The sequence below is a fragment of the Streptomyces sp. NPDC088746 genome (genome assembly GCF_044751065.1).
GTDB lineage: Bacteria > Actinomycetota > Actinomycetes > Streptomycetales > Streptomycetaceae > Streptomyces.
In genome coordinates, this window is the sequence record NZ_JBIVLA010000007.1 from 1 (window position 1) to 112,915 (window position 112,915).

General features: G+C 69.9%; 105 protein-coding genes and 1 tRNA gene (1 of these 106 cut by a window edge). 34 read left to right on the plus strand and 72 right to left on the minus strand.

From position 1 onward, the window contains the following. The first annotated feature begins 217 nt into the window (after positions 1–217). Complete coding sequence (gene mobF, locus ACIP63_RS27540) at positions 218–4,675, plus strand: MobF family relaxase (RefSeq protein ID WP_401520750.1); 4,458 nt, start codon at positions 218–220, stop codon at positions 4,673–4,675. A 16-nt stretch (positions 4,676–4,691) separates the two neighbouring features. Here the strand turns inward: mobF and ACIP63_RS27545 are convergent, their stop codons facing one another. From ACIP63_RS27545 to ACIP63_RS27605, 13 genes are all read right to left on the minus strand, one after another. Next, a complete protein-coding gene (locus ACIP63_RS27545) occupies positions 4,692–5,003 on the minus strand; it encodes a hypothetical protein (RefSeq protein ID WP_401520752.1) in 312 nt (103 codons plus the stop codon). 599 nt (positions 5,004–5,602) lie between these two features. Beyond that, a complete protein-coding gene (locus ACIP63_RS27550) occupies positions 5,603–6,565 on the minus strand; it encodes a thiopeptide-type bacteriocin biosynthesis protein (RefSeq protein ID WP_401520754.1) in 963 nt (320 codons plus the stop codon). Between the two features lie 2 nt (positions 6,566–6,567). Beyond that, positions 6,568–7,797, minus strand: a complete 1,230-nt coding sequence (locus ACIP63_RS27555; RefSeq protein ID WP_401520756.1) for a lanthionine synthetase C family protein — start codon at positions 7,795–7,797, stop codon at positions 6,568–6,570. Next, complete coding sequence (locus ACIP63_RS27560; protein ID WP_401520759.1) at positions 7,794–10,859, minus strand: lantibiotic dehydratase; 3,066 nt, start codon at positions 10,857–10,859, stop codon at positions 7,794–7,796. The genes ACIP63_RS27555 and ACIP63_RS27560 overlap by 4 nt, the downstream gene beginning before the upstream one ends. A gap of 95 nt (positions 10,860–10,954) precedes the next feature. Next, positions 10,955–11,158, minus strand: a complete 204-nt coding sequence (gene fxlA, locus ACIP63_RS27565) for an FxLD family lanthipeptide (protein WP_030881377.1) — start codon at positions 11,156–11,158, stop codon at positions 10,955–10,957. Between the two features lie 51 nt (positions 11,159–11,209). Then, on the minus strand, positions 11,210–12,448 hold the full coding sequence (gene fxlM / locus ACIP63_RS27570) for a methyltransferase, FxLD system (RefSeq protein WP_401520761.1): 1,239 nt from the start codon (positions 12,446–12,448) through the stop codon (positions 11,210–11,212). Positions 12,449–12,651: 203 nt separating this feature from the next. Beyond that, entirely contained in the window at positions 12,652–13,299 is a 648-nt protein-coding gene (locus tag ACIP63_RS27575) for a hypothetical protein (RefSeq protein WP_248585343.1), read from the minus strand. After that, complete coding sequence (locus ACIP63_RS27580) at positions 13,296–13,499, minus strand: DUF5999 family protein (RefSeq protein WP_248585344.1); 204 nt, start codon at positions 13,497–13,499, stop codon at positions 13,296–13,298. The genes ACIP63_RS27575 and ACIP63_RS27580 overlap by 4 nt, the downstream gene beginning before the upstream one ends. Before the next feature lie 53 nt (positions 13,500–13,552). Further along, positions 13,553–14,017, minus strand: coding sequence for a DUF6302 family protein (locus ACIP63_RS27585; RefSeq protein WP_401520765.1), 465 nt, complete (start codon positions 14,015–14,017; stop codon positions 13,553–13,555). Then, positions 14,011–14,526: a DUF6415 family natural product biosynthesis protein gene (locus tag ACIP63_RS27590; RefSeq protein ID WP_401520768.1), complete on the minus strand. Its 516-nt coding sequence runs from the start codon at positions 14,524–14,526 to the stop codon at positions 14,011–14,013. The genes ACIP63_RS27585 and ACIP63_RS27590 overlap by 7 nt, the downstream gene beginning before the upstream one ends. Continuing rightward, complete coding sequence (locus ACIP63_RS27595) at positions 14,526–14,993, minus strand: ATP-binding protein (protein WP_381179832.1); 468 nt, start codon at positions 14,991–14,993, stop codon at positions 14,526–14,528. The genes ACIP63_RS27590 and ACIP63_RS27595 overlap by 1 nt, the downstream gene beginning before the upstream one ends. Positions 14,994–15,177: 184 nt before the next feature. Then, a complete protein-coding gene (locus ACIP63_RS27600; RefSeq protein ID WP_401520770.1) occupies positions 15,178–15,426 on the minus strand; it encodes a hypothetical protein in 249 nt (82 codons plus the stop codon). Positions 15,427–15,507: 81 nt separating this feature from the next. After that, positions 15,508–16,710: a helix-turn-helix domain-containing protein gene (locus ACIP63_RS27605; protein ID WP_401520773.1), complete on the minus strand. Its 1,203-nt coding sequence runs from the start codon at positions 16,708–16,710 to the stop codon at positions 15,508–15,510. A 192-nt stretch (positions 16,711–16,902) separates the two neighbouring features. Here ACIP63_RS27605 and ACIP63_RS27610 point away from each other — a divergent pair, with 192 nt between their 5' ends. Continuing rightward, the gene (locus ACIP63_RS27610; RefSeq protein ID WP_055643649.1) at positions 16,903–17,535 is read left to right on the plus strand and encodes an HAD-IA family hydrolase; all 633 of its coding nucleotides are present in this window, start codon (positions 16,903–16,905) and stop codon (positions 17,533–17,535) included. Positions 17,536–18,100: 565 nt separating this feature from the next. Here ACIP63_RS27610 and ACIP63_RS27615 read toward each other — a convergent pair. The 21 genes from ACIP63_RS27615 to ACIP63_RS27715 all read right to left on the minus strand — a co-directional run bounded on the left by ACIP63_RS27615 (position 18,101) and on the right by ACIP63_RS27715 (position 34,914). Then, positions 18,101–18,607 carry a hypothetical protein gene (locus ACIP63_RS27615; protein WP_401520776.1) on the minus strand — a complete coding sequence of 169 codons (507 nt, stop codon included), beginning with the start codon at positions 18,605–18,607 and terminating at the stop codon, positions 18,101–18,103. Further along, positions 18,604–20,052 (minus strand): type IV secretory system conjugative DNA transfer family protein, encoded by a 1,449-nt coding sequence (locus ACIP63_RS27620; protein WP_381179837.1) that lies wholly within the window; start codon positions 20,050–20,052, stop codon positions 18,604–18,606. Before ACIP63_RS27620 ends, ACIP63_RS27615 begins: the two co-directional genes overlap by 4 nt. A 39-nt stretch (positions 20,053–20,091) precedes the next feature. Next, positions 20,092–20,355, minus strand: a complete 264-nt coding sequence (locus tag ACIP63_RS27625) for a hypothetical protein (RefSeq protein ID WP_381179840.1) — start codon at positions 20,353–20,355, stop codon at positions 20,092–20,094. Continuing rightward, the gene (locus ACIP63_RS27630) at positions 20,355–20,741 is read right to left on the minus strand and encodes a DUF6238 family protein (protein ID WP_381179843.1); all 387 of its coding nucleotides are present in this window, start codon (positions 20,739–20,741) and stop codon (positions 20,355–20,357) included. Before ACIP63_RS27630 ends, ACIP63_RS27625 begins: the two co-directional genes overlap by 1 nt. Further along, positions 20,738–22,174 (minus strand): ATP/GTP-binding protein, encoded by a 1,437-nt coding sequence (locus tag ACIP63_RS27635; protein ID WP_366799528.1) that lies wholly within the window; start codon positions 22,172–22,174, stop codon positions 20,738–20,740. The genes ACIP63_RS27630 and ACIP63_RS27635 overlap by 4 nt, the downstream gene beginning before the upstream one ends. Continuing rightward, entirely contained in the window at positions 22,171–23,697 is a 1,527-nt protein-coding gene (locus ACIP63_RS27640) for an SCO6880 family protein (protein WP_401520780.1), read from the minus strand. Before ACIP63_RS27640 ends, ACIP63_RS27635 begins: the two co-directional genes overlap by 4 nt. 6 nt (positions 23,698–23,703) lie before the next feature. Continuing rightward, on the minus strand, positions 23,704–25,335 hold the full coding sequence (locus ACIP63_RS27645) for a hypothetical protein (protein WP_401520782.1): 1,632 nt from the start codon (positions 25,333–25,335) through the stop codon (positions 23,704–23,706). Then, a complete protein-coding gene (locus tag ACIP63_RS27650; RefSeq protein WP_401520784.1) occupies positions 25,316–26,626 on the minus strand; it encodes a hypothetical protein in 1,311 nt (436 codons plus the stop codon). Before ACIP63_RS27650 ends, ACIP63_RS27645 begins: the two co-directional genes overlap by 20 nt. 3 nt (positions 26,627–26,629) lie before the next feature. Further along, positions 26,630–26,968, minus strand: a complete 339-nt coding sequence (locus ACIP63_RS27655) for a hypothetical protein (protein WP_401520786.1) — start codon at positions 26,966–26,968, stop codon at positions 26,630–26,632. A gap of 50 nt (positions 26,969–27,018) precedes the next feature. Continuing rightward, the gene (locus tag ACIP63_RS27660; RefSeq protein WP_401520788.1) at positions 27,019–27,996 is read right to left on the minus strand and encodes an NlpC/P60 family protein; all 978 of its coding nucleotides are present in this window, start codon (positions 27,994–27,996) and stop codon (positions 27,019–27,021) included. A 10-nt stretch (positions 27,997–28,006) separates the two neighbouring features. Beyond that, the gene (locus ACIP63_RS27665) at positions 28,007–28,615 is read right to left on the minus strand and encodes a hypothetical protein (protein WP_401520791.1); all 609 of its coding nucleotides are present in this window, start codon (positions 28,613–28,615) and stop codon (positions 28,007–28,009) included. Between the two features lie 433 nt (positions 28,616–29,048). Continuing rightward, positions 29,049–29,600, minus strand: coding sequence for a hypothetical protein (locus ACIP63_RS27670; RefSeq protein ID WP_401520792.1), 552 nt, complete (start codon positions 29,598–29,600; stop codon positions 29,049–29,051). An 83-nt stretch (positions 29,601–29,683) separates the two neighbouring features. Further along, positions 29,684–30,736, minus strand: coding sequence for a DUF2637 domain-containing protein (locus tag ACIP63_RS27675; RefSeq protein WP_401520794.1), 1,053 nt, complete (start codon positions 30,734–30,736; stop codon positions 29,684–29,686). 65 nt (positions 30,737–30,801) lie between these two features. Next, positions 30,802–31,221 carry a DUF6195 family protein gene (locus tag ACIP63_RS27680; RefSeq protein ID WP_401520797.1) on the minus strand — a complete coding sequence of 140 codons (420 nt, stop codon included), beginning with the start codon at positions 31,219–31,221 and terminating at the stop codon, positions 30,802–30,804. Then, positions 31,221–31,571: a DUF4326 domain-containing protein gene (locus ACIP63_RS27685; RefSeq protein ID WP_401520800.1), complete on the minus strand. Its 351-nt coding sequence runs from the start codon at positions 31,569–31,571 to the stop codon at positions 31,221–31,223. Before ACIP63_RS27685 ends, ACIP63_RS27680 begins: the two co-directional genes overlap by 1 nt. Further along, positions 31,568–32,215: an ATP-binding protein gene (locus ACIP63_RS27690; RefSeq protein ID WP_401520803.1), complete on the minus strand. Its 648-nt coding sequence runs from the start codon at positions 32,213–32,215 to the stop codon at positions 31,568–31,570. The genes ACIP63_RS27685 and ACIP63_RS27690 overlap by 4 nt, the downstream gene beginning before the upstream one ends. A gap of 83 nt (positions 32,216–32,298) precedes the next feature. Beyond that, complete coding sequence (locus ACIP63_RS27695; RefSeq protein WP_401520806.1) at positions 32,299–33,165, minus strand: hypothetical protein; 867 nt, start codon at positions 33,163–33,165, stop codon at positions 32,299–32,301. Next, positions 33,165–33,524, minus strand: a complete 360-nt coding sequence (locus tag ACIP63_RS27700) for a hypothetical protein (protein WP_401520809.1) — start codon at positions 33,522–33,524, stop codon at positions 33,165–33,167. The genes ACIP63_RS27695 and ACIP63_RS27700 overlap by 1 nt, the downstream gene beginning before the upstream one ends. 62 nt (positions 33,525–33,586) lie before the next feature. Then, positions 33,587–34,168: a WhiB family transcriptional regulator gene (locus tag ACIP63_RS27705; protein ID WP_401520812.1), complete on the minus strand. Its 582-nt coding sequence runs from the start codon at positions 34,166–34,168 to the stop codon at positions 33,587–33,589. Between the two features lie 57 nt (positions 34,169–34,225). Next, positions 34,226–34,600, minus strand: coding sequence for a hypothetical protein (locus ACIP63_RS27710; RefSeq protein ID WP_401520815.1), 375 nt, complete (start codon positions 34,598–34,600; stop codon positions 34,226–34,228). Continuing rightward, positions 34,600–34,914 (minus strand): transcriptional regulator, encoded by a 315-nt coding sequence (locus tag ACIP63_RS27715; RefSeq protein WP_248585367.1) that lies wholly within the window; start codon positions 34,912–34,914, stop codon positions 34,600–34,602. The genes ACIP63_RS27710 and ACIP63_RS27715 overlap by 1 nt, the downstream gene beginning before the upstream one ends. A gap of 375 nt (positions 34,915–35,289) precedes the next feature. Here ACIP63_RS27715 and ACIP63_RS27720 point away from each other — a divergent pair, with 375 nt between their 5' ends. Next, the gene (locus tag ACIP63_RS27720) at positions 35,290–36,126 is read left to right on the plus strand and encodes a helix-turn-helix transcriptional regulator (protein WP_401520818.1); all 837 of its coding nucleotides are present in this window, start codon (positions 35,290–35,292) and stop codon (positions 36,124–36,126) included. Positions 36,127–36,181: 55 nt separating this feature from the next. On the opposite strand, the gene ACIP63_RS27725 is transcribed toward ACIP63_RS27720, so the two are convergent. The 3 genes from ACIP63_RS27725 to ACIP63_RS27735 are packed head-to-tail and all read right to left on the minus strand — an operon-like array spanning position 36,182 to position 39,090. Continuing rightward, positions 36,182–37,369, minus strand: a complete 1,188-nt coding sequence (locus ACIP63_RS27725) for an amidohydrolase family protein (protein ID WP_401520821.1) — start codon at positions 37,367–37,369, stop codon at positions 36,182–36,184. A gap of 23 nt (positions 37,370–37,392) precedes the next feature. Further along, entirely contained in the window at positions 37,393–38,508 is a 1,116-nt protein-coding gene (locus ACIP63_RS27730; protein WP_401520824.1) for an MAB_1171c family putative transporter, read from the minus strand. Positions 38,509–38,511: 3 nt separating this feature from the next. Further along, positions 38,512–39,090: a hypothetical protein gene (locus tag ACIP63_RS27735; protein WP_401520827.1), complete on the minus strand. Its 579-nt coding sequence runs from the start codon at positions 39,088–39,090 to the stop codon at positions 38,512–38,514. A 677-nt stretch (positions 39,091–39,767) separates the two neighbouring features. On the opposite strand from ACIP63_RS27735, the gene ACIP63_RS27740 reads away from it, so the two are divergent. Next, positions 39,768–40,205 (plus strand): pyridoxamine 5'-phosphate oxidase family protein, encoded by a 438-nt coding sequence (locus tag ACIP63_RS27740; protein ID WP_401520829.1) that lies wholly within the window; start codon positions 39,768–39,770, stop codon positions 40,203–40,205. 103 nt (positions 40,206–40,308) lie between these two features. Beyond that, the gene (locus tag ACIP63_RS27745; protein WP_401520831.1) at positions 40,309–42,132 is read left to right on the plus strand and encodes an SUMF1/EgtB/PvdO family nonheme iron enzyme; all 1,824 of its coding nucleotides are present in this window, start codon (positions 40,309–40,311) and stop codon (positions 42,130–42,132) included. On the opposite strand, the gene ACIP63_RS27750 is transcribed toward ACIP63_RS27745, so the two are convergent. Beyond that, positions 42,127–42,555: an NUDIX domain-containing protein gene (locus tag ACIP63_RS27750; RefSeq protein WP_401520834.1), complete on the minus strand. Its 429-nt coding sequence runs from the start codon at positions 42,553–42,555 to the stop codon at positions 42,127–42,129. The genes ACIP63_RS27745 and ACIP63_RS27750 overlap by 6 nt on opposite strands. Positions 42,556–42,599: 44 nt before the next feature. Between ACIP63_RS27750 and ACIP63_RS27755 the strand changes: the two genes are divergently transcribed. Then, entirely contained in the window at positions 42,600–43,439 is an 840-nt protein-coding gene (locus tag ACIP63_RS27755; protein ID WP_401520837.1) for an NTP transferase domain-containing protein, read from the plus strand. A 377-nt stretch (positions 43,440–43,816) separates the two neighbouring features. Here ACIP63_RS27755 and ACIP63_RS27760 read toward each other — a convergent pair whose 3' ends face one another. The 8 genes from ACIP63_RS27760 to ACIP63_RS27795 form a co-directional block, all read right to left on the minus strand. After that, positions 43,817–45,157 (minus strand): metallophosphoesterase, encoded by a 1,341-nt coding sequence (locus ACIP63_RS27760; protein ID WP_401520840.1) that lies wholly within the window; start codon positions 45,155–45,157, stop codon positions 43,817–43,819. Then, positions 45,157–47,394, minus strand: coding sequence for an MMPL family transporter (locus ACIP63_RS27765; RefSeq protein WP_401520843.1), 2,238 nt, complete (start codon positions 47,392–47,394; stop codon positions 45,157–45,159). Before ACIP63_RS27765 ends, ACIP63_RS27760 begins: the two co-directional genes overlap by 1 nt. 173 nt (positions 47,395–47,567) lie before the next feature. Then, positions 47,568–48,698 carry an alpha/beta hydrolase gene (locus ACIP63_RS27770; protein ID WP_401520846.1) on the minus strand — a complete coding sequence of 377 codons (1,131 nt, stop codon included), beginning with the start codon at positions 48,696–48,698 and terminating at the stop codon, positions 47,568–47,570. Continuing rightward, positions 48,695–49,771: an NAD-dependent epimerase/dehydratase family protein gene (locus ACIP63_RS27775; RefSeq protein WP_401520848.1), complete on the minus strand. Its 1,077-nt coding sequence runs from the start codon at positions 49,769–49,771 to the stop codon at positions 48,695–48,697. The genes ACIP63_RS27770 and ACIP63_RS27775 overlap by 4 nt, the downstream gene beginning before the upstream one ends. Then, positions 49,768–52,026, minus strand: coding sequence for an MMPL family transporter (locus tag ACIP63_RS27780; RefSeq protein ID WP_401520851.1), 2,259 nt, complete (start codon positions 52,024–52,026; stop codon positions 49,768–49,770). Before ACIP63_RS27780 ends, ACIP63_RS27775 begins: the two co-directional genes overlap by 4 nt. Beyond that, on the minus strand, positions 51,995–53,641 hold the full coding sequence (locus ACIP63_RS27785; RefSeq protein ID WP_401520854.1) for an FAD-dependent monooxygenase: 1,647 nt from the start codon (positions 53,639–53,641) through the stop codon (positions 51,995–51,997). The genes ACIP63_RS27780 and ACIP63_RS27785 overlap by 32 nt, the downstream gene beginning before the upstream one ends. Then, complete coding sequence (locus ACIP63_RS27790) at positions 53,638–54,351, minus strand: HAD family hydrolase (protein WP_401520856.1); 714 nt, start codon at positions 54,349–54,351, stop codon at positions 53,638–53,640. The genes ACIP63_RS27785 and ACIP63_RS27790 overlap by 4 nt, the downstream gene beginning before the upstream one ends. Continuing rightward, positions 54,348–55,385, minus strand: a complete 1,038-nt coding sequence (locus tag ACIP63_RS27795; RefSeq protein ID WP_401520860.1) for a ScbA/BarX family gamma-butyrolactone biosynthesis protein — start codon at positions 55,383–55,385, stop codon at positions 54,348–54,350. The genes ACIP63_RS27790 and ACIP63_RS27795 overlap by 4 nt, the downstream gene beginning before the upstream one ends. A 214-nt stretch (positions 55,386–55,599) precedes the next feature. Between ACIP63_RS27795 and ACIP63_RS27800 the strand changes: the two genes are divergently transcribed. Beyond that, on the plus strand, positions 55,600–58,497 hold the full coding sequence (locus ACIP63_RS27800; RefSeq protein ID WP_401520863.1) for a BTAD domain-containing putative transcriptional regulator: 2,898 nt from the start codon (positions 55,600–55,602) through the stop codon (positions 58,495–58,497). 149 nt (positions 58,498–58,646) lie between these two features. On the opposite strand, the gene ACIP63_RS27805 is transcribed toward ACIP63_RS27800, so the two are convergent. Next, a complete protein-coding gene (locus ACIP63_RS27805) occupies positions 58,647–59,363 on the minus strand; it encodes a DUF5324 family protein (RefSeq protein ID WP_401520866.1) in 717 nt (238 codons plus the stop codon). A gap of 348 nt (positions 59,364–59,711) precedes the next feature. Here ACIP63_RS27805 and ACIP63_RS27810 point away from each other — a divergent pair, with 348 nt between their 5' ends. Further along, a complete protein-coding gene (locus tag ACIP63_RS27810; protein ID WP_401520869.1) occupies positions 59,712–60,239 on the plus strand; it encodes a peptidylprolyl isomerase in 528 nt (175 codons plus the stop codon). Between the two features lie 154 nt (positions 60,240–60,393). After that, positions 60,394–61,299 (plus strand): rhomboid family intramembrane serine protease, encoded by a 906-nt coding sequence (locus tag ACIP63_RS27815; protein WP_401520871.1) that lies wholly within the window; start codon positions 60,394–60,396, stop codon positions 61,297–61,299. A gap of 242 nt (positions 61,300–61,541) precedes the next feature. Here ACIP63_RS27815 and crgA read toward each other — a convergent pair whose 3' ends face one another. Then, positions 61,542–61,796, minus strand: a complete 255-nt coding sequence (crgA, locus tag ACIP63_RS27820) for a cell division protein CrgA (protein WP_031090433.1) — start codon at positions 61,794–61,796, stop codon at positions 61,542–61,544. A 178-nt stretch (positions 61,797–61,974) separates the two neighbouring features. Between crgA and ACIP63_RS27825 the strand changes: the two genes are divergently transcribed. From ACIP63_RS27825 to ACIP63_RS27845, 5 genes are all read left to right on the plus strand, one after another. Continuing rightward, on the plus strand, positions 61,975–62,700 hold the full coding sequence (locus tag ACIP63_RS27825) for a DUF881 domain-containing protein (RefSeq protein ID WP_401520875.1): 726 nt from the start codon (positions 61,975–61,977) through the stop codon (positions 62,698–62,700). A gap of 106 nt (positions 62,701–62,806) precedes the next feature. Next, a complete protein-coding gene (locus ACIP63_RS27830) occupies positions 62,807–62,995 on the plus strand; it encodes a hypothetical protein (protein ID WP_099173291.1) in 189 nt (62 codons plus the stop codon). After that, entirely contained in the window at positions 62,992–63,630 is a 639-nt protein-coding gene (locus ACIP63_RS27835) for an aminodeoxychorismate/anthranilate synthase component II (RefSeq protein ID WP_393756480.1), read from the plus strand. Before ACIP63_RS27830 ends, ACIP63_RS27835 begins: the two co-directional genes overlap by 4 nt. Next, positions 63,627–65,042 (plus strand): class E sortase, encoded by a 1,416-nt coding sequence (locus ACIP63_RS27840; protein WP_401520878.1) that lies wholly within the window; start codon positions 63,627–63,629, stop codon positions 65,040–65,042. Before ACIP63_RS27835 ends, ACIP63_RS27840 begins: the two co-directional genes overlap by 4 nt. 36 nt (positions 65,043–65,078) lie before the next feature. Continuing rightward, a complete protein-coding gene (locus ACIP63_RS27845) occupies positions 65,079–65,807 on the plus strand; it encodes a class E sortase (protein ID WP_401520881.1) in 729 nt (242 codons plus the stop codon). A 77-nt stretch (positions 65,808–65,884) separates the two neighbouring features. On the opposite strand, the gene pknB is transcribed toward ACIP63_RS27845, so the two are convergent. The 6 genes from pknB to ACIP63_RS27875 all read right to left on the minus strand — a co-directional run bounded on the left by pknB (position 65,885) and on the right by ACIP63_RS27875 (position 73,918). Next, a complete protein-coding gene (gene pknB / locus ACIP63_RS27850) occupies positions 65,885–67,870 on the minus strand; it encodes a Stk1 family PASTA domain-containing Ser/Thr kinase (protein WP_401520884.1) in 1,986 nt (661 codons plus the stop codon). 171 nt (positions 67,871–68,041) lie between these two features. Further along, positions 68,042–69,496: a peptidoglycan D,D-transpeptidase FtsI family protein gene (locus ACIP63_RS27855; RefSeq protein WP_401520887.1), complete on the minus strand. Its 1,455-nt coding sequence runs from the start codon at positions 69,494–69,496 to the stop codon at positions 68,042–68,044. Further along, complete coding sequence (locus tag ACIP63_RS27860; protein ID WP_401520890.1) at positions 69,493–70,893, minus strand: FtsW/RodA/SpoVE family cell cycle protein; 1,401 nt, start codon at positions 70,891–70,893, stop codon at positions 69,493–69,495. Before ACIP63_RS27860 ends, ACIP63_RS27855 begins: the two co-directional genes overlap by 4 nt. A gap of 21 nt (positions 70,894–70,914) precedes the next feature. Next, positions 70,915–72,402 carry a Stp1/IreP family PP2C-type Ser/Thr phosphatase gene (locus ACIP63_RS27865; RefSeq protein ID WP_401520893.1) on the minus strand — a complete coding sequence of 496 codons (1,488 nt, stop codon included), beginning with the start codon at positions 72,400–72,402 and terminating at the stop codon, positions 70,915–70,917. A gap of 129 nt (positions 72,403–72,531) precedes the next feature. After that, complete coding sequence (locus ACIP63_RS27870; protein WP_104787364.1) at positions 72,532–73,047, minus strand: FHA domain-containing protein; 516 nt, start codon at positions 73,045–73,047, stop codon at positions 72,532–72,534. A 10-nt stretch (positions 73,048–73,057) separates the two neighbouring features. Beyond that, on the minus strand, positions 73,058–73,918 hold the full coding sequence (locus tag ACIP63_RS27875; RefSeq protein ID WP_401520896.1) for an FhaA domain-containing protein: 861 nt from the start codon (positions 73,916–73,918) through the stop codon (positions 73,058–73,060). A 315-nt stretch (positions 73,919–74,233) separates the two neighbouring features. Here ACIP63_RS27875 and ACIP63_RS27880 point away from each other — a divergent pair. Continuing rightward, positions 74,234–74,316: transfer RNA gene (locus ACIP63_RS27880), tRNA-Leu, on the plus strand. Between the two features lie 240 nt (positions 74,317–74,556). On the opposite strand, the gene ACIP63_RS27885 is transcribed toward ACIP63_RS27880, so the two are convergent. Continuing rightward, a complete protein-coding gene (locus ACIP63_RS27885) occupies positions 74,557–75,168 on the minus strand; it encodes an FMN-dependent NADH-azoreductase (protein WP_401520898.1) in 612 nt (203 codons plus the stop codon). Between the two features lie 156 nt (positions 75,169–75,324). Between ACIP63_RS27885 and ACIP63_RS27890 the strand changes: the two genes are divergently transcribed. Continuing rightward, entirely contained in the window at positions 75,325–75,669 is a 345-nt protein-coding gene (locus ACIP63_RS27890) for a winged helix-turn-helix transcriptional regulator (RefSeq protein WP_401520901.1), read from the plus strand. Between the two features lie 67 nt (positions 75,670–75,736). On the opposite strand, the gene ACIP63_RS27895 is transcribed toward ACIP63_RS27890, so the two are convergent. Next, positions 75,737–76,189: a MarR family winged helix-turn-helix transcriptional regulator gene (locus ACIP63_RS27895; RefSeq protein WP_401520904.1), complete on the minus strand. Its 453-nt coding sequence runs from the start codon at positions 76,187–76,189 to the stop codon at positions 75,737–75,739. Between the two features lie 80 nt (positions 76,190–76,269). On the opposite strand from ACIP63_RS27895, the gene ACIP63_RS27900 reads away from it, so the two are divergent. The 4 genes from ACIP63_RS27900 to ACIP63_RS27915 all read left to right on the plus strand — a co-directional run bounded on the left by ACIP63_RS27900 (position 76,270) and on the right by ACIP63_RS27915 (position 80,487). Then, positions 76,270–77,343, plus strand: coding sequence for a hypothetical protein (locus ACIP63_RS27900; protein WP_401520907.1), 1,074 nt, complete (start codon positions 76,270–76,272; stop codon positions 77,341–77,343). Positions 77,344–77,557: 214 nt separating this feature from the next. Then, positions 77,558–79,012: a DUF2252 domain-containing protein gene (locus ACIP63_RS27905; RefSeq protein WP_401520910.1), complete on the plus strand. Its 1,455-nt coding sequence runs from the start codon at positions 77,558–77,560 to the stop codon at positions 79,010–79,012. Between the two features lie 59 nt (positions 79,013–79,071). Then, positions 79,072–80,097, plus strand: coding sequence for a J domain-containing protein (locus ACIP63_RS27910; RefSeq protein ID WP_401520913.1), 1,026 nt, complete (start codon positions 79,072–79,074; stop codon positions 80,095–80,097). A 45-nt stretch (positions 80,098–80,142) separates the two neighbouring features. Continuing rightward, a complete protein-coding gene (locus ACIP63_RS27915) occupies positions 80,143–80,487 on the plus strand; it encodes a rhodanese-like domain-containing protein (protein ID WP_393756451.1) in 345 nt (114 codons plus the stop codon). A gap of 242 nt (positions 80,488–80,729) precedes the next feature. Here the strand turns inward: ACIP63_RS27915 and ACIP63_RS27920 are convergent, their stop codons facing one another. The 5 genes from ACIP63_RS27920 to paaA are packed head-to-tail and all read right to left on the minus strand — an operon-like array spanning position 80,730 to position 84,299. Beyond that, the gene (locus ACIP63_RS27920) at positions 80,730–81,791 is read right to left on the minus strand and encodes a 2Fe-2S iron-sulfur cluster-binding protein (RefSeq protein ID WP_401520916.1); all 1,062 of its coding nucleotides are present in this window, start codon (positions 81,789–81,791) and stop codon (positions 80,730–80,732) included. Continuing rightward, a complete protein-coding gene (paaD, locus tag ACIP63_RS27925) occupies positions 81,792–82,292 on the minus strand; it encodes a 1,2-phenylacetyl-CoA epoxidase subunit PaaD (protein ID WP_401520919.1) in 501 nt (166 codons plus the stop codon). Next, the gene (gene paaC, locus ACIP63_RS27930) at positions 82,286–82,987 is read right to left on the minus strand and encodes a 1,2-phenylacetyl-CoA epoxidase subunit PaaC (protein ID WP_401520922.1); all 702 of its coding nucleotides are present in this window, start codon (positions 82,985–82,987) and stop codon (positions 82,286–82,288) included. Before paaC ends, paaD begins: the two co-directional genes overlap by 7 nt. Beyond that, on the minus strand, positions 82,984–83,274 hold the full coding sequence (paaB, locus tag ACIP63_RS27935; RefSeq protein ID WP_031090474.1) for a 1,2-phenylacetyl-CoA epoxidase subunit PaaB: 291 nt from the start codon (positions 83,272–83,274) through the stop codon (positions 82,984–82,986). The genes paaC and paaB overlap by 4 nt, the downstream gene beginning before the upstream one ends. After that, positions 83,271–84,299, minus strand: a complete 1,029-nt coding sequence (gene paaA / locus ACIP63_RS27940; protein ID WP_401520924.1) for a 1,2-phenylacetyl-CoA epoxidase subunit PaaA — start codon at positions 84,297–84,299, stop codon at positions 83,271–83,273. The genes paaB and paaA overlap by 4 nt, the downstream gene beginning before the upstream one ends. 115 nt (positions 84,300–84,414) lie before the next feature. Here paaA and ACIP63_RS27945 point away from each other — a divergent pair, with 115 nt between their 5' ends. Genes ACIP63_RS27945 through ACIP63_RS27955 form a run of 3 tightly spaced genes read left to right on the plus strand, consistent with a single transcriptional unit; the run spans position 84,415 to position 87,322 of the window. After that, positions 84,415–85,335, plus strand: a complete 921-nt coding sequence (locus ACIP63_RS27945) for a DUF5819 family protein (protein WP_401521637.1) — start codon at positions 84,415–84,417, stop codon at positions 85,333–85,335. Beyond that, positions 85,332–86,615 carry an HTTM domain-containing protein gene (locus ACIP63_RS27950; protein WP_401520927.1) on the plus strand — a complete coding sequence of 428 codons (1,284 nt, stop codon included), beginning with the start codon at positions 85,332–85,334 and terminating at the stop codon, positions 86,613–86,615. Before ACIP63_RS27945 ends, ACIP63_RS27950 begins: the two co-directional genes overlap by 4 nt. Beyond that, the gene (locus ACIP63_RS27955) at positions 86,612–87,322 is read left to right on the plus strand and encodes a TrmH family RNA methyltransferase (RefSeq protein ID WP_401520930.1); all 711 of its coding nucleotides are present in this window, start codon (positions 86,612–86,614) and stop codon (positions 87,320–87,322) included. The genes ACIP63_RS27950 and ACIP63_RS27955 overlap by 4 nt, the downstream gene beginning before the upstream one ends. 65 nt (positions 87,323–87,387) lie before the next feature. On the opposite strand, the gene paaN is transcribed toward ACIP63_RS27955, so the two are convergent. Then, the gene (paaN, locus tag ACIP63_RS27960) at positions 87,388–89,088 is read right to left on the minus strand and encodes a phenylacetic acid degradation protein PaaN (RefSeq protein WP_401520932.1); all 1,701 of its coding nucleotides are present in this window, start codon (positions 89,086–89,088) and stop codon (positions 87,388–87,390) included. Between the two features lie 123 nt (positions 89,089–89,211). Between paaN and ACIP63_RS27965 the strand changes: the two genes are divergently transcribed. After that, entirely contained in the window at positions 89,212–89,802 is a 591-nt protein-coding gene (locus ACIP63_RS27965; RefSeq protein WP_401520933.1) for a TetR/AcrR family transcriptional regulator, read from the plus strand. A 12-nt stretch (positions 89,803–89,814) separates the two neighbouring features. Here the strand turns inward: ACIP63_RS27965 and ACIP63_RS27970 are convergent, their stop codons facing one another. After that, complete coding sequence (locus ACIP63_RS27970; RefSeq protein ID WP_401520935.1) at positions 89,815–90,336, minus strand: Lrp/AsnC family transcriptional regulator; 522 nt, start codon at positions 90,334–90,336, stop codon at positions 89,815–89,817. A 209-nt stretch (positions 90,337–90,545) separates the two neighbouring features. Here ACIP63_RS27970 and pdhA (ACIP63_RS27975) point away from each other — a divergent pair, with 209 nt between their 5' ends. The 7 genes from pdhA (ACIP63_RS27975) to ACIP63_RS28005 all read left to right on the plus strand — a co-directional run bounded on the left by pdhA (ACIP63_RS27975) (position 90,546) and on the right by ACIP63_RS28005 (position 98,874). Further along, complete coding sequence (gene pdhA / locus ACIP63_RS27975) at positions 90,546–91,709, plus strand: pyruvate dehydrogenase (acetyl-transferring) E1 component subunit alpha (protein WP_401520937.1); 1,164 nt, start codon at positions 90,546–90,548, stop codon at positions 91,707–91,709. Next, positions 91,706–92,737, plus strand: coding sequence for an alpha-ketoacid dehydrogenase subunit beta (locus ACIP63_RS27980; protein ID WP_362927484.1), 1,032 nt, complete (start codon positions 91,706–91,708; stop codon positions 92,735–92,737). The genes pdhA (ACIP63_RS27975) and ACIP63_RS27980 overlap by 4 nt, the downstream gene beginning before the upstream one ends. Then, positions 92,737–94,131 (plus strand): dihydrolipoamide acetyltransferase family protein, encoded by a 1,395-nt coding sequence (locus ACIP63_RS27985; protein ID WP_401520940.1) that lies wholly within the window; start codon positions 92,737–92,739, stop codon positions 94,129–94,131. Before ACIP63_RS27980 ends, ACIP63_RS27985 begins: the two co-directional genes overlap by 1 nt. A gap of 93 nt (positions 94,132–94,224) precedes the next feature. Then, complete coding sequence (locus tag ACIP63_RS27990; protein WP_401520942.1) at positions 94,225–95,100, plus strand: NTP transferase domain-containing protein; 876 nt, start codon at positions 94,225–94,227, stop codon at positions 95,098–95,100. Further along, the gene (locus ACIP63_RS27995) at positions 95,097–96,716 is read left to right on the plus strand and encodes a molybdopterin molybdotransferase MoeA (RefSeq protein WP_401520945.1); all 1,620 of its coding nucleotides are present in this window, start codon (positions 95,097–95,099) and stop codon (positions 96,714–96,716) included. The genes ACIP63_RS27990 and ACIP63_RS27995 overlap by 4 nt, the downstream gene beginning before the upstream one ends. Continuing rightward, positions 96,674–97,816: a potassium channel family protein gene (locus ACIP63_RS28000; protein ID WP_401520947.1), complete on the plus strand. Its 1,143-nt coding sequence runs from the start codon at positions 96,674–96,676 to the stop codon at positions 97,814–97,816. The genes ACIP63_RS27995 and ACIP63_RS28000 overlap by 43 nt, the downstream gene beginning before the upstream one ends. A 71-nt stretch (positions 97,817–97,887) precedes the next feature. Continuing rightward, positions 97,888–98,874 carry an NAD(P)H-quinone oxidoreductase gene (locus ACIP63_RS28005; protein WP_401520950.1) on the plus strand — a complete coding sequence of 329 codons (987 nt, stop codon included), beginning with the start codon at positions 97,888–97,890 and terminating at the stop codon, positions 98,872–98,874. Between the two features lie 234 nt (positions 98,875–99,108). Here ACIP63_RS28005 and ACIP63_RS28010 read toward each other — a convergent pair whose 3' ends face one another. From ACIP63_RS28010 to ACIP63_RS28035, 6 genes are all read right to left on the minus strand, one after another. Next, the gene (locus ACIP63_RS28010) at positions 99,109–99,657 is read right to left on the minus strand and encodes a bacterial proteasome activator family protein (RefSeq protein ID WP_401520953.1); all 549 of its coding nucleotides are present in this window, start codon (positions 99,655–99,657) and stop codon (positions 99,109–99,111) included. 106 nt (positions 99,658–99,763) lie between these two features. Then, the gene (locus ACIP63_RS28015; RefSeq protein ID WP_401520956.1) at positions 99,764–102,628 is read right to left on the minus strand and encodes an FtsX-like permease family protein; all 2,865 of its coding nucleotides are present in this window, start codon (positions 102,626–102,628) and stop codon (positions 99,764–99,766) included. Beyond that, positions 102,625–103,389, minus strand: a complete 765-nt coding sequence (locus ACIP63_RS28020; protein WP_401520958.1) for an ABC transporter ATP-binding protein — start codon at positions 103,387–103,389, stop codon at positions 102,625–102,627. The genes ACIP63_RS28015 and ACIP63_RS28020 overlap by 4 nt, the downstream gene beginning before the upstream one ends. Positions 103,390–103,493: 104 nt before the next feature. Continuing rightward, positions 103,494–104,117 (minus strand): PadR family transcriptional regulator, encoded by a 624-nt coding sequence (locus ACIP63_RS28025; RefSeq protein ID WP_401520961.1) that lies wholly within the window; start codon positions 104,115–104,117, stop codon positions 103,494–103,496. Between the two features lie 71 nt (positions 104,118–104,188). Next, positions 104,189–104,701, minus strand: coding sequence for a hypothetical protein (locus ACIP63_RS28030; RefSeq protein WP_401520963.1), 513 nt, complete (start codon positions 104,699–104,701; stop codon positions 104,189–104,191). Positions 104,702–104,872: 171 nt separating this feature from the next. Continuing rightward, the gene (locus ACIP63_RS28035; RefSeq protein ID WP_401520965.1) at positions 104,873–106,516 is read right to left on the minus strand and encodes a protein kinase; all 1,644 of its coding nucleotides are present in this window, start codon (positions 106,514–106,516) and stop codon (positions 104,873–104,875) included. Between the two features lie 294 nt (positions 106,517–106,810). On the opposite strand from ACIP63_RS28035, the gene ACIP63_RS28040 reads away from it, so the two are divergent. Continuing rightward, positions 106,811–108,424, plus strand: a complete 1,614-nt coding sequence (locus tag ACIP63_RS28040) for a protein kinase (RefSeq protein WP_401520968.1) — start codon at positions 106,811–106,813, stop codon at positions 108,422–108,424. A gap of 25 nt (positions 108,425–108,449) precedes the next feature. On the opposite strand, the gene ACIP63_RS28045 is transcribed toward ACIP63_RS28040, so the two are convergent. The 3 genes from ACIP63_RS28045 to ACIP63_RS28055 form a co-directional block, all read right to left on the minus strand. After that, a complete protein-coding gene (locus tag ACIP63_RS28045) occupies positions 108,450–109,505 on the minus strand; it encodes a phosphotransferase (protein WP_401520971.1) in 1,056 nt (351 codons plus the stop codon). A gap of 25 nt (positions 109,506–109,530) precedes the next feature. After that, entirely contained in the window at positions 109,531–110,046 is a 516-nt protein-coding gene (locus tag ACIP63_RS28050; RefSeq protein WP_401520973.1) for a pyridoxamine 5'-phosphate oxidase family protein, read from the minus strand. An 84-nt stretch (positions 110,047–110,130) separates the two neighbouring features. Beyond that, positions 110,131–110,790, minus strand: a complete 660-nt coding sequence (locus tag ACIP63_RS28055) for a response regulator (RefSeq protein ID WP_401520976.1) — start codon at positions 110,788–110,790, stop codon at positions 110,131–110,133. A gap of 345 nt (positions 110,791–111,135) precedes the next feature. Here ACIP63_RS28055 and pdhA (ACIP63_RS28060) point away from each other — a divergent pair, with 345 nt between their 5' ends. Both pdhA (ACIP63_RS28060) and ACIP63_RS28065 read left to right on the plus strand, forming a co-directional pair. Beyond that, positions 111,136–112,284, plus strand: coding sequence for a pyruvate dehydrogenase (acetyl-transferring) E1 component subunit alpha (gene pdhA / locus ACIP63_RS28060; RefSeq protein WP_401520978.1), 1,149 nt, complete (start codon positions 111,136–111,138; stop codon positions 112,282–112,284). Between the two features lie 2 nt (positions 112,285–112,286). Next, positions 112,287–112,915: the 5' portion of an alpha-ketoacid dehydrogenase subunit beta gene (locus ACIP63_RS28065; RefSeq protein WP_401520979.1), read on the plus strand. Its footprint extends 352 nt past the window's final position; 629 of the gene's 981 nt are visible here — the first part of the coding sequence; the start codon lies at positions 112,287–112,289; its stop codon lies off the right edge, out of view.

Here is a 112,915-nt window from a genome sequence, read left to right on the forward strand (position 1 = left end):
ACTAACCCCGCCCCTCGATGCAAGGTCACGCTGACCTATGCAAGATCGCATGCAGCTTAGAACTGACATCTGCAAGGTCAACCCGTACTAGACAGCTCCGAGTGCCCGAGGTTCCCCCTCGTTGATCATGATCTTGATTTAAGAGGACCAAGGTATCGTCACTTCGTGACGATACAATCAGCCAAGACGACCGAAACTGACCGAATGAGAACGGGGGGTGAGCGGGCCGGTGGGATGGGTGACCATGATCGGCCCGTCCGACGAGCAGGTTGAGTACCGCCTTACCGGCGGCCACGGATGCGGGAAGTCCGTAGCGGTCGACGCCGCCCCTCTCGTCGCCGCCATCGAGGCCAAGGCCGAAGCCGCCGGTGCCCCCGTCGCCTCCCTGCTCGCCAACCGCGAGGCCAAGCGCGCCTTCTTCCGCGCCCGCGGACTCCTCCGCAGCAAGGGCACGGCGCGGTTCACCGGGTTCGACGCCGTGGAAGTCGCCGCCGCAGCCGGGCTCGACGCCCGCGATCTCTACGGCGAAAAGGCCCTTCCTCCACGGCCCGCCGACGGACAGGTGGACTACCACCTGGACGCCAGTGAACGCCCCCTGGTCTGGATCGGAAACGGTCTCACCGAGTTCGACATCACCCCCGGCAGCACCCTCGCCCCCGAGCAGTTCCCGGCCGCCCGGCGCCTCATGCTCGGGGAAGACCCCCGGACCGGGCAGACCCTCGTGGAACCCAAGCTGGCCATCGCGCCGGCCGCCAAGCTCCCCGCCGCCCCCCTGGCCCGCGCCATCCGCCGCGCCGCCGCCGAACGCAGCGTGAACCCGACCTCCCTGCTTGACTCCAAGCGCAAGCAGGACGCCTTCCGCCGGATGGAGAGCCAGCTCAAGCGGTTCGGAGAGACGCACCGTGTCCCCGTCTCGACGGTGCTGAAGCTCGCCGACGCCGTCGGCTTCAACGCCGTCGACCTCTACGGCGAGGACACGGTGGAGAAGGCCGTCGCCGCCGAGGCGGGCGGCCACCTGGACGCCCGTGCACTCCTGCGCGCGGTCGAGGCCCACGCCACCGAGACCGGACAGCAGCCCGCCGACCTGTTCGACGCCGCTTCCATGAAGCGCCGGTACGCCCAGACCGCAGGCGAAGGTGCACGTCGTCTCCGGGACCTGCCGATGGACGTCCGCGAAGCCGTCGCGATGGCCAAGGCGGCAGGGCTCACGCCCGAGGACGTGTGGGACGCCGAGGAGATCAAGGCCGCCCTCCTCGAAGGCCGTGTGCAAGTCGGCAACCGCGGTGCTGACGTCACCTTGGACTTGGCGAAGTCGAAGTCTGCGTTCCTCGCGTACGCGCCCGAGGAGATCGCCGCCCAGGTCGAGGGCATCTACACGGCCGCCGGCCGGGAGTCCATCGGCGCCCTGGAGCGGTGGACCGCGTACGCCATGCGCGGCCACCACGGCGACGGCGACGAAGCGGAGACCGTGAAGACGAGCGGGTTCTCCGGCTGGATGATGGTCCACCGCGCCGCCCGCCCCGTCGACGGTGCCCCGTACGGAGATCCCCACTTCCACCTGCACTTCACCCTGGCCAACATGGTCAAGGGCACCGATGGCAAGTGGTCCACGATGGCCAGCGGGGGCCGCGACCTCCACCGGCACACCCGCGCGACCCAGTCCCTCATGAATGCCCGCATCCGCCGCGAGCTGACCAACGAGTTCGGCATCAGCTTCCGCCGAGAGGAACGGACCGGAGCCTGGGAAATCGCAGCGATCCCCGAGGCCACGATCCGGCTCTTCAGCAAGCGCGACAGCCAGGTCCGGGACCTGCTGACGAAGCTCGGCATCGACTACGACAGCGCCACGACCCGCGAGCGCACCGCCGCCTCCACCGCGTCCAAGGCCGCGAAGAACGGCGAGGCCGCCGGGGTCGGGGACGATGTTCTCCGCACCTACTGGCAGGCCGAAGGCCGTGCGGCCGGAGACGACCCCGACGCGATCGCAGCCAGCGCGATGGAACAGGACCGAGCAGATCAGAACCCCACCCTGGACGAGCTGTGCGCCCAGGTCTTCGACCCCAAGACCGGCTTGACCAGCCACTCCAAGGAGTTCACCCACGCCGCCGCCATCGCCGCCGTGCTGGACGCCCTCCCGTACGGCGTCGCGGATGCCGCCGAGGCCGAACAGCTCACCAACTCTGTACTCCGCCAAGCCGGATACGCGGTCCAGCTCAACCCGAAGGGCGCCCAGCACTTCGCGCACGCCGACCGGTACACCACGGCGGATGTCGTGGCGGCCGAAGCGCTGATCGTCTCTGAGGCCACGAACCGGCTCGGCACTCAGGCCGCCGTCGTCAGCAGCGACACGGTCGACATGACGCTGTCCACCGTCGAGGCTCAGCACGGCGGCAGCTTCACGTTCTCCGACGAACAGCGTGCCGTCCTCGAACGGCTGCTCACGGCCGGGCACGGAATCGACGCCGTCGTGGGCATCGCCGGGTCGGGCAAGACCACGATCATGGACACCGCGCGCCAGGCGTGGGAGGCGCACGGTCTCGTCATCGCCGGCGCGAGTACGGCCGCCGTCGCCGCCGCGAACCTGAAGGCCGAGGCGGGCATCGAGTCCCGCACCGTCGCGTCCTGGTTGACCGGCATCCGCAACGGAGGCTCCGGCCTCACCGGCGTGGACGTGTTGGTCGTGGACGAAGCCGCGATGTGCGATGACCGCGACGTCGCCGAACTCCTCACTCACGCCGCGGAAACCGGCACGAAGGTCGTCGGCATCGGTGACCCCAAGCAGCTCCACTCGCCCGGCATCGGCGGCAGTTTCGCCGCCGTGCACCACCTCGTGGGCGGGCTCACCCTCAGCCAGAATTTCCGCCAGAAGGACATGGTCGAGCGCCGGGCACTGGAGCTGTGGCGCGACGACAACCGCGTGGAATCGCTCCGGACCTTCGCCGGGACCGGCCGCGTGCACGCTCTCGCGGACAAGGACGCCACCCTCGCCGCGATGCTCACCGTCTGGGCCGACAAGCGGGCCGCGCACACTGACGACCACACCGCCGTGCAGCAGCTCCTCATGCTCGCCGCCACCAACGAGATCGTGGAAGAGCTGAATATCGGCGCCCGCGCACTGCGGAAGGAGAACGGCGACCTCACCGGTCCCGAGCACGCATACGCGCTGCCCGGTGGCGGCGAGCTGACCCTGTCCGTCGGTGACCAGGTCCTCCTACGGGTCAACGACTACCGGGGCAAGAAGAGCCGAGGGCAGAACGACGACGTTCTGAACGGCTACCGCGGAATCGTGCGCGCCGTGGACGAGGAACGCCGGGTGCTGGTCGAGTGGCGGGAAAAAACCGAGGACGGCCACCGTGACGTTGCCGAATGGGTGGACGCCGACTACATCGCACAGGGCGGGCTCAGCCTCGGATACGCGATCACCGGCCACAAGTCGCAGGGCCTCACCGTCCAAGAGGCTCTAGTCTACGGACCCGGCGCTCAGGCGAACGCCCTCTACACGATGATGAGCCGCGACAAGAAGGAGTCCCACCTCTTCCTGCCGCTCTCCGTCTACGAGACCGACGCCGACCGCGCCCGCCACGGCGACGCACTCACCGACCAGGAACAGCTTGACCGCGCCGTCGCGGGCCTCATCCGCGAGATCGAGAGCGGCACCGAGGAACGCATGATCCTCACCGAACTCCCGCAGAACGCGGTCCCTGCCCACGTCCGCCAGGCCGTAGCGGACCTCCCGATCCCCCGCGCCCCTGGCGCCGACGAGCACCACGACGCAGACACTCCCGAAGAGGCTCCGGAACACGAGGACCGCCCCGCACCGGCGAACGCCGAGCCGACCACGGAGCCGGCCACACCCTCGGGGCCTGCGCCGACGGCTGACCGTCCATACGCTCACCTCAGTAGCTCGGCACTGCGTGACGCCGTGCGCAAGGCCGCCATCGCTGCCCGCGCCACAACGACGGCGGCTGACAAGGCGGAAGCCGCCGCCGATCGTGCCGAACAGGAGGCCGCTGCCGGTGCAGGCCCCAATTCACTCGCGCTCCAACGCCGTCATCAGGACGTTGCCCAACGGGCCATGGCCATCCGCGAAGTCCGGTTGCTGGACGGCACCATCGCGGACCGCACCGCTCGACTGAACGGCAGCGAGGCCCGTATCGAGGGTCTTGAACAGCAGCTGGCCGCGACGGGCCGTTTCGGGCGGGCAGCACTCCGCGGTGACGAGCGTGCTGCGGTCGAGGCGGACCGGGAAGCACTCCTTCGTACCCGTGAGGAGACCGTCCAGGAGCTGGAGCAGATGGACACGCGGCTCCAGGACGTTACCCGGCAGGCCGGACCCGTCAGCGAGTACGAAGCTGTGCTGACGGAAGCGGACATGCCGCAACAGGAGAAGGCCGCGCTGCTTCGGCGGGCCAAGGCCAAGGACAACGAGGGAGCCACGCAGCTCCGGGCCGAGGCCATCAAGGCCCGCAGCACTGCTCGCGGTGCAGACCACCGCGTGTCCGGCCTCCAGAAGGAGACGAGTCTGCGAGCCCAGCACGAGCGTCAGCACGTCGACGCCGATGAGTCTGCGGCGCCCGCATCTCCGAAGCCTCACTCCCCGTACGCCAACCGAACCGCGGTGGACCACACACACCCCGCGCCGCCGGACAGCGCTCACGACGCACCGCCCGTGTAAGAAGCGGCCTACCTTCCTAGGCTGGCGGAGCGAAGACCGCGTTGTCCGGCATCCGGTCGCGGAACGCATCTGGGATGGTGCCCATGAGCCAGAGGCGGCGCGTCACGTGCACGGCGCCTGTCGGGTCTTCGAGCAGGACGTAGCGGGACTCCCCGCCCCCTACGTAGCCGATCTCCGGGGGGAACCCCTGCTCCTCGGTCCATGACAGGTAATGGACGCCGGCGATCCGGAGGGCACGCCGGCCGTCCGGGTCTTGGTCGCCGAGCATCGCGTACCCCAGGCACATCAGCCAGAAGTCACACGAGCTGCACACCCGATACGCAGCCATCCGCGCGCCGACACCTCGGATCTCCCGGTCTGTCCCCTTGTTCGGGCACAACTTGCACTGGAACACCGCGCTCTGCGCGGTCACGGGTGCTCGCCTCATGCGCCGGACCTCCGCCGGATGTGCTTGCACCGAACACCGCGCTCGACATCCTGAAGCGAGGGTCTGCGACGTGCCCCGCAGTCCATGCACTCGCTGTCCCAAGGCATCGAGCGTGCGCCGGGGTACGGCACCTTCGGCCTGTAGCGCGCTTCACGCATCAGCTCCTCGGCGTCCTCTTCAGCGGGTTCACCGACGGGCGGCACGGGGGCACGCGAGGGGCCGGAAGCGGGCTGCGGGATCGAGTAGACCGGGGTGTGGCCCCCGAACACCGAACCGAGGCTCACCCATCGTCTCGGCTGCGAAGGGGTGGTCATGGCATGCCCTCTCTCGTACGTCCTAGCCCGATGGCCAGGGGCGTTAGCGTCGTAGTAGTAGGTCCGGCCGGCACACGGTTTCAGATGTCAACGCGGGGCGGCCGGGTGCTGCCCGGCCGCTCTCACCTGCCTGAGCAATCCATCCCAGGAAGCCACTGCCGCCGAGGATGAGCATCGTCATGACCCTTATCTCTCCCCGTGCAGGATGGCTGCCCTGGCTGCCCAGGCGAGGATGCTCTGCCCGCGCATGGACAGGCCGAGCCTGTTCCAGTGAAAGATCACGTGATAGCTGAGCACTTGCCTCAGCCCCCGGTCGAGCGTCCCGTCCTGTACGGCACGGCGGAGTTCCTGCCCCGTGCTGCGGAAGGCGGCGGCCCACTCGGCGACGGGTTCCAACAGCCCGCCGGGGCGCAGCAGGACATCACTGTCGGCGAAGAGCAGCGGCCGGATCTCCTGCGCGCGGGCGTCGAGCCGGTCTGCCGGGACGTCGCTGACGGCCGATCGGTGCTCTTCCGTGATGACGCGGTGCCACACGTCCCCTTGCTCGTACCATTCCAGGCCCGCGGCGCGCATCATGATCGTGCAGAGGAGAACGGACAGCTCCCGGGGTCCCACGGCTAGGTCCCCGCGCTGCCTTAGTTGTTGTGCCTCTCGGCTGTCGGTGACGAACAGCGCGTGCGCGGCCGTCATGCTGACCGTGCCCCCGAACGCTGCGGTCTCCGGCTCGTAGATCCCGGGCCACCACCGTTGCAGATGCCCGTCGGAGGCGAGACGGTCGAAGCCGTCGCCGAGGGTCAGTTTGGTTCCGGCCTCGGGCTGTAGACGAAGGCGCAGGCGCCAGCACGGGTGCTTGCGGGTGTACCACCAGCCGCCCATGAGCCCCGCAGCCTCCGCCTCCAGAAGCACCGGGAGCACGTGCGTGGTGAAGGTGGTGTCGGCGTTCGTCCAGTCGGTGAAATGGAGGTACACCTGCCACCAGTCGGTGGCGGCTGCGTGGCGGGCCAGGGCCTCCCGGCCAGCTTGGTCGTAGACCGCCACGGCGTCGTACAGGATCGTCGGTTCCATCGCGTACTGGGCTGCGACCTCGGGGATCGGCAGGCCGGTGAGGGCAGCGAAGACCGCGCGCTGGATCGCGGTCGGCTCCGTCAAGATCAGTTGATCAAGAGACATGCGTCCCATCCGGAGATCGGGGCCTGCTGTGAGGCGTAGGTGGTGAGGGCGAGCGCGGTACCGGCGACGCCGTTGATCAGGCCGGACTTGGGAAGGTCCGGCTGGGCGTTCGCTGCGAGGGTGTCGCCGAGGCGCTTCGGGAGGGTCTGAAGTCGGGGGTCGCGGGCATCGGCGGCGGCGCGGGTGGTGGTCTGGTAGATGCCTGCCCAGCCGTGGCACAGGCCGGAGTCGGTGACGTGGGCGAGCTGTGCGGGGTCGGTCAGGGCGCGGTACAGGGCGTCCTCGTAGAACGCTTGGACGTCGGGGGCGCGCAGGGCGAGCCCGGCGAGTTGCCCGGCTCGTGCGATGCCCGTGGTTCCGTAGCACCAGCTCGGCCGGGTGGGGGCGTCGTGGTGCGGGCGCCCGAGGTCGAGGTCGCGGCGGGAGATGTGCTCGGGCCACCAGGGACCGGAGGGACTGAGCTGGCACCAGGCGTCAAGGTGTTCGCAGATGCTCCAGATGGCTTCGCGGTGGCCGCTGACGGCGATGCCGCGGCGCATGGCCTGGGCCAGCAGGAGAAGTGGACCGGTGATGCCGTGGGCTGCACCGAAGTTGCCGTGGCCGCCCGGGAAGTGGGGGGACTCGCCACGGGCCGGGTCGTGGCGGACCCACCAGCCCGGCAGGCCGTGGCCGTCGGGGGCGAGGGGGCGGGTCAGGGCAACGAGGTACTTCAGGACCCGTTCCAGGGGGAGCCCTTCGGGGTCGGTCCGAAGGAGGTAGGCCCCGATGCCGGTGAGGCCGTAGAACAGGTCGTACTCGGCGAACGTGGGCAGGTCGCCCTTGCGGATGCGGGTGAGCGCGGCGTCCACGCGGCGGTGGGTCAGGTCGGTGATGTGCTGGTGCAGGGTCCGGCGCGCCGGTTCGTACAGGTGCTGGAAGGATGGCGGGACGGTGGTGAGGACGAAGCCGAGGGCCGGGGCGCCGAGGAACAGTCCGGCGGTGTCGGCCGCGCTGATGTGCCCGCCCGCTGCGGCGGTGATCCATCGGTGGGCGGGGCGCCAGGAACCGCCGTGACGGCTGGCCATCTCGATGTGCAGCAGGCTGATTCCGGCGGCGCCGTCGGCGAGGGACTGCACCGCCCACGGCTCGTCCGGGGGCGGCGGAGCGGGTTGTGCGAGGTGGGCCGTGTACTGCTCCAGGATCGTCGCGGTGGTGGCAGCCGGCGCGGTCATCGGGCGGCCATCCTGTGCTGGAGGGCCGCGGTTCGTACGAGCCGGATCGTGGTCTCCTCGGCGCGCGGATCGACGCCCAGGGCCCGGACGTGGTGCTGGTGCAGGAGAGACCGGGCGACGCCGAGGGGATCACGCTGGCCGGTCAAGGCGTTCCGGTAGGTGTCCACGGCGGCGGCGCGGGCCCGCCATGCTTCGGCGACCGCAGGGCCGCCGGGGAGGGCCGCGAGCGCGGAGGCGCCGTTCGGTGCGGCGAGTTCGAGCACCTGGGTACGAAGGGCCCGGTTCAGTCGCCCCGTGCTCTGGGGGAGGTTGCGCACCAACCACTCCTCGGCCGCCGCGTTGTTCGGCGCCAGGGGGGTGACGAGGTGCAGAGCGCTGGCCGCGGCGAGGGCCTGCGGGGCGAAGACGTCGGTGCGCTCGGTGAGCTGGATCTGTGCGAGGGCGGCGGCGGAGTCTGCGGCGAACACCTGGTGCGCGGCGTCCATGGCTGCCTCGCTGCCGAAGCGCCCGGTCTGCGGCTGGTAGGGAGCCAGGACGAGTCCGGCCGCCAGACCGGTCCCGTGCAGGCTGTCCGCCCAGGTACGAACGTGTTGGGCGGCGGCCCCGTATGCGTCCGGCGGCAGGTGCAGCGTGAGGTCGAGGTGCTGGTCGGCGTCCGGGCGGGCCATCTCCCGGTGCCGGGTGAACCACCAGCCCGGCGGGGTGTCGCCGAACGCGGCGAGGAGGCTGGGAAGGTGGCGGCTCAGGATCTCGTCGTAGCGGCGCGGGTGGGCGTGAAGCTGCGCGAGCAGGACGTCACCGGCGCCCGGAAGGTGCCGCCCGGGGACCGGCGCCGTGGCGGGGCGCGGCCGGGGCACATCCGCGGTCTCCGGCTGCAACCGGCCCAGAGAGAGCCAGATCTCGTGTGCCCGTCCGATCCAGCCGTGGGCGTCTACGTCCGGGACCTCGCGCAGCTCCAGACGCCGGGCGTTGTCGAGGTGGGCGCGCAAGGCCCGGCGGTGGACCGGGTGGGACAGGTCGAGGGGAAGGCGCTGGTCGTACTCGATGATCGCGACCTGCATGGGGACCCGTAGCCGGTCCCGCCAGGCGGTGAAGGCGTCCTCCCACTCCTCGGTCGAGGCTTTGCGGCCGGGCAGGTCGTCGGCCATCAGAAGCCATCGGGCCTGCGTGAGGATGGTGCGGCGGTAGCGCACCCGGGGGAGGAACGGGAGCCGGGAGCCCGCGCCGAAGTCGAACGGCTTGTAGGCGGCGTACCGCCCGTTGGCCACTTCGGCGAGGAACCGGGCCAGTGGTGGTGTCTGTGTCCCGCCTTCCAGGGCGTGCAGAACCCGCACGTCGATGCGCCGGCCGGTGGAGAGCTGCACGAGGTGGAAGCTGCGCGGGTCCGCGGTGACGGCGATGTCGGCGAGCGGGATCGTCGTCTCGTCGATCTCCTGGTGGCCGGACAGCTCGATGACGTGCGGCAGCAGCCGCGACGTACGGGTGACGTTCTCGTTGCGGTGGCGGCGCGGCGGGAACACGAGCTGCGCCGTGAGGGCGTCCGGCGCCCCGTGGTACGTGGCGGCGAGCGCGTCCTGATGCTCGGGCGGCAGGACGTGGGCGAACCGGCCGGCCATGCTGCTGCCGGGGCGGGGGATCGCGGTGAGGAGGACATCGAAGATGCCGCTGGACAGTGCCCGGGTGCTGGGTGAGTGGACTTCGAAGGCGGCCTCCACCCGGGGTACGAACAGCCGCTCGTCCTCTCCGGCGGCCTTCTCCAAGGCGTCGACCATGTCGTCCGTCAGCCGCAGTTCATCGCGGCCGTCCAGGAGGACTTGCTGCATCAGTGCGAGCAGCAGTTCATCGCGGTCGGTGCGCACCTTCAGGGCGGCGCCGCGTTCGGAGCCGACGTATCCGGCGGGCAGGCCCAGACCGCTGTCGGCGACCAGGTCCATCACCGGCACCAGGGCCCCGACGCCGTACCGGGCCCGGAAGCGGCGGTGGTAGTCGCGCCAGTGCTGGTAGCCGTAGGGCTGCGGGGTAGTCCGGTAGAGGGCCGACACGGCTGCCTGCACTTCCGCGATCACGGACTGCGGGAGCTGGGTCTCGCAGTCGAGGGCGGTGTCAATGAGCAGCGGTGTCGGCGTGACGGTGGTGAGGGCGCGCATCCGCGCGGCGACGGCGCTCACGCTGGTGTCGGAAAGCGTCGGCTGGTGGGCGGACACGTCGTCGCGCAGCGCGTACAGCGCGTGGACCAGGTCCTGCACCTCCGGGACGTCGTCCGCCTGGTGCCGGTCCAGTTCGCGGCACAGGTGCTGAAAGCCGTCCACGGTGGTCATGGGCGCCCAGAGGCTGGTGATGAGGAAATGCTGCTCGACCAGGCTGGTGAGAAGGGCGTCGATCTTCTCCGGTGTCGCCTGCGGGAAGCGGTCGCGCAGGTGGCTGTGGAGGTCGCCGTAGAGGATGGGGGTGCGGGCCGCGTCCATGGCGGCGGCCACCGGCCGGGCGTTGCGGACGGATATCTCGACCGGGGCCAGCAGGACGGCGTGGCCGTCGGAGGGCGGACCCGGTGCCACGAGCCGGTCACCGCGTGCGCGGGCGGCGTTGTTGGCGACGAGCGGTAACCGCTTCAGCAACGCGGGGGTGCGCTGGAGCCGGAGAACCATGTCGGTGACCCATTCGGCGTCCGGCCGAATCATCGCGCGGTGCTTGTCACGCCACCGCGCGCTCGCCCGGGACCCGACCGACACCGGGGCGGTGCCGGCGAACAGCCCGAGCGGGGTCGGCCGGTGCTGCCACCGCAGGAGGTAGGAGACCGTCGACAGCGCGGTGCGGCGGACGTGACGGGGCTCGGTCTGCCGACCCCGGACGACGGCCTCGATGGCGTCGGACAGGACGGGGGTGGCCAGCTCCAGCGCGCTGCGGAAGTCCTCGCGCTGCCAGATGCGGTTCAGCCATCCGCGGGTGACGGCCACGTTGTCCAGGTCGAGGGTACGGGGGATGTCTGCCGGCCCGGGGCTGGTGGTGGCGCGCAGCATCGCAACGCCTTGCCACTGGTATCCGGCGGCTGCTCGGGAAGCCATGAGGCCCTTCCATGAGGCGGCGCGGGGAGGGGGAGAGGGGCCTGTGGGCCGGGCGAAGCGCTTCGCCCGGCCCACAGGTCAGGGGTCGGCCTGGATCAGGCCGGGTCCTCCGTGAAGGAACCGCAGGCGGAGGCACCGGTCGCGCAGGTGGTGCCGCAGCCGTCGCCCGTGGAGCACATGAGGTGGCCGTACGAGTGCTCGGCGATGACGACCTTCACGTCCAGGGGCGCGAAGTCGTCGTCCAGGTCCGCCGACGGCGCGGGCGCGACCGGGGGCGGGGCGAGAGTGGCGCTCGTCATGATGTGCCCTTCTTCCTGTTGGGGTGGTGCGGGATTACCTGGCTCCCGGTGTTACGCCGAGGGCCAGGAGAGCGAGACTCGGCTGTGCACCTTGTCGATGATCCGGTCGGCCGGGATCTGGTCATCGGGGGTGCTGGCCGGATAGACCCGGATGACCGGGCTGGGGCCGCCGCGCCGGTTGGCCTCCCAGTCGCGGAGCACGTCGGCGATCTCGTCGGCGAACTGCTCCGCGTGCGGGCCGAGGGCGTGCACGCCGTACTCCAGGTGCTTGTTGTCCTCGGTGCGGCGGGTGACGAGGTAGGCGAAGGTGTCGTCCTCGACGGCCGCGAGGGCGAACCGCTTGTTCACGGGGGCGACCAGCCCCGAGTCCGAGTTCTCATCGACGGCCATCGTGCAGAAGCCCGGCAGGGAGATCGCCATCGCCATCTGAAGGGTGTCGATGAGTTCCTGGATGCGAACAGTGACGCCGGTCCACAGTTCGTGGCGCGGAAACGTGACGGCGTTGTCGAGCCGGTGCGGGTCGGCCGGCAGGCCGTCATCGAACTTGAGCCCGATCTCCGGGGTGCCGTTGACCAGGAGGAGTTCTTCCCGGTGGGCGGTCGAGCCCTGCATCGGGACAAAGCCGCAGATCCGCGCCGACTCGCTTTCCAGGTAGGGACCGTGCTCGCCCGCGACCTGGATGAAGGCGACCGACCGGGTCAGGCCGCGCATCCGCAGCGGGACGACGAGCCGGCCGCCCTGCTTGAGCTGCGCGGTCCACGCAGGGGAGACGTCCCAGGCCCCGGCGGTCACCATCACGACGTCGACCTCACCGAGGTCCGGGATGGGCTCGGCGGCGTCGGCGGTGACGACGTGAACTCGGCCGTAGCCGTGCTCGTTCAGGAGCTGGCGCGCGAGATCGGTGACGACGGGGTCGATGTCCACGGTGACGACTTCGCCGTCCTCGCCGACGAGTTCGGCGAGGTAGGCCGCGTTCAGCCCGCCCGAGCCGATCTCCAGGACCCGCATCCCGGGCTTCACCTGGGCCTGCTCCAGCATCATGGCCTGGATCTGCGGGGCGGAGACGGAGCTGAGCTGCACGCCGTGCTCGTCCGTCTTGGTGATCACGGCGGCGTACGTGTCGTACGCCTTGTCCAGCGGCGTGTCGGCGGGGGTGAACTCGTGCCGGAGCACCTTGCGCATCACCGCTTCGATCTCCGGGGAGGAGATGTTGCCGTCCGCGCAGAGCTCGTCCACCACCTTGTTCCGCAGGCGGGTCGCCTCGTCGGGCTCGACGGTCGTGTTCGTCATGGACTTCCTTCGGTCGTTCGTGTTCAGGGGCGGGTAAGCCGGCACGCGTGCCGGGGGCCGGGAGGCTATCGGCGAAAGCTCTCCGTTCTCGTCGGACCGCCGAAGGTTGGCGGGTTCGTGCTGGACGGCGCGCGAAGGTCCGGCGCCGGTGGTGAGCCGCCCGGCGGTCCTGTCTGTACCACTCAGGAGAGCCGGGCGGCCGTCTAGGCGGCGGGCACAAGATCGTCCAGGTTGACGACCTTGTACTCCCGCAGTTCCCGTACTAGCTGGGAGGCCAGGAACATGCCGATCTGGGGATGGCGGTAAGGGATGGGGGAGTCCATGTCCGAGAGGGCCTGTAGGCCGTTCGCGCTCCACTGGTACGCGTGGCCGATCACGCCGTACAGCGGGAAACGGGTGGCGAGAAGCGCTACGTGGCCCCTTGCCCTGAGCCGTGGGCACCGGCTTGCCGCCATCCGGGCGTGCTCCAGACAGACCGGCGGCTGCGCGGTCTTCACCGGACCGTCGTAGCCCTCTTCACCCGCCGTTTCCAGGAAGAGGATGCCGTCGGTGCGCTTCAACTGGACGGTGCATACCTGGCACCGCAGCAGCGCCATCGTCACGCGTTGACGGTGAGGGTGAACCATCCGCCACCGTGGTGTCCCGCAGGGCTGCCCAAAGGTGTCGAGCGACATGGAGTAGCGGGCCCAGAGCACGTCCTTGAGGTCCCGGTCCGGCGGCAGCTCATCCACGTATCGGAGACGCGGCCGGCCGTCCGGCCCGCGGCCCATACGCAGGTTGAGGAACGAGTCGGCCTCTTCACCTTCCCGGGCGGTGATGTAGGGCACGACGGCCTCGGGAGCGGTGGTCACGCGGTGCTCCCGGCGGCGAGCGCGACCGGCCGGTGTGGAGCGACGATCTGGCCGTCCGGCAACAGCTCGCCGGTGTCCTCGAAGAGCAGCACCCCGTTGCACAGCAGGCTCCAGCCCTGTTCAGGGTGGGCCGCCGTGGGGCGGGCGGCCTCTCGGTCTGAAGCCTCGGCCGTGGGACACGGCGGGGTGTGCTGGCACATCGTACTCGTCGTCCTCTCAAGGCAGTGCGGGGAAGTCGGGCCCTCTTCGGCGACTACGAAGCCGTGGGGGAACACGGAGTGGAGGTTGCCGAAGAGGGTGTCTGTGGGCGTTCACGTACGAACGAGGTGATGGCGGACTCGCTGTAGCCGTAGAAGCGGCCGAAGACCGCGTCGTCCTCCCACCACTCGGGAGCGGGCTCGCCCCACTCGACGGTGTGGCAGGTATCGCGGTACGGCGACCATCGGACGCGGAGGTCCGGAAACCCCCGCCGGTTCGTGAGAAGGTCGCGTGCCCCTATTGCCAGGGACAGCAGATCGAAGGACATGTATCCGCCTCGACGCGGGCCGCCGACCGGCACGGCAAGCAGTGGTGCCCGGAACACGCGTACCGCGACAGCGTGAGCAAGGACCTCGGGCCGGGCAAGGCGGTCCCGGAAGTGCTCGAAGTCGTACGCCTCCTCGGCAGGGCAGAGGGAAGGGCCGAACGAACGCGCCGAAGTCTTGGTGGTCGTCAGCACTCGACCAGCCCCCTGACGATCCCGGCCTCTTCCAGAAGCTCGGCGAGATCGAGGGTGAGCCGCGCCAGCTTCCGAACGAGTCCGATGGTCTGTCCCGCGTCGCCGGCCACTACCTCGGCACGCAGCGTGCGGGCCTGTCCGATCAGAGCGGCGATGTCCGGGTGCTTCTCGTCGGCTTTGTCTCGCAAGGCGCGGGCTACAAGCAGCTTGAGCGCCATGAGGAAGCGCTGAGTAAGGGCATCGTTGTTGTAGTTGGGTAATGGTGCTCCGCCGGACGGGCCCGCGGCGTGGTGGCTGATCTCTTCCTCGCCGTGCAGGATGGTGTCGAGGTCGTCGTACACCTCGTTCCAATCCACGCTTGCCCACTCGCGCACTGCGCTCAGGTACCGCCGGGCCTCCTCCTCACCGTGTGGAGGAATCCAAGGGTTCGTGGGGACCGTCGGATCCTTGACGCGGACCGGCATGGTCTCCGGGCTCGTCGTCTCGTCGCGTAATGCGGTGTTCGTCATCAGCACGCCACCAAACTCAGCTCGCACCACGTGGTGGCGCCGTTGTCGCTGACACCCCACGCGCCCTGTCTGCTTCGGGCGATCTCCCGCACGAGCACCAAGCCGCGACCGTGCTCGTCGTCGTCCTCGGGGCACTGAGCAGTGGGGCGAGGGCCGGGCACGCCGTCATGGACACGGATGCGCAGGACGCCATCGCGCACATCAAGGGTCAGCCGGATTTGCCTGCCACCGCTGTGCACGATGGCGTTAGTGATCAGCTCAGAGACAACGAGTGTCGCGTCGTCGGCGACGCAGGTCAGACCGCGGGAGGTGAGACGTTCGCGGGTCACGAGCCTCATGGCGCGGACGCGGGACTCGTCTACGGGAGGGGGGCGCTCGCCCGGGGAGTGCTTGGTGATGGAAAAGCGTTCCTCCACCAGGCCGCCGGTACGAGTTGCGGTCGGGCGCTGCGACGCCGGCCCGATCACCGCTCCGTCCCGATCTGTGAGGCCCCGTCTTCCGGGGCGGCTCGGTCGTCGAGGGAAGCGAGCGGGCCCGTCCGGCGCTGCTGGCCCGGGACGTGCCGGAGCAGTCCGGCAAAAGCGGGCAACGGTGTGTTCGCAGCGTCCGCGAGGTTGCGGCGGCGCTCACGATCTGCGGGAGTTCGTGTGGTCATCGGCTGTCCCCCTCCGCGAACGGGAAGAGGGCACCGAGCCTGCCGTGCAGAGCAACCGCTTCATCGGCCGTCAGGACCAGCGGAATGGTCGCGGGCTCCGCGGCCCCCTCGTGCAGGTCGAGGGGGACCGCGAAACGACCGGCCTCCGTGTGCGCGACCTCGGCCTCACGAGCAAGGCGGAGGTGGCGATTGGCGGGCGGTAAGGGCGCCGCGCCAGCTTCCGTCTGAGCGTGACTTGTCGTCATGACCCGTAAACGTAGGGCCACTTCCGAGCCCCACCCCTGAGAAAAAATCAGGGCTGAGTAACGCTCAGGGTTGGCATATGCCTACGCGGCGAGCCCGATGTGCTTCGCTACCGCACGCAGGTCGTCGCGCCACATCGGCTTCTCGCGCTTCAGCAGGTCGGCCACCGCCTCCCTGACCAGGGGAGAGAACACGATCTCCTCCGGAGACTGCTTCAGAAGCTTGCCGAGGATGTGCACCGTCGCGTAGTCGTCTCGCTGGATGCGGTTGAGGTTCATTACCTCGATCAGGTACCGGGTCCGACGTTCGAGCGGGACCTCTTCATTGACGAGGACGTGATCGGCGGCGCGGAGTGCTTCGCTGGTGTCGCCCTCCTCTGCCTTCAGGTGTACCTCGTGCATGGCGAAGTTGGTCGGACCGAAGCAGGTGTGCCAGTGGTTGAGGTCCGCGCCGACCCGGTCCACGGCCTGCTGCGCGCCGTTGTACAGGTCCCACGCCCTCGGGCCCTTTGTGGCGCGTACCGCGGCGACGGCACCTTGCAGGTGTAGTGCGCCGTACGCGGACCAGTGTTCCGCGTTGGAGTCGTCGTGCGGCCGGCACTGGGCGATGGTCTGCCGGGCAAGTTCGTAGCTGTCTTCCACGTCGCCAGCGGAAGTGAGAACGCAGGCCAGGTTCCAGGCCGCAGCTGCGAGGAGGGCCGGGTCGCCGGCGTTGTCCGCGAGGGAGAGGCCGCGGTCGGCCGCGATGCGGGCGAGGGTCGGTTCACCGACGCGGCGAAGCCAGATCTGGTGCAGGCCGTAGAGACTGATGAGCTGCCGGAGGACGGTGCCCTCCTGCTCAGGCGAGGCGTCGCGCAGAGCGGCATGTCCCTGCCGCAGCAAGGTGGGCAGCCGCTCGCCGACGTCGCGGTACCGGTCGTCAGCCTGCGTCTCGTAGACCTTCCAGGCGTCCGTAACCGAGGACTCGAAGTCGTCGGAGGTGACCGACCCGATCCGCTGCGGGAGGAGGGAGGCGGGCAGCGACAGGGCCTGTCGGATGAGCGGAACGTGCTCGTGCTCCGTGCCCGCCGTAACGATTCCGGACACGTAGCCGCCCGTCAGGTCCTCCAGACTGCATCGCAGCTGCTTACTCAGCGCGATCAGAATCGGAAGCCGGTCCAAGGGCATCCGGTCATTCTCGATCTTGTAGACCCAGTTCTCTGACCTGCCGATTAGGTCTCCCAGCATCCTTTGGGACAAGCCCCGGCGCTCACGCCACCACTTGATCCGTTGGCCGATGCTGAACAACTCTCCGTCATACACCATGGGTTGACCGTTCGCCGTAGTGGACAGGGCACTCGTGTCAAGCGTAGGCCCACGTGCTTCGGGGAGAGGCGATACTGGGGGTCTCTCCCTCTGGGGAGGGCACTCAACGGTCCCCCTGTCGCCCTGCGGCCGGGGGACCGCGTACACGTAGGAAAGATCGGCAAGGAGGCCGCTTTGCCAGCCCCATACCGTGGTCTGATTCTCGACTTCGGTGGTGTGCTCACCACTCGGATGCGACTGAACGGGCAGGCGTTCGAGAGGACGGAGGGATTGACTCCAGGCGCGTATTTCGCGGCGCTGAACGAGCATCCCGACGGCGTCGCGATCTACGCAGCGCTGGAGGTCGGTGAGGCCACCCAGGAGGACTGGAACCGCGTCATCGGCGGCATCCTTGGTATCGACTCCACCGACCTGATGCGGCGCGCTCTGGCCAACCTTCACCCGGAGCCTCAGATCGTCGCAGCCGCGAAGCGCGCTCGCGCGGCAGGGATCAAGGTGGCCATGCTCAGCAACTCGTTCGGGATCGAGCCCTACAACCCGTACGAGGACAAGGGCATGTGGACGGACTTCTTCGATGCCGTGATCTTGTCGGAGCTGGAGGGCGTACGGAAGCCGTCGCCGCTCATCTATCAGCGCGCGCTTGACGCCCTAGACCTGACCGGTCCTGAGTGCGTCTTCGTTGATGACCATGCGGAGAACCTGCCGCCCGCCGAGACCCTGGGCATCCGCACCGTGCACCACACGACCGATCCCACCGGCACAGCTGCCATTCTCGACTCGCTTCTCCTCGACCCCGCTCCCGCCTGAACGAACAGAGCGGAACAGTTCGCTGCGGACGTTACGCCGGCCAACGAACGGCAGCAGCGTTCGAGGACGCCCCTACTGGGGCTCCTCGAACGCTGAAGGACAGGTATGGGCTCTTGCGGGAGCGCGTTCTAGATTGCTGGGGACTCGGGCCCGTCGGGTTCACTCGGCCCTTCCCAAGCGGATGTGCCCCCGTACGTAGGCCGCCTGGTCTCCGCTCTTGCAGGCTGATCATTTTCTTTTGCGCCCGCGTCGGGGGTGACCTCACCAGGTTCCCGAGCGGCGACCTTTGTGAACACCTGCTCCGCGCGACCCAGGGTCAACCGCATCGTGCCGTAAGGCCCCACGGCGTAGCCGGTTCGGTGCCCGTGCAGGTGCAGTTCCTCTACTGCCTGAAGGCCGGCGTCGACCTCCGGCACGTCGTCCGGTGGGACGAGGGCGTGCAGTTCCTCCGCCCACTCCCAACCGAGATCACGAAGCACTGTCCGTGCTTCCTCCTGCTCCCATCCGCTACGCGCCACCAGCCCGCGACGAGGGTCCGTCGAGAAGACCATGTTCGGGTCCGTCATCATCCGGCCGCCATCTCCTCGACTCGTCCCGCAGATTCCGTCTCCTCGGCCTTGGCCGTGGGCCAGGCCGCGAGCTGGAAACGCGCCGGGCGTTCGTCGTGCTTGCCGACGCGGCACTCGTCGCCTGCCTTGCCCAACGTCTTGTTCATTCGGGTGAGGAAGCGGTCGTACTGCTCCTGCCAGATCACTGACGAGCCCGCCTCCATATACGCGTCTCCCCTGGCGAAGGCCAGGGTAGCGATCTCGTATGCCAGGCCCTCGTGCTTCGCCCAGCAGGGCGGGATCACGTCCTGTGGCTGCCAGGCGTACGTCTGGTTCAGCCAGCGGCACACAGAATCGAGCCACGCCGGCATCGGCTCGATCAACTCGGCGGACAGGGCGCCGAGGTCCCACGGGGCGGGACCGTCGGCGGCCACAGACTCCTCCGTGCTCCGCTCCGCGATGTACTCCAGGATCAGTGCGGGCGGCTCGGGGAAGGGCTCAAAGCGGGTCAGGGCCTCGGTCATGCGGCAGCCGCTCCTTCACGTCCGGCCCACGCCGCCGCGTGGGCCGTGGCCTGGTTCTTCCTCTCGGCGGTCCGCCGGGTCCGCTCGGCTTCGTTGGCGGCTCGAAGGTCACGGACGTGTCCCTCGATCTCGGACCAGGAATCCCAGGTCCACATGCCGTCGAGTCGGGTGACGATCGGCGGGAGGTTGTCCGCGAGGACCAGAGCGTGCCCGGCGGGCAGACCCCTGATCTCGTCTCCTCGAAGGACGGGTTCGAGCGCCATGTGCGTGGCCGTCGAGTGGCCACCGCGGTCCCCACCGGACGTGGTCTTCGTCGTGCGCTCTCGCTCGACCTGACCGCACAGGTCGGACATGTCCTTCAGGAAGTCGGGGTCCTTGTCCCCGGGCAGGACGATGACGTTGTTGGTGAAGGCCGCCAGCTCCTTGGCGGTGTCTTCGCCGAAGCGGGCACGAGCCGACGCCCACGCCTGGAGGCCGTAGATGACCGTGATGCCACGACCCCGGCCGTCTGCGACGCGTTGGCGGAGGGAGGGGATAGGCGCGATGTTCGGCGCCTCGTCCAAGGCCGCGAGGAGAGCGGGGTCGAGCCGCCCGGCCGGGGACGCGAGAGCGTGCGCCTCCGCGAGATCCAGAAGGTCTTCGGCTATCGCGGTGGTCAGCGGAGCGACGCTGTTCACCTCGCTGTCCTTGCCGAGGAGGTAGAGGGTGCCCCCGGCGTCGAGGAACGCGCCGAAGTCCGTGGGGTCCTCTCCGTCTCCCTGGAGGGCGTTGATCACCGACTGGTGCATGAAGGGTTCGAGGGCCGCGTCCAGGGTCGAGGCGGTGTTGCCGACGGTGCGGCTGTCGCCGGAGGTGGCCGTGCGGAGCATGTCCGCCCAGCCGGGGCCGGCGCCGGGGTGGGCGTTGAGGATGCCGAGGGGCGCCGGGTCGGTCAGCTTGCGAGCCCACCGCAGCACCCAGTCGAGGGAGGCTCCGTCGAGGGCGGCGGCGTGGAAGAAGGCGGCGAGGATCTTGGCCGCCTGCCCCTTGTAGAAGGCGCTGCCCTCACTGGATTGTGCCGCGCTGTTGGGGGTGCGCGAGCCCGCGACGAACGCCTTCCCGCGCATCATCGCCACCTCCGTGTCGGCTGCGCCGTTGATCGGGGTCCACCGGAAGCGCGGGAGGCTCGGTGCGATGTTCTGCGGGTCGAAGACCGCGACGGGCCGGCCGTCCCGCTGCCGCGCGTCGAGGGTGAGTTCGACCAGATCGGGCTTGGTCGAGGTGGCCAGGACCGGCCCGGCCCAGTTGCGGACGAGCGGGGCGAAGAACCTCATCGTCTTTCCGCTGCCCATCGGACCGATGACCCGGCATGCCTTGTCGGCGCGGGACCAGAGGTCGACGCCCTTAGGGCGCTGCGAGGTACCCAATGAGTAGCCGAAATCGTGAGGATCGAGGGGGTGGGGCATGACGTACTCCGGAGCGAGGTGGGCGACAAGGAGGGAGGGTCAGCGAGCGGCGGCGCGGTCCTTCGCGAAGCTCACCCCAGCTGCGCGGCGGGGGTGGCTGTCGTCGCTGGTGAGGGAGGGCCGGATCTCGGTGGCCTTCAAGACTGCTTTGGCCGACATCTGGCGCTTGAGCTGTCCCTTGCTCGCGAATCCGGCGTTGCGCCGTCCGCGGTTCAGCAGGAACCAGAGCGTCACCAAGGCCACCGCGCACACGGCCGTCACGGCGTACAGGGCCAGGGAGATTCCGCCGGGCAGGATGTCCACTACTCGGCCCTCCGGGCGACGCGGGCCGCCAGGTAGCGCATCCGCCGGCCGCACAGCCGCGACATCGACGCGTCGGGCCCGGCACAGCGCGGGGGCGCGGTGTGGAAAGCGCTGTGCAGGTCCTCGGCGGCTCGCCAGATGTGGGCGACGGCCGTACGTACGCGGCCCCCGGCGGCGGAGTAGTCGCCGTGGTCCAGCACGAGGGCCAGTTCTTTCATGCGTCGAGCGAGGTCGAGTGCTTCGGCGTGCAGCTGGTCGATGTCCTGTCGCACCGCGCGTTCGTCAGCGGGAAGCGTGGTGTGGTCGGTGGTGACGGTCATGGCGAGGGCTCGTTCCGAATCTGCGTGGACGGGGTCGGCGGCGGAGAGGTGGTGGTATCCGCTCATTCGGTGTCCGGGGAGGTGCTGGCCAGGTCGGTCATCGAGCCGGAGGAGAAGCACAAGTGCTGCTCGGCCTCCACCAACAAATGCTGGACGCCCGGGTAGATCACCTCGCCGACCTTCCACAGGGCGATCCCGCGGCGCAGACGCATGATGTGCTCGGCCGTCCAGGACGGCAGACCCAGCCGGGCCACCGTCGCTTCCGCCTCCGCCTTCTTCTGGCTGTAGATCACGATGGTGTCGGCCATCTTCAGCGCTGCTTGGGTCTCCGAGCTGTCGTCGATGTCCGACAAGTGATGAACGATGAAGATGCAGGACAGGCCGTACCCACGCGCGAACTTGAGGAACTTCTCAAGTAGCGAGGCGAGTTGGGGCGTCCCGAGGATGTGCCACGCTTCCTCACAGACGAGGATGCGCTTGCGCTGCGTGTAGCGGCGGCAGCCGGAGCCGGGGTTCGGCCCCAGCTCCCAGGCTCCGGAGTTCGCGTCGACCACGACTCGGTCGTGTTGCCCCGGCTCCGACCCGCATTCGCACAGCGGACGCAGCCACACCTCTTCGAGGAAGACCGAGATCACGGCGACGAGGATGGTCATGGCGACGCCACCGGACGGGACCTTGGTCAGGTCGAAAACGATCATGTCGGCGTCGAGGTCCACGCCCAGGCTGGTCGGGCCGTCGAGCATGCCCGTCAGGTCGCCGGTGGCGTCCTGCTCGCTGCCGCAGAGCCGATCCAGGACGTAGGACGCCTCCAGGCCGTCACCGAGAAGTTCGTCCCGCGTACGCTTCTTGGCCGCCGCATCGGACTCCTCCGGTGACCGCAGCGCGGCGGCGACGTCGGCCAGGACCGGGGTGCGGCCGAGTTCACCCGCCCGCTGGTGGGCCCTGCGGATCGCGATCCGCAGGGCAGAGCCGGCGAACTCGTCCAGGGCCTTACCGAGACCGAGTTCAACGATCGTGCGCACCAGCTCGACTTGCCGCTTGCCCGCGATGGCGGGGTCCATCGGGTTGATGCACGACGCCGCACGGCCACCGCCGGGGGCGAACTTCACCGGGGCCTTGCCGGTCAGCGAGCGGCCGAGCGCGGCCCACTCGCCTTCTTCGCGCTCCTTCTGCTCCTTGGTGTCGAGGACGACGACCTGACGCCCGAGGCGGATCTGCCGGGCCGCGTACGTCTTGGTCAGGGCCGACTTTCCCCGGCCCGTGTCCCCCATGACGATCATGTTGCCGCCGGGCAGGCCGTCACCGAACGCCGAGAACGGGCAGTAGATGAACGCCTTGCCCGAGTACAGCTCTCGGCCGATGATCGCGCCTGCCGTGCCGAGGGTCGGCGGTGCGATGGGCAGGTACAGGGCCTGGCTGGTGGTCGTCTCGGTGTAGAGGGGACGGCGCACCGTCTCGTGCATCGGCGACAGCGGGGCGAGGTCGAGCAGGTCTGTCACTTGATGCCTCCGGCGAGGGGCAGGGTCGTGGCGAAGGCGCGGGCGTGTTCGAGGTCGAGCCATTCGATCCGCAGGTGCGCGTTGCGGGCACGGGAGGCGGTGGTGCGCTTGGTGCGCTCCAGCTCTTCGGCGCTGCGCGAGGAGATGGTGATGTAGCCGACGACGGCGGAGCCGGCCGCGCCGGAGGAAGCCAGGGTCATGCCGCGCGATCCGGTAGCGCTGGCGGCGATCTGGTCGCGCGGGTCGATGTTCTTGCCGCGCTTACGGTCGCGGTCGATCTCGGCCTGGTTGTTCGTGTCCTCCGCGAGCATTCGCTCCACGGCCTTGTCGTTGGGTTCGAGCTGCTGCGTGATCGAGATGGTGCGGATGACGTCGGGCATCCCGATCAGCAGCGGCGAGAGGAAGTCGGGGCCGACAGGGGTCGTGGGCCATCCGACGACGGCGGCCGTGGCGTGGTACCAGCTGTCCGGGGAACCTGCCGCGCGTGTGGCGACGTGGGCGCCGTCGCGGACGTCGACGTTGCGGGGGAAGGCGTGCGCCTGTCGGAGATCGGTGTCCCAGATGGCGTGATCCGGGTCGTACGAGTTGCGGATGAACGCGGTCATCCGCCCTTCGTCCAGGGGCGCGATCACAGAGAGGTCGGCGTCCTCCGCGCGGGACCACAGCTCATCCAGGTACGCGGCCATGGCGGCGGCGACTCCTTCGTCACCCGTACCGCGGGCGGCACCCTCGGCCGCCAGGTCGCGGGTGAACCGGGCGTGGATGGTGATGTAGTAGCGGTGCTCCTCAGCAGAAGTCGACACGGCGTTGGCCAGTACGTCGTACGAGTCCTTCAGCCACTGCGGGGCGTCCGTCGTCGCGGCCGACTCGTCGCGCTGCGCGATGTAACGCTGGTGGGCGTAGGGGTCCGACTTCATCTGTCGGGCCAGGACCTGGATGCGCTTCACCGGGTGTTCTTCGACGTTCCCGAAGGCGTCGAGGAGTTCGCCCCAACGCTCCAGGGCGACGATCTGCTCACCGACTTCCTTGCCGCCGAGGCCGGGCGAAGCGATCTCCAGGGTGGCTGTGACGCACCCGGCCTCCGGCTGGAGGACCACGACGGCCTGCTGACCGCGGACCGTGACCGGCACCCACGTCATGCCCGTGACGCCTTCCGGCTCCACAAGAGCGGCGTCCGGCGGTGTGCCGTTGCGGCGCACGCCGGCCTCGACGGCCGGGGACACCCATACGCCGCCGGTACGGCGGAGCGCCTTGCGGTGGTAGCGGTTGATCCGCCACCAGCGGTAGAGGGTGCGCCGCTGGGACGTGCCCTTGGGCCGGTACGGGGCGTACACGATGACGAGGGCGAGCAGGATCGGCAGGACCAGGCACGTTGCGGCGATGGCCGTCACGCCGTTGAAGAGGTAGCCGAAGAGGATGCCGGTGACGGCACCGCCGCCGAGGACGACCTGTTCGCCGAGGTCTCGGCGGCCGACCAGCCCTGTGGGGCGGTGCTTTCCGAACTGATACGTACGAGTCGACATGGAGGGTCACTGATCCTTGCTGGGGTTCGGTCGTCCGGGTGCCTGGCCGCCCGAGGGCCGCGACGGCGGCGGGGGCGTGACGGAGGGCCCGGAGCCCGAGGTGGTTCCTGATGCGGAGGAGGGGGAGGCGGGCGGTGTCGGGCCCGAGGTTCCCGTGCCGGTTGACGGCGGGGAGGGCGGCTGTGCTGTGCTCGGTGTCCCATTGGCTCCCGGTGGGCGCCCCGCCGAGGCGTGCCCACCGGCCGAGGACCAGTCCGGAGAAGAGCCGACGACCGGGTCGGAGGTCGCTCCCTGGGGACTAGCGGCGGCCGGTGCACCGGACGTACCGGCGGTGTCCTCGCCGCCCTGCTGGCTCTCGGGCTGTTCGGCCTTGCCGCCGCCTGCGGCGTCGGTGCCCTGCGCGCCTGGGGAAGTGGTGGCCTTGTTCTTCGCCACGTCGACGCCGGCCTTGGCAATGGCGGCACCGACCGCGACCGGTCCGGCCACAGCAGTTCCGCCGCCCATCTTCGCGCCAGCGGTCTTGGCGCCAGCGGACTTGGAGCCGCCGACCAAGGAGTCCTGGACACGAGCACCCATCGCCCTGTTGGCGTGCTGGGCGGGGCCGTCGACCGCGGCGGCCGGGCCGGAGGACTGTGCACTCTTCCGGTCGTGGTGGAGACTGGCCATCTCGTCGCCGAAGGCAGGCACCCACTTGTAGAGCGTGGCGGACGCGAAGACGGCAAGCAGGAGGATCAACGCGCCGACCAGGGTCTTGGAGACCGCGTCGGACATGCTCCCCGAGGTGTCGCTGAGGATCGCGCCGCCGAGGCCCAGCAGGGCGAACAAGATCGGCTTACTCAGGCCGATGGCGAAGATGGCGCCGAACCACTTCTTCGACTTCCCCCACAGGTCGCGGTCGACCAGCCCGGCGTTGACGATCGGCCCGAGCGCCACGGCCACGTAGATGGCCGCGCTGCGGATCAGGAGCTCGATCCACATCAGCAGGGCGCCGCACATCATGATGAGGTTGACGACCAGCAGCTGTCCCACGCCCTCGGTGGGGTTGGCTGCCATGACCTTGAGGATGTTCTCCAGGAACGGTTTGAAGTTGCTCGTCGCGTACGGCTCGAAGATGGCCGTGACTTCGTCAATGGCCTTCATCAGCAGCGCGATTGCTCCCGGCGTCATGGCGTTGACCACGAACTGGAGGAGAAGGAAGCCGATCGCCTCGGACACGGCGGTAGTCAGGGCGACTCCGCGGACCGCCCGTTTGGCCACGGCGATCAACCAGAGAGCCACGGTGAGCAGGCTGGAGGCCGCGAAGATGATCGCGTACTGCTTCAGGAAGCCGGTGCTCGTCAGGTCGATCTTCGTGGTGTTCTGGATCAGCTCCAGCATCTTGCGCAAGAACCAGATGTTGGCCTCGGTCAGCTTCTGGAGCAGGAACCCCAACGGGTCCTTGACGAAGTCGATGGCCGCCTTCGCCTCGCAGACCATCGGGATGTAGCAAAAGGGGTTGGCTACCGCCGAGGGCACGAAAACGAACCCGATGATCACGTTGACCATCGCCACCGCCTGGAGACGGCGGCGCCAGCGGCCTGGGGTTCCCCGCTCGATGGTCAGCAGGCCGGGGGCGTCATCACGCAGTCGCAGGCGCATTGCTGGCACCTCCCACGTCCGCGAAGCTGTCGGCCGGGTCGGCTTCCTGCATGGCCGGCGGCGACGGAACGAGCGGTTCGGACGGCGTGACGGCCGTCGTCTTCCAGGTGCCGTCCTCCCAGACCAGATCCACGGTCATCCGCAGGAAGGCGACCTGCGGGCGCTGCGTCTCGTCCTTCCCGGCGACGCCCCCCACCGACGCCGTCCACAGCTCCACGCTCGCGGCCTGGTCGGAGTAGGAGATCGAGCGGGTGGCGAGCGCCGCCGTCCGCGTGATCAGCTCGCTGCCGTCGGCGGTCGTCCCGTCCGCGCCGACACCGCGGTTCTCCATGACCAGACGAGCCGTCGAGTCGGTGTCCGAGGTGACCGAGTGCAGCACGCTCGACGCGGCCGTGGCCGACAGCATCCGGTGCCGCCAGTCCTCATCGGTGAAGAACCGAGGGTCGCCGTAGAGCATGGTGGCGCTGACGGCAGCGGCACGCGCGCCGCGCTCGTTGTGTCCGTACGGTGCCGGGAATCCACTGCGGTCTTCGGCGCCGCTCAGCACGGGGTCTTCTGCAGCGGCCGGAACGTAGGCCGAGAAGTCGCCCGGTACGTTGGATGCCTGCCGCACGTCGATCGGAGCGACCAGTCCCGTCGAGGCCGAACTGTCCTTCAGCTTCCAGTCGTCGGACTCCCAGGTGAGGGTGACCGTCACCGACTGGAAACCCGTCTTCGGTGTCGCGTGCCCGGCCGTGCTGCCGCGGACCGTCGTCGTCCACAACCGCACCATCGCCCCGTGGGCGTCGAAGCCCAGGACATGCGCCGAGAGGACACCGGTACGCGCGACGGTCTTCTTGACGGAAACCTTGGAGGCGTCGCCCCGCAGGGAGCCGACCGCGTCCTCGGCAGCGTGGTCGGCCTTCTTCACCGCCGCATCAGCCGAGCCCTTGGCCGCCATAACTGCCACCGCACGGTGCCGCGCGTCCTTGTCCGTGAGGAACTGCGAGCTCCCGCTGACCGTCGTGTAGTTGGCCGCTGCCGCCTTGGCGCCGGATCGAGTGTGCGGGTAGCCGACGGGGACGCCGTGTAGCTCCCGCACGCCTTCCCCGCTCGCCTGCGGAGCCGAGTGGGCGGGTGCCGACGCGGAGGGTGCCGTGGCCGGAGGGGTGCCCGTCGTCATGCTGACGACCACCCCGGCCGCGGTGACCACGGCCGCACCGCCGGCCGCGATGCCCCAGAGCTTGGCCGACGAGCGGCGCGCTCCGCTGGCTTTCGAGGAGGAAACGTTCCTCCGGGATCGGATAGGCATGGGTCACACACCCATGCCGTACGTGATGGCGAAGATGGTGCCGAAGCTGGCCACGAGGAAGACGCAGGTCAGGCCGCCGACCATCATGCCCTTGCCGCGCGAGCTGTCCATCGTGGAGTGGCCCTCACCGAACCACCCCTTCGACTTGCCGACACCGGCGAGGAAGGCACCGGCGCCGACGACGAGGACGACGGCGGCGATGACACCCAGGATGACCTTCGCCGTGCCGCCGAGCTTCCCGAAGGGGCCCCAGTCCGGCTTCACGCCGGACACAACATCGGCTCCGGCGGCGAGGGTCATGTGCAGGGAGGGATCGGCAGCGGCAGAAAGGAGGTTGTGCATGGTTCAGCCCCTTGGTGCTGTGAGGAGTGGTTTGGGATGTTTTGGCGTGATTAACCGACGTGCCGCATCGCGATGATCTGCGGTTTCCAGTAGCTGAGCGGCTTGATCCGCACCTGAGCCCCGGTGTGCGGTGCGTCGATGACCTGGCCGCCGCCGATGTACATGCCGACGTGCTCAGGGCCGGCGCTGCCCGGGACGCTGAACAGCAGGTCGCCCGGGACGAGTTGGGAGACGGCCTTGACGGCAGTCCCTGCGTGGACCTGGTCGTACGTGGTGCGCGGCAGGTTCACTCCCGCCGCTGACCAGGCCATCTTGGTGAGCGAGGAGCAGTCGCAGCCGCCCAGACCCTCGTACGGCATGACGCAACTGCCGCCCCACCGGTACCACGTGCCCAGGGCCGTCTTCGCGGCCGAGATCGCGCGGGCGGCGCCCTTGCCGGCCGGTGCGTCCGGGCTGACGGCGTCGGCCCATTTCGAGGCCAGAGCTCGAATGCTGCGCACGTAGTTGCGGGTCTCGGGGTACGGGGGGATGCCGCCGTACTTGATCACCGCGCCGCCGCCCGCGTTGTACGCGGCCAGCATGTTGTCCGTCGAGTCGCCCGGCACCTTCTTGACCTCGTCGGCCAAGGTGCAGTCATACGCGGCTTGCGCGGCGATGGCGTCGGCGGGGTTGCGGACGTCCTTGACCCCGTCGCCGTCGCCGTCCTTGCCGTGCTGGGCCCAGGTCCCCGGCATGAACTGAGCGATGCCGAGGGCGCCGACGGGCGACGTCGCACCGGAGTTGAAGTTGCTCTCCGTGTACAGCTGAGCCGCCAGGAGGGAAGCTGTGACCTGCGGGCACTCGCCTGCGTGCTTGTTGATCAGTTCACGGACCCAGCCCGGTACAGGCGCGTCCGTCGTGATGCCGCCCCCAGGTCCGGCTTCCTGCGCGGAGGCGCTGTCGGCCCCTCCAAACGTGGTCAGCATGGCGACGCCGGTGACTAGCCCGGCCGTGACGAGTCCCAGGCCAGCTTGTGTGCCCTTGTTCATCGCGGCTCCGTCACGCCCAGGGCAAGGCGGTGACGCGCCAGCCCTCGGCGGTGTGCTCCAGGCGGAGTGCGAGCTGTTCGTTACTGCTGCGCGCGTGGCCGGACTTCGGGGTGGTCGTGAGGGTGTAGCTCACGCGGACGAGGGCGGAGGAGGCCGTTGCCGCAGGCGCACCGTCGGGGATGACGGCGGACGTGATCTTGGCTGTCTGGTGTGCCTTCTCGGCCCGCAGGGCGGCCCATGCGGCGTCCTGGCTCGGTCGCTTCTGGGCGAGGACGCCTGCCAGTTCGCCCGAGGCGAGCCGGGCGGCCCGAGCGCCGGCGTCTGCGTACGAGTGGTCGGCGCCGTCGCGGGCGTCGCGTTCCGCGTAGGCCGTGGTGAAGGCCCGAGCCGTCCGCTCAACGTCTGTCGGGAGGCGGGTTGTTGCCGGGGAGACGGTGCTGCCGCTGTGCGACGGGTCGGTATCGGGGATGCCCGCCGAGACCGAATGCGGCTGCGTGGACGCGGTCGAGGCGGCGGACGTGCCGCTGTCCGAGCTGGCGCAGCCGGCCGACAGGAGAACCAGGGAACCAGCTACTCCTATTGCGGCTGATATAGGTATGAAACGGGTGGATCGAGGCATGCGGGAACCACAACCTTGGTGCAGGAGATTTCGGAAGTGCGAGCGGCGCGGCCCCGCGGGGGCTGGAAGCCGCGCCGCTCCTTCGCAGGAAGAGGCGGGATTCCTCCTGCGGGCTTTACCGGCGAATGCCGGAGAAATTGAGAATCAGGCCGGAGCGCGTAGCTCTATCTGCCTGTCTCATCTGTCGAAGAGTTCGATCGTGTTTCGCGTCTGTGAGACGGTTGAGCTGCCGGGGGCGTTACTCATATCAAGGCCATCAATCCCTTGCGTGATTCGAAGGAGATCCCAAACGGATCTCTACGGCCGGAAAAGCCTTGTGGCGTTGGCCGTGCCTGAATCCTTGCAGGGGTTCGCGGACAACTCGAATCAACAAAAAAGCCGGAACTTAATTCCAGGAATTAAGTTCCGGCTTTCGGCGGAGCGGCTTACGGTCCTATGCGGAGCTGTGGTGCAGGTGCTCGACCGCCACGCCGAGCCACGGGGCGGCTGAGCCGCTCAGGAGCAGGGGCGCGCACGTGCTGTACGAGAGCACGACGGCGGGCGGTTCATTGGCGACTCCGGTCAGGAGGACGTGGTCGAACGGCATCCACTCACGAGCCCCCACCGGGAGGAGCCGTACGCCAGCCGACGTCAGCACCACTCGGGCAGCGGTGTGATCGCGCCACTGCGGACGGGCGGCGTCCTCCGCTTCCTGCCGCCGACGGGAGTCGAGACGACCGTTGCTCACCCACCGCCGGCCGAAGGTCGGGTGGTCCTCGAAATAGCCACTCGCTGGGGTCGGGTAGTCGACCCCTGTCCCGTAGAAGCGGGCGGCGGAGCACGCCACGTCTGCGAAGGCGACCTCACCGACCGCAAGGGCAAGACCGTCCGCCTGGACCGGCACAAGACTGCCCCCGCCCTGGAGGTGAACCGCGAGGGCGGACGCTGTCTGTACGGCATCGGCACGGGCGGCGTCCTCAGCCCGGTCGCGTCGGCGAGACCACATCGTCGTTCCTTCCTGATCAAGCTGACCGGCCGGGGCCTGTGCGGCGGGAGCCACACAGGCCCCGAGCCCGTCATGAGATGACATCACCAGAGGGCGCTGGAGGCAGAGGCGGGTGTCCTTGCCCCCTCGTCGTCCTCTTCCTTCAGCCGGGCCAGCAGCACACCAAGCCGGTCGTTGCTGATCGCCTGATGCTTGCGGACGGCGTCCCCTACAACCTCGCGACTGGTCCGTCCGGCTCGCTCGGTAGCCGATCGCGCAATCGGCAGCAGCTCTGCCAACCAGTCGTCATCCGCCTCCCGGTCCTGTGGGCATTCCGCGTCGTCCGGGACGGACGGCGTTTCTCCGTCTGCCGAGGTGCGGACCGCCGTGGGCGCGGAGGATTCCGTGTCCTCCGGAAGTGCTGTGCTCGGAGCGTGGTCCGTAGGTCCACCCTCCGGTCCGTCCGCGCTCTTGCCCTCCGCCTCTTCTTCGTCCGCTTCGGCGGACGGATGGTCTGCGGTGTCCTCCGTACGTTCTTCTTCTGCGGGCGAGGGCTCGGCTTTCCGCAGGTCAACGGCTACTGCGGCGGCGTCCTGCGGCGCGGACGGACCGTTTGTCAACGACAGTGGAGGCATCGGCGCCGGTGCTTCCAGCGGACGAGGACGCTGCTGGACAGCGACGCGTTCGAGCGTCGGAGACGTCTCGCGGACCGGTCCGGGACCGGAATCAGCCCCGTCCGGGACCGCCCGCTCAGCCGTCCGCGCCATCAAAATGTAGAGGTGGACTGATCCCGCCAGCGCGAGGGGCGCGAGCATCGACAGCACACCCACGACGCTGTCCGTGAGGTGCAGCGCGGACCGTCCGGCCTGCGGAGAATTGTTCAGCGTGATGGCGTGCAGAGCGTTCGCGCCGAGGCTCGCCCCGGTCGCCGCGAGGAACAAGAACCAGGCGTAGAGCCGCGCGGCGAACCGCTGGTGCCTGAGAAGCACGATCGCCCGCACGCCGTAGGCAATGAACCCGTCGATGAACACCGGGAACAGGTAGGACAAGGTCTCCCTGGCGTGGATCGCGAGGGCGATCTGACGCAGTGCGTCATACGAGAAGGCGAAGCCGGCCGCGCCGAGCAGGATGATCGCACTGCGGTCCCAGGCCGTCATCCCGCGCAGGCTGTAGCTCCCCTGCGGTTCGGTTCCCGCCGCCGTGTCTATGTGCGCGTGTGACATCAGAGGTTGCCTCCGTCGCGCGGGCTGATGTCCTGCCAGGCCGGGGTCTGCGAGAGGAGCTGACCGAGCCGTTCCAAAGACGTGACCTCGTGCACGTGCTGACTCGGGCAGCTCACACACGACACCCGCAGCGAGATTCGTTCCGTGCCGCCCTGATCGGTGTAGTACAGCTCCAGGTGCTGGCCCCCGGTCGTGTCGAGCGACGCGAAGGCTTGCAGGTGTTCCTCGAAGCTGAGAAGCCCGAGGACCTCCCAGTCGAGCGTGACTGCGGCGTCCCCCAGGAGGGTGCGTGCGTACTTGGACGCTGCGGTGATCGACCTCGGACCCCAGGTGCGGAACGCGGCCTCCCGAGCGGTCTTGCGCCGCTCCTCTGCGGTGGTGAGGCGCTTGGCCGCAGCAAACATGATCGGGTGACTCATCAGGGGCCTTCCAGAAGATCGGTAGTGCAGGGTGCGGTGCCGCCGCCGGGCTCATTAGCGAGGCGGAGGAGAACATCCGCGTGACACGGAGCGTCAAGGGGGCATGTGCACATGAGGTCGAGCCCGCGCAGGACTCGGGCGAAGCGAGCGGCGTAGTGACGCCCGACCGGGCCGCGGAGCGTGGCGGCGAAGAGGTCCACCGACTCCGCAGCGTCCATCGGGGAACCGAGTGGGGACCGCACCCCGGCTGTGAACGGGTTCGCGTACCGGCTACGAGGACCGACGTATGCACAGGCTGTGGACAACGCTGCGGCGTCGCGGGACGCTCCGCGGAGGCGGACGGGCGTCACGCCGCCCTCCCACCACGGCGCCGATCGGCGCCGATCATCGGCACGAGCGTCGTGACCATCTCGGCCAGACGGCTCGCCACGCGGGCCCCGACGAAGTCGCTCAGGTCCGGGCCGTTCTCATCACGGGCCGGAAGGTTGGACGTGATGATCGTCGGCAAGCAGTGGTTGTACCTGTAGTTGATCAGCCGGTACGTGACCTCTTCGGTCCATTCCGACGTCTTCGCTGTGCCGAGGTCATCGAGGAGCAGGTACTGAACCCGGCTGAGCCGTTGCAGCTCGTGTTCTGCTGCCCCCATGACCTGTGACGGGCGCAGGTTGCCGTACATGTCAGCTGAGTTCACGGCGATCAGCTCGAACCGGTCCGGTCCGCCGGCCGCGATCCTCCGCAAGGCCCCATACGCCTGGTGCGTCTTGCCCGTCCCCGTGAGGCCGGTGAGGAGCAGAGCGCCAGCCCCGGCGTTGTTCGTGAGTGCCCGGTCGGCCCAGCCGATGACCTCCGGCAGCGTGGCCTCCGCGTCACGGAACCGGGGAGGGGTGGCCCTCTGCCAGCGGCTCAGGGCGTAGTCGGCCCGAGCCCGGGAGTGCCACTCGCGATCTCCGGGGTTCTCTTCCGATGCTTCGTCGGCGGGGTCGGCATCCGGCACGGCCTGAAGTCCTTTCGCAGCGAGTATTCGTTCCATTGCGCGCATCGACCTGGCGCTGCCCGCGCGTTCTGGCTCTGCCATGATCAAAATCCGTTCTGGTAAGCGCTGGGGGCAGCGGTGTTCTGAAAGGGAACCCAGCCTCCGGACTGCCGACGCAACGGCACGACATTCCCCTGAGAGGCTGCTGCGGGGGGAGCGTGCGAGGGCAGATCCGCCCAGATGCGCAGCAGATAGCGGGCGGACTGTGGCGGGCGGTCGGCGTTCCATCGCCGCGCCACCATCTCGACCAGCCGTTCATTTCCCCAACGTGCTGCGAGAGCTGTTACCCGATCCCATTCCGATTCGGTCAGTCGCCAACCAACGAGCATTCCGGCGCCTGTTATGGCTGTTACCAGGTCTTTGGCTCCGTCAGGAACCGTCACAGAGCCTTGCTCGACAGCGTTGTTCTCTCGGCGTGACCTCGGCAAGCTAGCTTGCTCTTTGGTGGTGGTAATACTCCCGTAGGGAGTATTACCACCACGTACGCGCGAGGAAGAAACTTCCGAATCTGCGTGCCGAAACTTCCCACTTCCGACTTCGTCGGCGAGGTTCTGGGAAGGAACTTCCTGGTACTTCTCTCCCATTTCTGATCCGCCAGGGTGGAGAGTAGGAAGTTCCTTCACCGTGCTGGTGGTTTCCTCGGCGGTACCGCTACACAGCAATATGGAGTAGGAATTCGGGTTGGAGGCGCCCCCTCCGCGTTCGTGGCTCAGTTCTCCGAGCTTTGCCAGCTCTCCGAGACATTTCGTTATCGAACGAGGCGTAAGGCGGGTAACAGCGGATATCTCATCAAGGGTTAGCGTCGCCTTGCCGTCGTCGTCCGCCTCGCGGGCCAGCGCCAGCATGACGAGGCGCGAGCCCCTGCACGACTTCGAGTGTGACCAGACCAGTTCGGTCGCTATGGCACTCATCAGTGGTCACCGTCGCCTATGGCTATGCGACGGCTGAGGGAAAGACCGAAAGACTGGTCGTCCTCCGGGACGTAGCCGTTCTGATATGGCTCCGGGGTGAGATAGAGGGTTTCGGTGGGGAGATGGAAGTCGTGGGCGCGACGCCAGTCGGCAGCCTTTCCGAAACCGCGCCTGACCATGCGCGCAACCTCCTCTTCGGTCCTGCGGTCGATAAGCATGCGGTAAAAGTCCGATTCGAAGAGGTGGGTAACAGACCGGCGCACGGGGTAGACCCGCACGAGTACTGCCGTGGGTGCAATTTCTCGAATCTCGGCACCGATAGTCCTGCGCCGAAATCCGGAAGGGCTGTTCTGAAGCATGGGGGGGAACTCCCGTGAACGCAGGGTCCGCCGTGCGGAAGAATCGTTTCCTCGGGGCGGCGTCAGGCGGCGACGACGTGCAGCGAGGGCGTGCCCTGCCCGGCCTGCGACTTTCGGTAGCGACGGGCGAGTTTCAGCAGATACTCGTGCGTCACGCCAAGCCCGCGGGCGACGGCAGCAGCGTCCAGTGATGGATCAGTGGCGAAGCGCGCAATCACGGCGTCCCGGGCGGGCTTGGTCAAGGCTGCGGTGCAACCTCGAAGCGCACCTTCTACTGCTTTCTCGATGTCCCGGTCTTGCCATGCACGCCGCAGCTCTGCACGCTCGGAAGCCAGAAGGCCGCCCCGGATTCCGTACTCGTCGTCATCCTTCAGGGACTCCACCAGACACCGGGCAGCGACGGCCAACGGGCATGACGCGCACAGATTGCGAGGACGGTTGAGGGAGACTCCCAGCTTGGCTTTCACGGTGTCGGGTTCTTCCCTGGGGCCGTCTGCGAGAGGGACGAAGATATTGATGTCCTGGTTAGCGCATCGGGCGTATTCGGCCCAGTGCTTACCCGGAGCCTTCTTCGACTCTTCTATGAGGGGCAGCCAATTTCCCCGGTGCGCAGCCTCGATGAGGCTGGATATGTCAATGCTCATTTGTTTCCCGCGATGTTCGCAGCGCCGCGAATTATTGCAATCGGGCGCGAGAGGAGATCAGGAACGCTTACGAGAGCGCTTGGAAGGCTGAAGCGCCATCAGTACCGACTCGTCATCCCTCTGGGTCTTTTCACCAGGGCTGACGAAGTGCATATCGGAAATCGCGTGGAGGTCATCCTCCGTGAACTGCACGAACTTGCCGAACTTCCGGTGAGGGAGCGTGGATATACGCTCGCGGAGCCACTTTTCCGGAATGTTCAGCCGTTCAGCGGCTTCGCTGTACCCGATGTGCAGACGCTTATCGCGAGAGTCAGTAGCCTGGCTGCCCAACAGGGCGTCCAGGCCGCCGGCCTGAGCCAGGAGGCCGACCACGGCCGCGAGTCCCTGCAAGTCCACGGCCGGGCCCGCGTTCGCCGGTGCCACGGTCGCCATCACGCTTCCAGCCCGCGCAGTTCAGCGGTCCGCAGGTCGAAGGCGTGCCCGCCGGAGGCCGCCCATCCGGCTTGGGGGAATGAGCGGATGATCCACCGGGCGATGGTGACCGCCTTCGCCCGAGGGACACGAAGGGTCCGTCCGCTGGCGTTCACGGCGGTCAGCCCGAGGTGGGGCCACAAGGTCCGAGGCCCCTGAAGGCGCACCTGTACGACGGCGACTTCCGGCAGCATGGACGACAGTTGCGCCGCCAGACGTTCGGCCGGGCCCGAAGGGATCTCCACCTTCGGGTTGCAGTCCGTAGTGGGGGACATGCGACACTCCTTCATGTGGTACGCCGCTCCGTCGTGCCGTGCGAAAGGACACGGAGTGGCCGTGCGAGTGATCAGCGCCCTTGTCGGGGGCCACGGATCACGAGCTGTCTGGCGTCCGAGAGGTGCGAACTCTCGGGCGCCGATGGCGTTTTGAGGGGAGGGACCGCGCCCGAGTGCTGCGCGGAATCCCCTCTTCACCGAGTCGGTTCACGATGGGAACCGCAGGTGGGCGAAGGCCGAGAGGGGTGCGAACCCCCTCGTTTTTCGCTAAGATGAAGCTATCTTGGTTCGCATCAAAAGTCAACAGTCCGAGGTTTCCTCGGTTCACCCAAAAAACGAGGTCCGATGCCAGCTCGCCGTTTCGACAGAGAACGTGTGCGCGCGGTACGTCGAGCCGCCGATGTCTCGCAGGCCGACGTCGCGTCCGCCCTCGGTGCTGCGGACTCGACCGTGGCGGGGTGGGAGTCGGGAGCGACGACGCCCGATCAAGAGAAGCTGCCTGCTCTGGCCAAAGTGCTGAACCGGGATCTGGACGACCTGTTCCCGCGCGACGGCTTGCCCGATCTGGTTGACCTGCGATGCGACGCCGGCCTCTACCGATACGAGACGCGGACGGTCATCGGTACCAAGAGCGACGGGCCAGTGGCTGGTGCCGAAGGGGGTGTCCGCCGCCTCAAGGACCGGTACGTCCCTCTTCTGGCGGCGGCATACGGGGTGACCGAGGACGAGCTGAAGCGCGCCCAGGACCGGTCTTTCGGAGAGGCTGACGAGGAGACCGCCGAGGCCGAGAAGGTGCCGGAGACGCTGGCTGAGAAGATCACTCTCTTGCTGGAGCGCTCCTACCCGGGCCGAACCGCTCCGGATGATCAGGAGATCGCGGACTCGGTGAACGCCTACGCGGGCTCCCAGGTCACCTCAGCCGAGGACATCGAGGCCCTGCGGACGGGCGGAGACGACGCACCGCTGCCCGTGGTCCTCGAAGGTCTGGCCAAGTTCTTCGACGTCTCGAAGCTGTACTTCGAGCCGAACGAGTCCGTCGCCCGGCAGGTCTACGAAGGGCTCCGCCTCATGTCGGCGGCCAAGCAGGGCAAGGTGGGCCGAGTCCGGGCCCGCGGAATGAGTACCGAGGGCCTGCCGGCCGATGTCCTCTCGATCCTGAACGACCTCGCCAGCGAGCTGGACAAGAAGGCCGGTCCAGGCACCAACAGCTAGCGCCCTGTCCCCCGGACCCGCGAGAGTCAGGAAACAGGGCACCAGTGTGAGGTTTCTACTGCCCCGTGCCGCTCGGCTCGTGGCGCAGACCGGAAGCGAACACGGCCTGGACGCCGCCCAGTGCGGAGAGATCCGCGAGTGGGTCACCGTCCACCAGGAGGAGATCCGCGCGGTAGCCGGGAGCGACCTTCCCCGTGATCTCGCCCAGGCCCAGTGCGGCGGCAGCCTGTGAGGTCGCCATGTCGATGATCGAGGCGTTCGACAAACCCAGGTGCGAGTAGAACGACAGGGCCTGAACAAGTCCGTCGAAGCCAGCGCGCTGCACGCCTGCGTCCGTCCCTGCGATCAGGCGGACTCCGGCGTCGGCCATCTGCCGCACCAGATCGAACATCGCACGGGCGCGTTCCTCGCCGAAGAACTTCGGGAGCATCTGCCAGTGCGGGCTTACCGCCGGGCAGACGGTGATGCCCTTCGTGATGATCTGCTGGACCACATCCGGCCGGAAGTCCAGGCCAGTGCTCGACATCCAGGTGCAGTGCTCGATGGTGTCGACGCCCGCGTCGACGGCTGCGGCGATACCGTCGGCACCGTGGGCATGGGCCGCCACGGGCACGCCCGCCTCGTGGGCTTCCTCCACCAGAGCGGCCAGCTCCTCCGCCGTGAACTGCGACTGGTGGCTCTTGGGACCGTCCTTCGTCAGACCGCCGCCAGTCACCATCGCCTTGATGACGCCGGCCCCGCACGCGAGGTTGCGCCGTACGAGCTCGCGGATCTCCGTCTCGCCGGAAACCTCGCCGCCCAGGAAGTGACAGTGCCCGCCCACGGTGGTCGCCGGGGTGCCCGCGGAGACGATCCGCGGCCCCGGTGTACGCCGGTCCTTGATCTCGGCGTCCAGACGAAGGGCCAGTCCGCCCCGGTCACCGAGATCACGCACAGTGGTGACGCCGCTCCGCAGGAGCTGTTCGCCGCGACGTCGCATGTCCTCGAACAGGGCTTCATCCGTCGAGCCCTGGAGTGTGGCCACCGGGTCAGGGCCCCCGTCGAAGGCCAGGTGAACGTGAGCGTCGATGAGTCCCGGCAAGATGGTTCCGCCGAACTCGAACCGGGGCACATCGGCCCCGGCCCGCTCCTCGATCTCCGTGCGGGGCCCGACGGCCGCGATCGACGCGCCCTTGATGAGAACGGCGCCGTCTTCAAGGTAGGTCCCCGAGTCGACGAGCACTCGTCCACCGGTAATCAGCATCGTGACTCCTTGATCTTGCGAGGTCATGCGGCTGCGCGCAGTGCGTCGGATACCGCAATCAGTTGTTTCACATCCGACTCGCGGTCGCTGCCCAGCGCCATCGCGAGGGGGACCGCGCGGCGGGGCGCGGGGACCCCCTTCTCAACCCGGGCGGAGGCCCTGCGCAGCCGGGCAGCAAGCTCGGCGGAGTCGATGTTGAGGACCGTGCTGTCGTCACCCTCGTCCAGCAGGTAAGGGCTGATGTCCACCAAGCCGTCGCGGCATTCCACGATGCGGCGGTGATAACGCCGGTGCACGCCGCGGGCCCGCCACCGGTCCAGGGCCGCTGCGGACGCCGGCCGCAACACGTTGTCCGGGTACGTCTCCGCCAGCAGCTCCCACAGCGGCGCGAGGCGGCGGTGATCACGTCGGTGCTGGAGCCAGAGGCGGAGGGACGAGATCCGGGCTCGGGCTCCGGAGTACGTGATGCCCGCCGCGAACGTGAGGATGGACGCCACCAGAAGGAAGGCGACGGCGGCCATCAGCGGTTTAGGGACCTCTACGTCGGCCGCGCGAACGGCGACGATGACGGCGCGGATCGCGCAGGCCACCGCCATCGCCCCCAGACCCGCGGCGGCCATCCAGAGCCCGGTGGAGTGCGGGCGTCGGGACATGCGGGCGTAGCGGCGAGTCCACCGGCACGCCATGCCGAGCGCGTACATCAGGTAGAGGCCGGCGCCGCCGTAGAAGAACGAGATCTGCGGAGTCGTCATGTCGGCCGTGCTGAAGGAGCCAGCGAAGACCTCGTGCGGCACAGACTCGGCAGCCACCGTGATCGCCACCGCTACGACCGCGACAACGACGGCTTCCTTTCGGGCCCTGCGTCGGCCCGCGTCCTCGTCAGCGGCGGAGTAGAGGTAGAAGCACATCAGGAAGTACACCGCGAGAAGCAGCAGTACGTTCTGGATCAGCTTCGCCGTCCCATGGCCGGCGACGGTGTCGACGCCGGACGCGCCGCCGGGCATCGCTACGGGGTACGAGAGCGCCGCGCAAAGCAGGCAGAGAGTGACTGAGCGAAGGGGTGCGTCATGCGGGCTTCGCTTCCACTGGTAGAGCTTCCAGACCAGTGCGGCCACGAGCCCCAGGAGCAGGAGTTCCACGTTCTACAGCCATCCTCGCCGGTCGCCGAGAGCTGCCTCGACCCGTCGCAGAGCGGGGTCATCGGCCGGAGGAGTGGAGGATGCGAGAAGGGCCGACCACTCCAGGATGATCGTGGCCACGAGTTCGACGGAGCACTCCTCGCCGTCGTCATACGAGCAACGCTGGGCAACGCGCTTGACCGCCTCGGTCCCGAAGACCGGCAGCAGGGCGGCCCACCCCTCCACATCGACGGCCGCCGCGTCCTCATCAGGAGCTGCATCGGGCGTGTCTGTCTCCACCCTGCGGGCGGAGTCCTCGGCTACCTTCTCGTTCTCCGCCACGAGGATATGTCCGACCTCGTGCAGGATGATCCCGTCTTGGTGCAGGTCGGTCGTCTCCTGCTGGTACAGGATCACGTCGTAGGTGTCGTACTCCGCCCACATGCCCGAGGGGCCGGGCTTGGGCAGCGGAGCTGCACGCAGAAACAGAGGGCGTCCGCGCCGTCGGCTCAGCTTCTCGCAGAGGTCGTGAACGTCGAGCGGGGGAGTGACCCCGAGATCTTGCAGCTCACGCCGAATCAGCCGGTGCAGATCCTTCTCCACCGTTCGGGCCGTGGCTGTACGCCAGCGTCCAAGGCGTCGGCGGTTGGCTCGGTCTTGAGCGGGAACCTTGGGCTCCGCCGCGTCTCGGCCACTTCTATCCGACCACACTGAGTAATCCCTCCAACCGGCTGTGATGGCTCCCCGAGCCGGGCGACACCGCGCCCATGTCGATGACGTCCGGTTCCCGGCGCCGGAAACGACCGCAGTCGGCTGCACCTGCGCCCCCACGGACCCCCCTCGCAGGGGGAGGGATGTTAGACATCCAGGGCTCACCGTCTACTCGGATGTCACGTACGCGAACGCGCCCTGACACCCCGGGCGAGGCTGCCCCGCGGAGCTCTCGGGAACCTCGTTGGACAGTACGTGAAGCAGCCGACAAGACATGGCCTAAAAGTCATGATCGATTCGTGTAGGCGGCAGGTAACTTCAACCAGTCAAAGCGGCCTAAAGCAACCTTGTTGAATCCCGTACGGGGCTTTGAGCTGCTGTTTTACTGTCTGGCGTGAACGGATCAACTTTCGCGAAGTGATAGATGACTCCGTTATCAACCTGAGACTTTCGATGAGCCTGACGCTCTCGCAAACACCCGCGAAGTGGACAAAATGGCAGATCGGAAGGGGTGTGGTGCCGGTCACTCTGGGGCAGTTCGGGCAACTGTGGCGTTTACGCTTTCAGTCATGTCGAACGCGATATCCGCCCAGTCGGACAACTACCTGGAGTTCTGGAACGAGTACCACCTGTGCACGCTGACCACGCTGCGGCCCAACGGGCGACCGCATGTTGTGCCGGTCGGTGTGACGGTGGACGCCGCCGCTGGCGTGGCCAGAGTTATCACCCGCAAATCCAGTCGTAAAGTGGCCAACATTCTCGCGAGTGGGGGCGAAGCCCACGTAGCCGTGTGCCAGGTCGACGGCGGCCGGTGGGCCACGCTCGAAGGAGCCGCGGAGGTGTGCACCGACGAGGCTGTGGTCGAAGACGCGGTGGCCCGTTACGGAAAGCGATACGGTCGCACGCCGGCCCCAGACCCCGAGCGGGTGGTCATCCTGATTTCGGTCGAACGGGCACTGGGTCAGACCTTGGGCGCCCGCCCCCAGACGGGCCAGGCCGCTGCGTAGCGTCGAGTGACCCGAGACATAGGCATATGCAGACCCTGAGCGTTACTCAGCCCTGAGTTTTCCTCAGGGGTGGGCGCTCGAAGTGGCTCTACGTTTGCGGGTCATGACAACAAGTCACGAACAGACGGAGCCCGGCGCGGCACCCTTACCGCCCGCGAAGCCGCACCCCGCGTTGAGCGCGGCTCTGCCCGACGGCACTATCCATAGCATCGTCGCGCGCCTGGCCGCCCACCTGAAGCAGCAGGGCGGAGGGCCAGTTTCGCCGCCCGCGCTGGCCCTCGGCATCTTCGAGAGGGTCGGATCGAACTGGCTGTCCGACTCGTTGCGCGGGACGATGCCGCAGCACAACGAGCCTTTCCGCCAGCAGCTCGGCCGCGAACACCCGCTGTCGCCTGGTAACCGAGTACCGCCAAGCCTCCAGGGAACCGGACTCACTGGCTTGGGCTGGCACCATCTCCTCGGCGCGCTCAGCGACCTGCACGGGGAACCAAGGCACTTGGTGAAGGAGACGAACCTCTTCTTCGCCACGGACACCGTCTTGGGGATGCTGCCTGATTCGCCGGCCGTCATCCTCACCCGGGCACCCATCGGAATCGCTTCCTCATTCGCCCGAGGCCGGCTCTGGGACCGATGGCGCTACAGCGACCGCTACGCCCAGGTCGCAGCGACGGCCCGCGCCCCGAGGTGGCGAACGGTCTTCGCGCCGCTCCTCCCGCAGGACGACCCCGATCCGGCCACCGCTTTGGGGCGGCTGATCGTCGTGAACTCCCTGCTGCTCGCCCGCGGCCTCTTCGACGGAGACGAGCCGTCCCGCCGCCCCCGCCTGGTCATCCCGTACGAACAGCACGTCAGCGATCCCGGACGTACAGAAGCGGGTCTCACCCAGTTCCTCGGTGTCGAAATGCCGGAACCGGCCGGTGCGTCGCCTAACGCTGCTGGCGCCACAGCTGCGACGGACACCACCTTCGCCACCATCGGACGCAAGGAGACCTTGGTCGCCGAGTTGGCCCCCGGTGTGGTGGACCTTGTCAAAGCGGCGGTAGAGGAGACCGTTGCCCAGGCCCGCCACCAGCTCGACCCTGAAGTGACCGAGACCGTCACCCAGTGGCTAGCTGGTGACGATCAGTACGAGCTGCACGAACCCGTGCTCCGGCCCAGCCACCACGTCCGCGCCCAACCTGCTCCCCAGCGGACGGCCAAACCGGCTTACAGGCCGGTAGGGCGATCCCAGTGGCGCAATCTGCTGGTCACCAACACGGAAATGGCCGAGCTGCTGACCATGCTGCACGCGGGCGGTGCGGTGAACTCCCGGCTCGGCACCAATCTCCTGGTCTGCCCGATGCCCCACGAACGTGGTGGACGACTCCACTACGACCCGGCCGATCGACGCTGGCGGGTTAGCCGCGGATACGAGTCCCATCCCGCGTACTGGGTCACCTGGATCGGGGCGGCCGTCGCGGCAGCATGGTTCGGAGCGCGGTTGCCCAGCCGGGCCGAAGCCTTGGATGCCACGAGGGGCGCGCGGGCGTACAACAGCGGCTATGCCGTGGGGGACAGCTGTCCTGTGATGGAACCCGGCCTTGGCGATCGGGAGATTCACCATCTGATCGGCAACGTCCAGTTCTGGTGTGGCGATGGTCCTGCGCTGCCTGAAGCCCAGCCCTTGCAGCGGTATTTGTTCGGCGCGGCCTGGAACACTCCGAGCACCGAAGATGCGGTGTCAGCCGTCCGTTCGCGCTACCTGCTGGGCTCCTCACGAGGCGTTGGGGTCCGCTTGGTGCGCGACCCCCAAACCACCGATGCCGCCCGGCTCGGAGCTTGGGAGCTCGCGCACCTGCTCAATCAGTGGATCGACGCCGTCAACGAGTCCGCCCGGACCACGCCAGGCGAACTCGACCGGCTGCTGATCAGTTCGATCGGCCTATAGGCCGATCGCGGACTTCGGCCCCATGTACGAACCCGCGCCCGGGAACCCGTCCCGGCAGAGCTTCACGAACACGTCACTGAAGCCTCGGTCGGACAGGTCGTCCAGCGCCACGAACTCGACGCCTCGGATCGGCCGCGTGTCCGCACCCTCCTTGACCGCTCCGATCTCCCCGCCCACGATGCGGGCCTCGAAGGTGATGTGAACGACGTGAGCACTCGTGTTGTCGCACAGATACAGCAACCGGCCCACTTCAACCTCGGCGCCGGTTTCCTCCCGCATCTCTCTGACCAGCGCTTCTTCCAGAGCCTCGCCGTCCTCGACCTTGCCGCCAGGCAGGGACCAGGTCCTGGGGCCGTCGGTGTCCTGGTTGAGCACCAGGATCTTGTCGTCCTCGATGACGATGCCCGTCACACGTGTATGCATCCGCCGACGCTATCGCTCGGGGGACCGGCCCGAAGGGGACACCGATGAAACGGCCGTCAACCTCCGCCGCGCCACCGGTGGTGATCGCCGCCGGTGGATTGGGCACCCGCGTAGGCAGTTGGTCACCGTACCTGCCCAAGGAGCTGCGGCCTGTCTGTGGCCGGCCGGGCCTCGCGCACATCGTGGATGAGGTCGCTGCCATCGGGAGTGATCGCGCCGTGGTAGTCCACCACCCGTACTACACGCCGCTGATCGACTGGACCCGCCAGGTCCTCGCTCCAGGGGCTTTGGCCCGCTACCGGAGCCTCACGAACCAGCTTCCTGCTCAGCCCCGAGCCGCCGACCACCTGCAAGTCGACTTCATCGCCCAACGCGGCCGATACGCCGATGTCACGTCCGTGTTGAACGGTTCCGAACACTTGCGCACCGGGGAGTTCTACGTGGTCTTTGCTGACAACGTGGACCCCACCCATGCAGCGCTGTCCGCGCTCGTCACAGCGACCCCGTCAGCGGTCCCGGCGGTTCTGGCCGCACCCTTTGACGCCAGCGCGGCAAGCAGCCACGGAGTGATCCTCTGCACCGGCGAGGGCCCCGTGCAGAGGATGGTAGGGCTGGTCGAGAAGCCTGACCGAGAGGAGACGATCCGGCTGGAGGCGGAGTGCGGCATCGCCAATCTCCGGCTGCTTCAAGGGAGGATGAGAGTCACGCCGAGGCTGCTGCGCTACCTTGCGGCAGTGGCTCAGAGCACGATCAGCGAGCCGAAGTTCTCTTTGGCCTTGGCCTCATACGCGAGATCGCATCGCGTTGACGTGGTAACGAGTACGCAGCCCTTGACGGATCTCGGCGTCCCGAGTCCGACGAGGGAACTGGTGCCGGGCCACTGACCACAGGGCGGCCAAGGGCCCGTGCTGACGCCAACGGGACCGCTTGCGGGCGTTCGGCAGCACTTTGCTGGCGCAAGTTACGCCGGTCGGTACGCCTATCTCCTGTATGGCAAGGTGTCTAAGGGCTTGATCGGAGCTGGAGATTTCCTTCAGCAACGTGTGCCGGACCCGTGCTGACGTGTCAGCACGGGAGCCTGATCGAGGCGGATAGAGCAGGACGCAGGAGGATGGAAACAGGGCCTAATGTCCGATTCTCCGGCGTTTCCGCAGGTCAGAGAGGTAACAATTTCGGGTTCGAATCTCCTAGGCTCCACAACCCGATGCCCCCTGATCGCCGTAGGCGCAGATCAGGGGGCATTCTTGCGATCGGGCGGCCTTCAGGCGCGCAGTTCGATCACGGTGATCTCGGGCTCGGCACCGACCCGTACCGGCGGGCCGAAGAATCCGGCGCCGTTGGTGACGTACAGCTGGGTGTCTTCGACCTTTCCGAGGCCGGAGACGACGGGGTTGGCGAGCTTGGTCAGTTCCGTGAGCGGGAACATCTGGCCGCCGTGGGTGTGGCCCGAGAGCTGGAGGTCGACCCCGTGCCGGGCCGCCTCCTCGATCATGACGGGCTGATGTGCCATGAGGACGACCGGCCGGCTGGTGTCCCGCCCGCCGAGAGCCCGGGCGTAGTCCGGCCCGCTCCCGTGCTCGGCGGCGGACAGGTCCTCCACGCCGGCCAGATCGAGCACGGCCCCGTGGTGGCGGATCTCCCTCCGCTCGTTGAGGAGCGTGGTGACGCCGAGACCGTGCAGTTCCTCGACCCAGGCTTCCGCCCCGTCGAACATGTACTCGTGGTTGCCCGTCACGAAGAACGCGCCGTGCGTGGATTCCAGATGGCGCAACGGGCGGGCGGCCGGGGCCAGTTCGGAGGGCTTCCCGTCCGCCAGGTCGCCGACGACCGTCACGACGTCGGCCTCCAGACCGTTGATCATCCGGACGATCCGCTCCGTGTGGGAGCGCCCCAGGAGCGGACCGAGGTGCAGATCGCTGACGACCGCGATCCGCAGCCCGGAGAGCGGCCGGGCCAGGCCGGCGATGCGGATGGGCACCCGCTTGACCACCGGGTCGCCGAGCGCCGTACGCATGCCGAATCCGGTGGTGGCGGTGGCTACGGCGCCCGCGGTGAGCGCGCCCGCGCGGCTGAGGAAGAGGCGCCGGTCCGGACGTGCGGGCCCGGTGTCCTGCCCGCCGCCGGTGGCGTCGCCCACTTCTCCGAGTGTCTGCTCGGCACCCGGAGAAGCCTTCCCTGTTTCACGTGAAACGGTCGTCGCTGGAACCCTCACGGTCGCCGGAACACTCACTTGCTCCGGGGCCCTCACGGGCTCCGGGACCGCCACCGGGTGCGCCGTGCCGTTCCGTCGCCGTGCGCGTGCCCGGATACCGACGACCGCGCGCGGGATCTCCATCGCCAGCAGAGCGAGCATCAGGTACAGCAGCACACCCAGCCAGACGTACCCGGTCCAGGCCAGCGGCCTTCCGGTGTCCGGACCGAGGGCCGGTACGAGGATGCGCGGGGCGGCCGCGAGCGCCGCTGAGACGACGGTCGCGGTGGTCCCCACCCGGCGGGCCGTGCCGCCCGGCCGGGTGGTGTCGCGCACCAGCCGGACCCACAGCCACCGGTGGATGAGCGCGGAAGCCACGACGATGAGCAGGTTCACCAGGGGTGCGAGCATTACTTCGCCTCGATCAGGTCCTGGCGGGGCGTCTCGGCGGCGGGCGCCTCACTGATTCCGTACCGGGCGTGCAGCCGGCGCAGCGGGGCGGGCGCCCACCAGTTGGCCTTGCCCGCCAGTCCCATGAAGGCCGGGACGAGGAGGGTCCGGATCAGCAGGGCGTCGACGAGGACGGCCAGCGCCATGCCGATGCCCAGCTCCTTCAGGAAGACCACGCCCCCGGTGGCGTAGGTCGCGAAGGTGAGGGCGAGGATCGCGGCGGCCGAGGTGACGAGCGGGGCGCTGCGCTGGATGCCTTCGGCGACCGCGCTCGTGTTGTCCCCGGTCCGGTCGTACGCCTCCTTGATCCGGGCCATGATGAAGACCTCGTAGTCCATGGACAGCCCGTAGGCGATGCAGAACATCAGGATGGGGATGCTCGGCTCCATGCGGCCGCTCGCGGTGAAGCCGAGGAGACCGGAGAGGTTGCCGTCCTGGAAGACCCAGACCAGTACGCCGAACATCACGCTGAGGCTGAGGATGTTGGCGATCGTGGCCTTGGCCGGAATGAGCAGACTGCCCGTCATCAGGAAGAGGATGACGAAGGTGACCAGCAGGATCAGGGCGACGACGTACGGCAGGCGGTCGAGGAGCTCTCCGCGGAAGTCCGTCATCGCGGCGGGGAACCCGCCCACGTGCACTTCGGAGTACGGGGCTTCCACCGCACGGACCCGCTCCACGAACTGCGCCATGTCGCCGGCCAGCGCCTCCTGGTCGGGGACGACCGTCAGACGGGTGTGCTCACCGGCCTCGAAGCGGCCGGGATCGGCCGTCGCGCCCGCCCGGTCGCCGTCGCGGTACGTGCCGCTCCCGGTGTCCACCTGGAAGACGCCGGGGACCTGTGACAGCCGCTCCGGGTAGTCCGAGCCGGACGTGTTCCCCGTCGCCTCGCCGGTGGTGACGACCTGTAGGGCGTCGGTCTCCTCGGCCGCGAAGCCGGTGCGGATCTCCTCCTGCACGACGCGGCTGGACGCGCTCGCGGGAAGCACGCGCTCGTCGGGCAGGCCGAACCGGGCGCCGAGGAAGGGCGCGCCCAGGGCGAGCAGGGCGATCAGTACGGGAAGTCCGTAGAGGAGCGGCCTGCGCATGACCTTCAGGGTGTTGCGGTACCAGCGGCCGGACTCCACGGCGGGTTCGGTCCTGCCCGGCCGCAGGGTGCGCCGGCCGACCGCCGCCAGCGCGGCCGGCAGCAGGACGACCGCGCCGAACGCCGCGGACAGGACCACCGCGATGCCGGCCCACGCGAAGGACTGGAGGAACGGGAAGGGGAAGAGGAACAGGGCCGCCAGCGAGGCGGCGACGGTGAAGCCGCTGAACAGGACGGTCCGGCCGGCGCTGGCCACCGTGCGGACGACCGCCGCGTGCCGGTCCGCGTCGGTGGACCCCGGAGTGGCGGCCATCTCCTCACGGAAGCGGGAGATGACGAACAGGCTGTAGTCCAGGCCGAGTCCGAGGCCGAGGACGAGTGCCAGGTTGGCGGCGAAGGTCGACACCTCGGTGAAGGCGGTGACACCGCGCAGCATCGCGAGCGTGGCCAGTACGGAGAAGAAGCCGACGCCGAGCGTCAGTCCTGCCGCGGACCAGCGGCGGTAGACCCACAGGAGCAGCAGGAGCACGGCCGGGACGACGACGGCCTCCGCGCGCAGGAAGTCCTTTCGGGTCTCCTCGCCGACCTGCCGGAAGACCTCGTCCTGGCCGCCGGGGCGGACGGTGAGGAGCTCGGTGTCCTTGGTGAAGTCGGGGGTGATGGTGGCCAGGTCGGTCCGGACCTCGGTGGCCGTTCCCCGGAGCCAGGCCACCACGAGTGCCTGCGAGCGGTCCTCGCTGACCAGCGCGCTGTTCTCACCGCGTGACCAGTAGGAGCCGGCCGTGTCGACTCCCTCGCGTCCGGCCAGGTCCTCGGTCAGCTTCCGGCCCTCGGCGGCCACCTCGGGGTCGTCGACCGTCCCGCCGTCCTTGGCGGTGACCAGGAGGACGTAGTTCGGGGAGCCGTCCTTGAACTCCTCGTGGAGGATCTGCTCCGCGGTGTCCGACTGGGAGCCGGGCGCCTCGAAGCGCGACAGCGACAGGGCGGCCTGCGCCCCCGCGCCGAATGCCGCGGCGAGCAGGAAGAGGACCGCACCGGCGATCAGGACGGTGCGCCGCCGGGCCGCGGCGAAGGCGCCGAGCCGGTGGAGCGGGGACGGTGTGGCTGACATGGGGTGAGCTCCCTGGGTATCGGGGTGGTAGGAGGGCAGGACGGCTCCGCACGGTCGACGATGACCGCCGCCGCTGACCACTCGCTGGAAGATTCGCTGAAGTCCGGCGGGGCGCGCGGCGGTGGCGGGACGAGGACGTGTGAGGCACGGGCGGGACCGCCGCGCGCGGGGGTTCAGCGCCGGTCGAGCCACTCGGCGAGGGTGTCGTGGACCAGCGGGGCCTGGCGGGCCATGCCCATGTAGTGGCCGGCCTTCGGGATGTCGATCAGCTGGGTGTCCTCGGCGCCGGTGAAGAGCGCGCGGTGCTCCTCGCCGCCCTCCACGCGCGCGTCCTTCTCGCCGTATATGAAGAGGACGGGCACGGTGATGGTCTTCAGCTCCCGGAGATCGACGAGGACCGCGCCGAGCTGGGAGACCATGTCGCCGCAGGGGTGGCGGTTCTGGTGCGGCACGGCCAGGTCGAGGACGGCCGGATCCGTGTCGTGGAAGTTGCCGGACCTGAACTCGGCGGGCCCCAGGTCGTAGTAGACGTACCCCTTGGTCCCGCCCCGGAGGCAGGTCTGGAGGGAGGAGAAGAAGCGGGCGTTGGCCTGCGGGGTGAGTCCGCGGTCCGTCCAGTCCATGAGGACGAGGCCGTCGATGTCGCGGAAGGAGTAGGCGGCGATCTGCGCGATCTGGCCGCCGTTGGACTGACCGGCGAGGAAGACCTTGCCGAACGCGGTGGCCTCTTCGCCGCTCCCCTTCGCGCCCCCGCTCCGGTAGGTCCCCTTGCGGAGCTGCTGGACGATCTGGTGCGTGATGTCGGCCTGCCCGCCGATGCAGGTGGCGAGGCCGTCGAGGGTGTCACTGCTGTCGTAACCGATGCGGTCGATGGTCAGCGAGGCGTGGCCCCGTGCGGCCAGCTCTTCCGCGTGGTGGTAGCCGTCGGCCTCGACCCGCCAGTACCACTCGCCCGCGGCGATGCCGTGCTGGTAGAGGGTGACGGCCTTGTCCGCCCCCTCGCCCTCCAGCAGACGGGTGGGAGCGGTGAGGTGGCCGCGGACGGTGTACGTCCGGCCGTCGACCGGGCAGGAGGCCTTCGTCCTGTTGATGTTCCGGACGGTGAAACTGACGGGGACATCGGATATGCCCTTGTCGAGCTTCCACGCCTTCCGCTCCGGGGCACTCGCCGCGTTCGTGCGGTCCGCGGGCGCCTCCGGCGATGTCGCGACGGCGTTCGTCCAGTACACCGGGGTGACGGCCAGCAGCGCCGCCGCCGCACCGAGCAGAACGGTCCGCAGCCGGTTGGTCCTGGCGGGAATCACGCGGCACTCTCCTCTGGGACGACGTGGTCGAGCAGACCCGCGCGGTGGTACCAGGCGGCGGTGTCCGCGAGGGTCCGGGCCAGCGGGCGGAAGGTGACACCGAGCTCCCGCTGGGCCCGGGCCGAGGTGATACGGGTCCGGTCGCCGTCGAGCAGGGCGCGTACGCCCTCACGGGTGGCGACGGGCGGGGTGCCGCGCAGTCTCGCCTTGGTCTCCAGGACGGTCGCGTACGCGATCGCCGCCCGGGCCGGGACCTCCCTGGGGGCGGGGACTCCCGTCGCGTGGGCGACCGCCGCGCAGGTTCCCGACAGGGACCGCCACCGGCCCGCGACGATGTAGCGCCGCAGGTGTTCGCCCTGGTCGGCCGCCCTGACCAGGGCGTACGCCACGTCGCGGGCGTCCACGACGTGGTTGCCCGCCCGGGGCACGGCTTTGATGCCGCGCCGGGCGACGGCGAGGAAGAGCCGGCCCGCGGAGGTGGGGCCCGCGTCGGCCGGGCCCCACATCCAGCCGGGCAGGACGAGGGGGACCCGGATCCGGCCCGCGTACTCGGGGTCCTGCGCGAAGGCCCGGACCGCGGCCTCCGCGCGGACCTTGCTGGCGCGGTACGCGTTGCGCTCCCAGCCCGGGGGCGGGCCGGCGGACTCGTTTGCGGGCTCCTCCTCCGTCCCGGCGCCGAGGGTGTTGACAGAGCTCGTCTGGACGACGGTGGGCACCCCCGCGGCCACTGCTTCCCGCAGGAGCGTGGTGACGGCGTCGACGTTGGTGGCGAAGAGCCGGGGGAGGTCGGCGTCGGGGAGGTAGTACTCGCGGAAGTACGCGGCGGTGTGGATCACTGCGGCGACGCCGGGCAGCGCCCCGCGGTAGGTCTCGGGCCGCAGGATGTCGGCCGTGACGACGGTCAGTCCCGGGTGGGGACGGAACTGGCGGGCGGCCTTCCCGGCGTCCCGGACCAGAGCCGTCACCTCCCGTCCCTCGCCGAGGAGTTGGCTGACGACGGCTGTTCCGAGGAGACCGGTCGCACCGGTCACCATCACACGGCCGCGCGGGGGGCCGGGTTCAGGCGTGTTCATTTCGCTGTCTCCAGTACGGGTTCCGTGGGTGTCTCGTGGGCCGGCCCCGGCGGAACGGCCGGTTCCTCGCGCAGGCCGAAGCGCTGCTGGAAGCGGGCCAGCGGGGCGGGCGCCCACCAGGTGGCCCGGCCGCCGAGCCGCATGACCGCGGGGACGAGAAGCCCCCGGACCACGGTGGCGTCCACGAGAACGGCGAGGGCGGCGCCCAGGCCGAGCATCTTGCTGTTGGTGATCTGGGAGGTGCCGATGGCGACGAAGACCACGGCGATGATCAGTGCGGCCGCCGTGATGACACCGCTCGTACGGCGTGCGCCGGTGACGATGGCCAGCCGGGGGTCGCCGGTGCGGTCGTACTCCTCCTTCATGCGGGACAGCAGGAAGACGCCGTAGTCCATGGAGAGGCCGAAGGCGATGCAGAACATCAGCACCGGCAAGGTCGCCTCGATGGTCCCGGTGGGCGTGAACCCGAGGACTCCGGAGAGATTGCCGTCCTGGAAGACCCACACCACCAGCCCGAACATGGCGGTGAGGCTGAGCGCGCCCGACGCCACGGAGAGGAGCGGGATCAGCAGGCTCCCGGTGAGCAGGAAGACCAGCAGGAGGGAGGTGCCCGCGATGAGCAGTCCGGCGGCGGGCAGCCCGTCGGCTATGGCCTGCTTGCTGTCCTCCAGGACAGCGGCCCGGCCGCCTGCGAGCGGTGCGAGGTGCTCGAAACCGGACGAGGCGGCCCGTACGCCCTCGACGAGGCGCCGGCTCTCCGGTGACACGTCCTCCACGCCCTTCTCCGGGACCACCGACAGGTGCGCCAGGCCGTCGGCCGCGCGGGAGGCGTCGGCGGGCGTGGCGGCGTCCTCCTTGCGGCCGTCGCGGTAGGTGCCGAGCGGGGTGTCCACCTCGGCGGCGTGCGGGAGCCGGGAGATCTCCGCCGCGTACCGGCCGAGTCCTTCCGCGTCCCGGACGAGGATCTCCACCCCGCCGGTCGTGCTGGCGGTGAAGTCGTCCCGTATCGCCTCCTGGACCAGGCGGGACTCCGAGGACGCGGGCAGCTGCCTGTCGTCGGCCGTTCCGAACTCGACCTGGAGGAAGGGGACTCCGGCGGCCACGAGGAGGGCGGTGACGGTGACGGCGTACCGGAGCGGGCGGCGCACCACCCGTTCGACGAGGCCGCCCCCCTGCCGGACCGCCGGCGGCTTCCTGCGCAGGCGGAGCGCGTCCACGCGGTGTCCCAGCAGGAGCAGTACCGCCGGCAGCACGATGAGGGACGCCGCGGCGGCCAGCAGCACGACGCTGAGGCCCGCGTAGGCGAAGGAGCGCAGGAAGTACAGCGGGAAGACCAGCATCGCGGCCAGTGAGACCGCGACGGTCAGGGCGGAGAAGAGGACCGCGCGGCCCGCCGTGCGCAGCGTCGTACGGACCGCGGTGTGCGGATCGGCCCCCCGGTGCAGTTCCTCGCGGAACCGCCGCACGATGAGCAGCGCGTAGTCGATGGCCAGGCCCAGGCCGAGCGCGGTGGTGAGGTTCTGCGCGAAGACGGAGACCTCGGTGACCGAGGTCAGCAGACGCAGCACGGCATTGGTGCCCAGGATGGCGAGGACGCCCACGCCGAGCGGCAGCAGTGCCGCTACGGCACCGCCGAAGACGAGCACCAGGATGATCAGCGTCAGCGGCAGCGCGATGAGTTCGGCCGTGAGCAGGTCGGCCGCGATGGTCGTCTCGATCTCTTCCTGCACGGCGACGCTGCCGCCCAGTGAGACGTCCAGCGCGTCCGCGTCCGGCGGGCTGCCCCGGTAGCGCGGGGCCAGCCGGTCGTAGGTTCCGGCGGCCGTGTCGTCGTCGCCTTCGAGGTGCGCGAGGATCAGCGCCTCGGAACGGTCGGCGGACCGCAGACGCTCCGAGCCGGTCTGCCAGTAGGAGACCACGCCGGAGACCCGGGGCTCGAAGGCGAGGCGTTCGGCCAGCCGGGCGCCCTGCGCGGCCACCTGTTCGCTGTCGACGCCAGCACCGTCCTCACCGCGGACCAGCAGCACCAGGTCGGGGGCGCTCGCCGGGAAGTGCTTCTCCAGCAGCGCACCGGCGCGCGAGGAGGTGGAGGACGGGTCGTCCGTGCCACCGCCCAGCAGCCGGTCGCCGACATCCGCACCGATGACGGCGGAGTTCGCCGCCAGGAGGAGGGTGAACAGGAGGACGAGCCAGGGGCCGGGGCGCCGGCCCGCGGAGCGGGTGTCAGGAGACGTACGGGACACGGCCCTGCTCACCGCCGACCGGGATCCTGGCGAGCAGCTCGGCGATGCGGCCCGGATGGTCGAGGGGCACCCGGGCGCCGACGACGCCGTCGGGGCGGACGTACAGGGCCTGGGTGGTGGTGCCGTACCGGCCGGCGGCGACGTCGTGGGCGGGCAGCGCGCTGGGCACGGAGAAGGTGTCGCCGCGGTCGGCCGGGCGGATCAGCAGGACGTCGACGTTGCCGCTCGCCGTGCCGGCGTGACGCCGCGCCGCCGTCTCGGCCGCCCGCACCGCGGCGGTGTCGGTGCCCGAGACGCCGAGCACGACGACGGTGTGCCGCCCGGAGGCCACGTAACCGTGGAGGCTGTCCGCCTCCCGCCCGTACACCATGGACAGCGCGGTGTCGGGGACCCGGCGGCCCGGCCGGACGCCGTCCGAGGGGGTTCCCGAGACGATCGGACTCGCGGTCAGGTCCAGGTCGACCTGAGCGAGTTCGGGCACGAGCCGCTTCTCCAGCGCTCCGCTCGCCGAGAGCCTGCGGAGCAGGGTGTCCCGGAGGAAGCGGGAGACCGTCGAGCGCAGCAGCCAGAGCTTCGTCTGCCGGTCGGCGTTGCCCACGGCCCGGACCGCGCTGGGCCGCCGCTCGGCCTCGTAGCTGTCGAGCAGGCCTGGTTCCGCGCCCGCGCAGACCGCCGCGAGCTTCCAGCCCAGGTCGTAGCCGTCCTGGACCCCGGTGTTGAGACCCTGGCCGCCCGCCGGGCTGTGGCAGTGCGCCGCGTCACCCGCGAGGAAGACCGGACCCGACCTGAAGGCCGCGGCGACCTTGGTGTGCACCCGGAACCTGCTGGTCCAGGCGGTGCTGGTCAGGGTCCAGCCCCCGGGCCCGCGTGCGTCGAGCAGCCTCTGGAGCTCGGCGTCGTCCGGGGGGCCCTCGCCGCTGCCGGCCGGCAGGTCGAAGAAGACCCGGTGGCCGCCCTCCGGCAGCGCGACCACGACCAGCACACCGTCGGGCGTGAGGTGGTACTGCGCCTCGGCGGCGGGAAGCCGGGTGGGGCCTCCGGCCTCCAGCAGCCCGTCACCGAGGAGGAAGTCACGGGCGTACGTGCTGCCTTCGAAGGGGATGCCGAGAACTTCCCGCACCTTGCTGTGCGCACCGTCGGCGGCGATCAGCCAACGGGCCGTTGCCGTGCCGCGGTCCCCGCGTGGGCCCTTCAGCTCGACGGTGGCCTCCTCGGCCGCCACGGTGACCGACTCGGCCTCCGTCGACCATTCGACGGCGCCGCCCAGCTGGATCAGCCGCTCGTACAGCAGCTCCTCCGTCACGGGCTGCGGCACGCACAGGGGGCCGGGGAAGCGGGTGCCGCTCAGAGCACCGAACCCGAGTCCGGCGATCCTCCTGCCACGTGACCAGTACGAAGCGCCGCTGAGAGGCAGCGACCGCTCACCGATGGCGACCGCCGTCTCCAGCCGGTCGAGCACCTCCAGGGCTCCGCTCCACAGGATCAGCGCCTTGGGGGCGCCGGTGGGTCCGTGCCGGCGGTCCACGACCCTGACCTTGACCCCGTGCCGCAGCAGGGTGCAGGCCGCGGTGAGACCGGTGGGACCGGCTCCGACGATCAGCACCTGAGGGGTGGGCGAACGGGTCATGAGGTACCTCCGGAAGGTTCGTCGACGAGAGCGGGCAGGCGCATCAGACGGCCCACGTCCCGGACGGCCTGGTCCGTCGTGTCGAAGCGGATCGCGTGCATTCCCCGCGCCCGGGCGGCGGCGCAGTTCTCCTCCAGGTCGTCCAGGAGGAGCACGGTGGCGGGGTCGGCGCCGAGCCGGGCGACGAGCCTCCGATAGATCTCGGGATCGGGCTTGCGCACGCCCTCCCGGGAGGAGTCGACGACGATGTCGAACAGCTCCGCGACGGGGAGCGTCGCGCGCCAGCGCGGCTCCCACTCCCGGACGTTGTTGGTGAGCAGCCCGACCCGGTGGCCGGCCGCCCGGACGGTACGGAGGAAGGCGGTGAGTTCCTCGTTGGTGCGCCTGCCGCGGAACCAGACCTCGCCGAACGGGCGGCCCCGGAGAACGTCTCCGGGATCCGTGTCCAGCTCGGACAGCACCCGGCGTACGAGTTCGTCCTCGGCGATGGCGCCGGTCTCCAGTTCCGCCATGGGGCTCACCCCGTACCGCCGGGTGGACCGGCCGAAGGCCACCTGGAGGTCCTCGACCGGGATTCCGGTGCTGTCGGAGAAGACCGCGTAGGTCTCGGCGAGCGGGTTCGTCAGGACGCCCCCGTAGTCGCAGACCAGCGTCGTGACCGCGGGAGCGCCGGCGAACGCGGCCGCGGCCGACCGGGTCTCGTCGGTCACGCCCACTGGGCCACCTCCACATTGACCTCGCTCACCGAGGAGCCGCCCTGGCCGAGGCGCACCTCGACGGGGACGGTCAGGGTGCCCAGTGACTCCGCGTGCTGGACGCCGTCGACATGGGCGGTCACCGGGGTGCTGAGACCGAGCTCGGCGAAGTCGGTGAAGCGGGCGCGCACGGACGTCACGACCAGGTCCACCGGCGACAGCCCGTGCAGTCGTGCGACCGAGGCCACGGCGAGCTGCCGGGCGGCCTCCAGCTGGAGGTTCCCGGGCACATGGTCCAGCTGGTGGTCGAACAGGTGCGGGTGGGCGGTGTCGACGACCAGGAACGCGGAGGCGTCGCCGCCGACACCGACGGCCGGCTCGGTCAGCACCACGTTCCGGATGTCCCTGCGGCCCACGGTGGCGGGAGCGGCGGGAGCGGGCCGGTGGGCGCGCGCGGCGGATGCCGCCCGCGCCTTCCCCAGGCCCTGGGCCCGGAGCATCCCGTACGCCCGGCGGCTGACGAACGTCAGACCGCCCGACGCCCGGAGCGTGGGTGTGCCGTCGAGCTCCACGACGATGTCGAAGTCGAAGCCCAGAATGCGGCCGCCGCGGTTCGTCTCCGGCCGCACGGACAGGTGCAGCACGGTCTGGGCCGGCCGGGCGCCTATGCGCAGCGCCTCCAGGGAGAGCACGTCGAAATTCAGCGCGCTGAAGATGAACGCGCTGTCTATCGCCACGTCGAGGTGTCGGTGCGCGACACACACCCCGGACTGCCGCAGGACCTCGACGAGCAGGAGGAAGTCGTACGCGGCCGGATGCTCGCCGACGAGGTGGCCGCGCGGCAGCTGGGCGGCGACGTCGAAGGTACGGGTGGCGTCGCCGGGTGCGGACGTCCCGGTCTCCACCGAGTCCGTGACGAAGACCTCGGCCACGGCTGCCCGATGGACCACCGAGCGGGGGAGGGTGGAGTCGAAGCTGAGGGGCACGGGCGCGGGGGCGCCGACGGGAGCGGGTTCGGGTGCTGACGAGCGGCTGACGGGCAGTGCCATGCCTGGAGTCCTCCTGGACCTGTCTGCGTGATGTCTCGTTCGGGGTCGGTTCCTGGGACGGAACCTTCGCCGGAGGTGCTGACGGGCCGCTGGAAGGGACGCTGAACTGCTTCGGAAGGCCGGCGGGGGCGGCCTGGCGCGAAACAGCCTGTTAATACCAGGAGATCTGATCCGCAGGAGGCTTACGCTCTCTTTACCGTTAACCGGGGGGAAAATGATTGACTCGCACGTACGTTTCGAAGTGATGGGCTCCTTAAGAGCGTTGGTCGGCGGGCGATTACTGCCGCTCGGACCGCCCCGCCAGCGCGCGGTGCTGGTGGCTCTGCTGCTCGGCGGCCCGCGCCCCGTTCCCGCCGACCGGATCATCGCGATGGTCTGGGGTGACGACGCGTCGGCCCACGCCCTCAATCTCGTCCAGAAGTACATATCGGGCCTTCGGCGCTGCCTGCCGGACTCCCTGCCGCTCACCCATTCAGAAGCCGGTTACGTGCTGGGCACGCCCGGCGGGTTCGACTGCGATCTCCTGGAGTTCGAGGAGCTGTTCGCCGCCTCCCGCGCCCTGAGCGAGTCGGGCCGGCCGGCGGACGCCGCCGAAACCCTGGCCAGAGCCATCGCCCTGGCCCGCGGCCCGCTCGCCGAGGGAACCGAGAGCCGCGGTATCGAACTGGAGCGCGACAGATTCCAGGAACGCTGGTTCTCCGCCCAGGAGGAGCTGTACGCCCTGGAGGTCTCGCTGGGGCAGGGCGAACGCCACCTGCCCGAACTCGTGCGCCTCATCAACGAGCACCCGCTCCGGGAGCGCCTGCACGCCCTGCTGATGCGGACGCTCGCCGACAGCGGCCGCCAGGTGGAGGCACTGGACGCCTACGCGCGGATCCGTGAACGGCTGGTCGAGGAGTACGGCGTGGAGCCGGGAGCCGAGCTCAGGGACGCGCACCAGTTCGTCCTGAACGCCGTGCTTCCGGTGGAACGGCCGCCGGAAGCACCCCTGACGCCGCACCAATTGCCGAACGCGGTGAGGGACTTCACCGGGCGCGCGGGGGAGATCGAGCACATCACGGAGCTGCTGCGCTCCGGCAAGATGCCCGTGGTCTGTGTGGAGGGCACGGCGGGGATCGGTAAGACCGCTCTGGCCGTGCACTGCGCCCACCTGGTGGCCGACGACTTCCCCGACGGTCAGCTCTTCATCGATCTGAGAGGGTTCGACCGCCTCGGCGCAGCCGACTCGTCCGAGGTCCTCGGCTCCTTCCTGCGCGCGATGGGGGTGGCGGCCCAGCACGTCCCGACGGACTGCCTCGAACGCGGCGCGCTCTTCCGGTCGGTCCTCGCCGCCCGACGCACCCTGATCGTCCTGGACAACGCGGCCGACGCCGACCACGTACGGCATCTGCTGCCCAGCGCGCCGGGCTGCGCCGTCCTCGTCACCAGCCGCCGTGCCCTGGTCAGCCTGGCCGTGCACGAGGACGCACAACGCATCGTGTTGCCCGTGCTGAGCCCCGAGGAGTCGGCGGAGCTGCTGAGAAGCGCGCTGGGCGGCCGGCGTTCCACCGGGGAGCCGGACGCCGCGGTCGCCGAGATCTCCCGGCTGTGCGGCCACCTTCCGCTGGCCCTGCGCGTGGTGGCGGCCGGATCCGCGGTCGCACCGCACTTCGACCTCAGGTCCGTGGCCAGGGAGCTCGCCGCCGCCGGACCGCTGGCCGGAGCCTCCGTGGCGGACGACGAGCGGGCGTCCGTGGGCGCCTCGCTCGATCTGTCCTACCAGCACCTCGACGACCAGGGGCGCCGCGCCCTGCGTCTCCTCGGCCTTCTCCCCGGGCCCGATCTGACCTACGCGGCCGCGGCCGCCCTGACCGGCGCGGACGAGGCGGCCGTCCGCCCGGCCCTCCACGCGCTCACCACGGCGAACCTCCTGGTCCAGCACGCGCCCGGCCGCTTCGGCTTCCCGCACGACCTGCTCCGCGAGTACGCCTGGAAGCGGGCCGGCGACGAGGAGCCGGCCGAGTCCCGGCAGGAAGCGCTGCACCGCCTCATGGGCTGGTACACACAGGTCGCGACCGTGCTCGACGGCCGCGTCGGCCGGATACACGTGGTGGGCCAGGAATCCCGTGCCACCGAGCACGCGCCGGTCTCGGAGGAGGACGCGGAGGCCGAGCTGCGCAATCTCACCGCCGCCGTGGAGCACACCGCGGAGCACGGCCCCTACGTCGCCGCCTGGACACTCGCGGGCATGCTGCGCGAGACCTGCAAGCGCCGTTCCCGGGTCCCCGAGTGGCTCACCGTCGCGAGGGCCGGGCTGCGGGCCGCCCAACGCGGGGCGAACCCGCGCGCGGAGACCGAGCTCTCCCTCAGCCTCGTCGACGCCTCTCTCACCGCGGGTCTCGTGGACGCCGCGGAACAGCACGTCCAGCGCGCCCTGCGGCTCAGCGAGCTCCACGACTGGCCGGATCTGCTGGCCGCCGCCCGTGAGGAGCTGGGGCGGGCCCGCTGGACCACGGGCGCGCTGGACGAGGCGCGCCGACACCTCACGGAATCCATCCGGCTCTACTCGGCGGGCACCGACCATCTGCGGACCGCCCTCGCGTACGGCGCCCTGGGCCGGGTCGAGCTCGACTCGGGGGCGCCGGACATCGCCTACCGTCTCTACTCCCGCTGCCTGCGGCTGATCCGGTCGCAGTCGCACCGCGGGGCCGAGGCGATGACCCTCGTCGAGCTGGGGCTGGTCCACGAGGCGCTGGGTCACCCCCACACCGCGTCGCTCTCCCTCGAGGCGGGCCTCGCCCTCAGCAGGGACAACCGCGGGCTCCAGCGGCCCGAAGCCCTGTCCCAGGCATACCTGGGCGCTTTGAAGGCGAAGGCGGGCGACCACGACGCCGCCCGCTCGCTGTGCCTGGCAGGCATCAGGGTCGCGGAGGAGCTCGGCGATCTCTGGGCCCAGGCGGAGTGCCGCAACGCGGCGGGACGTGCGATGACCGCGCTCCTCTGCCCCCGCGAGGCCGCGGAGCACCACCGCGAGGCCCTCCGGATCGCGCGGGGACTTCACTTCCACCGAGCTGAGCAGCATGCCCTGGAGGGCCTTCGCAGCAACCACCCCGAGCCGTGCCGGGCGGGGTGAGGACGGTGCACTGAGCGGCCCGGGTCTTCGTTCGGGGAACGTCCGGGGGCCGGGTGTGCGCCTGTCGGTTTCACGTGAAACGAGAGAGGGGCGCCGGAAGACCGTGAGGTCTTCCGGCGCCCCTCTCCCACACGCCGTGCGCCGCGCGCTCAGCGACGGTCGTCGTGGTCGCCTTCCGCCGTGTCCGAACCGGCCTCGTCCTGCTTGGCGCGGACCTCCGGGTCGAGCACGGTCGAGCCGCTGCCATCGACCGATGTCAGGGGGGCGCGGTCGTCGCCCACCTCGGTCGGGGCGGGCGGCTCGACCAGCCAGTCCGGGTTGGCCTGCTTGTCCCACCACTTCCAGGCGGCGAAGGCCCCGCCGGCCAGGACGCCCAGCACGAGGAAGCCCTTGAACGCCCGGCCCGCCTTGGCCCGGCGCTCGTGCTTCCTGACGAGCTTCTGGATCTCCTTGGCCGTCACCTGGCCGCGGAGAGCGGCCAGTGCGGCGGTGCTGCGGGCGGTGGCTTCCTCGGCCATGGGGTGACTCGCGGCCACCGCGTACTCGACGCGCGGCACGGTGTAGTCCGCCGCCGTGCGGGCGGCGTTGCGCGTCCGGGCCGCGGCCTTCTGCGCGGCCTCGTCGACCTTGGGGGGTACATGGGTGAGCGCCTGTTCGATACGCGGTGCGAGGTGTGCGCCGTACTGGACGCGGGCCTGCGCGGCTGCCTTCGACACCTTGGGCGCGAGCCGCGCACGAGCCTCGTGCGCGTAGTGCGTGGCCTGTTCCTTGGCCGTGTCGGCGTAAGGCGCCACCACTTCCGCGGCGTGCTGCGCGCTGTCCTTCGCCGAGTAGGTTGCGGCGCGCACGCTGTCGATGCGGGTCACGGGATCCTCCTCATTGGTGGCGGGTAGGTACTCCGCCTATCCACCCAATTCGAAATCATGCCCGCTGACGCCTTGCGCGCCATGCGGGACGGGCATCCGGGTCATGAACGTCATTCTCTGGCAATACGGTGCAAGGGGAGCGTGTCGCCGACGATGCCACGGTTCGTGCCCGCGCGCTCCGTGTCGTCGGGCACTTGGCCGCATTTATCCCGCAGGAAGTGTGGGAAAGGTGCAGGAAAGCGAGCAACAAGGTGAGTGCCGCCCTTCCCGGTGCTGTGACCGCGCTGTGGACCGGGTCCCCCGTGCGAGGATCGGTGGTCATCAGCGGAGACTTACGGAAGGCAGACCGTGGCCGAGCAGCTTCACGCCACTTTGAAGACCAGTCTGGGTGACATCGAGATCCGGCTGCTGCCGCACCACGCACCCAAGACGGTCAAGAACTTCGTCGAGCTCGCCCAGGGTGAGCGCGAGTGGACCGACCCGGAGACCGGCCGGAAGTCCACCGACAGGCTGTACGACGGAACTGTCTTCCACCGCGTCATCAGCGGTTTCATGATCCAGGGCGGCGACCCGCTGGGCAACGGCACGGGCGGCCCGGGCTACGAGTTCGGCGACGAGTTCCACCCCGACCTCGCGTTCGACAAGCCGTACCTGCTGGCGATGGCCAACGCCGGACCGGGCACCAACGGGTCGCAGTTCTTCGTGACCGTGTCCCCCACCGCCTGGCTGACCGGGAAGCACACGATCTTCGGCGAGGTCGCCGGCGAGGCGGGCAAGAAGGTCGTGGACGCCATCGCGGCGGCTCCGACCAATCCGCGCACCAACCGTCCGCTCCAGGACGTGGTGATCGAGTCGGTCGTCATCGAGACCCGGTGATCCGCAGGGTGGCCGGCCTCCCGGGCCGCTGACCCCGCGGCCGCCGCCCTGCGGGAACCAACCGCCCTGCTCATCCGTACTGTTACATAACGGGCGAGCGGGGCGGTCGCATGTGCGCCCCCCGCACGGACGAGGACCGAAGGGGCCGTGACCGATGGACCAGCAGCCGCCGGAAGACCAGGACGGGTCCGCGGCCGCGGGCGGTCCCCCCACGTGTTACCGGCATCCGGGCAGGGAGACGGGCATCCGCTGCACGCGGTGCGAGAGGCCGATCTGTACGGACTGCATGATCGAGGCGTCGGTGGGCTTCCACTGCCCGGAGTGCGTCCGCCAGGGATCGGGTACGGGCCACCATCCCGCGGCGAACCGGCCGCGGACCTTGGCCGGCGGAAGCGTGGCCGCCGACCCCAGGCTGGTCACCAAGATCCTGCTCGCCGTCAACCTCGCCGTCTTCATCGCGGTCTCGGTCGGCGGCCGTTCACTGCTCGACGATCTGCTGCTGTTCGGCCGTGCCTACTCGGGCGATCCGTCGGCCGGCGTCGAAGGCGTGGCGGAGGGGCAGTGGTACCGGCTGGTGACGTCGATGTTCCTGCACCAGGAGGTGTGGCACATCGCGTTCAACATGCTGGGGCTGTGGTGGCTCGGCGGCCCGCTGGAGGCCGCGCTGGGCCGCGCCCGGTACGTCGCGCTCTACCTGCTGTCGGGGCTGGCGGGCAGCGCTCTCACGTATGCGGTCGCCGATCCCGGCCAGGGTTCGCTCGGGGCCTCGGGGGCGGTCTTCGGACTGCTGGGTGCCACGGCCGTGCTGATGCGCCGGATGAACTACGACATGCGGCCGGTGATCGCACTCCTCGTGGTGAACCTGATCTTCACCTTCAACCCCTGGGGCGGGATTGCCTGGCAGGCGCACGTCGGTGGGCTGGTCGCCGGGGCGCTGATCGCGATCGCCATGGTCCACGCACCCCGGGAGCGCCGGAATTTCGTGCAGTACGGCGCCTGCGGGCTGGTCCTCGTGGCGGTCGTGGTGACCGTCCTCGTCAGGACAGCTGTGCTCACCTGAGCGGAATCTGTTGCTCCAGGGGTGCGGTTGTCCACAGAGCGTGCCGGATCTTGTGCATGACGTGGGGAACAGGTGTGCCCCTTGTCGCTGGACCGGGTTTTACCAGTCAGGACAAGGGGCGTACCCTCGCGCGACGCGTAAGTGTGTAGTCACACCGGCGTCAACTTCGAGGGAAGTTATCCACAGATCGTCTGACCTTTTCCCCTACCTGTGGATAACTCTGTGGGTAACTCAGGGCAGAGCTACTTCCACTGCGTGGAGACTCCGAAGCCACCGGCGATGAAGCCGAAGCCCACCACGATGTTCCAGTTGCCGAGAGCGTCGATCGGCAGGTCGCCCTCGGTGACGTAGAAGACCACGATCCAGGCCAGACCGATCAGGAAGAGCGCCAGCATCACCGGCGCCACCCAACTGCGATTGGTCAGCTTTATGCTCGTCGACTGCTTCGCCGGCGGAGGCGTGAAATCTGCCTTCTTGCGGATACGTGACTTCGGCACGAGGGACTCTCCTGTCGATGCGCTGCGTGACCGCGCAGGGATCTGTGGCTGGCGCCGGGGCGCGAGGGGGAATGCTGCCTCCCCGGGGCGTCCGTTAGCGTAGTGCTTCCGTGGCGCCTAAGGAGATAAGGGTACGTTGAGCAATTCTGCCGACTCTCCTCGAGGCCGGGCCGGACGCATGTCCCGATGGCCGGTCCAAGGCCTCACAGCTGCCGTTTTCGCACTGGCCGGGCTGATCTTCGTCACCAGCGCCAATACGGCCAAGGGGACCGATATCCGGACCGACTCCTCTCTGCTGAAGCTCTCCGACCTCATTCAGCAGCGCAGTGAGAACAACGCGGAGCTGGACGAATCGACCGCTTCCGTGCGTGCGGACATCGACACCCTCGCCCGGCGCGACGACGGCAGCACCCGCGCCGAGGACGCCGAGCTCGACGCGCTGGAGAAGGCCGCGGGTACCACGGAGGTCACCGGCGAGGCGCTCTCCGTCACGCTGAACGACGCCCCTGCCGACGCCACCGCCAACCCCGGGTACCCCGAGCCCCAGCCCAATGACCTGGTGATCCACCAGCAGGACCTGCAGGCCGTCGTCAACGCCCTCTGGGAAGGCGGCGCCCGCGGGATCCAGGTGATGGACCAGCGGCTGATCTCCACCAGCGCGGTGCGCTGCGTCGGCAACACCCTGATCCTGCAGGGCCGGGTCTACTCGCCTCCGTACAAGGTCACCGCAGTCGGTGACACCGGGAAGCTGCGGCAGGCGCTCGACGACTCCACGGCCATCCAGAACTACCAGCTGTACGTGAAGGCGTACGGGCTGGGATGGAAGGTCGAGGAGGACGACAAGCTGACGCTCCCCGGCTATTCGGGCACCGTCGACCTCCACTACGCACAGCCTGTGGAGTAGCCCGCGCCGGGCTGCGACGCACGTCCGCACGAGCGGCTTTCCACAGCTGACCCACGCCTGTGCCCCGGCCGTTTAGTCTGGTGCCGTACCGAATGGAGGCAACAGCATGTACGGCTGGATCTGGCGGCACCTGCCGGGCAACGCATGGGTGCGGGGCTTCATCTCGCTCGTGCTCGTCCTGGCCGTTGTCTACGCGCTCTTCCAGTACGTCTTCCCCTGGGCGGAGCCTCTGCTCCCGTTCGGTGATGTGACGGTGGACGGCGAAGGCACCAGCGGAGCGGGGTCCGGTCAGTGAGCGCACGCATTCTCGTCGTCGACAACTACGACAGCTTCGTCTTCAACATCGTCCAGTACCTCTACCAGCTCGGCGCCGAGTGCGAAGTGGTGCGCAACGACGAGGTGACCACGGCGCACGCCGAGGACGGCTTCGACGGCGTCCTGCTGTCGCCCGGCCCCGGTACACCCGAGCAGGCGGGGGTCTGCATCGAGATGGTCCACCACTGCGCGCGGAGCGGGGTGCCGGTCTTCGGCGTCTGTCTGGGGATGCAGTCGATGGCCGTCGCGTACGGCGGTGTCGTCGACCGCGCGCCGGAGCTGCTGCACGGCAAGACCTCCCCCGTGCTGCACGAAGGCAAGGGCGTGTTCGCCGGGCTGCCGTCCCCGTTCACCGCGACGCGTTACCACTCGCTCGCCGCCGAGCCGGCGACGGTCCCGTCCGTGCTGGAAGTCACCGCACGCACCGCCGACGGCATCATCATGGGGCTGCGCCACCGCGAACAGGCGGTGGAGGGAGTGCAGTTCCACCCCGAATCGGTGCTCACGGAGCACGGTCACCTGATGCTCGCCAACTGGCTGGAGCAGTGCGGTGACGAGGGCGCGGTCGCGAGATCGGCGGGGCTCGCCCCGGTGGTGGGCAAGGCCGCCGCGTGACCTCACTCCGCCCCTCCGCCGGGCAGGAAGGCCCGTACGCGCAGGGTGCGTACGAGCCCGACGGCACGTTCGAGGCGGCGGTGGAGCGGCTCGCCGACCCGCTGAACGACCCGCTTCCGGGGCAACGGCCCCCGGACCCGTCGGCGGGGCAGCACACCTCGCCCTGGTTCCGGGCGGAGGGCGCCCAGGACAGCGGGACGCGGCAGATGCCCCAGACGGCGCCCCAGGGGCCCGCGGAGACCCCGGGCGAGTGGTACGACCCGGAGGGGTACCAGAGGGACTGGTACGGGCACCAGGGCCCGGTAACGGCTCCTGCCGCACCGACCGGCCAGGGGACCGCGGTGATACCCGGTCAGGGGACGCCGCCCCCGGTCCGGACAGCAGCTGACCCGGGCCCCGTGGAAGCTTTTACCGACGTCCGCCCGGACCCCGCGCGGCCCGTCGGCGGCGTCGGCCCGGACCATGCGCGGCCCGTCGGTGGCGTCGGGCCGGTCCCGCACGACGAGACCATGGCGCTGCGGACCGCCGACACCCGGCGAGCGGCGGAGCCGGACCGATCCGACACCTCCGGGCCCGATCCCGAACCGCCGCCTGCAGGCGGCCGGGCCGAGCGCCGCCGGGCGGCCAAGGGACACGGAAGACGCCGGGGCGAACCCCGGCGCGCCGCCGAGCCCGAGGCGGCGGAGCCCGCGGTCCCGATGTCACGGCTGGAGGCCCGGCGAGCGGCGCGTGCCGCCAAGGACAGCCCCGCCGTCGTCGCCAGCCGGGTCGTCGGCGAAGTGTTCATCACCTTCGGCGTGCTGATGCTCCTGTTCGTCACGTACCAGCTGTGGTGGACCAACGTCCGCGCCGACCAGATCGCCGGCCGGGAGACGAGCAAGATCCAGGACGACTGGGCCAACGGCGAGCGCAGCCCGGGGGCCTTCGAGCCCGGCCAGGGGTTCGCCATCATGCACATCCCCAAGCTGGACGTGGTCGCCCCGATCGCGGAGGGCATCAGCAAGGAGAAGGTCCTCGACCGCGGCATGATCGGTCACTACGCCGAGGGCAAGCTGAAGACCGCGATGCCGTCGGACGAGCAGGGGAACTTCGCGGTGGCAGGTCACCGCAACACCCACGGTGAGCCCTTCCGCTACATCAACAAGCTGAAGCAGGGCGACGCCATCGTGGTCGAGACGCAGGACGCCTACTACACGTACGAGATGACCAGCATCCTTCCGCAGACGTCACCGTCCAATGTGTCCGTGATCGACGAAGTGCCCCAGGGCTCCGGCTTCACCGGCCCGGGCAGGTACATCACGCTGACGACGTGCACCCCGGAATTCACGAGTACGTACCGAATGATCGTGTGGGGCAAAATGGTCGAGGAACGGCCGCGCAGCAAGGGGAAGCCCGACGCGCTCGTCGGCTGACGCGAGCTGGACGACATCACGACAGGGGCGGGTGCGGTGGCAGCGAGGACCGAGCACGAAGAGCGGACCGACGAGCCGGCGGCCCCGGTCCGGCGCAGGAGCCGCCACCCCGTCGCGACGGCGGTGAGCCTCTTCGGGGAACTGCTGATCACCGCCGGGCTGGTGCTGGGCCTTTTCGTCGTCTACTCGCTGTGGTGGACCAACGTGCTGGCCGACCGCGAGGCGGACAAGCAGGGCAACACCGTCCGCGACCGCTGGGCGGGCGGTCCGGGAGCGCTGGACACCAGGGACGGCATCGGCTTCCTCCACGTCCCCGCCATGAAGAACGGCGAGGTGCTGGTCAAGAAGGGCACCGACACCGAGACGCTCAACAACGGCATCGCCGGCTACTACACGGACCCCGTGAAGTCGGCCCTCCCCTCGGACGCGCAGGGCAACTTCTCCCTCGCCGCGCACCGGGACGGGCACGGCGCCAAGTTCCACAACATCGACAAGCTGAAGAAGGGCGACGCGGTCGTCTTCGAGACCAAGGACACCTGGTACGTCTACAAGGTCTTCGCGGAGCTGCCGGAGACGTCGAAGTTCAACGTCGACGCGATCGCCCCGGTGCCCAAGGAGTCGGGCGCGAAGAAGGCCGGCCGCTACATCACGCTGACGACCTGCACCCCGGTCTACACCTCGAAGTACCGCTACATCGTCTGGGGCGAGCTCGTGCGGACCGAGAAGGTGGACAGGGACCGCACCAAGCCGGCGGAGCTGCGGTAGTCACGGACGAACGCACAGGGCCCCGGTCACCGTTGAGGTGACCGGGGCCCTGTGCGTGTGCGTACGGCGTTACGCGGTCAGTCGTCCGAACCGGACCGGCCGCCGATGATGTCGCCGCCGATCGTGGTGAGGGTGACCGTCGAACCCTTGGCGACCTGGGTGTTGGCCCCGGGGTCGGCCTGCATCACCATGGCATTCGGCTTGTCCGACGAGTTGGGCGCGAGTGCCACCACGAGGCCCATTCCTTCGAGCGTCGCCTTCACCTGCTGGAACCGCTGACCGACGATGTCGGCCGGGATGGTGACCTGCTCGGGCTGTTCGGGCTGAGCCGGACCCTTGGACACCTTCAGGACGATCTGGACGTCCTTGGACTGCTCGCTCGGACCCGTGGGCGTCTGCTCGATGACCGTCCCGGCGGCCTCCTCCGAGTCGACATCCTGCTTCGACACGTTGGTGAACCCGAGGCCGTTCAGCTGTGCCACGGCCGCGTCGTAGGAGCGGGTGCGCACGTCGGGCATCGGCACGGTGGCCTCCTTGGCCACGGTGATCGTGACCTCGGTGTCCTTCTCCACCTTCGAACCGCCCTCGGGGTCCTGGGAGATGACCGTGTCCACGGTCTTCTCGGACTCGGCGGTCTCGACGTTCACCGTGAAGCCCTTGTCCTCCAGCGCCTTGCGGGCGCTGTCCTCGGACTTCTCCAGGACGTCCGGGACCTCGACCTTGGGGGCGCCGGTGGAGACGACGACCGTCACGGTCTCGCCCGTCTCCATCTTCTCGCTCGGGGACGGGGACTGGCTGCAGATCTTGCCCTTCTCCTGGTTCGCGCAGGGTTCCTTGGAACCGATCGCCAGCTCGACCTCGGCGTTGTCCGCGCGCCCCTGGGCCTCTTCCATCGTGGAACCGATCAGGTTCGGCACGTCGACCTTGCCACCGCCGCCGTCGGTGGAGCTGAAGACCGTACGGCCGATGAGGATCGCTCCGATGAGCACCAGGATGCCGGCGACGACCAGGAGGATCGTCGAGGTGTTGCTCTTCTTCTGGCGCCGGCGGTCAGGGCGGTCGTCGTAGCCGTAGCCGCCGTCGTCCGGATTGACCGGGGGCAGCATGGACGTCTGCGCTCCGCCCTGGTCCGTGGCCCGCAGGGCGGTGGTGGGCTGGTCGTTGTTGTAGCCGTCGTACCCGCCGTAGCCCGCCGCTCCCATGGCCGCCGTGGCCGCGACCGGCTGGCCGTCGAGGCAGGCCTCGATGTCGGCCCGCATCTCGTCGGCCGACTGGTAGCGGTAGTCGGGGTCCTTGGTCAGCGCCTTCAGGACGATGGCGTCCATCTCGGGCGTGATCTCGGGGTCGAAGTTGCTCGGAGGCTGCGGCTCCTCACGGACGTGCTGGTACGCGACCGCCACCGGCGAGTCCCCGACGAACGGCGGCCGGACCGCGAGCAGCTCGTAGAGCAGGCAGCCGGTGGAGTACAGGTCGGAGCGTGCGTCGACCTGCTCGCCCTTGGCCTGCTCCGGGGAGAGGTACTGGGCGGTACCGATGACCGCGGCGGTCTGGGTCATCGTCATGCCGGAGTCGCCCATGGCGCGGGCGATACCGAAGTCCATGACCTTGACCTGGCCGGTGCGCGTCAGCATGACGTTGGCCGGCTTGATGTCGCGGTGGACGATCTGGGCGCGGTGCGAGTACTCCAGAGCCTGGAGGATCCCGACCGTCATCTCGAGGGTCCGCTCCGGCAGCAGCTTGCGGCCGGAGTGCAGGAGCTCTCTGAGCGTCGACCCGTCGACGTACTCCATCACGATGTACGGGATGGAGACGCCGTCGACGTAGTCCTCGCCGGTGTCGTAGACGGCGACGATCGCGGGGTGGTTGAGCGAGGCGGCCGACTGGGCCTCACGGCGGAACCGTGCCTGGAAGGACGGATCGCGGGCGAGGTCGGCCCGCAGCGTCTTCACAGCGACGGTGCGGCCGAGCCGGGTGTCATGCGCGAGGTAGACCTCGGCCATGCCACCACGGCCGAGCACCGAGCCCAGCTCGTACCGGCCGCCGAGGCGACGCGGCTCTTCCATAACTGATCCAGCCCTCTCCGTCAGTCCCGACCGCACCCGTGTGTGGTCCGGCGGTGCGCTGTTCGCGCATACGCTACCGGGCACGCCCGGCGTGATCGGCCCGCACCCGTCAGCTGATATCCGACCGGTATCCCAATGTGCTGGTGTGAACAGAAGTTGTGACGGGTGTCACTACTTTCCGTCGAGTACCGCCTTCATCACGTTCTTGGCGATCGGAGCGGCCAGCCCGCCGCCGGAGATGTCGTCCCGGTTGGCGTTGCCGTCCTCGACCACCACGGCGACGGCGACCGGGGAGCCGCTGTCGGTCTTGGCGTACGAGATGAACCAGGCGTACGGCTTCTCGCTGTTGTTGAGGCCGTGCTGAGCGGTACCCGTCTTGCCACCGACGGTGACGCCGTCGATCTGCGCGTTGGTTCCCGTGCCGTCCTGGACCACGGTCTCCATCATCTGCTGCACCTTCTGGGCGTTCTCCGCCGAGAGCGGCTCGCTGAGCTGCTCCTTCTCGTGCGTGTAGATGACGTCCAGGTTGGGCGCCTGGCGCTGGGCGACCATGTACGGCTGCATGAGCTTGCCGTCGTTGGCGATCGCCGACGCGACCATGGCCATCTGGAGCGGAGTGGCGCGGTTGGAGGCCTGACCGATGCCCGCCATGGCGTTCTGCGGCGGGTTGTCCTTCGGGTACACGCTGGCGTCGGCGCGGACCGGCGTGAAGACCTCTTCGTTGAAGCCGAACTTGTCGGCCTGTTCGATCATCTTCTCGTTGCCGAGGTCGTCGCTCATCTTGCCGAAGACGGTGTTGCAGGAGTAGCGCAGCGCCACCCGGAGCGAGGCGTCCTTGCAGGGGATGTTCCCCTCGTTCTGCAGGAGGTTGGTCGACTGCGGGAGCCGCCAGGGCAGCGGGGAGTCGGTCTTGGCGTCGATGTCGGTGTAGAGGCCGTTCTCCAGCGCCGCGGCGACCGTGACGACCTTGAACGTCGAGCCGGGCGGGTAGGTCTCCCGCAGGGCCCGGTTCAGCATCGGCTTGTCCTCGTCCTTGAGGAGCTTCTGCCGGGCGTCCGAGTCCTTCATGGAGTTGCCCGCGAAGACCGAGGGGTCGTACGAGGGGGTGCTGGCCAGCGCCAGGACGGCGCCGGTCTGCGGGTCGAGCGCGGCGACCGCGCCCTTCTTGTCGCCCAGACCCTCGAAGGCGGCCTTCTGTGCGGCGCCGTTGAGGGTGGTGACGATGTTCCCGCCGGTCTTCTTCTCGCCGGTGAACATCGACAGGGTGCGGTCGAAGAACAGGTCGTCACTGTTGCCGGTGAGGATGCCGTCCTCGATGCTCTCCAGCTGCGAGGAGTCGAAGGCCTGCGAGGAGTAGCCGGTGACGGGCGCCCACATGGGGCCGTTCTTCCAGACCCGCTTGTACTTGAAGTCGCTGTCCGTGGTCTCGACGGAGCCCGTGACGGGCTCGCCGTCGACGATGATGTTGCCGCGCTCGTGGGCGTAGCGCTCGATCTGGACGCGGCGGTTGTGCTCGTTCGCGTTGAGTTCGTCGGCACGGACGTACTGGATGTAGTTCGTGCGGATCAGCAGGGCCAGGACGAGGATGCCGCAGAAGATCGCGATCCTGCGGAGCGGCTTGTTCACGGTCGGACCACCTGGGTCATTTCGGCATCCGGGGACGGTGCGGGGGCCGGGGCGGGACGTCGGGCCGTGTCGCTGATTCTGATCAGGATCCCGATGAGCGCCCAGTTCGCGATGACCGACGAGCCACCCTGCGCGAGGAACGGCATGGTCATACCGGTCAGCGGGATGAGCCCCATGACACCGCCGGCGACGACGAAGACCTGGATGGCGAAGGAACCGGAGAGGCCGATCGCGAGGAGCTTGCCGAACGGGTCGCGGGCAGCGAGCGCGGTACGGACACCACGCTCGACGATCAAGCCGTAGACGAGCAGGACCGCCATCATGCCGGCGAGACCGAGCTCCTCGCCGACGGTGGCAAGGATGAAGTCGGAGTTGGCGGCGAAGCCGATCAGGTCGGAGTTGCCCTGGCCGAGGCCGGTCCCGAGCGTGCCACCGGAGCCGAACGCCATCAGGGACTTCGCCATCTGCTCGCTGGCGGGAATCTTGCCCCAGCCGGCGAACGGGTCGAGCCACGCGGTGACGCGGTCCTGTACGTGCGGCTCGAAGGTGGCCACACCGACGGCGCCGGCCCCGGACATCAGCAGCCCGAAGACGATCCAGCTGGTGCGCTCGGTGGCGACGTACAGCATGACGACGAACATGCCGAAGAAGAGCAGCGACGAACCCAGGTCCGTCTCGAAGACCAGGATGAGGATCGAGAACGCCCAGACCATGAGGATCGGGCCCAGGTCGCGGCCACGGGGCAGGTAGAGCCCCATGAAGCGGCGGCTGGCCAGGGCAAGCGCGTCGCGCTTGACCATGAGGTAGCCGGCGAAGAACACCGAGATGACGATCTTGGCGAACTCTCCCGGCTGGATCGTGCCCACGCCCGGGATGTTGATCCAGATCTTCGCACCGTTAACGGCGGGGAAGAACATCGGCAGGATCAGCAGGATCAGCGCCACCACCATGGAGATGTAGGTGTAGCGCTGCAGGATGCGGTGGTCCTTGAGGGCGATGAGGACGCCCACCATCAGGGCAACACCGACCGCGGAGAAGATCAGCTGCTTGGAGGCCGCAGGAGCGAAGGTCTTGAGTGCCTGGAAGCGTTCCGACTGGTCCAGGCGCCAGATGAACGCCAGACCCAGCCCGTTCAGCAGCGTCGCCAGAGGCAGCAGCAGCGGGTCCGCGTACGGGGCGAATCTACGGACGGCGATATGCGCCACTCCGCCGAGCAGGGCGAGCCCCAGCCCGTAGCCGAGCATGCCGGCGGGCAGCTCGCCGTTGAGGGCGAGGCCCACATTGGCGTACGCGAACACCGAGATCAGGACGGCGAAGGCGACGAGTACCAGCTCGGTGTTACGGCGGCTCGGCGCGTCGATCGCGCCGATGGTGGTCGTGTTGGTGACAACGCTCATGTGCTGAAGGCCCCCTACGGCTTACTGCTTACCGCACTGCAGGGCCAGCTTCTTCTCTTCCTCCGAGAGGCTGGGGCCGGGAGTGGGAGTCGCGGTCTTGGTCTCCTTGGCGGGAGACGTGGCTGACGTGCTGTCGGAGGCGTTGCCGGTCTCGCCCTTGTCCTTGGCGGCATTGGTGTCCGCCTCGGCCGCGCGGCGCTGCGCGTCCTTCTTGCAGGCGGAGGCCTGTGCGTCGAGCTCGCTGAGCTTCTTGCGGGCCTCGGTGAGGTTGCCCTGGGAGATCGTCGCCTCGACCCGCTTGCGCCAGTACGGCGGGAGGTACTTGAGTTCGATCTTGGTGTCCTCCTCGACCTTCGAGAGGGACACCCAGGCGAGGTCCTGGCTGATTCCGCGGTACAGCGCGACGTTGTCGTCCTTCGTGCCCACGTAGAACTGCGTCTGGGTCCAGCGGTATCCGCCGTATACGCCACCGCCGATGACGGCCAGCGCGAGCACGATGTAGAACGACCGCTTCAGCCACCTGCGGCGGCCGCGCGGCTTGACGAAGTCGTCGTCGGCGTACGAGTTGAAGGCGCCGTCCGGACCGGAGCCGTAACCCACGTCGTCGCCGCTGCCGGGGGGGCCGAAACCTCCGGACGGCGGCGGCACGGGGCGGCCGAGACCGGCCGCACGGCCCGCCGGGGTCTCCATGGCGCGGCCGTCGGTCGCCTGGGCGGCCTGGTTCTCGGCGACGGCACCGACGATGACCGGTGTGTCGTTGAGCTGCCCGGCCAGGGTGTCGTTGCTTTCGACGTCCAGGACGTCGGCGACGATGCAGGTGATGTTGTCGGGACCGCCGCCGCGCAGGGCGAGCTGGATGAGGTCCTGGATGGTCTCCTGGGGGCCCTGGTAGCTGGCCAGGGTCTCTTCCATCGTCTGGTGGGAGACGACGCCGGAGAGCCCGTCCGAGCAGATCAGATAGCGGTCACCGGCGCGGACCTCTCGGACGGAGAGATCGGGCTCCACGTGGTCGCCGCTGCCGAGTGCCCGCATCAGCAGGGAGCGCTGCGGGTGGGTGGTGGCCTCTTCCTCGGTGATCCTGCCCTCGTCGACGAGGCGCTGCACCCAGGTGTGGTCCTGGGTGATCTGCGTCAGGACGCCGTCACGCAGGAGGTAGGCGCGGGAGTCGCCGACGTGGACGAGGCCGAGACGCTGACCGGTCCAGAGCAGGGCCGTGAGCGTCGTGCCCATGCCCTCCAGCTGGGGGTCCTCCTCGACCATGACGCGCAACTGGTCGTTGGCCCGCTGGACCGCCGTGCCGAGCGAGGTGAGGATGTCGGAGCCCGGGACGTCGTCGTCGAGCTGCACGAGCGTGGAGATCACCTCGGAGCTGGCGACCTCTCCGGCCGCCTGGCCGCCCATGCCGTCGGCGATGGCGAGAAGGCGGGGGCCGGCGTAGCCGGAGTCCTCGTTGCCTTCCCGGATCATGCCCTTGTGCGATCCGGCGGCGAAGCGCAGGGACAAGCTCATGCGCACCTCGCCCGTCGGTTCGGGGTACAGCCGGTCTCGAGCCACACTGCCCACCCTCCGGTCGGGAGCCGGGCCGGGTCCGTCGTCAGGACCGCGGCGGCTCGCTCGCTCCGCTCGCTCATTGTCGTACTACTTCCGCAGCTCGATGACGGTCTTGCCGATGCGGATCGGCGCGCCCAGCGGAACAGGTGTCGGGGTGGTGAGACGGGTCCGGTCGAGATAGGTGCCGTTGGTGGACCCGAGATCCTCGACGATCCACTGGCCGTCACGGTCCGGGTAGATCCTGGCATGCCTGCTGGACGCGTAGTCGTCATCCAGCACGATCGTTGAATCGTGCGCCCGGCCCAGGGTGATGGTCTGACCCTGGAGCGCGACCGTGGTGCCGGTGAGCGTGCCCTCGGAGACGACCAGCTTCGTGGGTGCCCCACGGCGCTGGCGCCCGGACTGCTGGCGCTGCTGAGGCGGCGCCGCTTGCTGTTGGCGTCCCTGCTGCGGACGGGCGTCAGCGGCAGTGCGGCGTGAGCCGCGCTGCGTGACACGCGTACCGAACAGGTCGCTGCGAATGACCTGGACGGCCACGATTACGAATAGCCACAGAACAGCCAGGAAACCTAGCCGCATGACCGTCAGGGTCAGCTCTGACATTGCCCCCGCTTCACCCTTCGGCTTGCCGGTAAACGATGGTGGTGCTGCCCACGACGATCCGCGAGCCGTCGCGGAGCGTAGCGCGGGTGGTGTGCTGCCCGTCTACCACGATGCCGTTGGTAGACCCGAGATCCTGGATCGTCGAGGGCGTTCCGGTCCGGATCTCACAGTGCCGGCGCGATACGCCGGGGTCGTCGATCCGCACGTCGGCGTCGGTGCTTCGTCCCATCACCAACGTCGGGCGGGAGATCTGATGGCGGGTGCCGTTGATCTCGATCCAGCGCCGCACCTGGGCGTCCGGCATGGGGCCGGACGCGGCCGGCGGGCGCCAGTCGCTGGAAGGGCCTCCGGAGCGCCCCGCGCCCGGCGGCGGGACCGGGGGCATGGGAGGGGCGGAAGCCGGCGGGTAACCGTAGCCACCCTGCCCCTGAGGGGCGGCGGGGCGGTTCGGCTGGGCATAGGGAGCGGGGCCGCCCTGCTGGCCTTGCTGTGACGAACTCGACGCCAGGGTCCGGCTGCGTACGCGGTAGAGACCCGTGTCGAGGTCGTCCGCCTTCTCCAGGTGGACCTTGATCGGTCCCATGAAGGTGTACCGCTGCTGCTTGGCGTAGTCACGTACGAGGCCGGACAGCTCGTCCCCCAGCTGGCCGGAGTACGGGCTGAGGCGCTCGTAGTCCGGGGTGCTGAGCTCGACGATGAAGTCGTTCGGTACGACGGTCCGCTCGCGGTTCCAGATCGACGCGTTGTTGTCGCACTCGCGCTGAAGGGCTCCCGCGATCTCGACCGGCTGCACCTCGGACTTGAAGACCTTGGCGAAGGTGCCATTGACCAGACCTTCGAGACGCTGCTCGAAACGCTTCATGACTCCCATGGGGCACCTCCTCCGGTGTCGTCATCCCTGTACTGCTTACTGATCGTATCCACGCGTGGGGAAATCGGCTGGTTCCCCTTGTCTGCACAGTGGATGAGTGTCACCTCTCACACGGATCGTAGAGGTGCCCTCCTGACAGTGTCCCGCACTCCGGGTGCACTCAGGAGGAGTGGGGCCAGGCTTTCCGCGTTCCCGGTTCCCCTCGTGGGTTCGGCGAAACAACGGATGTGAATCCACCCTGTCCAGCGTGCTAATCTTCCGGATGTCGCCAGGCGCTCACACCACTCGGTGAGAGAGTCTGAAAGCACCACTCATGCGCGAGTGGCGGAACGGCAGACGCGCTGGCTTCAGGTGCCAGTGTCCTTAGGGACGTGGGGGTTCAAATCCCCCCTCGCGCACAACAGGCAGTCGCTTGCGACCGCCGGGTTGGTTCGACAGAACCCCCGCACCGGAGAGATCCGGTGCGGGGGTTCTTCGTTGTCCGGGGTCATCCGGTGGCCGAGCCGGTGTGTGAGGGGCGCTGTGATGAAGTCCGCATCCCCCTCGGAGGCAGGACCCGGGGCGGCTCCTGTTTCACGTGAAACGTCGGATCCGCACCAAAGAAACCTTTGGCGCGGGCCCGTCCGTCAGCGGCCGCCTCAGGCGGCGAGACGCGCTGCGAGGGCCCTGGCCTTGTCCGCGGCGTCGGTGAACGCCTGGGTGCGGGACGCGTCGGCGAGGGGGATGAGCTCGGCCGTCTCGGGCTTCGAGTGGGCCAGCGTCAACTCCGGGACGATGAAATCGACTTCGGCTCCCAGCATGCCCGTCAGGACCTTCTCCAGGTAGTTCTGGACGAACTCGAACTCCTCACGCGGCGTGCCGGGGGCGTACGAGCCGCCTCGGCTGGCCACAACGGTGACGGGCGTGCCGGCGACGGGGCTGTCGGGGCCCGCGTTGTGGCCCACGAGGATCACCTGGTCGAGCCACGCCTTGAGGGTGGACGGGATGGAGAAGTTGTACATCGGCGCGCCGATGAGCACGGCGTCCGCGGCGGCCAGCTCGGCCGCCAGCTCTCCTCGCAGCGGGTCCTCGGCGCCGGCGGCTACGGCCGAGGCGTCCAGGTGGGGCAGGGGGGCGGCGGCGAGATCGCGGTAGACGACCTCGCCGTCGGGGTGCTGCTCGCGCCAAGCCGTGACGAAGGCGGCGGTGACCTCACGGGACGTGGAGCCCTGGGGGAAGACGGCGGAGTCGAGGTGCAGAAGCGTGGCCATGGGGACCTCCGTACGAGTCGGGTGGGCGGATCGGCGCGGGCCACGGATGAGGGTCGTGGGCAGGTGGGCACGATCCGGCTCTTCAGTACGTACCTAGTAATAACATAGTCCCTTACTTTTCATAAGCCCCGCACTCCTGCGCAGTACTCTGGGGGCATGGCGGATCACAGCGAGCAGGCCTGTCGGCAGGTGGACGGGAGCATCACGCGCGTCTTCGAGCTGTTCGGGAAGCGCTGGACGGGCCCGATCGTCTCGGTGCTGATGCAGCGGCCGGTGTACTTCGCGGATCTGCGCCGGGCGATTCCGGGCATCAGCGAGCGGATGCTGTCGGACCGGCTCTCCGAGCTGGGAGCGGCCGGTCTCGTGGTGCGTGAGGTCGACGAAGGACCCCCGCTGCGGGTGGCGTACCGGCTGACGGAGGCGGGCGCCGCGATGGGGCCCGCGCTCGAGGAGCTCGGCCGGTGGGCCGACACCTACCTCGGGGGCCCCAGGGGCTGCTGACCCGCTGCCGGGTGGCCCGAGGGGCTGCTGGCGCGCCGGGCCGGCCCGCGGCGGAGTGGCCGGGTGTCTATCGGGGTGCGGCGTCCTCGCCCGCCGCGTTGTAGCGCAGCAGGTATTCCGCGAACTGTTCGAGATCGTCCGATGTCCACGCGCCAAGGCGTTCCCGGTAGGCGGCGCGCCGGCTGGCCTGGGTCGAGGCGAGCGCCCGGGTGCCGGCGTCGGTGGGGTGCAGTACCTGGATGCGCTGGTCGTCCGGGTCCGGGTGGCGCTCGACCAGGCCGAGCTTCTCCAGCGCCGCCACCTGTCGGCTGACCGTCGACTTGTCCAGCAGGTAGTGCGCCGCCAGGTCGGTCGCGCGGCAGCCCTTCCGGTCGTCGATGTGGGCGAGCAGCGTGTACGAGACCAGCGGCAGGTCCGGGTGGAGCCGTGCCGCGGTCGAGCGGGCGCGGCGCGCGAAAGCGGTCAGCTCGCGCTGGATGACGTCCAGCGACTCCTCGCGTTCCCGGGGGGTGTCTGCCACGTGAATCACCTTCTCGAATTTTGGTTGTATGCTACAACGAGCCTAGTAGTTGTAAAAGCCAACCATTGGAGGGGTGTCGAATGTCCGCAGGCCCGAGCTCCGCCTCCGGCTCAACCGCCGGTGCGCTGCGTCACGTGCTCAGTCATCTCATTACGCCCCTGCTGATGTGCGTCGGTATGGGGCTTGCCTATCTGGGCGCCTTTCACGCCCCGGAGCCGCACGACCTGAGGGTGGACGTCGTCGGCTCGGGAACGAGCGCGCAGGTGCTTGCCCAGACCTTGCAGGACAAGGGTGACGGTGCGTTGAGTGTGCGTACCGTGGCGGACCGCGACATCGCGGTGAACCACCTGAGGACGCAGCAGAGTTTCGGCGCGTACGTCCCGGGCGGCAGTCCTGAGCTCCTGGTCGCCACCGCCTCGTCGGACACCAGCGCGACGGTGGTCCAGAAGGTCTTCACCGAGGTGGCCGCCGGGCAGGGAGCCCCTCTCGAAGTGACGGACGTGGCGCCCACGGCGGATGGTGATCCGACCGGCCAGGGGATTTTCTTCCTGCTGGTGGCGGTCAGCATCGGGTCGTACGCGTCGGTCGCGGTGATCGGCGGTGCGGGGGCGGTGCTGGCTCTGCGGATCAGGGCAGGGCTGGCCATCGGCACCTCGCTCGTGGTGAGTCTGATCGGAGCCGCGTTCGCGGGGCCGGTGTTCGGCTTGGTGGACCACGGCCTCGGCGGACTCTGGGCGATGGCGTGGCTCTATTCGGCGGGGATCCTGCTGATCGGGGTGGGGCTGCACACCTTCCTCAAGCGGTGGACGACGCTCGGCGTGATGCTGCTCTTCGTCATGCTCAACTTCACGAGCTCCGGAGGCATCTTCCGGCCGGAGGTCCAGCCGGGCTTCTTCGGAGCCCTGCACTCCTTCTGGAACGGTGCGGGATTCGTCGAAGGGGTGCGCAGCCACGTGTACTTCGGCGGGCACGCCCTGGGCGGGCACCTGCTGGTGCTGGCTCTGTGGTTCGTGGCCGGTCTGGCCGTTCTGGGGATGGCGGGCCTGGCCGAGGCGAAGCGGCGTCGCGGGGAGGCGGAGAAGGCGCGTGAGGCGGCGGCAGTGCGGGCCGCGGCCGGGGCGGAGGAAGAGATGGAGGAGGCCGTCGGGGTGTGACGGTTCGGTGCCGGTGCTCTGTCCGTCGGGGTGGCGGCCCGGTGCCGGTGCTCTGTGCGCAGGCACGGAGGCCCGGCCTCCACGGACAGTTGTCCACAGGCCGGGCCCCGTGTTGTCCACAGGGGCAGACGGCTGTCACGGACGGTTGTACCGTCGTCCGCAGTTGATGTTGGTCGGACAGGACGGCTGAACGAGGCGGGGGAGGCGGCACACCATGGGCGAAGACGAGGCGACGGTGCCGGAACAGCGGATGACCGGGGACGGGCGTATCCCGGTCGTACCCGGATTCGCGCGGCGCGTGGCCGGAGGGGTGCGGCCCGGACCTGGGGCGGCTTCCCCGAAGGCGGCCGGCAAGGCGCTAAGGATCGAGGTGCCCCGGTCCGCGCACAGTGCGCTGGAGCTGCCCGCCGGGAGGCCGGACGCGGTCCAGGCGGTCGAGGAGTCGAACGAGGGCCGGGTGCCCGGTCTCACCCCCATACGGGTGGGGCGGATGGCCGCGACGCCGTTCGCGTTCCTGCGTGGCTCGGCCGGGCTTATGGCGCACGACCTGACGGGTACTCCGGTCACGGGCGTGGGCGCCCAGCTCTGCGGTGACGCGCACGCGGCCAACTTCGGGCTGTACGGCGACGCGCGTGGCAACCTGGTCATCGATCTCAACGACTTCGACGAGACCGTGTTCGGCCCGTGGGAGTGGGATCTCAAGCGGCTCGCCACCTCGCTGGTGCTCGCGGGCAGGGAGGCGGGGGCGGACGAGGCCACCTGCCGGCAGGGTGCGTACGACACGGTGGGCGCGTACCGCCGCACGATGCGTCTGCTGGCGGGGCTGCCCGCACTCGACGCGTGGAACGCCATCGCGGACGAGGAGCTCGTCTCGCACACCGACGCCCGGGACCTGCTCGGGACGCTGGAGCGGGTTTCCGCGAAGGCGCGGAACAACACGAGTGCCCGCTTCGCCGCCAGGTCCACGGAGGAGTGCGAGGACGGCGGTCGCCGATTCGTCGACTCCCCGCCCGTCCTGCGGCGTGTGCCCGACGCGGAGGCCGCTGCCGTGGCGGCGGGGCTGGAGGGCTACGTCGGGACGATCTCGGAGGACAGGGTTCCGCTGCTGGCCCGTTACGCGATCCATGATGTGGCGTTCCGGGTGGTCGGCACGGGAAGTGTGGGGACCCGGTCGTACGTGGTGCTGCTGCTCGACCACCGGGGCGAGCCGCTGGTGCTGCAGGTGAAGGAGGCCCGCCCGTCCGCGCTCTCCCCCTATCTCGGCCGGATCGGCTTCGACGTGCCGGACGTGGTGCACGAGGGGCGCCGGGTGGTGCTCGGACAGAAGCGGATGCAGGTCGTCAGCGACATACTGCTCGGCTGGGCCGAGGTCGACGGCCGGCCGTATCAGGTACGCCAGTTCAGGAATCGCAAGGGAAGCGTGGATCCGGCGGCACTCGCTGCGGAGCAGGTCGACGACTACGGGCGGATGACCGGCGCCCTGCTGGCCCGTGCCCATGCGCACAGCGCCGATCCCCGGCTGCTCGCGGGTTACTGCGGGAAGAACGCCGAGCTGGACGCGGCGGTGGCCGATTTCGCCGTGACGTACGCGGACCGGACCGAGGCGGATCACGCCGAGCTCGTCCGGGCTGTCCGAGCCGGGCGAATAGCCGCTGAGCTCGGCGTCTGAGCGGGTCCTGCGGCCACCGTGTGTCCTCGCGGCGCGGGCCGTGGCCATACGCTGGACGGGTGACCCACGAAGCCGCCGGGGTGCCGACCACCCGGAACGACGAAGACCGGCAGGACCAGGACCGGCAGGACGCGCCGAAGCACGCGCGGGATGTGCCGCGGCACGCGGAGGACGCGTCGCGGCGTGACGGCCTGCGGGCGGGCCCGGACGATGCGCCGGAGGCGGGTCCCGCCTCCGCCGACGCGGCTGGTGGCCCGGCAGGCGGGGCGGCCGGTGAGGCCGGCGGTGACGCGGTGGGTGAGGGAGCCGCCCCTCGGCCCGAGGAGCGGCTCGCCAAGGCGGTGCGGGTGGCCGAGCAGGCGCTGATCGAGTTCGAGATCGCGGTGGAGACCTTCCGGGTGGAGGTGGAGAACTTCTCCCGGCTGCATCACCAGAAGCTCGGCCCGATGTACGCCCGCCTCGACGAGCTCGACGCGCAGATCGCGGAGGCGCGGGCCGCGAGGACCGGCGATCCGGAGGACCTGCGCAAGGCCCAGGAGGCGCGGGCCATCGTCATGCCGATGCCCGGGGTCGAGGAGCTCTTCCACGACTGGATGGACTCGGACGGCCTCTCGCCCGAGGCCTCGGCCATGCTCACCGACCAGCCCGTCCGGCCGCCGAAGCGGGTCAGGCCGAGCGAGGAGGCGCGCAAGCTCTACCGAGAGCTCGCCCGTCAGGCACACCCGGACCTGGCACCGGACGAGACGGAGCGGGCGCGACGGGACGAGTTCATCGCCCGGGTCAACGCGGCGTACGGGCGCGGCGACGTGGCGTTGCTGAAGGAGCTGGCCGCGGAGTGGGCGGCGGGGCCTGTGACGCCGGAGATGCGGCTCAGCGAGAGCGAGGAGCTCTACGCGCGGCTGGAGTGGCTCAGCCGCCGTAAGGAACTGCTGACGGTGCTGGCACAGGAGCTGGAGGAGAGCGCGATCGGCTCGATGCTGCGGATGGCGCCGGACGACCCCGACCGGCTGCTGGACGACATCGGCGAGAAGCTTCTGGCGGAGGTGTCCCAGCGTGAGGGCGAGCTGGCTGGGTTGGTGCAGTAGCGTTCCGGATGACCCTGGCGCGTACGTACGAGAGAAGGCATACCCATGAATTTCGCTCCACTGCCCTCGGTGGACGTCGCGGCGGTTCCGTCGGACGGCTTCGTGCTGGACGTCCGGGAGGACGACGAGTGGGCGGCCGGGCATGTCGAGGGTGCGCTGCACATTCCCATGAGTGACTTCGTGGGCCGCTTCGGTGAGCTGACCGAAGCGGCCGACGACGGTCGGCGTGTGCACGTGATGTGCCGCGTCGGAGGCCGGTCGGCCCAGGTCACCCAGTATCTGGTGCAGCAGGGCATCGACGCCGTGAACATCGACGGCGGCATGCTCGCCTGGGACGGCGCCGGGCGCCCGATGGTCACGGACAACGGGAACTCGGCCTTCGTGCTCTGACCGCTCCCGCGGCGCCGTGCGCGCGCGGTCGTACGGCGTCGCAGGCACGGCTCCCGGCCGGTCCCCGGTCGCGCGCACGGCGGGCGCGCGCACGGCGATACCGGTGCGGCGGGCGCGCGCACGGCGGTACCGCGCGGGGGGCCCTGTTCGGGCGGGGCTTGCGACCTCGCCCGGCGCGGCATCAGTGGTTGGCGTGCATCAGTGGTTGGTCTGCGTCAGTGGTTGGTCTGTGGTTGGCGGTCTCAGCGGTCGAAGTCGAGTTCGACCTCCGGGGTGACGGGGTGCGATTGGCAGGCCAGCACGAAGCCTGCCCCGGTCTCCTCCGGTTCCAGGGCGAAATTGCGGTCCATCCGCACCTCACCCGAGACCAGGAAGGCCCGGCAGGTCCCGCACACTCCGCCCTTGCAGGCATACGGAGCGTCCGAGCGGCTCCGCAGCACCGTTTCCAGCAGCGATTCGCCGTCCTGGACCGGCCAACTGCCCGACCGCCCGTCGAGTGTCGCCGTGAGCCTGCTCTCCGACGGCGTCGCCACCCTGGCGGCCGTCGGCAGACCCGTCCCCTCGTCGGCGACGTGGAAGATCTCCTGGTGGATTCGTGACCGGTCGGCGCCAAGTGCGCGCAGCGCTTCTTCCGCCCCCCGGACCAGTCCGAGCGGCCCGCACAGGAACCAGCCGTCCACGTCGGGCACGGACAACAGGGCGGGCAGGAGCCCGGTGAGCCGCTCGCGGTCCAGCCGGCCCGAGGGGAGCCCGGCAGCCTGTTCCTCCCGGGACAGCGCGGTCACCAGCTGGAAGCGGTCCGGGTAGCGGTCCTTGAGGTCCGCCACCTCGTCCAGGAACATCGTCGACGCAGCCGTCCGGTCGCTGCGGATCAGACAGAAGCGCGCCGAGGGCTCCCGTGCCAGCAGGGTCGCCGCCATCGAGAGCACCGGGGTGATCCCGCTGCCGCCGACGATCGCGGCGAAGTGGCCGGGGCGCGGATCGAGGACGAAACGGCCCATCGGAGCCATCGCCTCCAGCTGGTCCCCCACAGCCAGCTCCTTGAGGGCGTACGTCGAGAACGCGCCGCCGTCGACCATGCGGATACCCACCCGCAGCAAGGGGTCGCCCGGCTGCTCGGTGGCCGGGGCGCAGATCGAGTACGACCGCCGGATCTCCTCGCCGTCGACGCGGTAGCGCACATTCAGGTGCTGGCCGGGGGCATGGCGGAAGGTCTCGCGCAGCTCGGGCGGCACGGCGAAGGTGACGGCCACCGCGTCGTCCGTGATCCGTTCGATCGCGCTGACCCGGAGCGGATGGAACATCTACAACTCCTTGAAGTGGTCGAACGGTTCGCGGCACGTCACACAGCGGCGCAGTGCCTTGCAGGCCGTGGAGGAGAAGCGGCTCAGCAGCTCCGTGTCGGTGGAACCGCAGTGCGGACAGCGCACCGAGAGCGTCAGAGGAACCGGCCCGCCGGGCCCGCTCCCCGGGCGGGGCGGCGCTATGCCGAACTCCGCGAGCTTGCGGCGCCCCTCGTCGCTGATGTCGTCGGTCGACCAGGCAGGGGCGAGGACCGTGACCACGGACACCTCACTGACCCCGTGGTCGCGCAGGACCCGCTCGATGTCGGCGGACATGGCCTCGATGGCCGGGCAGCCGGTGTACGTCGGGGTGAGCCGCACGGTGACCTTGTCCGGTCCGTCGGCCCGCACGCCGCGGAGCACGCCGAGCTCGTCCAGCGTGAGGACCGGCAGCTCGGGATCGGGAACGGAGCCCGCCAGCCGGTGGAGCTCCGCTTCCAGCGGGGTCTCGGTGGTCACCATGACGCCCCCGGGTGGCTGCGGTGCAGATGCTGCATCTCGGCGAGCATCCGCCCGAAGGGTTCCGTGTGCAGACCCTGCCGGCCCGCTCCGGCCGCCCAGGCGCCGGACTGCGGCCCTGCCGGCAGGGTCAGGGTGGCCCGCTCCACCACGGAGGTGACAGCGGCCAGCCAGCCGTCGCGCAGGGCCGGCGAGTCGACGTCGACTCCTTCGACGGGCTCGAACAGCTCGCCGGTGAACCGCCACAGGGCGTCCAGCGCGAGCTGCATGCGCTCATGGCTTTCCGTGGTGCCGTCGCCCAGCCGCAGGACCCACTGCTCCGCGTGGTCCCGGTGATAGGCGACCTCCTTGACCGCCTTGGCCGCGAGATCCGCGAACTCGCCCTCGCCGGCGGCCAGCGCCTCGTACAGCAGGTGCTGGTACACGGAGAAGTAGAGCTGGCGGGCGATGGTGTGGGCGAAGTCGCCGTTCGGCTGCTCCACCAGCTGGACGTTACGGAAGGCTCGCTCCTCACGGAGGTACGCCAGCTGGTCCTCGTCGCCCACGAAGGAGAGCAGCATCCTGGCCTGGCCCAGCAGATCGAGGGCGATGTTGGCCAGGGCCACCTCCTCCTCCAGCACGGGAGCGTGACCCGCCCACTCCCCCAGCCGGTGCGAGAGCACCAGTGCGTCGTCGCCGAGGGCGAGAGCCGCGCTCACAGGTGCTTCACCCCTTCCGGGATCTCGTAGAACGTGGGGTGGCGGTAGGGCTTGTCCCCGGCGGGCTCGAAGAACGAGTCCTTCTCGTCCGGCGAGGACGCGGTGATCTCCGTCGAGGGGACCACCCAGAGGGAGACGCCTTCCGAGCGGCGGGTGTACAGATCGCGGGCGTTGCGCAGGGCCATCTCGGCGTCCGGCGCGTGCAGGCTGCCCGCGTGGGTGTGGGAGAGCCCTCGCCGGGAGCGCACGAACACCTCCCACAGGGGCCAGTCGGTCGAGCTGCTCATGCGGTCGCCTCCACGGGCTGGGCGGCCGCTCCGGCTGTGCCGGGCCGTGCCGCGTGCTTGTCTGCGTATGCCGCCGCCGCGTCGCGGACCCAGGCGCCCTCCTCGTGGGCCGTGCGCCGCTGGGTCAGTCGTTGTTCGTTGCAGGGGCCGTTGCCCTTGAGGACCTCCTGGAACTCCGTCCAGTCGATCGCGCCGTAGTCGTGCTGTCCCAGCTCGTCGTTCCACCGGATGTCGGGGTCGGGGAGGGTGAGCCCCAGCGCCTCCGCCTGCGGGACGCAGATGTCGACGAAGCGCCGGCGCAGCTCGTCGTTGGAGTGCCGTTTGATCTTCCAGGCCATCGACTGTGCCGAGTGCGCCGAGGAGTCGTCGGACGGACCGAACATCATCAGGGAGGGCCACCACCAGCGGTTCACCGCGTCCTGGGCCATCTCGTGCTGGGCGGGGGTGCCGCGGCTCAGGGCGAGCAGCAGCTCGTACCCCTGGCGCTGGTGGAAGGACTCCTCCTTGCAGACCCGGACCATCGCGCGGGCGTACGGGCCGTAGGAGCAACGGCAGAGCGGCACCTGGTTGGTGATCGCGGCGCCGTCCACCAGCCAGCCGATCGCGCCGACGTCCGCCCAGGTCAGCGTGGGGTAGTTGAAGATCGAGGAATAGCGCTGCCGCCCGGCGTGCAGCTTGTCGAGCATCTCCTCGCGGCTGGTCCCCAGCGTCTCCGCGGCGCTGTACAGATAGAGGCCGTGCCCGGCCTCGTCCTGCACCTTCGCCATCAGGATCGCCTTGCGGCGGAGCGAGGGTGCCCGGGTGATCCAGTTGGCCTCGGGCTGCATGCCGATGATCTCGGAATGGGCGTGCTGGGCCATCTGGCGGATCAGCGAGGCCCGGTACGCCTCGGGCATCCAGTCCCGCGGCTCGATCCGGTCGTCGGCCGCCACCGCGGCGTCGAAGGCCGCCAGACGCTCCGCGTCCGCCTCGTCCGCCGTGCCTGCTGTCCCCTGCGTCGTCTGGTCCGCAGTCACTGCCGCCATCCCGGGCTCCCTACCGACCGATCGTTCGGTTCATCGGCTTCAATGGTGAGCCGGAGGCCCGTAGGGTGTCAACCCTGTGGATAACTGAGTGGTGATCGACGGCGATCGGGGCGGGATGGATGCGGACCACGGTGGGCGCACCGGAGACGAGAAGAAGCTCGCTTGGCCCGGCGTGAGGAACCGCCCGTCGGCGGATCAGGAGGCGGAGGCCGCACCCGCCGGAATACCGGGCGTCGGCGCGGCCCTCCAACCGGACCCGGACCCCACCCCGGGTGTCGTCGCGCCGTCGCCGGACACCACCGCGGATCCCGGGCCAGGCCCTGGAGGACCCGAGCCCGGGCCGGCCGGACGCCGGCCGGGCGGCGGGATGGCGGCGCTCTCGCTTCCGTACCAGGTCGTCGCGGCGCTGGCGCTGTCCGGCCTGGGGCTGCTGGCCTGCGTACACATAGCCATGATCTTTCTGCATGTCGCGCCGTCCAACACGCTGACGAAGCAGCACGGCAAGGTGGTCGACGACTGGGTCTACCCCGAGTTCGAGCAGAACTGGAAGCTGTTCGCCCCCAACCCGCTCCAGCAGAACATCTCCGTGCACGTACGCGCCGAGGTGGCCGACGACGGCGCTGACGGCAGCAAGGTCACGCGTTGGATGGATCTCTCGCGTGAGGACGGCGAGGCGATACGCGGCAACCCCCTCCCCAGCCACGTCGACCAGAACGAACTGCGCCGTGCCTGGGACTTCTACTCCGGGTCCCACGACAGCGAGCACCGCCCCGACGGCCTGCGCGGCGAGCTGTCCGAGCGCTACATCCGCCGCATCGTCATGCTGCGCCTCGCCGAACACGGCTACGGCGGCACCGTCGAACGCATCCAGGTGAGGTCCTCCGTCCGTTCCGTCGGTGCGCCGGCGTGGAGCGACGAGAAGATCAACACCCGGCCGGAGTACACGGAGCTCCCGTGGTGGACCGTCTCCCCGTCCGACCTCCCCGGGGCTGCCTCGGCGGATGAGGCATCGCAGGCCGGAAGGGCGGAGCAGTGAGCGTCCCCACCCCGGTCGGTGCGCGCGCCGGTGCCGTCGGTCCTGCGCTCGCACGCGCCGTCCAGCGCGTCACGGCCGCCCCCCTGGGTGCCTACCAGAGCGCCGTCGTCCGGATCGGCGTCTCCGCCACCTGTCTGCTGTTCCTGCTGCGCGAGCTGCCCCACCGCCACGAGCTGTACGGTCCCGACGGTCCGTGGAGCTGGGACATGGCGCGCCGGCTCATCACCCACAACGACTCCTTCACCGCTCTCATGTGGTCGGACTCCACGGTCTGGTTCGAGGCGGTGTACGGGCTCACGCTGGTGTCGGCCGCGCTCCTGATGACCGGCTGGCGGACCCGCGCCGTGTCCGTCCTGTTCATGGCAGGGGTGCTCTCCCTCCAGAACCGCAGCATCTTCATGGGCGACGGCGGCGACAACGTCATCCATCTGCTGGCCGTCTACCTGATGCTGACCCGCTGCGCCCGGGTGTGGTCCCTGGACGCCCGCCGTGCGTCGCGGGACGCCTCACGTCTCGCGGAGGGCGGCCCGCCGGCGCGTGATGTCGCGGGACCGGTCCTGTGGGTGGCCCTCGGCTGCGTCCTCCTGCCGGCGACCTTCATGGGAGGACTCGGCGGCACATGGTGGCTGCCGGCCCTCCTGTGGGTGCTGTGGCTGGGGAACGGCGCCTGGTGGGCCCTGAACCGTCGCGCGCCGGAGCATGAGCTGCGCGCCCTCCTCGACGTCCTGGCCAACCTCGCGCACAACGCCGCACTCCTCGTGATCATGGCCGAGGTGTGTCTGATCTACGCGACTGCCGGCTGGTACAAGATCCAGGGTTCCCGATGGCAGGACGGCACCGCGGTCTACTATCCGCTCAAGCTGGACTACTTCACCCCGTGGGCCGGTCTCTCCGGGCTGATCGCGTCCAGCGCCCTGTTGGTCATGGTGCTGACGTACGTCACGGTCATCGTGCAGGTCGCCTTCCCGTTCACCCTGTTCAACCGGCGGGTGAAGAACGTCCTGCTGGTCCTCATGATCGGTGAGCACGCAGGAATCGCGGTCATGCTGGGGCTGCCCTTCTTCTCCATGGCGATGATCGCCGCGGACGCCGTCTTCCTCCCGACGGTCTTCCTTGTGTGGCTGGGGCACAGGGTGTCGCTCGGCCGGCAGCGTCTGTTCTCACGGACGGCGGGGAGGCTGAGGCTCCCCGGGCAGCGGCGGGCAGGGCAGGACGCAGGGCAGGACGACGAGGAGGCCGCGCGCAGCGGCGGTGGCGGTGGCCATACGCTCGTCGGGTGACCAGCGAGACCGGCAGTGCAGATGAGCCCCGGGCGGCAGCCGCGCCCGACCCCTCCGAGGAACCGATCCAGTACGACGAGGGGTACGGCACCGTGATCGGGGTCGGTCCGCACCCGTTGCCCTGGCCCGAGGGGGAGCGCTACGACCCCGAACTCCTCGCCCACGGCGACCGGCGCAATGTGGGTGACGGCTACCGGTACTGGACGCGGGAGGCGATCGTCGCCGATCTCGACCTGCGGCGGCACGACTTCCATGTGGCGGTGGAGAACTGGAGCCATGACTTCAACATCGGCTCGGTGGTGCGCACCGCCAACGCCTTCCTCGCGAAGGAGATCCACATCGTGGGGAGGCGGCGCTGGAACCGGCGGGGTGCGATGGTCACCGACCGCTACCAGCATGTGCGGCACCATCCGGACACCGCGGACCTGACGGCCTGGGCGGAGGCCGAGGGCCTGCCGGTCATCGGGATCGACAACCTCCCCGGGGCCGTGCCGCTGGAGCGGACCGAACTGCCGCGCCGGTGCGTGCTGCTGTTCGGGCAGGAAGGGCCGGGGCTGACGGAGGAGGCGCGAAAGCACGCCTCGATGGTGTGCTCGATCGCGCAGTTCGGTTCGACCAGGTCGATCAACGCCGGTGCGGCGGCCGCCATCGCGATGCACGCCTGGGTGCAGCGGTACGCGGACGTACCGGATCCGCGCGACGGGTGACGGACCGGTGGGGCATGGATCGCGCGGGTCCACACCCCACCGGATGCCGTCGGCCGGATGTGCCCTCAGGCCTGGCGGCGGACCTCCACCACCCGGAAGCGGTTGGAGACGAACGCGCCGTCGCAGAGCGCCGCGTTGGCGGCCGGGTTGCCTCCCGAACCGTGGAAGTCGGAGAAGGCCGCCGTCTGGTTGACGTACACACCGCCGGTGAGGTTCAGCGAGAGCTGAGCCGATTCGTCGAAGCAGACCTCCTCCACCGCGCGTTCCACGTCGGGGGAGGTGGTGTAGGCGCCGACGGTCATCGCGCCCTTCTCGCGGATCGTGCGGCGCAGCAGGTCCAGCGCGTCACCGGTCGAGTCGACCGCCACCGCGAACGAGACCGGGCCGAAGCACTCCGAGAGGTAGGCCGCCCCGTCGTCGGGCTTCGTGCCGTCGAGTTTCACGAGGGCCGGCGTGCGGACCACGGCGTCGGGGAAGTCGGGGTTGGTCACCGGGCGCGAGGCGAGCGCCACGTCACCCAGGTCCGGGGCCCCTTCCAGCCGGGCCTTCACGTCCGGGTTCACCAGGGCGCCGAGCAGGCCGTTGGCCCGGGCGTCGTCACCGAGCAGCCCGTTCACCGCCTCGGCGAGGTCCCCCACCACGTCCTCGTAGGACTTGGCGCCCGCGTCGGTCGTGATTCCGTCGCGGGGGATGAGCAGGTTCTGCGGGGTGGTGCACATCTGGCCGCTGTAGAGGGAGAGCGAGAAGGCCAGGTTGGAGAGCATGCCCCGGTAGTCGTCGGTGGAGTCGAGGACGATCGTGTTGACGCCCGCCTTCTCCGTGTAGACCTGGGCCTGGCGGGCGTTGGCCTCCAGCCAGTCGCCGAAGGCGGTGGAACCCGTGTAGTCGATGATCTTGATCTCGGGGCGCACCGCCAGGGTCTTGGCGATGCCCTCGCCGGGCCGCTCGGCCGCCAGGGCGACGAGATTCGGGTCGAAGCCCGCCCCGGTCAGCACCTCGCGCGCCAGCTGGACGGTGAGCGCGAGCGGCAGCACCGCCCGCGGGTGCGGCTTGACCAGCACGGGATTGCCGGTCGCCAGCGAGGCGAAGAGGCCCGGATAGCCGTTCCACGTCGGGAAGGTGTTGCAGCCGATCAGCAGGGAGATGCCGCGCCCCACCGCTGTGTACGACTTGTCGAGCCGCAGCGGGTCACGCTTGCCCTGGGGCTTCGACCAGTCGGCGTTGCGCGGTGTACGCGTCTGTTCCTCGTACGCGTACGCCACGGCCTCCAGGCCGCGGTCCTGGGCGTGCGGGCCCCCCGCCTGGAAGGCCATCACGAACGCCTGCCCGCTGGTGTGCATCACGGCGTGGGCCAGCTCGTGCGTACGCGCGCTGATCCGGGCCAGGATCTCCACGCAGACCAGGGCCCGCGTCTCGGGGCCCGCCGCACGCCAGGAGCCCATCGCGGCGCTCATGGCGGGGAGCAGGATGTCCGGGTCGGCGTGCGGATACTCGACGCCGAGCTCCGGACCGTACGGCGAGACCTCCGCGCCGGTCCAGCCGTCGGTGCCGGGCTGGCCGAGGTCCAGCCGGGTGTTGAGCACGGCGTCGAACGCGGCCTTGCCCTCGGCCGCGCCGAGGCTGCCGGGCAGGCCCCCCTCGCCGTAGGCCTTGGGGTGCTCGGGGTGCGGGGACCAGTAGGCGCGCGTGCGGATCGCGTCGAGGGCCTGGTCGAGCGTGGGGCGGTGGATCTCGGACAGCTTCTCGGGGGAAAGCTCGGCGGCCATGACGGACCAACTCCTCGTCGAGCCGGGCAGGGACATGCTGACGGAGTTAGAGTAACCGAACGATCGGTCGGGACAAGGGGCCCCAAGGAACCTGTGGACAACTCATGGGGGAGGATCGCGGTCATGACCACGGCCAAGCGGGACACGTACACCCCGGAGACGCTCCTGACCGTTGCCGTCCGCATCTTCAACGAGCGCGGCTACGACGGCACGTCCATGGAGCACCTCTCCAAGGCGGCGGGCATCTCCAAGTCGTCCATCTACCACCACGTGGCGGGCAAGGAAGAGCTGCTGAGGCGTGCGGTGAGCCGGGCGCTCGACGGGCTCTTCGGGATTCTCGACGAGGCCGGGGCCACCCAGGGGCGGGCGATCGCCCAGGTCGAGTACGTCACGCGCCGCACGGTCGAGGTGCTCATGGCGGAGTTGCCGTACGTCACCCTGCTGTTGCGCGTACGGGGCAACACGAAGACGGAGCGCTGGGCGCTGGAGCGCCGGCGTGAGTTCGACCAGCGGGTCTCCGAGCTGCTCAAGGCCGCGGTGGCGGACGGCGACCTGCGCGCGGACGTGGACATACGCCTGGCGACCCGGCTGCTCTTCGGCATGGTGAACTCGCTGGTCGAGTGGTACCGCCCGCAGCCCGGCGGATCCCAGGAGGCGGAGCAGCTCGCGGACACGGTCGTGCGGCTCGCCTTCGAGGGGATGCGGGCCGGCTGACCGGGGCAGCCCTCAGCTCAGCTCGGCCGTGCGGTCCGGGCGTGGCCCCAGGTCGGTCTCCTCGAACACCAGTAGGGTGCGGGTGGACAGCACCTCCGGTATGGCCTGGATCCTGGTGAGGACCAGCTCGCGCAGGGCCTGGTTGTCCGGGGTGTGCACCAGGAGCAGGACGTCGAAGTCGCCGCTGACCAGCGCGATGTGGGTGGCGCCCGGCAGTGCCTGTAGCTGTTCGCGCACGGTGCGCCAGGAATTCTGGACGATCTTGAGAGTGATGTAGGCGGAGGCGGCCTGCCCAGCCCGTTCGTGATTCACCCGTGCGCTGAATCCCCGGATCACGCCGTCCTCGACGAGCCTGTTGATCCGGGCGTACGCATTGGCGCGGGAGACGTGGACGCGCTCCGCGACGGCCCGTATCGAGGCGCGGCCGTCCGTCTGGAGGATGCGGAGGATGGCGCGGTCGATGGAGTCCAGCGGCCGGGCGGGCGGAGTGCGGTCCGGGGTGCCGCCCCCGTCGGCCATTTGTTCAGCTGCCATCTGCCCGCGCCTCCCTGTTGTGGACGACCTGCCCCTATCCCAGGCTGTGGAGAACCGTTTGTCCACAGGCTGAAGGCGCCTGTAGCCAAATTGCCCCGGCGACCGAACAATCGGTAGGTGAGGCACACCACATCCGCGCCTCGCCCACGCCCGACATTCTGCAGATTTCGACACCCCTCGATATATCTCGATGCCAGGAGGTGCTTGTCATGACGGTCCAGGAGCTGCCCGGCGCAGCCGCCTACCGGCCCACGCCGCCCCCGGCCTGGAAGCCGCTCACCGATCCCGCGCCGCTGCTCCCGGACCCCGAGCCCTACCGCGTGCTCGGTACGGACGCGGCGGCCGGGGCCGACCCCGAGCTGCTGCTGAGGCTCTACGCCGAGCTGGTGCGTGGCCGCCGGTACAACGCGCAGGCCACCGCACTGACCAAGCAGGGCAGGCTCGCGGTGTACCCGTCGAGCACCGGCCAGGAGGCGTGCGAGATCGCTGCGGCGCTCGTGCTGGAGGACCGGGACTGGCTCTTCCCCAGCTATCGCGACACGCTCGCCGCGGTCGCGCGTGGCCTGGACCCGGTCGAGGCGCTGACGCTGCTGCGGGGGGACCGGCACACCGGCTACGACCCGCGTGAGCACCGCATCGCCCCGCTCTGCACCCCTCTGGCCACCCAGTTGCCGCACGCCGTGGGCCTGGCGCACGCGGCGCGCCTGAAGGGCGACGACGTGGTGGCCCTCGCGATGGTCGGCGACGGCGGGACGAGTGAGGGCGATTTCCACGAGGCGCTCAACTTCGCTGCCGTCTGGCGGGCCCCGGTGGTCTTCCTCGTGCAGAACAACGGCTTCGCAATCTCCGTGCCGCTGGCCAAGCAGACCGCGGCACCGTCCCTGGCCCACAAGGCCGTGGGCTACGGGATGCCGGGGCGCCTGGTCGACGGTAACGACGCGGCAGCCGTGCACCAGGTGCTCGGCGAGGCGGTGGCGCGCGCCAGGCGGGGCGAGGGGCCGACGCTGGTCGAGGCGGTCACGTATCGCATGGACGCCCATACGAACGCCGACGACGCCACCCGCTACCGCGGCGACAGCGAGGTGGAGGCATGGCGCGCACACGACCCGATCAGGCTTCTGGAGCGGGAACTGACCGGGCGGGGGCTGCTGGACGAGGACGGCATCGGCGCGGTGCACGAGGCGGCTGAACGGATGGCGGAGGGGCTGCGGGAGCAGATGAACGCCGACCCGTCGCTCGACCCGATGGATCTGTTCGCCCATGTCTACGAGGAGCAGACCGGCCAGCTGCGGGAACAGGCGGCGCGGCTGCGGGCCGAGCTGGACGCAGGGGACGGTGCGCACGACGAGAGCGGCGCGGAGGAGGGACGATGAGCACTGCTGCGGCCACAGCCGGCGAACGGACCGGCAGGGCCAGACCGGCCACGATGGCGCAGGCCCTCGGACGGGCGCTGCGCGACTCGATGGCGGAGGATCCGACGGTGCACGTCCTCGGGGAGGACGTCGGCACGCTCGGTGGCGTCTTCCGCGTGACCGACGGCCTGGCGAAGGAGTTCGGCGACGACCGCTGTACGGACACGCCACTGGCCGAGGCGGGCATCCTCGGCGCGGCCGTGGGCATGGCGATGTACGGGCTGCGGCCCGTGGTGGAGATGCAGTTCGACGCCTTCGCGTATCCCGCGTTCGAGCAGCTGGTCAGCCATGTCGCCAAGATGCGGAACAGGACCGGGGGCGCGATGCCGCTGCCGATCACGGTGCGCGTGCCGTACGGCGGCGGGATCGGTGGGGTCGAGCACCACAGCGACTCCTCCGAGGCGTACTACATGGCGACGCCCGGGCTGCACGTCGTCATGCCGGCCACGGTCGACGACGCCTACGGGCTGCTGAGGGAGTCGATCGCCTCCGACGACCCGGTGGTCTTCCTGGAGCCGAAGAGGCTCTACTGGTCCAAGGCCGACTGGTCGCCGGACGCGCCGGCCCGGGTCGAGCCGATCGGGCGGGCCGTGGTCCGGCGGCCCGGACGTAGCGCGACCCTGATCACGTACGGACCGTCCCTCCCGGTGTGCCTGGAGGCCGCGGAGGCGGCCACAGCCGAGGGATGGGACCTCGAAGTGGTCGACCTGCGCTCACTCGTTCCCTTCGACGACGAGACCGTGGCCGCGTCGGTGCGCCGCACGGGGCGTGCGGTGGTCGTCCACGAGTCGTCCGGGTTCGGCGGGCCGGGCGGTGAGATCGCGGCGCGGATCACCGAGCAGTGCTTCCACCATCTGGAGGCGCCTGTCCTGCGCGTCGCGGGGTTCGACATTCCCTATCCGCCGCCGATGCAGGAGCGGCACCATCTGCCGGGCGTGGACCGGGTGCTCGACGCGGTCGCCCGTCTTCAGTGGGAGGCCGAGAGCTGATGGCGCAGGTGCTCGAATTCAAGCTCCCGGACCTGGGCGAAGGCCTGACCGAGGCCGAGATCGTGCGCTGGCTGGTGGAGGTCGGCGACGTCGTCGCCGTCGACCAGCCGGTCGTCGAGGTCGAGACGGCCAAGGCCATGGTGGAGGTGCCCTGCCCCTACGGGGGCGTGGTGACGGCGCGCTTCGGCGAGGAGGGTGCGGAGCTCCCGGTCGGCGCACCGCTGCTGACGGTGGCAGTCGGCTCGATGGAGCGGGTGGACGGGCACGAGGTTCCCGGCGAACCCTCCGGTGACGGTGCCGGGAATGAGGCGTCCGGCAATGTGCTGGTCGGTTACGGCACGGCCGCACCGGCGGCGCGGAGACGACGGGTCCGGCCCGCTCGGGTCGCGGCGCAGGCCCCTGGGACGGCGGACCGGACAGCCTCGGCGCAGGACCCGGCCACAGCCCGGCAGCCGGTCCTCGCGGTGGCGGAGCGGTCGGCCTCCGCGGCGGCGGCGACCCCTGCGGGGGATGACCGGAGTCCCGTCGCCGTCATCTCCCCGCTGGTCCGGAAGCTGGCGCGGCAGCACGGTCTCGATCTCCGTCAGGTCGTCGGCACGGGACGGGACGGGCTGATCCTCCGTACCGACGTGGAGTGCGCGATCAGAGCCGCGGACGAGGAACGCGCTGCCGACGCGTCCCCCGCCGCCCGGCCGGCGCCGGACACATCGGTCGAACGGATCGCGCTGCGCGGGGTCCGGGGCGCGGTGGCCGAGAAGCTCTCCCGCAGCCGGCGGGAGATTCCCGATGCCACCTGCTGGGTCGATGCCGACGCCACCGAGCTGATGGCCGCGCGGGCCGCGATGAACGCCGCAGGCCCGAAGGTGTCGGTGCTCGCGCTGCTGGCCCGCATCTGCACGGCAGCCCTGGCGAGGTTCCCCGAGCTCAACTCCACGGTGGATACCGAAGCCCGGGAGATCGTGCGGCTGTCCGGGGTCCACCTGGGCTTCGCCGCGCAGACGGAGCGAGGCCTGGTCGTTCCGGTGGTCCGGGACGCGCACACCCGTAACACGGAGTCGATCGGGGCGGAGATCGCCCGGCTGACCGAGGCCGCCCGGGACGGGAAGCTGACCCCCGCGCAGCTCACCGGAGGGACGTTCACGCTGAACAACTACGGGGTGTTCGGCGTCGACGGTTCGACCCCGATCATCAACCACCCCGAGGCGGCCATGCTCGGGGTAGGGCGGATCGTGCCCAAACCCTGGGTGCACGAAGGCGAACTGGCGGTCCGCCAGGTCGTCCAGCTCTCGCTCACCTTCGATCACCGGGTCTGCGACGGTGGCACGGCCGGCGGCTTCCTGCGCTACGTCGCCGACTGCGTGGAGCGGCCGGCGATCCTGCTCCGCACGCTGTAGCGGGGCAGGACGGTGGGCGGCCGGGGCCCGGGCATCGTGTGAGTTCGGTCCCCGGAGGGCCCGCCATCGGTGGGCGGACCCCATACTCGGGGCATGACCGCGTATGACGCCATCGTGCTTGCCGGAGGGGCTGCGAAGCGCCTCGGCGGGGCCGACAAGCCAGGGCTCCATGTGGGCGGCCGTGCGCTGCTCGACCGGGTGCTCGCCGCATGTGCCGACGCAGGGTCCACCGTGGTGGTCGGTGGGCGCAGGCCCACCGTGCGTCCGGTCACGTGGACACGTGAAGTGCCCGAGGGCGGTGGCCCCCTGGCGGCCCTCGGCGCCGGTGTACGGCACACGGCCGCGGAGAGCGTTCTGGTGCTCTCCGCGGATCTGCCGTTCCTCGGGGAGGCGACGGTCCGGTCGTTGCTGTCCGCAGCGGAGCCGGGAGACCGCGAAGGCGCCCTGTGCACCGACCAGGACGGCCGGGACCAGCCGCTGGTCGCGGTCTACCGGGCCGAGCCGCTCCGCCGTGAACTCGCCCTTCTCGCCACCGAACACGGCAGCCTGGCCGGACTCCCCCTCCGGTTGCTGACCGCCGAACTGGAGCTGGCCCGGGTCCAGGCCGGCCCGTTGGCTGCCTTCGACTGCGACACCTGGGAAGACATTGCCGCCGCCAGGGCCCGGATCAGGGAGCATGGGACCGTGCTGGACGAATGGATCACCGCAGTCAAGAACGAACTGGGCATCGAGCTCGACGTCGACACCGGCGTCCTGCTGGACCTCGCCCGGGACGCCGCGCACGGAGTGGCCCGGCCCGCCGCGCCGCTGACCACCTTCCTGGTGGGGTACGCGGCGGCGATGGCGAGCAGCGGTAAGAGCCCGGAGGCCGCGGCTGAAGCCGTGGCCGAGGCCTCCCGCAAGGCCACCGCCCTCGCACTCCGGTGGGAGGAGGAAACGGCGGCGGGAAGCGGGCCCGGCGCGCCATGACCCCGCACGGACGCGATGCGCGGACGGCCGAGGAGGAGCGTGCGGCGGCCGAGGAGGAGCGGGCGGTCGAGCAGGCACTGGCCCTCGTGGGGCGCCGGCCAGGCACTCCGCAGCCCGCACCGGACCGGCAGCCGGGCACTCCCCAGCCCGCACCGGACCGGACGCCAGGCACTCCGCCGCCCACACCGGGCCGGCAGCCAGGCACTCCGCAGCCCGCACCGGACCGGGCCGGTGCAGGGGAGCCGCCTTCCAGGCAGGCACCAGCAGCGCCGGGGATGCGCGCCGGCCCGACCTCGGACGGCCCTGGGCCAGGAGGGGCGGAGCCAGGCGCCCCGGCCCCGGCCTCCTCCAGGCACCACGAATCCTCGGCGCTCCACGGCTCTCCCTCTCACGCCCACCGCGCCGGTGCCACCACCTGGGCCGCGGCGCGTGCTCTGGCCGACCGCCTCGGCCGGTCCGCCCCTCCGGCCGCCCACCGGCTTCCGCTGGACCGGGCCCTCGGGCACGTACTCGCCGAGGCCGTCGTCGCGCTCACCGATCTGCCGTCGTTCGACACCTCGGCCATGGACGGCTGGGTCGTCGCGGGGCCGGGCCCCTGGACCGTACGGGAAGGAGAAGGGCTGCTCGCCGGACGCGGATCCGCTGAGCCGCTCCCCGACGGGCACGCCCTGCGGATCGCCACGGGCGCACGCCTCCCGGCGGACGCCACCGCCGTGATCCGCAGCGAACACGCGCACTGCGACGAGGCCAAGGGGCTGCTGCACGCCACCCGTGAAGTGGTGCAGGGCCAGGACATCCGGCCGCGGGGCCAGGAGTGCCGTTCCGGTGAAGAGCTCCTGCCCGCGGGGACCGTGGTGACCCCGCCCGTCCTCGGACTGGCGGCTGCCGCGGGGTACGACGCTCTCGTCGCCGTGCCCCGGCCCCGCGTGGACGTCTTCGTCCTCGGCGACGAGCTCCTCACGGCGGGGCTCCCCCGGGAAGGTCTGATCCGCGACGCGCTCGGCCCCATGCTCGCCCCCTGGCTCCGCGCCCTGGGGGCGGAGGTCGCCGAGCCCAGGCGCCTTGGGGACGACGCCGACGCCCTCCGCCGTGCCCTCGTCTCCTCCGATGCCGACCTGATCCTCACCACGGGCGGGACAGCCGCCGGCCCGGTGGACCATGTCCACCCGGTCCTGGCCGGGATCGGGGCCGAGCTGCTGGTCGACGGGGTGGCCGTACGCCCAGGCCATCCGATGCTCCTGGCCCGGCTCGCCGAGGGCGGCCCCTGCCTGGTCGGCCTGCCCGGCAACCCCCTCGCAGCGGTATCCGGGCTGCTGACGCTGGCCGAGCCCCTGCTCCGGGGGCTCGCCCGTCAACCCGCCCAGGACCGCTACAGCGCGCCCGTCCATGAAGAGGTGCACGGACACCCGCATGACACCAGGCTGATCCCCGTGGTCCACCGCGAGGACGGCGTCGTACCCCTCCACTACAACGGCCCCGCCATGCTGCGTGGGATCGCGGCTGCGGACGGGCTGGCCGTGGTGCCACCCGGCGGGGTACGGTCCGGCACCGAGGTGGAGATCCTCGATCTACCGTGGGCCTCGGCATCGCCGTGGACGGAAGGGTGTTTCACGTGAAACTTCCCGGCCACGACGCGATGGCCAGGCGGGCGGACGAACATGTCGTCCCGACCCGGGTGCTCCTGCCCCGTCGTGTCGTCGACAGACCGCTGCGACAGGTGGCCAAGCGACTGGCAATGGCTCTCACGGTGCTGGCCATAACGGTCTTCATCGTCTGGGCCGACCGGGACGGCTACCACGACAACGCCGACGAGAAGGTCGACTTCCTCGACGCCGTCTACTACGCGACGGTGACGCTGTCGACGACCGGCTACGGCGACATCGTCCCGTACAGCGACCCGGCCCGGCTCGTCAACGTGGTGCTGGTGACGCCGTTGCGGGTGCTCTTCCTGATCATCCTGGTCGGCACCACCCTCGAGGTCCTGACGGAACGGACCCGGGAGGACTTCCGGCTGAACCGTTGGAGAAGCAACTTGCGTGAACACACCGTGGTCGTCGGCTTCGGTACGAAGGGCCGCTCAGCCATCCAGACGCTCTGCGCCACCGGTCTGAAGAAGGACCAGATCGTCATCGTCGACCCGGCCGGCAAGGTGATCGAGGCGGCCAACGCAGAGGGCTTCGTGGGCGTGTTGGGTGACGCGACGCGCAGTGATGTGCTGTTGCGGGCCGAGCTCCAGAAGGCCCGTCAGATCATCATCGCCACCCAGCGCGACGACACCGCGGTGCTGGTCGCCCTGACCGCGCGTCAGCTCAACCGGGGCGCGAAGATCGTGGCCGCGGTCCGCGAGGAGGAGAACGCGCCGCTGCTGCGGCAGTCGGGCGCTGACGCCGTGATCACCAGCGCGAGCGCGGCCGGACGGCTGCTGGGCCTGTCGGTTCTCAGCCCCAGCGCGGGCACGGTGATGGAGGACCTCATCCAGCAGGGCAGCGGGCTCGATCTCGTCGAACGGCCGGTGATAAAGGCCGAGGTGGGCAAGAACGTCCGCGAGACCGATGACCTCGTGGTCAGCGTCCTGCGCGGTCACCGGCTGCTCGGTTACGACGACCCGGCGGCCAGCCCCTTGCAGCTGACGGACCGGGTGATCACCATCGTGCGTGCCTCACCGAGCCACACGTCGCCGACGAGCCATCCGCAGCAGCCCAATCAGCGGCCGTAGGAACGAGGCCCGGACGCGGCGCAGGCAGGTCCACCCTCGTCCGGGACTCTGTACGGAGTAGCCTCGCGGCCATGTATGCGATCACGATCCCCGAACCCGGCGGCCCCGAAGCGCTCGTATGGGCCGAGGTCCCCGATCCCGTACCCGGCGAGGGCGAAGTTCTCGTCGAGGTCGTGTCCAGCGCGGTGAACCGGGCTGATGTGCTGCAGCGGCAGGGCTTCTACAACCCCCCGCCCGGCGCCTCCCCGTACCCGGGCCTGGAGTGTGCGGGCCGTATCACGGCGCTCGGCCCCGGGGTGACCGGGTGGTCCGTGGGCGACGAGGTGTGCGCACTCCTCGCGGGTGGCGGATACGCGGAGAAGGTCGCCGTGCCGACCGGACAGCTGCTGCCCGTGCCCGACAGCGTGGACCTGGTCGAGGCGGCGGCGCTGCCCGAGGTCGCGGCGACGGTCTGGTCCAACGTCTTCATGGTGGCCCACCTGCGGCCCGCCGAGACCCTCCTGGTCCACGGCGGTTCCAGTGGCATCGGCACGATGGCGATCCAGCTCGCCAAGGCCGTCGGCGCGCGCGTCGCGGTGACGGCGGGAGGCCCGGAGAAGCTGGCGCGCTGTCAGGAGCTGGGCGCCGACATCCTGATCGACTACCGCGAGCAGGACTTCGTCGAGGAGCTGCGGCAGGCGACGGACGGCACCGGTGCGGACGTCATCCTCGACATCGTCGGGGCGAAGTACCTGGACCGGAACGTGCGGGCCCTCGCTGTGAACGGCCGTCTCGCCATCATCGGTCTTCAGGGCGGCGCCAAGGGGGAGCTGAACCTGAGCGCCCTGCTGAGCAAGAGGGCAGCCGTCACGGCCACGTCGCTCCGCGCGCGACCGCTCGCGGAGAAGGCCGCGATCATCGCGGCGGTACGCGAGCACGTGTGGCCGCTGCTCGCAGACGGCGTCGTCCGGCCGGTGGTGGACCGCACGGTGCCGATGTCGGACGCGGCGGAAGCCCACCGGCTGATGGAGTCCAGCAGCCACATCGGCAAGATCCTCCTGGCCGCGCCCAAGGCCTGACGCGAGCGCCCAGGCCTGACGCGAGCGCGCGCAGGACGGACGCGAGCCCCCAAAGCCTGACGCGAGCGCCCAGGACGGACGTGAGCGAGCAGGACGGACGCGAGCGCCCAAGGCCTGACGCGAGCGCCCAAGGCCTGACGCGAGCGCTCAAGACGGACGCGGGGCCCGGCACACTCGGTGTCTCGGTGTGTGCCGGGCCCCGGTGCGTACCGCGGTCGGTAGGGAATCAGGTCACTAGAGGTACGGGCCGGAGCGCGCCGGTCCGTGCGGGTCGACGCCGCCTTCCTCGTCCTCGATGCCGACGCCCGGAGGAAGGGCGCGGCGCATCTGCTCCAGCTGCGCGCGGGCCGCCATCTGCTGGGCGAACAGCGCCGTCTGAATGCCGTGGAAGAGACCCTCCAGCCAGCCGACCAGCTGGGCCTGCGCGATCCGCAGCTCGGCCTCGGAGGGGACGGACTCCTCGGTGAACGGCAGCGAGAGCCGCTCCAGCTCCTCCACGAGCTCCGGCGCCAGGCCGTCCTCGAGCTCCTTCACCGAGCTCGCGTGGATCTCCTTGAGCCGGACACGGCTCGCCTCGTCGAGAGGAGCCGCCCTGACCTCCTCCAGAAGCTGCTTGATCATGCTGCCGATCCGCATGACCTTCGCGGGCTGTTCGACCATCTCCGTCACCGGAACCTCGCGCGACTCGTCGTCACCCCCACCGCCGCCGATGGCCATTCCGTCCTGCCCCACCACGAGGACTTGGGGGTGCTCCTGCGACCGTTCATTCCTCGGCATTTCCATGCCGCCATTGTCTCCCACACCGGCTGTACAACACGGTGGTGCCCCCGGAAAGGCAAGATCACCCTTCCCGGGGGCACCGGAACAGCCGCTCACCTCACGGGGGCGCTCACCCCGCGCGCCGCGCCAGGGCCAGCCGTGATCCGGCGAAGGCGGCGGCCAGCAGCCCTGCCAGCACCGGTACGACCAGGGCCAGCAGCCCGATGGTCTCCCACGGCATCACGATGGGTGTGTACGCGGAGTCCATGGGCTCGTCACGCATCGCTCCCATCGCCTCCCGCAGGTCCACCAGCCGCAGGGCCACCGCCGGCACGACGCCCGCGGCCGTGCCGAGAAGCACACCCGTGAGCGCGACCACCACGCACTGGAATCCGGAGAGTGAACGCCGCACGCCGGGCGGAGCCCCCACCGCGCTGAGCGTGGTGAGGTCGGCCTCCGCGTCGGCCTTCGCGAGACCGGTGGTGATGGCAGCAGCGCCGAGTGTGACGACGCCCGCGAACAGAGCGAGGATCAGCAGGATCACATCCTCGTCGCGCGTCTCCACCGGATTCGGAGCCTGGAGGTAGACCCCGTTGCCGGCCTGGGTGAACGCAGCCGCCACCGCCTGTTGCTCGGCGTCCGTCGGCGCGTGCGTGACGGTGTAGATGCTCCCGTAGGCCGCGGTGTGCAGCCCGAGCCGGTCCGCGGCCTGCTGCGGCAGGATCATCCGGATCCCGGGGGTGGCGGCGTACTTCGCGGGAGCGACGTAGACCTTCAGCCGGTCGGTGGTGGCCTTGGCCTCCCCCGGATGGAGCTTGCGGTTCTCCTTGTCGCGCTCGTTGTACGTGTGTACGGCCTTGAGCGTGACCTGACCGTCCTGCGCGTACGCGGGGTTGAGCAGCACGGGAGTCCCGGCCGCCAGGGCTTCGGCCGCCGCCGGGTCGTCGAGTTTCACGTACGACCTGAGCAGCGCGGCGTCCCCTATGACGATGTGGCTGTCGCCGGTGTAGAGCGCTCCCGCGGTGAGGTATTCGTCGACGCAGGCGGGGGAGCTCATCAGCTTCTTGTGCTCGTCGGCGGAGAGGCTCTCGGCGAGCTTCTTGGCACCCTCTCCCTGGAGCGGGCAGCTGTGGCCCTCACCGGTGGGCTTGACCAGTTCGAGCGTTCCGCAGCTGTTCTCCTCCTCGTAGTAGACCGTGCAGTCGGAACCGGCCCAGGCCCGCCCGATGTCGGCGCGGCCGCCGCTGACCGCCAGATTCTGCTCCGCGGCGGTCCTGGCCAGGGAGAGCTGGTCGACGGCGGTCGGCTCGGAGGCCACGAGCGCCACCGTCCCCGGGGTGAGGGAGCGCATGTGGTCGTAGTCGTGCTCCGCCATGACGCTGGTGGTGTACGTGGCGATGGCGACGGTGCCCGCCACGGCGGCCATGACGGCGGCGACGGCCGGCGCCGTACGGCCTCGGTTACGTGCCGCGTCGCGCAGTGCCATGCGAGGGGAGAGCGGGAGGCGGGTGCCGAGCCTTCCGAGGAAGCCGACGATCACCGGGATGCAGGCGAGCACCCCGAGTTCGGCGACCACGGAGCCGCCGGCGACGAACTGGGTGTCGCCGGTCGTGCCGCCGTACACGGCGACGGCCACGCCAACCGTGAGTGCCACGCAGCCCACGACGGGGAGGACGCGTGAACTCCGGCGTGTACCGCGGCGCCCGGTGAGTGATTCGAGCACCGACTGCCGGCCGGCGACGATCGCCGGCGCCAGAGCCGCCAGGACACCGGTGACCAGGCCGATGACGGCGATGCCCAGCAGCTCCCAGGGGCGGATGTCCAGCTCGCCGAAACGGCTTCCCATCCAGCCCTCGATCATCGGACGGAACAGGACGGTGAGGCCGATTCCGGCGGCGACACCGGTCACGGCTCCCACCGCGCCGAGCACCAGGCCCCCGGACAGCACGACGGCCCGCACCTGGCCCCGGTCGCCGCCGCAGGTGCCGACGAGACCGAGCTGCCTGCGCGAGCGCCTGGCTCCCACGGCGAACGCGGGGCCGGCCAGCAGGACGATCTCCAGGACCGCCATGGCGACGACGGTCACCACCGCCGCGCTCAGCTCCGAGGAGCTCTCACCGTAGGAGGAGATGTCCTGGTGCGAGAGCAGCGGGACCTCGGAGTCCGGGGGCGGATCGAGAGCGACCTGACGGGACAGCACCACGACGCCCGTCTCGTTGGCCTTGAGCACATCAGGCCAGGAGATACCGTCGCCGGCGGGGCCGCTGACGAGCCAGGTCATGTCGCCGGGGTAGGGCGGGACGACCTTCTTGTCACGGTCGGCCGCCGCCTTCCAGGGGGCGAGTACCGCCCCCGGGTCGGCGTACAGCGCGCTCTTGTCGAGCTCCCCGGGCAGCTCGACGCTGCCGGTGATCGTGTACGTCTGCTCGGGGCCGCGCAGGGTCGTGCGGGAGCCGACACCGAGCCCGGCGGACTCCAGGAAGCTCTCGGTCGCGACGATCTCGTCCTCACCGTGCGGGTACGCCCCGTCGACCAGGTCGAGCCTGCCCCGGACCGCCGGGTCGGAGGTGCGCAGCTCCACGATCTCGGTGTTGGCGACCCCGTGCCGCGTGGTGACCACGGCGGGAACGGACTGCTCGGTGAGGTAGCGCGAACCCTTCGGGAACGTGGCCGGCACATCGACGGGCGCACGCTCGTCCTCGGCCGCCACCTCGGCCCCGTCGTCAGGAGTGCCCCACGTGCTGGCGTCGGGCATCTGCTCCAGAGGGGCGGGCCCGATGCCCGCCGAACTGAACACGGCGTCCGCCGCCCCGATCTTGGCCACCAGGTTCTCGGCCACGGTGGCTGTGGAACTGCGGTACGTCACGTCGGCGGCCGTCACACCGAGGACCGGCAGAGCGATCATCGCGACGACGAGCGCGCTGCGGCCCTTGGACCGCAGGGCATCGCGCCGGGCGATCCGGAGGGCGGCGCGCCACCCGGTGAGAACGCTCACTCGGCACCTTCAGCGGCGAGCAGGGACTCGGCGGCGGTGGCCACCGTCTGGTCCACGATCGACCCGTCCCGGAGGAAGACCACCCGGTCCGCCCAGGCCGCGTACCGGGGCTCGTGCGTCACCATCACCCCGGCAGCACCCTGGTCGCAGCGGTTGCGGAGCAGGGCGAGCACGGCCTCACCGGTCTCGGAGTCGAGCGCTCCGGTCGGTTCGTCCGCGAGTACGAGGCGGCGGTCACCCACGAGGGCGCGGGCGATGGCGACGCGCTGCTGCTGGCCGCCGGACATCTCGTCCGGGAAGCGGTCGGCGACCTCCGCGAGGTGCATCTCCTCCAGCGAGGCCATGGCCTCCTTGCGCGCCTTGCGTACGGAGACGCCGTCGAGCTCGCGCGGCAGGGCGATGTTCTCCGCGGCGGTGAGGGCGGGGATCAGGTTGTAGTCCTGGAAGACGTAACCGACGCTGCGCCGGCGCAGACGCGCGATGCCCTTGCGGCCGAGCGTGGAGATGTCCTGGCCCTCGATGACGACCTGGCCGCTGGTCGCGGCGTCGAGGCCGCCCGCCAGGGTCAGAAGCGTGGACTTGCCGGAACCGGAGGGCCCCATCACGGCGACGAGCTCACCGGTGTGGACGGACAGGTTGATGCCGCGCAGGGCGTGGACCTCGGCGATGCCGGAGCCGTGGGTGCGGGTCAGGGCCCTCAGTTCGAGGACGGGAGCGTCCACGGAGAGACCGGTGGACGGTGCGGGGACGGACGAGGACATGGTGGGCTGTTCCCCCTGAGAACGATGTACGGAAAGGGGCCGCGGGCCGGAGTGGCGCGGGCCGGAGTGGCGCCGCAGGCCGGATCGGCTGCCGCCGCCGGTGGTCAGCGGCGGGCGGACGGCCGCGAGGCGGCGGACCGCGTGGCCCCACGGGTCGTGGACGCGGCGGGGCGTGCGGCGGGTTCGGTCGCGGCGGCCTCGGCGAGGCGCACGAGACGGGACTCGCAGTGGTCGAGCCAGCGCGCCTCCGCCTCCGCCTGGAAGATCAGCTGCTCCACGACGAGCAGCCAGGCGACCTCGTCCCGGTCGGCGGGTACGTCGGCGAGCGCCTGGGCCTTCAGCCGGGTGTAGTCCTGCATGGCCTTCAGCGTGTGGCTCCGCTGGGACTGGATGACGGCGCGGATGTCGACGCCGGGCGCCCCGACCGCCATCGCGAGCTTGATCGCCAGCTCGTCGCGGGGCGGACTGCTGCGGTCGACGGGGGTCTCGAACCAGCTCCTCAGCTCGGTCCGCCCGTCCTCGGTGATCGAGTAGAGCGCGTGGCCCGCGTCGTCCTCACCGTCCTGGGCGACCATGCCGTCGCGCTCCAGACGGCTGAGCGTCGTATAGACCTGCCCGACGTTCAGCGGCCAGGTGGAACCGGTGCGGGACTCGAATTCGGTGCGGAGCTGGGAGCCGTACCGAGGTCCCCGCTCAAGGAGGGCCAGCAGCCCGTGGCGGATCGACATACTGAGTATGTATACCCAGTATGTTGCTCGGCGCAAGCGTCCCTGGCCAACGCCCCCGCCGGTCGGACGGGTCAGTCCGGGCGGCGCATACGGACGGCCAGAAAGGCCAGTCCCAGCCCGACCAGGGCGATTCCGCTTCCCAGCGACACGTCCCGCACCTGCTCCATGGCGGGTTCGTCCAGCGCCTGCCGCTGCCGCGCCGTCTCACCGGGCTCCGGGAACGCCCCGGGCGGTGGTGTGAACGCGGGAACCTTCACGGGATCCGGATCCGGAGGCATCTCGTCCGCCGCTGCCTCGGAGTCCGCGGCCTCCAGGGGGGAGAGGGACCTCCCCGGCCGCGCCCGCCCCTCCCCGGCCTGCCGCCCGGCCAGAGGCGACTCGGCGGCGGAGGCGGACGGGCTCGCGGTGGGGGAAGAGGAGCCCGAGGGCCTCGCCGGAGCCGGAGCCGGAGCGAGAACCGCGGCCGTATCCGGATGTCCCAGGTGTGCCGACCGGGCCGGCTGCGCCGGGCGTACGGACGCGACGGCCCCGTCCTCCCCGTACGCCAGGGCGGGGGGCCCGAGTGCCAGCCCGACCACTGTCACCAGACAGGTGACGCACCGTGACGACCGTGAAGCCGGGAGTCCTGGAGGCATGGGATCAGCGTCACACGCACCGATATGTCCGGCATCCCGGGTGCGTCCGGACGCCGCACCTCAACCGCGCCGGGTCAGCGCGGGAAGGCCCGGCAGCGGGCGGAGGGAGGCGGCCGGCGGTCAGGCCGGGTCACCCGTCGCGATGCGCAGCTCGAAGTGGGCGTTCCGCTCGGCCACGGCCGCGCCCGAGGTCGGGAACTGGTCGATGACCTGGTCCTCGGCGTAGGTGTTGCCCTCCACCTTGATCTCCTTGATCGTCCAGCCTGCGGCCTGGGCGCACGCCTTCGCGGAGAGGATGTCCTTGTAGACGAAGTTCGGGGCCTGGACCTTCGCCGGGTCGTCCGTGTCCTCCGTGGCGTCGGTGCACTCCTCCTCGTCCATCGTCCGGTTACGCTCCGGCGGCCTGTGCTCGCCGGCCACGCTGGACTCGCTGGAGCTCGGGTCGCCGCCGCCCTTGCCGTTCTCCGAGTCGCCGCCCATGTTGAGGAAGGCGATCAGGCCGCCGATCGCGACCAGGGCGACCACGATCGACCCCACGACGACCGGCATGTTGCGCCTGGACCCGCCGCTGCCGCCCGCACTCGTCGAAGGCTGCGGGGACATCGTGTACGGCGGCGGGGTCTGGTGCCCCACCGGGGCCGGGGTGCCGTACGGCTGGGCCGCCTGCGGGTAGCCGTAGCCCGGCGTGGGGGCGGGGGTCGGTACGCCGTAGGGGCCCGGCTGGTGCTGCTGGTGGGGGTGCGGCTGGTACGGCGTCTGCACGCTGTGCGGTGCCGGGGTGGCCTGGTCGACGGGCGGGAAGACCGCCGAACCGACGCCCGAGCCGCTGTTCGCCGGGGAACCGCCGCCGATGATCACCGGGGCGCCCGCGGGACCGCTCGCGTTCAGGACGCGGGTGATCTCGTCCTGCATCGCAGCGGCGCTCGGGAAGCGCTCGTTCGGGTTCTTTTTCAGCGCGCGGGCGACGAGGGCGTCCATCGCGGGTGTGATCGACCGGTTGATGCTCGACGGGGCGACCGGCTCCTCCTGCACATGCGCGTACGCGATGGCGAGCGGGGAGTCCGCGTCGAACGGGATGCGTCCCGTGAGCAGCTGGAAGAGCATGATGCCGACCGAATACAGGTCGGAGCGCGCGTCGACGCCGCGGCCGAGCGCCTGCTCGGGGGAGAGGTACTGCGGGGTGCCGACGACCATGCCGGTCTGGGTCATCGAGGTGACGCCGGACTGCATGGCACGGGCGATGCCGAAGTCCATCACCTTGACGACGCCGCGCTTGGTCATCATCACGTTGCCGGGCTTGATGTCGCGGTGGACCAGGCCCATCTCGTGGCTGGTTTCCAGGGCGGCGAGCACGTCGGCCGTCACCTTGAGCGCCTTGTCGGCCGGCATCGCGCCGTACTGCTGGATGTCCGACTGGAGCACGGAGCCGAGCGGCTGCCCCTCGACGTACTCCATGACGATGTACGGCATCAGCGCGCCGCCGAGCTCGTCCTCGCCCGTGTCGAACACCGAGACGATGTTGGTGTGCTGCAGCTTGGCGACGGCCTGCGCCTCGCGCCGGAATCGCTCGCGGAAGGACTGCTCGCGCCCCAGCTCCGTGTGCAGCGTCTTGATGGCGACCTGGCGGTCGAGGGCCGAGTCGTACGCGAGATAGACGGACGCCATGCCGCCCTCGCCGAGCAGGTCGCGCAGCTGGTAGCGGCCGCCGGCCACGGAACCGCCCGCGTAGCGTCCCTGTGCGCCGTGTGCCCCGTCGTGGCTCATGACTTGCATCCCCCTCGGCGCCCGACGGACGCGATCATCCCTATTACGCGCCAAGTCTGCCCGAGGGGTACGACACGTCAAGCCGGGTGCCCGTTCCGTGACCCTACGCACAAGAAGCGTCTCGGAAGCGTTACAGGAAGAGCATGGAATTTGCGCGTAAGGCACGCGAGCCGATTGGATGACCGGTCACTCTGGAAACCGGTGTGTCGGACAGAGGCTGTAGCGTGACGTGGCAATGCAGCAAGGCACCGTGAGAACCCGCGGACGCGCGGACAGATACGACGGCGAGGACTGATGGCACCCGGATCCGAAGCAAACGGCGGCGGAGTTTCGGATGGCACCGACTCCTGGGGTGTCGGCGGTGTGGTCGGAGACGGCCGTTACCGCATGACCCACCGGCTCGGCCGCGGCGGCATGGCCGAGGTCTACGCCGCGGAGGACGTCCGTCTGGGGCGCACGGTGGCGGTGAAGCTGCTCCGTTCCGACCTTGCCGAGGACCCGGTCTCCAAGGCCCGCTTCACGCGTGAGGCACAGTCGGTCGCGGGGCTCAACCACCACGCGATCGTCGCCGTGTACGACTCCGGTGAGGATGTCGTGGGCGGGTCGACCGTGCCGTACATCGTGATGGAGCTCGTCGAGGGCAACACCATCCGCGATCTGCTGCTCGAGGCCGAGGCCCCGCCGCCCGAGCAGGCGCTGATCATCGTCTCGGGCGTCCTGGAGGCGCTGGCCTACTCCCACCAGCACGGCATCGTGCACCGCGACATCAAGCCGGCGAACGTGATCATCACGCACTCCGGCGCCGTCAAGGTGATGGACTTCGGCATCGCCCGCGCGCTGCACGGCGCACAGTCGACGATGACCCAGACCGGCATGGTCATGGGCACGCCCCAGTACCTCTCCCCCGAGCAGGCGCTCGGCAAGGCCGTCGACCACCGTTCCGACCTGTACGCCACCGGCTGCCTGCTCTACGAACTGCTCGCCCTGCGGCCCCCGTTCACGGGCGAGACCCCGCTCTCCGTCGTCTACCAGCACGTCCAGGACACCCCGGTCCCGCCCTCCCAGGCCGCCGGGGCCGTCCCGCCGGAGCTGGACGGCCTCGTCATGCGCTCCCTCGCGAAGGACCCGGACGACCGGTTCCAGAGCGCCGAGGAGATGCGCGGGCTCGTCCAGTACAGCCTGCAGATGCTGCAGGTCCAGGGCGGGCACACGGGCACGTGGAACACCGGCCCGGTCAACGTGCACGACAGCGGTCACACGGCCGCGATGAACGTCGGCGGCAGCACGGCGGCCATGGGGCACCCCATGCACGGGGACACCTCGCAGGGCCCGATCCTGCCGCCCATGAACCCCGACGACGGGGCGTACGCGGGCGGCAGTCACCGCGAAGGCGGCGGCCGCGGCAAGATGTGGCTGTTCGTCGTGCTCGCGCTGATCGCGATCGGTGCGGGCGTCGCGTTCGCCCTCCAGGCGGCCAACGGCGACGGCGGCAACAAGAAGGCCCCGGTCACGCCCTCCACGTCGTCCTCCACGTCACCGACCCCGTCCTCGGCGGAGCCGACGGACGAGGAGACCGAGGAGACCGAGGAGCCGAGCGGCTCCACGGGCGGTCAGACCTGGCCCACGGACGAGCCGACGTGGACCCCGTCGAACGACCCGACCGAGCCGACGCAGGAGCCGACGGTGACACCCACGACGCCGAGCCCGGGCACGGGCGGGACGTCGGACGGCGGTACGACGACGGACGGCGGCACCGGTGACGACGGCGGCACCGGTGACGACGGTGGCACCGACGACGGTGGCACCGGTGACGACGGGGGAGCGACCACGGAGGGAAGCACCACCGGCACCTCGGCCGGCGCCGCCGAGGGCGCCGCCGCAGGAGCTGCGGGCGCCACCGCCGGGTGACCACGAGGCGGTGACCTAGGGGCCCTCACCCCGTGAAGGCCTCGCCGACCGCCTCGTACTCACGCGTCCACCACACCGCCAGGGCCGACACCGCAGGGAACTGCGGGTCGGCCCTGCGGTCGTGCAGGCGGTAGCGCCAGCGCAGTATCCAGAAGTCGTTGAGGCGCTCCCACCACACCCGGTGCACCGCGGCCGCCAGCTCGGCCGCCCCGGCGCCCGCCGATCGCCGGTAGGCGCGGGCGTACGCCCGGACCTTCTCCAGCGCCAGCTCGCCGTCGGGCCGTACGAAGAAGATCGCCGCCGCCCGTACGGCCTCCTCGGCGCGCGGCTGCACGCCGAGCCGGTCCCAGTCCACGATGGCGACGGGGTCGGCGCCCCGGTAGAGGAGGTTCAGCGGGTGGAAGTCGCCGTGCACCCATCCCCTGGCAGAGCCCTCGGGCATGGGCGGGCGGCGGTGCGCGTGCTGCTCCAGCAGCGCACGGCGCTCGACGAGGCGGTGCACGGCGAGCTCGTCGAAGGCGTCCCGGGGGCCCATGTGCCGCGCGGCCGTCAGCAGCTCGTCGATCAGCGTGAACGTGTCGGCGGGATCAGGGCTCTGGCCCCGTACCGGAGGCGGCGGGTCCGTCTCCATGACCTGCTCCAGACCCATGTGCACGGCGCCGAGGAGCGCCCCGAGCCGGCGTGACTGGGCGGTCGTCAGCTGGGCGCCGTCCCGGTGGAGTCCGTCCACCCACCGGTGCAGGGCGTAGCGTTGCCCGTCGATCACCGTGACCGTGTCACCCTCCGTGTCCGAGAGCGGCGGGGCCACCGGCACACCGAGGGAGTGCAGTTGCTGGGTCGCCCGGTGCTGCCGGACGATCGTGGCGTGGTCGCCGCTGGCGTCGTCGAGGTGGTGCTTGTCGAGATGGTGCTTGAGGAAGTACGAACCGCGGGTGGTGGACACGCGGTAACCGTGGTTGAGCAGGCCCTTGCCGATCGGTTCGCACGCGAGGGGCTCACCGGCGTCCGGGTAGCGGCGCAGGACCTCGACGACCGGAGGGACAGGCGGAAGGGTCACAGATGAGCGCAGCACTCGCCACATGTTAGGTGACGCTGAGTGGCCGGTTTTACGGACTTGCGTCGAAGGTCAGAGTGTGCATATGGGAGAGGTGCGGATCGAGCCTCAGATACACCGGATCGAAGTGCTCGCCGTTCACCTCGGCCGGGCCGGCCCCGAAGCGTTCGCGCTGGTCGGAGGCGGGTTCCACGATCTCGGCGGGGCCGGTGAACTGCACCGACCAGAGGTCCGCCGCACCGCCTGACGCGGGGGAGTTGAAGTTGTCCGCCCCATAGGCGACGACGCTTCCGTCGCAGGACTCGTGGAAGCCGAGTCCCCTGTGCATCCGCAGGACGACACCGCCCTCGACCACCAGGTGCCGGGCCACCGCCAGGAAGGGCAGGGCCCGCATGCTCATGGCCAGCCGGCCGTAGCGGACACTGCCGAGCAGCTCGATGGCCCGGCGCTTGTCCGCCACGGAGGAGACGGTGGAGGCCGTCGGGCCGGAAGGGCCCGACGCGCCGGGAGGGCCGGATGTGCCGGCACCTGCCGCGGTGCCGGTGTCGGAGGGGCGGGAAGAAAGCATGCCCCCACTCTCCGCGACAGGTAGGAGCCGGGTAAGGGTCCGCCGCCCCCGACGGTCAGGGACCAAAGTCCCTGCCCCGCCCCTTCAGCGCCTCTCGGCCTGAAGCCTCGCCACGTACGCCGCCGCCTGTGAACGCCGCTCCATGCCCAGCTTGGAGAGCAGGCTGGAGACGTAGTTCTTGATGGTCTTCTCGGCGAGGTGCAGCCGCTCGCCGATCACCCGGTTCGTCAGCCCCTCGCCGATCAGGTCGAGGATCTTGCGCTCCTGCTCGGTCAGCCCCGCGAGACGGTCGTCGCCCTTGCCGTCCTTGCCCTCGCGCAGTCGCTCCAGCACGCGGGCGGTGGCCGCCGGGTCCAGCAAGGACTTGCCGGCCGCCACGTCGCGCACGGCGCCGAGCAGCTCGTTGCCGCGGATGGCCTTCAGTACGTACCCCGAGGCGCCCGCCATGATCGCGTCGAAGAGGGCCTCGTCATCGGCGTACGAGGTGAGCATGAGGCACTTGATGTTCTCGTCCCGCGAGCGGACCTCGCGGCAGACCTCCACCCCGCTGCCGTCCGGCAGCCGGACGTCGAGGACGGCGACGTCGGGGCGGGTCGCCGGGATCCGTGCGAGCGCGTCCGCGGCCGTGCCCGCCTCGCCGACGACCTCGATGTCCTCCTCGGAGGACAGCAGCTCGTGGACCCCGCGCCGGACGACTTCGTGATCATCGAGCAGGAATACCGTGATTTTTCCTTCTTCGCGCACATTCGAAGTCTCACACACTCCTTTGTCGTCCGCCCTTCCCTGCGACTGCGGGCCGGGATAACGTGCCGTTGTTCCGGCCGCCTGCAAGGCTGTTACCAGTGCTGTGACCAGCGGGACTTGGCGATTTTCTGGATTTACTTGGAAATCCAAGCAAAATCGCAGGTCACAAGGTGTTTCGCAGTTATGCGATGCACTGGGTAACGTGCTTATGACAGGACGCTCGCCGGGGCACCTGTCACGCCTGTTCCGGTCGAGTCGCACCCACCCCGTGCACGGGTCCGGACACAGGCGAGCCGCACTGGTTCCCGGCCATCCCGGGGGCCGGACCGACGGAGGAGCACGCACGTGACCGTGGAGAGCACTGCCGCGCGCAAACCGCGACGCAGCAGCAAGCGGACCAGCGCCGCGAAGACGCCACAAACCACCGAGCCCCAGCTGGTACAGCTGCTGACGCCCGAGGGCGAGCGCGTCGAGCACCCGGAATTCGAGATCGACCTGAGCGCGGACGAGCTCCGCGGTCTCTACCGGGACATGGTCCTGACCCGCCGCTTCGACGCCGAGGCCACCGCGCTCCAGCGCCAGGGCGAGCTGGGCCTGTGGGCCTCGCTGCTGGGCCAGGAGGCCGCGCAGATCGGCTCCGGCCGGGCGCTGCGCGACGACGACTACGTCTTCCCGACCTACCGGGAGCACGGCGTCGCCTGGTGCCGGGGCGTCGACCCGACCAATCTGCTCGGGATGTTCCGCGGCGTGAACCACGGCGGCTGGGACCCGAACACCAACAACTTCCACCTGTACACGATCGTCATCGGCTCGCAGACCCTGCACGCCACCGGCTACGCCATGGGCGTCGCCAAGGACGGCGCGGACTCGGCAGTGATCGCGTACTTCGGCGACGGCGCCTCCAGCCAGGGCGATGTCGCGGAGGCCTTCACCTTCTCCGCCGTCTACAACGCCCCCGTCGTGTTCTTCTGCCAGAACAACCAGTGGGCGATCTCCGAGCCGACCGAGAAGCAGACGCGCGTGCCGCTCTACCAGCGCGCGCAGGGCTTCGGCTTCCCGGGCGTACGGGTCGACGGCAACGACGTACTCGCGTGCCTCGCCGTCACCAGGTCGGCGCTGGAGCGGGCCCGGCGGGGCGAGGGACCCACCCTCGTCGAGGCGTTCACCTACCGGATGGGTGCCCACACCACCTCCGACGACCCGACCAAGTACCGGGCGGACGAGGAGCGGGCGGCCTGGGAGGCCAAGGACCCGATCCTGCGGCTGCGTACGTACCTGGAGAAGCAGGACCTCGCCGACGCGGCGTACTTCACCGCGCTGGAGGAGGAGAGCGAGACCCTCGGCAAGCGGGTCCGCGAAGCGGTGCGGGCCATGCCCGACCCGGATCGGCTGGCGATCTTCGACCACGCCTACGCCGACGGCAACCCGCTCGTCGACGAGGAGCGCGCCCAGTTCGCCGCCTACCAGGCATCGTTCGCCGAGGAGGGCAACTAGCCATGGCCGCTGAGAAGATGTCCATCGCGAAGGCGCTCAACGAGTCCCTGCGCAAGGCTCTCGAGACCGACCCCAAGGTCCTCATCATGGGTGAGGACGTCGGCAAGCTCGGCGGGGTCTTCCGCATCACGGACGGCCTCCAGAAGGACTTCGGCGAGGACCGGGTCATCGACACCCCGCTCGCGGAGTCCGGCATCGTCGGTACGGCGATCGGCCTGGCGCTGCGCGGATACCGCCCGATCGTCGAGATCCAGTTCGACGGCTTCGTCTTCCCCGCGTACGACCAGATCGTCACGCAGCTCGCGAAGATGCACGCCCGGGCCCTCGGCAAGATCAAGATGCCCGTCGTCATCCGCATCCCGTACGGCGGCGGCATCGGTGCCGTCGAGCACCACAGCGAGTCGCCCGAGGCGCTGTTCGCGCACGTGGCAGGGCTGAAGGTCGTCTCGCCGTCCAACGCGAGCGACGCCTACTGGATGATGCAGCAGGCCGTCCAGAGCGACGACCCGATCATCTTCTTCGAGCCCAAGCGGCGCTACTGGGACAAGGGGGAGCTCGACACCGAGGCCATCCCCGGCCCGCTCCACAAGGCCGCCGTGGCCCGTGAGGGCTCCGACCTCACGCTCGTCGC

What these genes read in the sequence shown, in the direction of transcription:
- ACIP63_RS27965 (WP_401520933.1), top strand. Translation starts at nt 89,212, where the DNA reads ATGACCACGGCCAAGCGGGACACGTACACCCCGGAGACGCTCCTGACC.
- ACIP63_RS27555 (WP_401520756.1), bottom strand. Translation starts at nt 7,797, where the DNA reads ATGACCGCGCCGGCTGCCACCACCGCGACGATCCTGGAGCAGTACACG.
- ACIP63_RS27830 (WP_099173291.1), top strand. Translation starts at nt 62,807, where the DNA reads ATGTACGGCTGGATCTGGCGGCACCTGCCGGGCAACGCATGGGTGCGG.
- ACIP63_RS27970 (WP_401520935.1), bottom strand. Translation starts at nt 90,336, where the DNA reads ATGGCAGCTGAACAAATGGCCGACGGGGGCGGCACCCCGGACCGCACT.
- ACIP63_RS27815 (WP_401520871.1), top strand. Translation starts at nt 60,394, where the DNA reads ATGGACCAGCAGCCGCCGGAAGACCAGGACGGGTCCGCGGCCGCGGGC.
- ACIP63_RS28010 (WP_401520953.1), bottom strand. Translation starts at nt 99,657, where the DNA reads ATGGAAATGCCGAGGAATGAACGGTCGCAGGAGCACCCCCAAGTCCTC.
- ACIP63_RS27545 (WP_401520752.1), bottom strand. Translation starts at nt 5,003, where the DNA reads ATGGCTGCGTATCGGGTGTGCAGCTCGTGTGACTTCTGGCTGATGTGC.
- ACIP63_RS27620 (WP_381179837.1), bottom strand. Translation starts at nt 20,052, where the DNA reads ATGCCCCACCCCCTCGATCCTCACGATTTCGGCTACTCATTGGGTACC.
- ACIP63_RS27675 (WP_401520794.1), bottom strand. Translation starts at nt 30,736, where the DNA reads ATGACGGCCTGGGACCGCAGTGCGATCATCCTGCTCGGCGCGGCCGGC.
- ACIP63_RS27775 (WP_401520848.1), bottom strand. Translation starts at nt 49,771, where the DNA reads ATGAACACGCCTGAACCCGGCCCCCCGCGCGGCCGTGTGATGGTGACC.
- ACIP63_RS28050 (WP_401520973.1), bottom strand. Translation starts at nt 110,046, where the DNA reads ATGCTTTCTTCCCGCCCCTCCGACACCGGCACCGCGGCAGGTGCCGGC.
- ACIP63_RS27700 (WP_401520809.1), bottom strand. Translation starts at nt 33,524, where the DNA reads ATGCTTCAGAACAGCCCTTCCGGATTTCGGCGCAGGACTATCGGTGCC.
- ACIP63_RS28025 (WP_401520961.1), bottom strand. Translation starts at nt 104,117, where the DNA reads ATGTCGATCCGCCACGGGCTGCTGGCCCTCCTTGAGCGGGGACCTCGG.
- ACIP63_RS27890 (WP_401520901.1), top strand. Translation starts at nt 75,325, where the DNA reads ATGGCGGATCACAGCGAGCAGGCCTGTCGGCAGGTGGACGGGAGCATC.
- paaD (WP_401520919.1), bottom strand. Translation starts at nt 82,292, where the DNA reads ATGGTGACCACCGAGACCCCGCTGGAAGCGGAGCTCCACCGGCTGGCG.
- ACIP63_RS27920 (WP_401520916.1), bottom strand. Translation starts at nt 81,791, where the DNA reads ATGTTCCATCCGCTCCGGGTCAGCGCGATCGAACGGATCACGGACGAC.
- paaA (WP_401520924.1), bottom strand. Translation starts at nt 84,299, where the DNA reads ATGGCGGCAGTGACTGCGGACCAGACGACGCAGGGGACAGCAGGCACG.
- ACIP63_RS27640 (WP_401520780.1), bottom strand. Translation starts at nt 23,697, where the DNA reads ATGTCGACTCGTACGTATCAGTTCGGAAAGCACCGCCCCACAGGGCTG.
- ACIP63_RS27795 (WP_401520860.1), bottom strand. Translation starts at nt 55,385, where the DNA reads ATGGCACTGCCCGTCAGCCGCTCGTCAGCACCCGAACCCGCTCCCGTC.
- ACIP63_RS27655 (WP_401520786.1), bottom strand. Translation starts at nt 26,968, where the DNA reads ATGCACAACCTCCTTTCTGCCGCTGCCGATCCCTCCCTGCACATGACC.
- ACIP63_RS27765 (WP_401520843.1), bottom strand. Translation starts at nt 47,394, where the DNA reads ATGTCAGCCACACCGTCCCCGCTCCACCGGCTCGGCGCCTTCGCCGCG.
- ACIP63_RS27590 (WP_401520768.1), bottom strand. Translation starts at nt 14,526, where the DNA reads ATGACGAACACCGCATTACGCGACGAGACGACGAGCCCGGAGACCATG.
- ACIP63_RS28040 (WP_401520968.1), top strand. Translation starts at nt 106,811, where the DNA reads ATGGCACCCGGATCCGAAGCAAACGGCGGCGGAGTTTCGGATGGCACC.
- ACIP63_RS27670 (WP_401520792.1), bottom strand. Translation starts at nt 29,600, where the DNA reads ATGTGGTCTCGCCGACGCGACCGGGCTGAGGACGCCGCCCGTGCCGAT.
- ACIP63_RS27705 (WP_401520812.1), bottom strand. Translation starts at nt 34,168, where the DNA reads ATGAGCATTGACATATCCAGCCTCATCGAGGCTGCGCACCGGGGAAAT.
- paaB (WP_031090474.1), bottom strand. Translation starts at nt 83,274, where the DNA reads ATGAGCAGCTCGACCGACTGGCCCCTGTGGGAGGTGTTCGTGCGCTCC.
- ACIP63_RS27985 (WP_401520940.1), top strand. Translation starts at nt 92,737, where the DNA reads ATGGCGCAGGTGCTCGAATTCAAGCTCCCGGACCTGGGCGAAGGCCTG.
- ACIP63_RS27800 (WP_401520863.1), top strand. Translation starts at nt 55,600, where the DNA reads ATGATTGACTCGCACGTACGTTTCGAAGTGATGGGCTCCTTAAGAGCG.
- ACIP63_RS27615 (WP_401520776.1), bottom strand. Translation starts at nt 18,607, where the DNA reads ATGACCGAGGCCCTGACCCGCTTTGAGCCCTTCCCCGAGCCGCCCGCA.
- ACIP63_RS27750 (WP_401520834.1), bottom strand. Translation starts at nt 42,555, where the DNA reads ATGCATACACGTGTGACGGGCATCGTCATCGAGGACGACAAGATCCTG.
- ACIP63_RS28045 (WP_401520971.1), bottom strand. Translation starts at nt 109,505, where the DNA reads ATGTGGCGAGTGCTGCGCTCATCTGTGACCCTTCCGCCTGTCCCTCCG.
- ACIP63_RS27945 (WP_401521637.1), top strand. Translation starts at nt 84,415, where the DNA reads ATGGATGCGGACCACGGTGGGCGCACCGGAGACGAGAAGAAGCTCGCT.
- ACIP63_RS27825 (WP_401520875.1), top strand. Translation starts at nt 61,975, where the DNA reads ATGTCCCGATGGCCGGTCCAAGGCCTCACAGCTGCCGTTTTCGCACTG.
- ACIP63_RS28020 (WP_401520958.1), bottom strand. Translation starts at nt 103,389, where the DNA reads ATGTCCTCGTCCGTCCCCGCACCGTCCACCGGTCTCTCCGTGGACGCT.
- ACIP63_RS27870 (WP_104787364.1), bottom strand. Translation starts at nt 73,047, where the DNA reads ATGTCAGAGCTGACCCTGACGGTCATGCGGCTAGGTTTCCTGGCTGTT.
- ACIP63_RS27695 (WP_401520806.1), bottom strand. Translation starts at nt 33,165, where the DNA reads ATGAGTGCCATAGCGACCGAACTGGTCTGGTCACACTCGAAGTCGTGC.
- ACIP63_RS27580 (WP_248585344.1), bottom strand. Translation starts at nt 13,499, where the DNA reads ATGTGCCAGCACACCCCGCCGTGTCCCACGGCCGAGGCTTCAGACCGA.
- paaN (WP_401520932.1), bottom strand. Translation starts at nt 89,088, where the DNA reads ATGGCCGCCGAGCTTTCCCCCGAGAAGCTGTCCGAGATCCACCGCCCC.
- ACIP63_RS27755 (WP_401520837.1), top strand. Translation starts at nt 42,600, where the DNA reads ATGAAACGGCCGTCAACCTCCGCCGCGCCACCGGTGGTGATCGCCGCC.
- ACIP63_RS27600 (WP_401520770.1), bottom strand. Translation starts at nt 15,426, where the DNA reads ATGACGACAAGTCACGCTCAGACGGAAGCTGGCGCGGCGCCCTTACCG.
- ACIP63_RS27990 (WP_401520942.1), top strand. Translation starts at nt 94,225, where the DNA reads ATGACCGCGTATGACGCCATCGTGCTTGCCGGAGGGGCTGCGAAGCGC.
- ACIP63_RS27865 (WP_401520893.1), bottom strand. Translation starts at nt 72,402, where the DNA reads ATGAGCTTGTCCCTGCGCTTCGCCGCCGGATCGCACAAGGGCATGATC.
- ACIP63_RS27725 (WP_401520821.1), bottom strand. Translation starts at nt 37,369, where the DNA reads ATGCTGATTACCGGTGGACGAGTGCTCGTCGACTCGGGGACCTACCTT.
- ACIP63_RS27900 (WP_401520907.1), top strand. Translation starts at nt 76,270, where the DNA reads ATGTCCGCAGGCCCGAGCTCCGCCTCCGGCTCAACCGCCGGTGCGCTG.
- pknB (WP_401520884.1), bottom strand. Translation starts at nt 67,870, where the DNA reads ATGGAAGAGCCGCGTCGCCTCGGCGGCCGGTACGAGCTGGGCTCGGTG.
- ACIP63_RS27745 (WP_401520831.1), top strand. Translation starts at nt 40,309, where the DNA reads ATGACAACAAGTCACGAACAGACGGAGCCCGGCGCGGCACCCTTACCG.
- ACIP63_RS27905 (WP_401520910.1), top strand. Translation starts at nt 77,558, where the DNA reads ATGGGCGAAGACGAGGCGACGGTGCCGGAACAGCGGATGACCGGGGAC.
- ACIP63_RS27760 (WP_401520840.1), bottom strand. Translation starts at nt 45,157, where the DNA reads ATGCTCGCACCCCTGGTGAACCTGCTCATCGTCGTGGCTTCCGCGCTC.
- ACIP63_RS27995 (WP_401520945.1), top strand. Translation starts at nt 95,097, where the DNA reads ATGACCCCGCACGGACGCGATGCGCGGACGGCCGAGGAGGAGCGTGCG.
- ACIP63_RS27680 (WP_401520797.1), bottom strand. Translation starts at nt 31,221, where the DNA reads ATGAGTCACCCGATCATGTTTGCTGCGGCCAAGCGCCTCACCACCGCA.
- fxlM (WP_401520761.1), bottom strand. Translation starts at nt 12,448, where the DNA reads ATGACGAACACGACCGTCGAGCCCGACGAGGCGACCCGCCTGCGGAAC.
- ACIP63_RS27980 (WP_362927484.1), top strand. Translation starts at nt 91,706, where the DNA reads ATGAGCACTGCTGCGGCCACAGCCGGCGAACGGACCGGCAGGGCCAGA.
- ACIP63_RS27650 (WP_401520784.1), bottom strand. Translation starts at nt 26,626, where the DNA reads ATGCCTATCCGATCCCGGAGGAACGTTTCCTCCTCGAAAGCCAGCGGA.
- ACIP63_RS27710 (WP_401520815.1), bottom strand. Translation starts at nt 34,600, where the DNA reads ATGGCGACCGTGGCACCGGCGAACGCGGGCCCGGCCGTGGACTTGCAG.
- ACIP63_RS27785 (WP_401520854.1), bottom strand. Translation starts at nt 53,641, where the DNA reads ATGACCCGTTCGCCCACCCCTCAGGTGCTGATCGTCGGAGCCGGTCCC.
- ACIP63_RS27715 (WP_248585367.1), bottom strand. Translation starts at nt 34,914, where the DNA reads ATGTCCCCCACTACGGACTGCAACCCGAAGGTGGAGATCCCTTCGGGC.
- pdhA (WP_401520937.1), top strand. Translation starts at nt 90,546, where the DNA reads ATGACGGTCCAGGAGCTGCCCGGCGCAGCCGCCTACCGGCCCACGCCG.
- ACIP63_RS27560 (WP_401520759.1), bottom strand. Translation starts at nt 10,859, where the DNA reads ATGGCTTCCCGAGCAGCCGCCGGATACCAGTGGCAAGGCGTTGCGATG.
- ACIP63_RS27860 (WP_401520890.1), bottom strand. Translation starts at nt 70,893, where the DNA reads ATGAGCGTTGTCACCAACACGACCACCATCGGCGCGATCGACGCGCCG.
- ACIP63_RS27630 (WP_381179843.1), bottom strand. Translation starts at nt 20,741, where the DNA reads ATGAGCGGATACCACCACCTCTCCGCCGCCGACCCCGTCCACGCAGAT.
- ACIP63_RS27665 (WP_401520791.1), bottom strand. Translation starts at nt 28,615, where the DNA reads ATGCCTCGATCCACCCGTTTCATACCTATATCAGCCGCAATAGGAGTA.
- ACIP63_RS27660 (WP_401520788.1), bottom strand. Translation starts at nt 27,996, where the DNA reads ATGAACAAGGGCACACAAGCTGGCCTGGGACTCGTCACGGCCGGGCTA.
- fxlA (WP_030881377.1), bottom strand. Translation starts at nt 11,158, where the DNA reads ATGACGAGCGCCACTCTCGCCCCGCCCCCGGTCGCGCCCGCGCCGTCG.
- ACIP63_RS27915 (WP_393756451.1), top strand. Translation starts at nt 80,143, where the DNA reads ATGAATTTCGCTCCACTGCCCTCGGTGGACGTCGCGGCGGTTCCGTCG.
- ACIP63_RS27875 (WP_401520896.1), bottom strand. Translation starts at nt 73,918, where the DNA reads ATGGGAGTCATGAAGCGTTTCGAGCAGCGTCTCGAAGGTCTGGTCAAT.
- ACIP63_RS28005 (WP_401520950.1), top strand. Translation starts at nt 97,888, where the DNA reads ATGTATGCGATCACGATCCCCGAACCCGGCGGCCCCGAAGCGCTCGTA.
- ACIP63_RS27885 (WP_401520898.1), bottom strand. Translation starts at nt 75,168, where the DNA reads ATGGCCACGCTTCTGCACCTCGACTCCGCCGTCTTCCCCCAGGGCTCC.
- ACIP63_RS27740 (WP_401520829.1), top strand. Translation starts at nt 39,768, where the DNA reads ATGTCGAACGCGATATCCGCCCAGTCGGACAACTACCTGGAGTTCTGG.
- ACIP63_RS27645 (WP_401520782.1), bottom strand. Translation starts at nt 25,335, where the DNA reads ATGCGCCTGCGACTGCGTGATGACGCCCCCGGCCTGCTGACCATCGAG.
- ACIP63_RS28035 (WP_401520965.1), bottom strand. Translation starts at nt 106,516, where the DNA reads ATGAGCCACGACGGGGCACACGGCGCACAGGGACGCTACGCGGGCGGT.